The sequence below is a fragment of the Arthrobacter sp. SPG23 genome, from assembly GCF_000876655.1.
GTDB lineage: Bacteria > Actinomycetota > Actinomycetes > Actinomycetales > Micrococcaceae > Arthrobacter.
The window spans coordinates 1-98,374 of record NZ_JYCN01000003.1; the positions used below are offsets into that span (position 1 = coordinate 1).

Sequence of the window (98,374 nt, forward strand, 5' to 3'; positions counted from 1 at the left end):
CGCCCCGCTCCAGCAAGGAGACCGCATGACCGCGGCCTGACCCGAACGTGCCCCCGGACGTGGTGAGAGTGGCGGCAGCACGCAGGAGCTAACTCGAGAGCCCGCTATGAGCAGACGGGGTCAAACCGTCGACGCTCGATCCTAGACACCCGACATGCTCCAGCCGAACAGATCGTCATGCGGTAACCAACCCGCGAATGTCAGCCTGACACTGCAGTCGCAAAGGACTCGCCACCACGGTCACCACAACCGGCCGGCACACGATGAGCGGCCCCCGGGAACCAAAACCCAGAAGCCGCTCATCCCTGCTCTCTTGACAACCAGACCTACATATCAGCGGTCCCGGCGGCGGCGCCGGACCAGCACGATGACCAAAATTCCGGTCACCGCACCCACCACCGTTTCCACCGCACGTTCCGTGATGAGCACGCGCGGGTCCGCCGGGGCGGCCAGCTGCGTCATCAACAGGATCACCGGGGTGAAGGACACCATCGCCAGGCCGTAGTGCCGGGTCATGAACAGTTCGGTGGTGAACTGGAAGACGATGACCAGCACCGCGATCACGGCGGCTTCCGCACCCGGAAAGAACGTCAGCGGCGCCCAGGGGGCCGGAAGAAGTACGACGGCGACGACCACTAGTCCCAGGAAGGTCCCCACCATGCGGTGGAGGCCGCGGTGCACGCTGCTGGGCAGGTCGGCCCCGGCCAGCGGAACCGCTGCGGCGGCCATGGCCCAGTGGGGGTGGCCGCTGCCGCTGAGGACGCCGATGGTGCCGGCAGTTCCTACTGCCAGCACATACCGCGTCGCGTGGATCACTGCCGCGTGCCGCCGCAGTCCGCTCAAGGGTGCCGCGGCCCGGACCGCTCCCGGCTGCCACCTTCGGCCGCGCACCCAGCCGCCAAACCCGATGACGATGGAAAACGCCGCGGAGGCAGCCGCGATGAGGAGCGCCGCGAACCAGGGGACGGTTGTGGGGACGGAAGCGCAGGCGCCCAGTGCAAGGATTCCGAAGAACGGGCCGTTGGGCTTCAGGTTGACCCTGTCGGAGAACACCGAACCGACGCCGGCCAGGACGGCTTCGACACCCACCAGCCACCACGAATGCAAGTGGTTGACGGACAGGAAGATGCCGACCCCAACCCCGCTGAGCAGGACCAGCGCTGCCTGGGCCTGGTGCGTGAGGCGGAGCTGGTGGGGTTCGGACCGCCCGTACATTCCCGTCAGGGCGCCGAACACGCCGTAGATGATCAGGTCCGGTCGTCCCAGGAACAGGAGGGCCAGCGAGGGAACCGCCACGCTCACGGCAACCCGCAGGGCAGACAGGTGATCGTTGTTGGCGGGGCCGAGGCTGTGCAGGGCGCGGAGATGCCGCAGCAGGGCGTGTGCCATGCGAACCTCCGATCTTCCGTCCGTAATCTTCTGCCGCAAAAAGTCTGCCAGACGCGCCGGAGGCCTGCTTTGCACGCTGTCACAAAGGAACATGGTGCAAAGCAGGCCTCATCGGGCGGGGTGCTGGACTACAAGGTCAGGCCTTCGCAGGAACCTTTTCGGTTTCCCGCAGCTCGTCCTCGAACGGCATGTCGTCCAGGTTGATCAGCGGGTTCTCGTCCTGGGTGGCCACGAGCTCATGGGCCTCCGCCTTGGTGTCCACGCTGGGCATGGAGCCCGGCAGGGGACGGTTGGCCGATTCCTTCAGGAAGTAGATGGCCACTGCGCCAATGGCCGAGGTAGCCATCAGGTAGTACGCCGGCATCATGTCGTTGCCGGTCGCCGTGATCAGCGCTGCCACGATGAACGGCGTGGTGCCGCCGAAAATCGCCACGGAGAAGTTGTAGGCGATGCCCATGGCGCTGTAGCGGCTGGACGTGGGGAACTGGGCCGGCAGGGCCGAGGCCAGGTTTGCCACGTAGAACGTCACGGGGAAGGCGATCAGTGCCAGGCCGGCCAGGGTGGACCAGATCTCGCCGACGCCGATCAGCAGGAAGGCGGGAGTTGCCAGCACAATGGTGCTCACGGCGCCGATCCACAGGACCGGGCGGCGTCCGATGCGGTCCGAAAGCTTTCCGGTCAGCGGAATGCACAGGCTCATGACGACCAGCACGGGGATGGTCAGCAGCGTGCCGTGGACGGGATCGTAGCCCTTGGACTCCGTAAGGTAAGTCGGCATGTAGGAGGTCAGTGCGTAACCGGCGGTGTTCGCCGCTGCCACCAGGATCATGGCCACAATGATGGGGCGCCAGTTGGCCTTCACCACGCCCACCGGGCCCTTGGCGGCAAGGTCGGAGGACTTGGCCGCGTCCTTGCTGAGTTCTTCCTGCGCGTCCAGGGTTGCCTGGAACTGCGGGGATTCCTCAATCTTGCTCCGGAAGTACACGGCGATGAGGCCCAGGGGACCTGCGACGAGGAACGGAATGCGCCAGCCCCACTCTTCCATGGCGGCCTGGCCCATGGTCAGCTGGAGGGCTGATACCAGGGCGGCGCCGATGGCGAAGCCAAGGTAGCTTCCAAGGTCCAGGAAGCTGGCGAAGAACCCGCGGCGCTTGTCCGGGGCGTACTCGCTCACGAAGGTGGTGGCTCCGGCGTACTCGCCGCCGGTGGAGAACCCCTGCACGATCTTGAGCAGCACCAGCAAGGCGGCCGCCCACAGTCCGATCTGCGCGTAGCCGGGCAGGAGGCCGATGGCGAACGTGCTAGCAGCCATCAGCATCAGGGTTGCTGCCAGGACCTTCTGGCGGCCCACCTTGTCACCGAACCAGCCGAAGATCACTCCGCCAAGCGGGCGGGCGATGAAGGTGGCGGCAAACGTGCCCAGCAGGAACAGCGTCTGCGTGGACGGATCGGATTCCGGCAGGAACACCGGACCCATGGTGGTGATCAGGTAGCCGAACACGCCGACGTCGTACCACTCCATGGTGTTACCCACGATGGTTCCGCCGAGTGCTTTCTTTAGCATCGGCTTGTTGACGACGTTGACGTCGGAGACTTTGAGTCTGCGGCGAGGCAACAGCCTCGGCTTCTTGGCGCCCTGGGGCGTAACGCCCTCAGGCAAAATATTGTCGGTTCCGCGGGCGTTGTCCACGCCTGCTGAAGAGTCGGTCATGCTTCGGTCTTTGGGCATTTGGGCTTCTCCCATGGAGGTCATTTGCTTGCGACTTGTAGCTGCCCCGCTCCGGGCAGGCTTTCAATTTTACGCGACTTCCATGGAGTTTCCGAGTTTGGTGGCGTATGATCCGGTGTTCCGGGCCTGATAGGGGACCGAAACGGAACTTATTTTGCGCCGTTTCACCGCGCCAGCACTGGAAACCCGGGCGAACTGCGCATCGTTACCAAATATTTTCCGATGAACCGGCCAAAAAAGCCCCAAACGCGCCGGATTCGGCGCTGAGCGCCCACCCGCCCGGCCCTCCGTGCATGCCCTGAATCCCTCCCGGGAGCGGGGGTTCCCAACCGGCCGGATCACTGCCTAAGGTTGACCCATGGGAGGCGTACTTCCGTGTTGATCCCCGGCCGACCCCCGTCCGTCGTGACTTCTCCACCGCGATCTTGCAGCGTGTGCGTCCGCACCTCATCACCGCCACCCGATTCCGCACCACAAGGAGAGCACCGTGAACGATAAAGACAGCACCCAGAGCGCCGAACAGGCAACCGGCCAAAGCACCGAAGCGCAGGCAGCCGGCACGCCGGACGCGGACGCGCAGAACGCCGGCAAGGGCATCAAGTCGCGGCTGACGGACGCCCAGCGCGAAATGCTGGCCAGCAAGTCCCGCGGCGGTGCCGGTTCGCAGAGCGTGTCGCACGGCCACAAGCCAACGCAGGCAAGCGGCAAGCAAGGCCCTGCCCAGAAAAAAGTCCGCTGGTAGCGCCTGCAGACAAGCAGTAACTGCAGTCCTACTATTGGTGGACACTTCATTTCAATGCGGAAAGGAAGAGCACAATGGCTGAGAACAATCCTGAGGGGCAGCTGGAGCCGGAGCTCGCCGGCCACCTGGCGGAATCCATGGACGAGGTACCCGCACCGGAGACCGAGCCGGTCGAAACCCCAGCCTCGGCAAACGGCCCCAAATGGCCGGACGGCAGCGGGAAACACAAGCACCCCAAGGATCGCGGCACCTTGCACGGCCGCGAGCACGAGACTGCGGTGGGCGCCATCCACCGGACCAGCCGGCCGCAGATTCCGCACCACGATTAGTTGCCCGCCGTAGCACCGGCTTCCCGTGCTACGGACCCGCCAATGCCCCCGGTGCCGCCTGCAACAGGCGGGCACCGGGGCATTTCCGTGCCCTCCCGCGGTGACGGATCAGCCGGACTCCGCCACGACGTCGTCGGCGTTCTTGTCCAGGCGCCAGCCGCGCCACACCGGGTGCCGGAGCTTCCCGCCGCCGGTCCATTCCCCGTAAGTCACTTCACCCACCATCCGGGGCGTGACCCAGTGCGCGTCGGAGGCGTCCGCGGCCGGAACTTCGGCGAAAGGGGAGGTCTTCCTGGCGAGTGTGTCCACCTGCAGCCGCAGCTCCTTCAGCTCCCGGTCGCTGAATCCGCTGCCCACGCGTCCCACATAGCGCAGTGTGGCGCCGTCGGGTATGCCCACCAGCAGGGACCCCACCGATCCCTGCCGGGACCCCTTGCCGGGGCGCCAGCCGCCCACCACCACTTCCTGGGTGCGCTCGAACTTGAGCTTCAGCCAGGATCTGGTGCGCTCGCCGCTGACATAGCGGCCGTCAAGGCGCTTGGCCATGATCCCCTCAAGCCCCAGTTCCCGTGCGCTTTCCAGAATGTGCTCCACCTCGTGGTCCAGGACTTCGGACAGGTGCACGGGGCAGCCGTCCGGCCAAACCAGCCGCTCCAAACGCTCCCGGCGCTTGCGGAGCGGCAGCCTGCGGAGGTCCTCGCCGGCGTCGGACAGCAGGTCGAACACCATCAGCCGGACCGGCGTCGCAGCCCGCGCTTTGGCGACGTCGGCCGCTTTGGTCAGCTTCATCCGTGTCTGAAGCAGTCCGAAATCAGGCCTCCCGGAAGGGCCGACGGCGATGATCTCGCCGTCGGCGGTGAAGCTCTGCTCCGGCCAGCAGGCGCGGTCGGTCAGTTCGGGGTAGCTTGCGGACATGTCATTGCCGTTGCGGCTGATGAGGCGGATCCGGTCGGCGTCTCCAATGATCAGGGCACGGATGCCGTCCCATTTCAGTTCGAAGTGCCAGTCCATGCCGCGAAGATCCGCCGGGGTCCCGGCGCTGGCGAGCATTGGCGTGAAGTCAGGCAAGGCAGAAGGCGCCGGCGGCGGCGCCTCAGCAGAGCTGGCGGCTGAGCCGCCGTGGGAGGTGCGGGCGGAAGCGGGCGGCGGCCCCTCCTTTTCCTTTGGCTCTGCCGGGGCGCCGGTTGCTGAAGAGGCACCTGCGGCTGCCGGAGCCCCGTGCCCCCTGCGGTCCATCAGATGGATCAGCCACTGGGCCTGCTCTGGCGACTTTGACGCGTCGCTGTCCCGGCCGGTCCTGATCAGCGCGAACTTCCGGGTACCGCCGAGCCCGCCGCCGTCAGCCCCCGTGAGGGTGGCGATGACTTCCTTGCCCGCGATCCATTTGTCGCATTCGTAGTAGCCGTGGTCCCAGACGGTGACGGTTCCGGCGCCGTACTGGCCTTTTGGGATGGTGCCTTCGAAATCGAGGTAGTCCATGGGGTGGTCCTCGGTCTGGACCGCCAGGTGGTTCTGCCCGCCGGAAGTGGGTACGCCCTTCGGCAGCGCCCAGGAGACCAGGACGCCGTCCCGCTCCAGCCGGAAATCGTAATGCAGCCGGCTGGCGTGGTGCTCCTGGATGACGAACCGCTCCCTGATAGTGCCCGCGCCGGGGTCGGCCCGGTGCCGGTCGGCGCTGAACGGCTCCGGGGTCCCTTCCGGATCCCGCATGGAGCGGTACTTTTCCAGCCTCGGGTCGGTGCTGCCGCCGTCGGCCGTTGCGCTGCCGCGGTGCCCGGACCCGCTATCGGGACTGGCACCGCCGGGACTGCCGCCGTCGGGATGGCCTTCAACGTGGCCGCCGCCACGGGAAACCACCGCGAACGGATCCTTTCCGTCCTTGACCCGCCGCATGACCTCCCGGTAGTCCAGCTGCTTCAGCCTGGGGGAGGCCAGTTCACTCCAGGTCCTTGGCGCGGCCACCGTCGGACGGAGCCGGCCGCGGAGGGAGTACGGGACGATGGTGGTCTTGGCCGCGTTGTTCTGGCTCCAGTCCACCAGAACCTTGCCGGTGCGGAGCGTCTTCTTCATGTCGCTGACGGCAAGGTCCGGGTGGTCGGCTTCCAGGGCGCGGGCAAGTTCGTGGGCGAAATCGGAGATCTGGTCTGAGCTCTGCGTGCCATCGAGGCCGGCATAGAGGTGGATGCCCTTGCTGCCGCTGGTCACCGGAACGGGATCCAGGCCAACGTCCTTCAGGATGGCGCGGGCAAGCCGGGCCACTTCGACGCACTCCGCCAGGCCGGCTCCCTCGCCGGGATCCAGGTCCAGCACCAGGCGGTCGGGGTTCATGGGATTCCCGTGCGGGTCCACGCGCCACTGGGGGACGTGGATTTCAAGCGAACCCATCTGGGCCAGCCAGGTCAGCGTGGCGGCGTCATTGACCAGGGGGTACTGGTTGCTGCGCTCCTTGTGGCGGATGGAGGCACGTGGAATCCAGCCCGGGGTGGATTCCTCCAGATTCTTCTGGAAGAACATCTGGCCCGGCGCCTCCGCGGTTCCCACGCCGTTGACCCAGCGCTTGCGCGTGGCCGGCCGGTTCGCGGCGGCGGGGATCAGCACCGGGGCGACCGCGGCGTAGTACGCCAGGACATCCGCCTTGGTGGTTCCCGTCTCCGGGTACATCACCTTGTCCAGGTTGGTGACCACCAGTTCGCGGCCCTGGACCCGGACACGTTCCCTACTGCCTGCCAAAGGTCTTCACCTCCGGGCAAGTCTGGGGTTCACTTGATCCATGAGAGCCATCTGGAAAGGCGCTATCGCATTTGGGCTGGTCAACGTGCCGGTCAAGGTCTACAGCGCCACCGAGGACCACGACATCGGACTCCACCAGGTCCACAACGCAGACGGCGGGCGGATCCGCTACCAGCGCCGCTGTGAGGTATGCGGCGAGATCGTGGACTACGCGGACATCGACAAGGCCTACGAGGAGGACGGCCGCACGGTGATCCTCACCCGCGACGAACTCAAGTCCATCCCCGCGGAGAGCAGCCACGAGATTGAAGTGGTGCAGTTTGTCCCGTCCGAGCAGCTCGACCCCATCATGTTCGAGAAGAGCTACTACCTCGAACCCGACTCCAAGTCGCCCAAGGCCTATGTGCTGCTCCGCCGTGCACTGGAGGACACTGACCGGGTGGCCGTGGTGCAGTTCGCCCTCCGCGAGAAGACCCGGCTGGGCGCCCTGCGGATCCGGGATGATGTCCTGGTGCTGCAGTCCCTGCTGTGGGCGGACGAAGTGCGGGAAGCGGCGTTCCCCGCCCTGGAAACGTCCGTCCGCATCTCCGCCCAAGAACGCGAGATGTCCGCGGCCCTGGTGGACTCCATGGCCGGGGACTTTGAACCGGGCCAGTTCACGGACGACTACCAGGTGCAGCTCCGCAAACTCATCGACGCCAAGATCGAGCAGGGCGAGTCCCTGGACACGGAACAGACGTTCGGTGCCGAGGCCGTCGAAGCGGGCAGCGGGGAAGTGATCGACCTGATGGAAGCCCTCAAGCGCAGCCTGGAAAAGAAGCGGGGAAGCGGCAGCGGCGACGCGGCCACGGCCGACGACACCGCGGAAGCTCCGGCGAAGGCGACCCGCGCCAAGGCTCCCGCCAAGGCTCCCGCCAAGGCTGCTGAAAAGGCCTCCGCCGGAACGGCACGCAAGGCCTCCGCCGGAACGGCACGCAAGGCGGCCGCCGGAACGGCAGGCAAGGCCGATGCAGCCAAACCCGAAGCCAAAGAACCGGCGAAGAGCCGGCGTAAGGGGGCCTGACCCGCGGTTACCCATTGCTGCCGGTCAGGAGTTTCTGAGCGCTGAGATGAGCTCGCTTTTCTTCTTGGAGGAGTAGCCGGTGAGCCCGATTTCCTTGGCGCGCTCCTTCAGCTGGGCCACCGTCCAGTCTTCGTAGTCGCCGGCCTTGCCGCCCTTGCGGCCCACTGCGGAGCGCCCTTTATTGGCGGCGGCGTTGGAAATCCGGGCTGCCTTCTGCTTGGAGGCGCCGTCTTCACGGAGTTCTTCGTACAGCTCCGGGTCCTTGAGGCTGGGGTTCTTTTTCTCAGGCATGGCCGGCCGGATCCGATGGTTCAGCGTCGTCAATGAAAGGGTCCACCCCTGCCGGGCGCTGCGGCGAAGGGGTCGGTGTGTGCGGCGGCTGCGCGTGGGCTGCGAGTGGGGCGGCCTCGTGCGCGTGGTGCGCAGGTGCGTTCGCCGCGAAGCCGGCCTCTTCCTCGGTTTCCTCGACTTCTCCGTTGTCCACGGCAGAGCGCCAGGCGCCCGTTTCAATACCGCGTGCCTCGATGAACTGCTTGAACCGCTTCAGATCGGCGCTGACCTGGTGGCTGTCGGCGCCCACTGCGGAGCCGGCTTTCTCCACCAGCCCCTCGGGCTCCCATTCCAGCGCTACGGTGACCCGGGTGTGGTCCGGCCCGAGGGGTTCGAAGGAGACCTCCCCGGCGTTGCGCGGCTTGTCCGTGCTGACCCAGGCGATGCGCCGGTCCGGCAGCTGCTCAGTGATCTGGGCGCTGTATTCGCGCCTGACTCCACCGATGTCCGTCCGGAAATGCAGGGACGTCTCGTCGATCTGCTCAACGGACTCCACGCCCCGCATGAACTCCGGAAAGGACTCGAACTGCGTCCATTGGTTGTAGGCGGTGGACACGGGAACATCCACCTCGATGGTTTCCTGCAGAGTAGCCACTTTTCATCCTCTTTCAGCCCGGACGTGCCCCCGATTGCGGGAGTGTTGAGCGGCGTGTCGCCACAATGCCACGCTAATCGGGCCGCCAGGCAAACACAAGGATTTACTAAGGCTGCTTAGTTCAGCCGGCAGGGAGTCAAAAACCGGGAGTTAAAAGCAGCGGCCGGCCCACGCGCCGCGTGCCCGGAAGACGGGACTTATCGTGGCGCAGCGGGCCGGCCGCTGACTGCTGGTACCGGAGGCGGGCTGTACTAGTCCGCCGTGCCGCTACTCGGCGTCGTGATCGGTTTCCAGGATCTGGACCAGGTGGTCCAGGGCGGTGTCGGCGCCGTCGCCCTCGGCGCGGAGGACCACAACGTCGCCGTGCGATGCACCCAGGCTCATGAGGGACAGGATGCTCGCGGCGTCCATGGCCTCGTCGGCCGGTTCGCCCTGGCGGGCAATGGTGATCTCGTGCGGGTATTCGCCGGCTGCCTCGGCAAAGATGGCGGCGGGGCGGGCGTGCAGGCCCACGCGGCTGGCGATGGTGGCGGTGCGTTCGAACATGTGTGCTCCTTGGATATCAGGTCGAGACAGGTGGTTGGGAAGTCTTCCGAACCGGGTCAGACAGTTACTGGAACCGGCTCCACGGTATCAACGGTCTTGCGGACGGCCCAGCGCTTGAGTGCGATCACTGCCAGGGCGGTGACGACGGTGCCGACGAGGATCGAGACAACGAACATCACGAAGTTGTCGATGGCGAAGAAGACGAAGATTCCGCCGTGCGGGGCCTTCGAGCCTACGCCCGCTGCCATGGAGATGGCGCCGGTCACGGCTCCGCCGAGCATGCTGGCCGGGATCACACGGAGCGGGTCGGCCGCGGCGAACGGGATGGCGCCTTCGGAAATGAAGGACGCTCCCAGCAGCCAGGCGGCCTTGCCGTTTTCACGCTCGGCCAGGCTGAAGCGCTTCTTGTCCAGGACGGTGGAGGCGAGGGCCATGGCCAGCGGCGGAACCATGCCCGAGGCCATGACGGCTGCCATGATCTGCCACGGTGCCTGGTTGTCCAGGGTTGCGGCACCCAGGCCGGCGACGGCGAAGGAGTAGGCAACCTTGTTGACCGGGCCGCCGAGGTCGAAGCACATCATGAGGCCCAGGATGACGCCCAGTGCGATGGCGCTGGCACCGGTGAGGCCGGAGAGCCAACCGTTCAGGCCCTTGGTGATGGCAACGATCGGGGCGCCCAGGATCAGGAACATCAGGCCGGAAGCCACCAGGGAAGCCACCAGCGGAATGATCACCACGGGCATCAGGCCGCGCAGCCAGCGGGCCACCTGGATCCTGCCGATGGAATGGGCGATGTAACCGGCCAGGAGGCCGCCCACGATGCCGCCCAGGAAGCCTGCACCCATGAACCCTGCCACGGCGCCTGCCACGAAGCCTGGTGCGATGCCCGGGCGGTCGGCGATGCCGTAGGCGATGTAGCCGGCCAAGGCAGGGACCAGGAAGCCGAGAGACAGGGCACCGATCTTGAAGAGCACGGCACCGAGGTAGGCGCCGAGCGGACCCCAGGCGTTTTCAGGGTATTCGGTGGGCAGGTTGAAGATGCTGTTGTCCACCACGATGGCGTCGGCGAACTGGGTGATCAGGTAACCGCCCATCAGGAAGCCCAGGGCGATCAGGAGACCGCCACCGGCCACAAACGGGATCATGTAGCTGACGCCCGTGAGGAGCGCCTTCTTCAGCTTCTGGCCGATGTGCTCGCCCTTTTCGCTGGCCTCTGCTTCAGCCTGCTCTTCAGCGCCGTAATGCGGGACCCGCCGGGCGTTGGGATTGTCCGCGGCGGCCAATGCCTCCTGGACCATCTTGTCCGGCTCGTCGATGCCGCGCTTGACCGGAGCGTTGATCACCGGCATGCCGGCGAAGCGCTCCTTGCCGCGGACATCCACGTCCACCGCGAAAATCACGGCATCGGCGGCTGCGATCACCGCGGGGTCCAGCGGTTTGGCGCCGGAGGAACCCTGGGTTTCCACCTGCAGGTCCACGCCGACTTCCTTGGCTGCGGCAACGAGGGAATCGGCTGCCATGTAGGTGTGGGCGATGCCCGTGGGGCAGGCCGTCACGGCCACGAGGCGCTTGGGGCCCCTTCCGCCGGCACCAGCAGCGGCACCGGTGGCGGCACCGGCGGACGGTGCTGCTGCTGCGGTCGCTGTTGCGGGTTCTGCGGCGGCCGCAGGCTTGTCGGCCAGGGCGCCCTCCACCAGTTCAACAATGTCGGCCTGCGTGGTGGCTGCGCGGAGCGCCGCAGTGAAGTCCTTCTTGATCAGCGAGCGGGCCAGCTTGGACAGGAGCTTCAGGTGCTCCTGGTCTGCACCTTCGGGGGCTGCGATGAAGAAGATCAGGTCCGCCGGGCCGTCCTTGGCGCCGAAGTCCACAGGCTGTGAGAGCCGGGCCATGGCCAGGGTGGGCACCGTCACCGCGGTGGAGCGGCAGTGCGGAATGGCAATTCCACCAGGAACGCCGGTGGCGGTTTTGGACTCCCGGGCAAAGGCGTCCGTGAAGAGGCCTTCCGCCTCGGTGGCGCGGCCGGTGGCGGCAACCCTGCCGGCCAGATGGCGGATCACGTCCTCGGGCGAATTGCCCAGGTTCTGGTCTAGCTCGACCAGATCAGTAGTAATGAGCTGAGTCACTGTCAGTCCTTCCGGAGGGCCGTGATGGTTACGGCATCAGGGGTGGTTTGGTGGACCGCCGGAACTGTGGAGCCCGGCAGGGAGGCGGCGGCGGCACCGTGTGCCACAGCCTGACGGAGGCAGTCGGCCGGGGCGGCGCCCCGGCTGGAGGCGAGCAGGTAGCCGGCCAGGGAGGAATCTCCCGCACCGACCGTGCTCACGGCTTTGACCGGCGGATGCGTGGCCAGCCACGCGCCGTCGGACGTTACGAGTACTGCACCTTTGGAACCGAGCGTTGCCAGCACGGCACCTACACCGGAACGCACGACGGCGGCGGCGGCTGCCGCGGCAGCCTCCGGATCCGCTTCCAGTTCGTCAGCGGTGGACGCCGTGGCGAAACCGGCTGCGGCAGCCAGTTCAGCCAGTTCTTCGGCGTTGGGCTTGAGGAGGTCCGGCATGCCTGCCGCGTCGCCTGAGACGGCGGCGGCGAGGGGAGCGCCGGACGAGTCGACGGCGATGCGCGGGGCAGTCTGTCCTGTGCCGTTGCCGTCGTGTGTGGAGCGCAGCCGCCGGGTGACGGTGGCGTAGAAATCGGCCGGAACCCCGGGTGGGAGCGAGCCGGCCAGGACAACCCAGCTGGCGCCCCGGGAACGTTCCAGCAGCAGCCCGATCAGGGCTTCCTGCTGGTCTTCGCTCAGCACCGGGCCGGGTTCGTTGATCTTGGTGGTGACGCCATCCGGCTCCGTCAATGCCACGTTGGTACGCAGCGGCTCGTGGATGGGGAGGGCGGCGAAGGGAACGCCGCTGTCACGAAGCCCCGCAAGTACGGGATCGGAGTCGCCGCCCGGGAGGACCGCCACTGTTTCCAGTCCGGAGGCCACCAAAGCGCGGGAGACGTTGACGCCTTTGCCCCCGGATTCCTGGCGGACGGAGATGGCCCGCTGCACTTCCCCGCGCAGCAGGGGCGAGGGGAGGCTGACGGTACGGTCAAGGCTGGGGTTTGCGGTGAGGGTGACAATCATGCGATCACCACGTCCACGCCGGCGTCAGCAAGCGCCGCTGCGAGTTCCGGGCTGGGTTCACTGTCTGTAATCAAGGTGTCCAGATCTTTCAACGAGGCGAACTGGACCAGCGTTTCCGCATCCAGCTTGGACGAATCGGCCAGCACCACAATGCGGCGTGCCGATTGGACGAAGGCAGCCTTGACGGCGGCTTCTTCAGGATCGGGCGTGCTCAGCCCGAAGGCCGAGTGGATTCCGTTGGCGCCGATGAAGGCGATGTCCGGACGAATCTTGTGGGCGGCTTCCACGGTGGACTGACCCACGGCAGCCTGGGTGAGGCCGCGGACCCTGCCGCCCAGGAGGTGGAGTGCGATGCCCGGTTCGCCGGCGAGTTTCGCGGCGATGGGGATCGCATGGGTGATGACCACCAGTTCATTCTCCGAACCGGCGGACGGGGAAGCGGCGGGATCGGCGAGGCGCAGGGCGATCAGGTCCGCCAGGGCCTCCGTGGTTGAGCCCGCGTCCACCAGGATGCTGCCGGCCGGGCTTTGCGGGATGAACGCCAGGGCGGCCTCGGCGATGCGCAGTTTCTCCGGCTGCCGCTGGATGGTCCGCTCAAGGATGCTTTCCTCGGTGGTGCTGATGCGGTCCGGGGCGACGGCGCCGCCATGGACCCGGCGCACGCTTCCGGCTGATTCGAGGGCGGCAAGGTCCCGCCGGACGGTTTCGGTGGTGATGTTGAAGCGCTCGGCAAGGGCGGTGACGCTGGCGCGGCCGCTCTCGGCGACTAGACCTGCGATCAGCTGCTGGCGCTCCTCGGCGAACACTTACCCTCCATTGCGTAAATACTGCGGGTCCTGCAAGGACGAAGCTTCAGTTACTAGCGTCAGTGATTGGCGTCAGTGACTGCCATCACATGATGTTGAATTGTTTGACTTTATCTTTGTTCTTGTTGGTTTGTCAATGAAAACAACACGAACAAAGATGATTGCTTCCGTGAACGCCGGAAGCCGGGCCGGACCGTGGTGGTCTGGCCCGGCTTCCGGGATGTTCAGTTGCGGATTACCGCTGGCCTTCGTCAACGGCGGCCGGAGGGTCATGGCTAGAGGCTGCCGTCCCGGCTCTCGTTGCGGACAATGCGCTCGCCCGTGTTCGGGTCCACCACTGACCTGGTTTCACTCACCCGCCGGGTGCGCCCCGGCGACGCCAGGACCAGCGAGGCGATCAGGCCGATGACGCCAACGGCCATCAGGATGTAGCCGATCAGGGTCTGGTCCACGTTCGGGATCAGGCCCGGGGTGATGGCCCACGCCAGGATGGCACCGAGGGCGATAAGGAAAATGGAGGAACCGATTCTCATGACTTGCTCCTAGCTGTCCGGGGGACTTGCGGGCAAAACTTGATCAGCATGCTGTCTAGCGACACGCTACAGGCCACCCACGGCTGTTTCAATGAAGCGGGCGCCGCGCACCGTGGCCGTGTCCGAGTCGTTATTCTGCGCGGTTCCGGCGGTGCTGCTGCCGGCCCCCGAAGTAACACCCGGCAGCCGGAGGCGTGCCCCGCGTACTGTGGATTGCGCACGCATTCTCCGGTCGGCCGGAGGAGTGCGTCCGCGATGAACGCAGCGTCACCGGATCCGGCGTCAACAAATCCCAGGAGCAGTGTTACCCATGTCTGAACCATTCCCCGCGGTTGTAGTCACCGGCCTGGGAGCAGTGACTCCCGTCGGCTCAACCGCCGGCGAAACGTGGGACTCGCTCCTGGCAGGCCGCTCCGGAATCGTGCCCCTCGACGACGAATGGGTTGCCGGGCTACCTGTGCGCATCGCGGGACGCGTTACCGCGGACGTCCCGTCGCTGCTCTCCACCTTGGAATACAAGAGGATGGACCGTTGCGGCCATCTGGCCCTCATCGCCGCCCGCGAAGCGTGGGCGCACGCCGGCCGGCCGGAAACCGACCCGGAACGGCTCGCCGTGGTGATCGGCTCCGGCTACGGCGGTCTGGACACAACGCTGGAGCAGGCCCGGACCCTGGACGCCAAGGGACCGCGCCGGGTTTCGCCGCACACCCTCACCCGGATCATGGTCAACGGTCCCGCAGCCTGGGTATCCATCGACATGGGAGCCCGCGGCGGGGCACGGACCCCCGTCAGCGCCTGCGCCTCCGGGGCTGAAGCGATCTCGCAGGCTGCCGACCTGATCCGGAGCGGCGCCGCCGACGTCGTCATTGCCGGCGGAGTGGACTCCTGCATCAACGGCCTGACCATCAGCGGGTTCTCGCAAATCCGGGCGCTCTCCACCCGCAACGACAGCCCGCAGGCCGCCTCCCGGCCCTTTGACCGCGACCGCGACGGCTTTGTCATGGCTGAGGGTGCCGGGATCGTGGTCCTTGAACGCGAAGACCATGCCCGTTCCCGCGGGGCCGAGGTGCTCGGGGTCATTGCCGGAACCGCCGTCACTTCCGACGCCGTGGACATCGTGGCGGCCGACCCCGCCATGCAGCGACGCGTCCTGCAGAAGGCCATTGCCGCAGCCGGCCTCACCGGCGGCGACATCGGCTTCGTCCACGCCCACGCCACGTCCACCCCGGTGGGGGACCGGCTTGAAGCGGAAGCCATCGGCGCCGTCGTCGGGCATTCCGTCCCTGTCACGTCCACGAAATCCCTCACCGGGCACCTGCTGGGCGGGGCCGGGGCGCTCGGTGCCATCGTCACCATCCAGGCGCTGCGCGCGGGCGCCGTCCCGGGAACCCTCAACCTCGACAACCCGGACCCGGACATCCACCTCAACATCGTTTCGGAGACAACCCGCGGGCTGGCCGCAAAGGCCGGTATTTCCAATGCGTTCGGCTTCGGCGGACACAGCGCCTCGCTGGTGATCACTGCCGGCTGAGGCCCGCCGCCGAAAGTTAGGCTGATGCGATGGAAACAGTCGTATGGTCCCGGCCGGAGAACCAGCGCGCCGGCACGCCATTGCTCGTGATGATGCACGGCTACGGAACGGACGAGGTGCGGATGTCGGACCTCTTCGGCCAACTGCCGCCCGAGTTCACCTGCGCGGCCCTGCGCGCGCCCAAAGTGATCGGTGACGACTACGGCTGGTTCCTGCTGGATTACTTCCTGACCCATGACTTCGCCGACGTCATCTCCGTCAGCAACGCGGTGTTCGACTGGATCAACTCAGTCAAGGGGCAGCACAGCAGCGTGAGTTTGCTGGGATTCTCGCAGGGCATGGCCATGGCCAGCACGCTGCTGCGGCTGCGGCCGCACGACTTCCGGGCTGTGGTGGGATTGTCCGGATTCGTCCTGGACAACGAACTGCTGGCGATGAGCGAATCCTTCGACAGCAGGCCGCCGTTCTTTTGGGGCCGGGACAAGGCCGACCTGGTGATCAATGAAGCCGCCGTGGAGCACACTGCGGAGTGGTTGGACCGGAATACGCAGCTGACTGCACGGACCTATCCGGGGATGGGCCATACGATTTCCAAGGCCGAGATGGCGGACGTTAGTGCCTTCCTGCGCCACTACGTACTGCGCTGAGCCGCGCAGCTAAGCCACAAAGGCCGGCCCTCAAACAGGACGCTCCCGCCCGTAAGCCCGCCACAATCCGCACTCTTGGGAAAAACTAGTTGCGCGCTAAATTTGTAAGCGCTTACACTCTTCTTCGGCCATGTACCGGGCCCAGGACTTCCGCCGAAGAAAGGGTTGAGCCCGTGTTGCATGGCTAGAGCGCCGCGCGTGACCATCCAGGACGTTGCCGCATTGTCGGGGCTGTCCATCTGTACTGTTTCCCGGGCGCTGCGCGGGCTGCCCAACGTGTCGGAAACGGCCCGTGTGAAAGTGGCTGACGCCGCCACCAAGCTCGGTTACAAAGCGTCCCCGGCAGCATCGCGCCTTGCCGGCGGCACCACCGGGTCCGTGGCCATCATCGCGCCCACGGCCACGTCATGGTTCTTCGCCCAGGCCGTGGAGGCGGCTGAGGAAGTCTTCGCTGACAGCGGCTTCGACACCGTGCTCATCAGCCTGCGCAACACTCCCGGCGTGCAGCGCAAGGTCTTCGGCGACCTCGACGCCCTGGTTCAGCGCGTGGATGGCGTCCTGCTGCTCAACATTGCACTCAGCGTCACTGAAATCGACGCCCTGGCCTCCTCCGGACTGGCCGTTGCGAGCGTAGGCATGCACGACGTTCCCTGGGACAACGTGGGGATCGACAACGAGGACGCGGCATGGAAGGCCACCAGCCACCTGCTCGCCCTGGGGCACTGGGACCTGGCCATCCTCTCCGGACGCGAACCGGGGGAGCGCACCGTGGCCACGGCCACGGACCGGCTCAAAGGTTTCCGGCGGGCCCTTGCGGAGCACGACCTGACCGTGGATCCGGACCTGGTGATGGACGCCGGTTCGAGCATCGAAGGCGGCCGCCGGGCCACGACCGAGCTCATCGAAAACCGCAGGATGCCGTCCGCAATCTTCGCCGGCTGCGACGAAACGGCCTTCGGCGCGCTCATGGCCCTGCGGGAGCTCGGTTTGTCAGCGCCGAAAAACGTGTCCATCATAGGAATAGACGATCATCAGATGAGCTGGTTCCTTGGCCTGAGCACAATCGCCCAGCCAGTGGCCGACCAGGGCGCCTTCGCCGCCAACCTGCTGATCGAAGGACTCCAGCGTCCTGGGCCGTTGAGTGCCCCGGCCAGCCACGTACTGGAAACCAAACTGATCGAACGCAAGAGCACACGGCGGAAACGCTGATGAAAACGGTCAGTGGAAACGCTGAGCGAGAGACGCTGAGCACAAACGCCAGCTCCGGCCGCCGACGCCCGCCTCCACCGGCCCGGCCCTGGGCCCGACTGTTCCGGCCCGCACCAAACCTGCAGTATCCATGCACTTCCCCTGCCGCCGTCTGAAAGGACACCGAGTACCGCATGACTGAGCTTTCCAACAGCACCACCGGCAACAGCACCACCTCAAGCTGGACCGGCGCGTCCGCCATCCTCTTCGACCTCGACGGCGTGCTTACGCCCACGGCGATCGTCCACGAGCGCGCATGGCAGGAGCTCTTCGACGGCTACCTGAAGGACGTTCCCGAAGCAGACGGCTATCGCGAAAGCGACTACTTCGACCATATCGACGGCAAGCCGCGCTTCGACGGCGTCCGGGACTTCCTCGCCTCGCGCAGCATCGTGCTGCCCGAGGGCCCGGCGGACGACGCCCCGGCCAACAATACGGTCCACGGCCTCGGCAACCGCAAGAACAAGGTCTTCAACGACATCGTCGAAGCAGGCGGAGTGGCACCGTACGAAGGCTCCGTGCGCTTCCTGGAAGCCGCACTCACGCTGGGACTCAAGGTCGCCGTCGTCTCTTCCTCCCGGAACGCTCCGGCGGTGCTGAACGCCGCGGGACTGGCGCACCACTTCCCGGTGGTGGTGGACGGCGTCGTCGCCGCGGCCGCGGGCCTGCCCGGAAAGCCCAGCCCGGCCACCTACGAATACGCAGCGCAACTGCTGGACCTCCCCAGCGCCGAATGCGTCGTGGTTGAAGACGCCGTGTCCGGCGTCCAGGCCGGGAACGCCGGCACCTTCCATTCCGTGATCGGAGTGGACCGGGGAGCCGGCCGGCAGACGCTGCTGGACGCCGGCGCCACCCTGGTGGTCGAGGACCTGAACGAACTCCTTTAGACCGCCCCCACGCCCCCAACCTGCACCAACGCCAAAAGGAACCCCAACAGCCATGGCACTCATCACCTCTGACCGTGCTCGTTTCCCCAACGACCCCTGGCAGCTCGTGGAGACCGTCCACCTTCCCGGAAACGCCGGAACCCTGGAAACGCTCTTCAGCCTGGGAAACGGCCATCTCGGCATCCGCGGCGCCCACTGGGCCTCCGCGGACGCCGACCTGCCCGGCAGCTTCATCAACGGCTTCCACGAAACCTGGGACATCAAGCACGCGGAAAACGCCTACGGCTTCGCCCGCACGGGCCAGCGGATCCTCTACATCCCGGACGTCAACAACTTCACGGTGATCATCGACGGCGAGACGCTCACCCTGAGCGAATCAACGGTGCTGGACTACCGGCGCTCCGTTGACTTCGCCACCGGCATCTACGAATGCCGGATCACCTGGCAGTGCCGTTCCGGTGCCACCGTGACCACCACCGAGCGCCGGGCCGTGGGCTACCAGTCCCGCGGCACCCTGGGCATCAGCCTCGAAGTCGCCGCGGACCGGGACGTGTACGCGGATGTGACATCCTCCGTGATCAACCGCCAGGACCAGCCCGTGGAGGACCACTCCACCCACGATCCGCGCCGGGCCGGACGGCACGCCGGCCGCGTCCTGCTGCCGGTACGGCTCGACGGCGGGGACGGCTCGCTGCGCCTTTCCTGGGAAGCAGCCGAGTCCCGGCAGCGTGTGGGCCTGGCTGTGGACCACTGGACCTCTGCCGACGTGCAGCCGTTCGAGACCCTCGTTGACCAGGACGACAGCAGCGTCCGGTACGTCCTCGCCGTGAGCGCGGATCAGCCCTTCCGCCTCGAAAAGAGCGCCAGCTACGCCGTGGCGCGGGCCTTCCGCGAGGGAACCATCGACGGCGGCTCCCCCCAGGACCCTTCCGACGCAGCGGAGAACGCCCTGCAGCCCGTCAGCGCGATCTTCGCCGAAAGCGAGGCGCACTACCGGGACTACTGGGCCACCACGGACATTGTGGTGGGCGGCCAGCCCGAACTGCAGCAGGCCGTCCGCTGGAACCTTTTCCAGCTGGCACAGGCCACCGCCCGCGCGGACGTTGCCGGCATCCCGGCGAAGGGCGTCAGCGGCTCCGGCTACGAGGGACACTACTTCTGGGACCAGGAGGTGTACCTGCTGCCGTACCTGACCTACACCAGCCCGGACAACGCCCGCCAGGTCCTGGAGTTCCGCCACGAGATGCTCCCCGATGCCAAGGTCCGGGCCAAGGAACTGAGCGTGGACGGCGCACTGTTCCCGTGGCGCACCATCAACGGGCTCGAAGCCAGCGCCTACTACGCTGCCGGGACCGCGCAGTTCCACATCGCAGCCGCCGTCGCCTTCGCCACCAACAGGTACATCTGGGCCAGTGGCGATGAGGACTTCAAGCACGGCATGGGCTCGGAACTGCTGATCGAAACCGCCCGGATGTGGGTGTCCCTCGGCTTCTTCGGCAAGGACGGGCTGTTCCACATCCACGGCGTTACGGGCCCGGACGAGTACACGGCCGTGGTGAACGACAACCTCTATACCAACGTCATGGCGCGGTTCAACCTCCGCACCGCGGCAGCCCTGGACCACCCGGAAATCGACGACGCCGAACGCGAACTCTGGGAGCAGGCCGCCGTCCGGATGCAGCTGCCGTACGACGAGGACCTCGAGGTGTATTCGCAGGACAACGACTTCATGACGCTGGAGCCGTGGGACTGGAGCACGCCCCGGTCCAAGTACCCCCTGCTGCTGAACTTCCACCCGCTGGTGATCTACCGCCACCAGGTCCTCAAGCAGGCCGACACCGTGCTGGCGATGTTCCTGCAGTGGCAGGACTTCACGGCTGAGGAGAAGCGGCGCGCGTTCGACTTCTACGATCCGATCACCACCGGCGACTCCACCCTGTCCGCCTGCGTCCAAGGGATCATGGCGGCCGAGGTGGGCTACGGGAAAGCCGCGCTGGACCACTTCACCCACGCGCTGTACATCGACCTTGACGACACCCACGGCAACACGATCGACGGCGTGCACATTGCCTCCACCGGCGGCGTCTGGAGTTCGCTGGTCAGCGGCTTCGCGGGCCTGCGCGACCAGGGCGACGTTCCGTTCTTCGATCCGAGGCTGCCGGTGGAATGGGAGGGCCTGACCTTCCATCTCAAGGTGCAGAGCCGCCTGCTCTTCGTGGAGCTGGACCATGGATCCATCGGCCTGAGCATCCGGGAGGGCGAACCGCTGGAGGTCAACGTCCGCGGCGAGCTGTTCACCGTGGGCAACGAGGTTACCCGGGTGCCGCTGGCCCCCGTCGGCGCGCCCGAGCCCACCATTTTCCCGAGCGGACTCCCGACGGCGTCTATTCCGATTGTGCGCGCCCGCAGCTAAGCGCGCAGCAGTCCCGGCGGGCAGTAGTCCCAACGGGCGGGCGGGATCAACCGAACGGTTGATCCCGCCGTCGTGCTGGCCCGCGGCCGCCGGAAGGCCGGCCTAGGGGCTGTCCGCGGGCTCCCGGTCTGAGGAGCTGCGGTCCAGCGGGTGCGCCAGTTCGTCGGCGGGCATCCGCGCCACCACCATCGCCAGTACGGCCATGACCGGGCAGACGCCGCCGGCCACCAGGAAAATCACCCAGGTGGGCACCACCGCCGCCGCGGGTCCGGCCAGCGCCATGGAGACGGGCATCAGGGCCAGCGACACAAAGAAGTCCAGGCTGGAGACGCGGCCCAGCAGGTGGGCCGGTACGCGCCGTTGCAGGAGCGTCCCCCAAATGACCATTCCGATGCCTCCCGTGGCACCGAAAATGAACAGCGCCGCGGCCACCATCCAGAAGCTGTCCATGACACCTACGGCCGCGATGGGAAGGCTGCCGGCACCCCAGGAAACCATCATCACCGTGAGGTAGCGGCGCGGCAGGGCAAAGGATGCCGTGGTCAGGGACGCTGCCGCTCCGCCCACGCCCATCACCGCCAGCAGGAAGCCGAACATGCGCGAATCGCCGCCCAGCTGGTCGCGGACAACGAACGGCAGGAGCACCTCGATGGGGCCGATCAGGAACAGCACCGAGATGCAGGCCCAGAGCAGCGTCCACAACAGCCACGGCGTCCGGACCGTATAGCTGACGCCTTCGCGGAGGTCGTGGAAGAAGGACGTTTTGGCCCGTTCGCCGGCGGCCCCGCCGTGGGCGCTGTCCCTGCCCCCGCTGCCGTCGGCGTCCTGGGTGCCGGGAGCTTCAAGGGCGTGCTGGCCGAGGAAGTTGAGGATGATGAAGGCGAGGAGGTGGCAGGCCGCCACGCCCGTGACGGCGTGCGAGGGGGACAACGCCGCCACCAGGATGCCGGCCACGGCAGGCCCGGCCGCTTGCTGCAGGATGGGCCGCATGGTTCCCTCCATGCCGTTGGCCGCCAGCAGGTCCTCCGCCGGCAGGATCCTGGGCAGGATGGCTGAATAAGCCGGGAAAAAGAACGCCGCCCCCACACCCAGCACGAAGGCACCCACGGCCAGGTGCCACAGCTGCAGCCAGCCCGCCAGCGCCAGCCCGCTGATGGCGGCGATCACGGCTAGGTTGGTGCCTTCCACTGCGATGATCAGCAGCCGCTGCGGCACCCGGTCCGCAGCGATCCCGCCGGCCAGGACGAACGCCACCAGCCCCACGCTGCCGGCCGTGGCAACGAGGGACAGCTCAAGCGGGCCGCCGCCCAGATGGATCACCTGGTAAACCATGGCCACGGCCCACATCCCGGAGCCGAAAATCGAGACGGCCAGCGCCGCGATCAGCACCCGGTATTCACGGTGCACAAAGGGCCGGAGGGCTCTTGGGGTGGGCATAGGGCTAGTGTAGGCCTGCTCCTCCGGCCGCGCCGCCGCGCCCGCAGGCACCATTTTCGCCACTGCCCCGTTAGGCTCAGCGGATGGGGAACAGTCCGGCAGGCACCTGGCGCCGCAGCATGGCATTCATCGGCAGCAACCCGGGACTTGCACTGCATCCGGTGAACCGTGACGGCGTCCACATCCCCGGCGAACCTGCCAGCTGCTTCGCCTCCTTCTGGATGGCCGAATGGTCCAAATGGGGCGCCGGCAACGCCCTGCTCATCGCAACCCGCCAGGGCTGGCGCAGCTACGGCTCCAACGGCTACTTCGCCGAAACCCTGGCCAAGGAACTGACCTGCTACTTTCCGGAGGCAGCCCGGTTCCCGCTGGTCGACATCACCCACACCCAGGACGAGTTCGACGTCGAACTGGACATCGAGCGCGGCTTCCGGGCCGTCGGGGGCAAGGCGGAGCTGGAGATCAGCGGCGTCCTGGACCGGCGCCAGTTCCTGGCGCCCGACTTCCAGCTCGGCGGAAACAGCGCCGGCCTGAGCAACGTGTACCTGCCGTGCAGCACGGGCCGGCTGTCGGAGTTCGGGGTGGAATGGCCCGGCGCCCCCTCGGTGTATCCCGGACCCCGGGGGCCGTCGTCGTCAGCGTACATAGCGGTGGCCGAATCCTGGGTGATGTAGCAAGGTAGCTTAGTGTTAAGGGTGAGGGGCCGGCCACGCGCTGTCCCCGTCCGGAGTGACCACGGTTGCTCCGGCGGCTTGATCCCGTTCCAGGAAAGGTGACGATGGCCATGCGGAAGAACCCGGCAATGAGAATTGCACAAAAGACCGCGCACAAGGCGGTGTTCGACTCCGAGGGCAAGCCAAAGCCCGGACTGCACAACATGATGCTGCGTGCGGTCGAAATCCAGCGCCCGCTGGTGCTCGCCAACCTCCGGCGCCTCCAGCGGAGGAACCCGCGTGCCACGGCGGCGCAGCTGGCAGAAAAACTGGAGCGCGACTACCTGCTCGCCGTGACCGGCGGCGGAGCACTGGTGGGCGGATCCGCCGTCATCCCCGGGGTCGGCACAGTCGCCGCGCTGGGCCTCTCGGCGGCTGCGACCGTCGGCTTCCTGGAAGCCACCGCACTGTACGCAACGTCCCTGGCCGAACTGCACGGCATCCGCATGGTCGATCCCGAAAAAGCCGGCCTCATGGTCATGGCCATCATGCTGGGCGAGGAAGGGACTGCCCTCCTGGGGAGCCTCAGCGGCCAGGCCGCGGGCCGCAGCAAGGGTCCCACCGACGCCTGGGGTTCCGTGTTCGCCCGCAAGACGTCCTTCCCCGGTTTCGGGTCGGTGCGGGACCGGATCCAGCGCGCGTTCCTCCGCAACCTCCTGCAGCGGCAGGGGACCGCGCTCCTGGGCCGTGCACTGCCGTTCGGCGTCGGAGCCGTGGTGGGCGGCGTGGGCAACCGCGTGATGGGACGCGCCGTCGTCGCAAGCGCCAAGGAGGCGTTTGGCCCCATGCCGGACACAATTCCCGGTGAACTGGCCGCCGGCGCGCCCGCCGCAAACACCCCCGGTGCGGACTCAACCGTGAAAGGCGGACTCATTGGATCTGAACGCTGACCTGGGGGAGTCCTTCGGCTCCTGGACCATGGGGGATGACGCCGCCATGTTCCCGCTCATCACCAGCGCCAGCGTGGCCTGCGGCCTGCACGCCGGTGACCCGGTCACCATGCTGGACACCTGCCGGGCGGCCTATGAGCTGGACGTCCGCGTGGGCGCCCACGTCGGTTATCCGGACCTCCCCGGCTTTGGCCTGCGGTCCATCGACATGACCTTCGACGACCTTTTCGGGGCCGTGCTGTACCAGCTCGGTGCGCTCGACGGCGTGGCGCACGCCGTCGGGGCCTCGGTGGATTTCGTCAAGGCCCACGGCGCGCTGTACGACCGCACGGTACACGATGCCGAGCAGGCCTCCGCCGTGATCGCAGCCGTCCAGGCCTACGATCCCGGGCTGCCCATCCTGGGGCAGCAGGGGTCCGCGCTCCTGTCCGCCGCCGCGGAGGCCGGGCACCCTGTGTTCCACGAGGCCTTCGCTGACCGCGCCTACTTCCCGGACGGTACACTGGTGCCGCGCTCCCAGGACGGTGCCCTGCTGGAGGACGCCGGAGAGATCGCAGAACGTGCCGTCCGCCTTGCCGTGCATGGTGAAGTGGAAGCCGTGGACGGAACCGTGATCAGGCTGCAGCCGCATTCGCTCTGCCTTCACGGCGATACTCCCGGCTCGGTGGAGACGGCCACCGCCGTCCGCAAGGCGCTTGAAGCAGCCGGCGTGGAGATCGAACCCTTCGCCTGACGATCCGCCTTCCCCGCTCCGATGAGCGCGAACGGACACTTGCGGCCCTTCGTGGGAGCTCGGGAGCGGTGCTTAAGTGTCCGTTCGCGCTTCCTAGGGGGAGGGCTAGTGCCGTTCGGCCCTATCGGGGGCTTGAACCTGCCACCTAGCTTGAGGGGATGGCTGCCGGACCCCATGCGGGGTTAGATGGACCCGCATCAGATGCAATGTTGAAGCTGGGCCGTTTCTTCACCAAATGGGACCAGACCGACGACGGCAGGGCGGTGTTCCGGGAGGGCGGACGCAAGGGCGATATCTTCTACCGCGACCGCTGGAGCCACGACAAGGTGGTCCGCTCCACGCACGGGGTGAACTGCACCGGCTCCTGTTCCTGGAAGGTGTACGTCAAGGACGGCATCATCACCTGGGAGTCGCAGCAGACCGACTATCCCTCGGTGGGCCCGGACAGCCCGGAATACGAACCAAGAGGCTGCCCGCGCGGGGCGGCCTTTTCCTGGTACACCTACTCTCCCACCCGGGTCCGGTTCCCCTACGCCCGGGGTGTCCTCGTGGAGATGTACCGTGAGGCGAAGGCCCGGCTGGGCGACCCGGTTCTCGCCTTCGCCGAGATAGCGGCTGACCCGGACAGGCGGCGCCGCTACCAGCAGGCCCGCGGCAAGGGCGGCCTGGTGCGTGTCTCCTGGCAGGAGGCGGTGGAAATCGCGGCCGCCGCGCACGTCAATACCATCAAGACCTACGGCCCGGACCGCTGCGCCGGCTTTTCGCCCATTCCCGCGATGTCCATGGTCTCGCACGCCGTGGGGACCCGCTTCATCCAGCTGATCGGCGGGGTGATGACGTCCTTCTACGACTGGTACGCGGACCTGCCCGTGGCCAGTCCGCAGGTCTTCGGCGACCAGACCGACGTCCCGGAGTCCGGTGACTGGTGGGATGCGCGCTACCTCATGATGTGGGGCTCCAACGTCCCGGTCACGCGGACCCCGGACGCGCACTGGATGGCGGAGGTACGGTACCGCGGCACCAAGGTGGTCACGGTCAGCCCGGACTATGCGGACAACACGAAGTTCGCCGACGAATGGCTCCCCGCCCAGGCCGGAACGGACGCCGCGCTGGCCATGGCCATGGGGCACGTCATGCTCAAGGAGTTCTTCGTGGACCGTGAGGTCCCGTTCTTCACCGATTACGTCCGGCAGTACACGGACCTTCCGTTCCTGGTCCGGCTGGAAAGGAACGACGACGGCGCGCTGACGCCGTCGAAATTCCTCACCGCCAAGGACCTCCCCGCCGAAGCCGGGGCTGAGGACGCCGCGTTCCGCACTGTGCTGTTCGACAAGAAGACCAGCCGGACGGCGGTGCCCAACGGCTCGATGGGGTTCCGTTATTCGGGCAGCGGCGAGGGCAAATGGAACCTTGACCTCGAAGGAATCGAGCCCGCGTTGTCCCTCCGTGAGGTGTCCGGGGAAAGCGCGGAAATCCTGCTGCCGTGCTTCGAGGATGCCGGCGGCGAGGGCAGCGTGCTGCGCCGCGGCGTGCCTGTCCTCGAGGTCGAAGGCCAGCTGGTCACCACGGTGTTCGACCTGATGCTTGCCCAGTACGGCGTGGGCCGCGAAGGGCTTCCGGGGGACTGGGCCGCCGGCTACGACGACGCGGCGACGCCCTACACCCCGGCCTGGCAGGAGGAGATCACGTCCGTTCCGGCGCAGGCCTGCATCCGGGTGGCGCGGGAGTTCGCGCGGAATGCCGAGCAGTCGAAAGGCCGGTCCATGATCATCATGGGCGCCGGGATCTGCCAGTGGTTCCACGGCGACACCACCTACCGGGCCGTGCTGGCCCTGGTGATGCTGACCGGCTGCATGGGCCGCAACGGCGGCGGCTGGGCGCACTACGTGGGGCAGGAAAAGACCCGCCCCGTCACCGGCTGGCTGTCGCTGGCCAACGCGCTGGACTGGTCCCGGCCGCCCCGGACCATGATCGGCACCGGCTACTGGTACATGCACACGGACCAGTGGCGGCAGGACGGCTACTCCGCGGATGCGCTGAAGTCCCCGCTGTCCACGGGAGCCCTGGACGGCATGCACACCGCGGACGCACTGGCCCAGTCCGCCCGGCTCGGCTGGATGCCGTTCTACCCGCAGTTCGACCGCAACCCCCTGGACCTCGCGGACGAGGCCGAAGCCGCCGTCGCCGCAGGAACCGCCCAGGACACCCCCGGCTACATCGCGGACGCCCTCAAGAACCGCACCCTGAACCCCGCGATCGAGGACGTGGACGCTCCGGAAAACTGGCCGCGGACCTTGGTGCTGTGGCGCTCCAACCTCTTCGGCTCCTCGGCCAAGGGCAACGAGTACTTCCTGCGGAACCTGCTGGGCACCCATAACAACGTGCTGGGCAAGGACCACGCCGAAGGGCTCAAGCCCCGGGACGTGAAATGGCACGAGCAGGCGCCGGAAGGGAAGCTGGACCTGCTGGTCTCCGCGGACTTCCGGATGACCTCCACCACCCTGCTGTCCGACGTCGTGTTCCCGGCTGCCACCTGGTACGAGAAGCACGACCTGTCATCCACCGACATGCACCCCTTTGTGCATGCGTTCAGCCCGGCGATCGACCCGCCATGGGAGACCAAGACAGATTTCGACATGTTCCACCTGCTGGCCAGGGAGTTCTCCCGGCAGGCCAGGACCCATCTCGGCGTCCGCCGGGACCTGGTCAGCGTGCCCTTGCAGCACGACACCCCCGGACAGCTCGCCCAGCCCGGCGGGATCGTGCGGGACTGGCGGGAGACGTCCATCCCTGCGGTGCCGGGGCAGAACATGCCCATCTTTTCCGTGGTGGAGCGGGATTACACGGCCATCGCGGACAAGCTGGCCGCCGTCGGGCCGCTCGCGGACAAGCTGGGCTTCACGGTCAAGAACGTCACCTACAAACTCGCCGGGCCGCTGGACCGGCTCAGCCGGTCCAACGGCGTGATGCTCGGCGGCGCCGCGGACGGCCGGCCGGCGATCGATACCGACGCGAAAATGGCCGAAGCGATCCTGGCTTTCTCCGGCACCACCAACGGTGCGCTGTCCGTGCAGGGCTTCAAGGACCTGGAAGTCCGGACCGGCCGGAAGCTGGCCGACCTGTCCGAGGGCTCGGAGGAAAAGTTCATCACCTTCGCCCAGACCCAGGCGGGCCCGGTTCCGGTGATCACCTCCCCGGAATGGTCCGGTTCGGAGACCGGGGGCCGGCGCTACGCCCCGTTCACCATCAACATCGAACGGCTCAAACCCTTCCACACGCTGACGGGGCGGATGCACTTCTTCCTCGACCATGACTGGATGATCGACATCGGCGAGGCGCTGCCGATCTACCGGCCGCCGCTGGACATGCACCGGCTCTTCGGCGAACCCAAACTCGGCAGGGACGGGTCCATGGAAGTGGTGGTCCGCTACCTGACGCCGCACTCGAAGTGGTCCATCCACTCCGAGTACCAGGACAACCTGCTGATGCTCTCGTTGTCCCGCGGCGGCCCCACGGTCTGGATGAGTCCCGCCGACGCCGAGGCGATCCAGGTCAAGGACAACGACTGGGTGGAGTGCCTGAACATCAACGGCGTCCTGGTGGCCCGGGCCATCGTCAGCCACCGGATGCCGGCCGGGGTGGTCTACGTCCACCACGCACAGGAACGCACCATCGACGTGCCGAAGTCCGAGGCCACCGGCAGGCGCGGCGGCATCCACAACTCCGTGACCCGGCTGCTGGTCAAACCCTCGCACCTGATCGGCGGCTACGCCCAGCTGGCCTACGCGTTCAACTACCTTGGCCCCACCGGGAACCAGCGCGACATGGTTGCCACCGTCCGCCGTCGTTCCCAGGAGGTGCAGTACTGATGCGTGTCATGGCTCAAATGGGCATGGTTATGAACCTGGACAAATGCATCGGCTGCCACACGTGTTCCGTGACCTGCAAGCAGGCCTGGACCAACCGTGCGGGCACCGAATACGTCTGGTTCAACAACGTGGAAACCCGCCCCGGCCAGGGGTATCCGCGCCGTTACGAGGACCAGGAGCGGTGGCACGGCGGCTGGGTGCTGAACAAGCGCGGCAAGCTGGTGCTCAAGGCCGGCGGCCGGGTGAAGAAGCTCCTGGGGATCTTCGCCAGCCCCGTCCAGCCCGAGCTCAAGGACTACTACGAGCCGTGGACCTACGATTACAAGACCCTCGTGGACGCGCCGCTCGGCGACGACTTCCCGGTGGCCCGGCCCAAGTCCCTGATCACCGGCAAGGACACGAAGATCACCTGGTCCGCGAACTGGGACGACGACCTTGGCGGGTCTACCGAAAACGGCCATCTGGACCCCATCGTCGAAAAGGTGCGCCGCGAGTCCGAGGACAAGATCAAGTTCGCCTACGAGCAGACCTTCATGTTCTACCTGCCGCGGATCTGCGAGCACTGCCTGAACCCCTCCTGCATGGCATCCTGCCCCTCCGGCGCCATCTACAAGCGGGTGGAGGACGGGATTGTCCTGGTGGACCAGGACAAATGCCGCGGCTGGCGGCAGTGCGTCACCGGCTGCCCGTACAAGAAGATCTACTTCAACCACAAGACCGGCAAGGCCGAGAAGTGCACCTTTTGCTACCCGCGCGTTGAGGTGGGACTCCCGACGGTCTGCTCGGAGACCTGCGTGGGCCGGCTGCGGTACCTGGGGCTGTTCCTGTACGACGCCGACGCCGTCACCGCCGCGGCCGCCGTCACCGACCCGAAGGAACTCTACGACGCCCAGATGGACGTGCTGCTGGACCCGAACGACCCCGCCGTCCAGGCCGAGGCCCGGGCTCAGGGCATTCCGGAGGACTGGATTGACGCCGCCCGGCGCTCGCCGGTGTACGCCCTCGCGAAGGTCTACAAGGTGGCCCTGCCGCTGCACCCGGAATACCGGACCATGCCGATGGTCTGGTACGTGCCGCCGCTCTCACCCGTGGTGGACCTGCTGCGGGACCAGGGGCACGACGGCGAGGATCACGGCAACCTTTTCGGCGCCATCGACGCGCTGCGCATCCCGGTGGAATACCTCGCCGAACTCTTCACCGCCGGGGACGCGGACAGGGTCACGGCGGTCCTGAAGAAGCTCGCCGCCATGCGGTCCTTCATGCGCGGCATCAGCCTGGGCAACGACCCCGACGACTCCATTCCCGAGGCCGTGGGCATGGACGGCCAGACCATGTACGAGATGTACCGGCTGATGGCGATCGCCAAGTACGACGAGCGCTACGTCATCCCCAAGGCCCACGTGGAGCAGGCCCACGACCTGGAGGAGATGGGCTGCTCCTTGGATTTCGACGGCGGCCCCGGCATGCAGGACTCCTCCCCGTTCGGCGAGGCCAGCGGCCGGCCCGTTCCGGTGGCGGTGGAAACCTTCAACGCGCTGAAGGACCGCCAGACGTCCGAGTCCGCGCCGGGTGAAACCACCCTGCGCGGCAGGGTGAACCTGCTCAACTGGGACGGCACCGGGGCGCCGCCGGGGTTGTTCCCGGAAAAAGCGCTCTTTCCGGACAAGCACACGCCCGGGGCTGGCAGCACAGCTGCGGCTGGCACCCCGGCGGCAGGGGACCAGCCGTGAGCCGGCGCCAGCAGGTGGTCTACCTCGCAGCGGCCTGGTGCCTGTCCTACCCGGACGAGGAACTGATCGGCAGGGTGCCGCTCATGCGGGCCGCGCTGGGAGAGTTCCCCGGCGCCGTCGCTGACTTCGCGGCGGTGCTGGAGCTCCTGGAATCCACGCCCCCCATGGAGGTGCAGGCCCACTACGTCCGTGAATTCGACCTCGGCAAGCGCCACGCCCTGCACCTGAGCTACTGGACGGACGGGGACACCCGGCGCCGCGGCGAGGTGCTGGGCAACTTCAAGAAGGCCTACCGGCAAAGCGACATCCTGGTGGACACCCACGGCGAACTGCCGGACTACCTGCCCATGGTCCTGGAATACGCCGCCGTGGTGGAGCTCGCCGCCGGGCGGGAGCTGCTGACCCGTTTCCGCGCGAGCCTGGAGATGCTCCGTTTCGGGCTGCTGCGGGACGGGCTGCCGCACGCCCGGGTCCTGCAGGCCGTGTGCGCCACGCTGCCCGGGAAATCGCCCGCGGATGAGCAGGCCGTGATGCGGATGGCCGGCTACGGGCCGCCCACCGAAGCGGTGGGACTGGACCCCTACGATCCGCGACTCCTGCCCGTGAAGGGGGCCTGACCATGCCGGCATTCGAAGCGGAGCCCGGATCCGCCGTCGAAATTTCCGCACTGGACACGGTCCTCTGGGGCGTCCTGCCGTACCTCATGGTGGTGGTGCTGGTAGGCGGCCTCGTGTGGCGCTACAAGTACGACCAGTTCGGCTGGACCACCAGGTCCTCGCAGCTTTACGAATCCAAGCTGCTCCGGATTGCCTCGCCACTGTTCCACTTCGGGCTGCTGGCCGTGATTGCCGGGCATTTCTTCGGCCTGGTCATCCCGATGGCCTGGACGCAGGCAGTGGGAATGAGCCAGGATTTCTACCACTTCAACGCGCTGTTTGTGGGCGGGATTGCGGGGGTGGTGGACGCTCGGCGGCATCCTCCTGCTGATCTATCGCCGCCGCACCACCGGACCCGTGTTCATGGCCACCACCACGAACGACAAGACCATGTACGTGGTTCTCACCGCCGCCATCGTGTTCGGCCTCTGGACCACCCTGGCCAGCGTTTTCGAGGGCGAGCACGGGCACAATTACCGCGAGACCGTGGCCCCGTGGTTCCGCTCGCTGTTCATCCTCCAGCCGGACATCGCGGCCATGGCGGGGGCGCCGTTCTCCTTCCACCTGCACACGCTGGTGGGCATGGCACTGTTCGTCATCTGGCCGTTCACCCGTCTGGTCCACGCCTTCACGGCGCCGCTGCACTACCTCTTCCGCCCCTACATCGTGTACCGCTCACGGGATGTTGCGGTCCGGCGCGGCTGGTCGCCCGTGGGTACTAAGGACAGGGATACCCGTAACCGCTGAAGTGGCCGGCTGAATCCAAAGCCGGCCGAATCCGAAGGAGTGAACTGTGGCTGGAACAGCACCGTCCCCGACGTCCGCCTCCACGGGCCGGACCCTGAACCTGGTGCTGGCCACCGCGGCGTCCGTGGCAGGCTTCTGGGCCTGGAATTCCGTGGCCACCCTCGGCGCCTTCTACACGCAGAACCTGCAGCTCAACCCGGCCACCACCGGCGTCCTGGTCGCCATGCCGGTGTTCGTCGGCTCGCTGGGGCGGATCGTCGTGGGCGCCCTGACGGACAAGTACGGCGGCCGGGCGATGTTCACCTTCGTGCTGCTCGCCTCCATCCTGCCGATCCTGCTCGTGTCCGCCGGCGGCACCCTGCGCTCCTTCCCGCTGGTGCTGGGCGCCGGCCTGCTGCTCGGCGTCGCCGGAACCGTGTTCGCAGTCGGAATCCCCTTTGTCAGCGCGTGGTACGAACCGTCCCGGCGGGGCTTCGCCACCGGCGTCTTTGGGGCCGGCATGGGCGGAACGGCGCTGGCCGCCTTCCTGAACCCCCGGCTCGTCGCCGGGATCGGGTACGTCCCCACGCACCTGCTGATCGCCGGGGTCCTCGCCGTCATGGCTGTCCTGGTCTGGTTCCTGATGAAGGAATCCCCGGGCTGGACCCGCAGCAACGCCCCCGTGCTGCCCAAGCTCCTGGACGCCGCCAAGACACCGATCACCTGGAAGATGTGCTTCCTCTACGCGGTGGTCTTCGGCGGCTTCGTCTCCTTCGCCACCTACCTGCCCACCTACCTGCGGGACGTGTACAGCTTCGATCCCAGCGGCGCCGGTGCCCGCACGGCAGGGTTCGCCCTGGCGGCCGTCCTGGCACGGCCGGTGGGCGGCGTGCTCGCGGACAAGCTCGGGCCCAAACCGGTGGTGATCACCTCGCTCACCGCCGTCGCAGTCCTCGCGTGGGTGGTGAACCTGCAGCCCGACGGCGAGGTCCCGGCCGGCCTGACCTTCGTCGCCATGGCGGCCGCCCTGGGACTTGGGACGGGCGGGGTGTTCGCCTGGGTGGGCGTGCTGGCTCCGCACGGGAAAGTGGGCAGCATCAGCGGAGTGGTCAGCGCGGCCGGCGGCCTGGGCGGCTACTTTCCGCCGCTGGTAATGGGCGCGACGTACGACGCCGCCAGCCGCAGCTATTCGATCGGGCTGCTCCTGCTGGTGGTCACGGCCATCGTGGCACTGGCCTTCACTGTATTCGCCGTGCAGGGCCGGACCAGGACAAAGGCCGTGCCTGCGTAGCTTCGCGCTGGGGGGGGGGTCAGCCGAAGACCAGGTGCGCCGCCGTGAAGATGGCCAGCCCGGCCAGGGCGCCCACCACGGTGCCGTTGATCCGGATGAACTGCAGGTCCTTGCCCACCTGAAGCTCGATCTTCTGCGAGGTCTCCTCGGCATCCCAGCGCGCCACCGTATCCGTGATCACGCCGGCGATGTCCGAGCGGTACGTCTTCACCAGGTAGCCCGCGGCGTCACCGATCCACGCGTTGACCTTGCCCGCCAGTTCGGGGTCCACCACCAGCCGGGTGCCGAAGTCGTGCACGGCGGCCTTGAATTTGACGGTCAGTTCGCTGTGCGGATCGTCGACGGCGCCGAGCAGCGCCGCTTTGATGGTGCCCCAGGTGCGGGATGCCAGCTCCCGTACCTCGGGGTCGCCCAGGACCTGCGCCTTGATGCCTTCGGCCCGGGCGATCATCACCGGATCGTGCTGCAGGTCCTGCGCGAGCGAGGTGAGGTAGGTGTCGATGGACTGCCGGACCTGGTGCTGCGGGTCGGCCTGCACGGCTTTGGTGAACTTGAGGATTTCCACGTACACCTTGTCGCCCACGAGGCCGTCCACGAACTGCGGAACCCACTGCGGGGACCGGTCCGAGACCAGCCTGCTGACGGTTTCATGGTTGTCCCGGACCCAGTCCACCGTGCGGTCCACCAGCAGGTCCACCAGGGTGTGATGGTGCCCGTCGGCGAAGATCCGCTCGGCGAGCCTGCCCACCGGAGGCCCCCACGGCGGAGTGAGCAGATGCTTGCGGACCATTGACTCGATCACGGCCTGGACGTCGTCGTCGTTCAATACCTTGAACGCGCCGCGGATGACGGCGGCGCCCTCCTTGGCCACGCGCTCGGCGCCGCTGGGTCCGGACAACCACGCACCGGCCTTCCGCGCGATGTCCACCGAGGCAAGCTTCTCCTGGACCACCTGTTCGGACAGGAAATTCGTCTCCACGAACTCGCCCAGCGACGCGCCGATCTGGTCCTTGCGGCGCGGAATGATGGCCGTGTGCGGGATCTTGATCCCCATGGGGTACTTGAACAGCGCCGTCACGGCGAACCAGTCCGCCAGGGCGCCCACCATGCCGCCTTCCGCCGCGGCCCGCACGTACTCCAACCACGGGTACTGCTTCTGCAGGGCGAAGGCAACGACGAAAATCACCGCCATGACAATCAGCAGCGCCAGCGCCAGGAGCTTCATCTTGCGCAGGGCGGCGGCTTTTTCGGCATCACTGCCGGGACGGGGAGGTACGACGGCGGCACCGGTAGCGGGTGGGCCGGCATGCGGCGGGCGGGCTGCCGCTGGACGGGTGGTTTGTTCACTGTTCACCTGCATGTGCCAAGCCTAGCCCCGCATCCGCCACGGGTGTCCGCTAACGTGTCACCATGACTACCGACGAGTCCGCCTCCTCCCGGCCGCTGGTCTACGCCCACCGGGGAGCCAGCGCCGCCTTCGCCGAACACACCCGGGCCGCCTATCTGCAGGCCATCGCCGACGGCGCCGACGGAGTGGAATGCGATGTCCACCTCACCCGGGACCAGAACGTGGTCCTGCTGCATGACGCGAACCTGGACCGCACTTCGGACGGCACCGGCCCCGTGGCCGACCGGACCCTCGATGACCTGAGGCTGCTGGATTTTTCCTCCTGGAAGGGCGCCCGGATCCCCCTCGAGTTCGGCGGGAAGTCAGACCAGCTCCTGACGCTGCCGGAGCTGCTGGACATCCTCCGCGAGGCGGGCCGGGACATCGGGCTGGCCATCGAACTCAAACACCCCAGCCCTTACCTGCTGCAGCTGGAGGACCGGGTGCTGGAGGTGCTGGAATCCGAAGGCTGGGATCCCGCCACCTCGAAGGTGGACAACATCAGCGTCTCCTTCATGAGCTTCAGCCCGGACTCCGTGAAGCACCTGCTCAAGACCGTTCACGCCGAGTTCGTCTGCCAGCTGGTGGATGACGTCAACGCGGAGGAAATCCGCGAGGAACTGGGCCTGGGAGTCATCACGGGCGGGGCGTTGGCGAACGTCATGCGGGCGGCCCAGGTGGAAGGCGAACGGATCCTGAACGACTGCGAAGTGCGGCTGGCAGGACCGGGCATCGAGTACGTCCGCCGCCACGCCCGCACCGTGAAGCGCTGGCTGGATTCCGGCCGGAGGTTCAGGGTGTGGACCGTGGATTCGGATGAGGACGTGGCGCTGTGCCGGGAACTGGGAATCCACGAGATCACTACCAACCGGCCGGCGCAGGTGCTGGCCCGGCTTTCGGACAGCAAACACCCCGTCAGCTGAACGGACTGAGCCTCCGTCCAGGGGCCCCGGCTCTGTTCAGGCGCCTCCGTCAGGCGCCTCCGTCAGGCGCCTCCGTACCTTTCAGGCGGCAAGGTCGCGTCGCCGCCAGCCGGCGAATCCCAGCGCGCCGAGCAGCGCCGCCGCAGCCGTGAGGGCAACAAGCGCCGGGATTCCGTCCGCGTCCACCGGAAGCAGCGGGCTGTGCCGGAACGGCGAGAGATCCATCAGCCATTCCGGAGCGTTCCAGAGCACACCGAATTCACCCAGTGCAATCAGTCCCAGCAGCAGCACCCAGACGGCCCCCGTCATCCGGGGCAGCCACCCGAACACCGCCAGGGCGGCACTGGTCAGCACCCACGCCGCCGGAACCTGGGCCAAAGCCGCCACGGTGGACCGGCCCACCAGGTCTGCGTTGTTGAGGGCCGCTGCGGCCCCAATGCCGATGGAGACGCCGGTCAGCACCTGCAGCAGCCCCACGCCGGCCAGTGCCACGGTGAAGTGGCTGCCGGCCCAGCGGATGCGCGTGGTGGCGGTGCCCAGCAGGGCTTCGGTATGCCCCGCCGATTCCTCGCTGCGGAGATGGTTGGCGGCGGAAATTCCGTAGGCCGCCGCGAGGACGCCCATGATGCTGATCTCTGCGGCGAGGAACGCGTCGGTGAGGGCCTGCCGGCCGCCCAGGGAACGCATCAGGTCCTGGGCACCCGGCGACGCCAGGAAGTCCGCCACATTACCGACCAGCGAGCCGATCACCACACCGAAGAGGGCAAAGGCCACGCACCACGCCACCAGCACGCGGTACTGCAGCCGCACGGCCAGGCCCAGGACGCCGGAGAGCTTGCCGCGTGCGGGGCCGGGCCGCTCGTCGCGCAGCCCGGCGCCGAGGTCGCGCCGGGCCCGCAGGAAGAACGCCACAGGAACAAGGGCAGCGCAAAGGGCCAGCGGCAACGAGAGCACCCACCAGTGGTCCCCGGCATAGGCCCGGATCTGCTGGTTCCACCCGATCGGGGAGAGCCAGGACCACATTGAAGGGCCGGGTTCGGCGAGATCGCCCACCGCCCGCAGCCCGTAGGTGACGGCAATGACCCCGATGCTGAAGCCGGTGGCGGCCCGGGCGCTGGCCGTCACCTGCGCCGCCACAGCCGCCACGGTGCTGTAGGCCATCCCGGTGGCCGCCCAGCCCAGTCCGAAGGCCAGTGATCCGCTGCCCGGCAGGCCTCCAACGGCAAGGGCGGCCGCCGAGAGCAGCCCGGTCAGGATGCTGGTGGCAAAGCTGATGGCCAGCGCGGACACCAGCGGTGCGTCGCGTCCCAGCCGGCCGCCGCCGAGGAGTTCCAACCGCCCGCTTTCCTCGTCCCCCCGTGTATGCCGGATGGTGAGGATGACCATGAGCACGGCCAGGATGGCGGTCATGAAGGCGGTGTACTTGATCAGGGAAAGGGCGCCGAGCGACGCCGGATCGTAGATCCGCCCGAAGAGCGCCACCATGGATGCCGTGGCGTTCAGGGCGGTGGCGGCTGCCACCCGGCTGGGTTCATCCGGGTACAGCTCGGCGCCGGCCACCGCCGTCGAGTAGGCAATCAGGGCGAAGCCCAGGATCCACAGCGGCAACATCCAGCGGTCCCGTCTGAGGGCGAGCCGTACCATGACGCCGGTGCCGGCCAGGGTGCCGGCCATCGCCCGCCCGGTCCTAGCGGGGCTTGTTGTCGCGGTGCCGGTCATTGCCTGGCCGCTTCGAACGATCCGGCCGGCCCGTAGTGGCGCAGGAAAAGATCCTCCAGCGTGGGCGGCTGGCTGGTCAGGGCGTGCAACCCGGCGGCCGTCAGGGCCTGCAGGAACGGGCCCAGCCCCGCGGGGTCCACCTGCGCGCTGACCCGATGGTCCGTCACCACCAGGTCGTGGACGCCCGGCAGGAGATCCAGGCCCACGGGCACCCGTGCGACGTCGGCCGTGACCGACGTGCGGGTCAGGTGCCGCAGCTGCTCGAGCGGGCCGGACTCCACCACCCGTCCGGCGCGGATGATACTGACCCTGTCCGAGAGGGCCTCGGCCTCACTGAGGATGTGGCTGCTCAGCAGGACCGTGCGGCCCTGGTCGCGCAGCTCGCGCACGCACCCGCGGAAGGCTTCCTCCATCAACGGGTCCAGTCCGCTGGTGGGCTCGTCCAGGAGGAAGAGCTCGGCGTCCGTGGCCAGGGCGGCCACCAGGGCGACTTTTTGCCGGTTGCCCTTGGAATACGTGCGCGACTTCTTGGTGGGGTCGAGGTCGAAGGTCTGCAGAAGCCTGTCACGCCGGCCGCGGTCGTGTCCGCCCTGGAGCCGCCCCAGCAGGTCGATCACCTCGCCGCCGGTCAGGTTCGGCCACAGGGCAACGTCCCCGGGCACGTACGCCAGCCGGCGGTGCAGCGTGGCAACATCGTGCCAGGGATCCAGACCCAGCACTCGGATCGAGCCCGAGTTGGCGCGCAGCATGCCCAGCAGAAGCCGCAAGGTAGTGGACTTTCCGGATCCGTTGGGACCCAGGAAGCCATGAACCTCGCCCGCCGCCACCTCGAAGTCGAGGCCGTCGAGGGCTGTAACGGTTCCGAAGCGCTTTACGACGCCGGTCATCTCCACAACGCTGTTCATGGTCAACAAGCTACGCCCGGTTCCGCGTCCTGACACGGGCGGAAAGTCCTGTCCCTGCCGGCTCCGCGCTCCTGTGGATCCGTCCAGTGTCTTCTCCTTTGTCTTTTCCCTTCGGGACCTCCGCGGTTACCGGGGTGTCCGCGGCTGTGGTTGCATGGATCCATGCCATTCACCTGGTCCGCCCGGGCCACCCAGACCCTTTCAGCGGCTGCCTTGAGCGCCCTGCTGCTGGCCAGTGCCATGAAGCACTTCCGCGATCCCGCGTTCTTCCACCAGATGGTTCCCGATTTCCTGTGCCGCGATGATTCCGGCGCCCGGCCCAACGGCCCGTGTGCCGTGATGACCCGCGACGAATGGGTGGCGCTCAGCGGCCTGCTCGAGGCCGGTGCCGCCGTCGGACTCCTCGTCCCGGCCACGCGCAGAGCCTCCGCGTGGGGCGTCACCGCGATGTTCACGGTGTTCGTTGCCGGGCACGTCGACGCACTGCGGCGTGCCTACGGGCCGGATGGCACGGCTGGGCAGCGAAAGGTGCATTCCGTGCGGCTGCCGCTGCAGGTGCCGCTCATCCTCTGGGCCTGGAGCCTGCGGAGACCCGCTCCCGGCCCCGTTGGCCAGTGGGCGTGAAGCTCCTCCAGTCCCCGGCCGTGCGTGTGGGGCTGTCCATCAGCATCGCCACGGGGCTGTACGGGATTTCCTTCGGGGCGCTGGGCGTGACGTCCGGGCTGGACTTCTGGCAGACCATGGCACTGAGCCTGCTGCTGTTCAGCGGCGGATCGCAGTTCGCGTTCATTGGTGTGGTGGCGGGCGGCGGATCGGGCGTGGCCGCCATGGGCGCGGCCACGCTCCTGGGCATGCGCAACGGCATCTATGGCATGCAGCTCAATGCGCTGCTGCAGCCGCGTGGGTGGCGGAAGTTCGCCGCGGCCCACGTCACCATCGACGAATCGACCGCCACCAGCACCGGGCAGACGGACCCGGGGGAGCAGAAGCGCGGATTCTGGACGGCGGGCATCGGCATCTTCGTGCTGTGGAACGTGTTCACGGCCGTTGGTGCGCTGGCGGGCGGCGCACTCGGTGATCCCAAGCAATGGGGACTCGACGGCGCCGCGGTGGCGGCATTCCTGGGCCTGCTCTGGCCCCGGCTCAAGGGCCGCGAGCCGGTGGCCATTGCCGTGGTGTGCGCCCTGGCCACGGTACTGGCGGTGCCGTTCGTGCCCGCGGGAGTTCCAATTCTGATCGCTGCTTTTGTGGCCGCAGCGATCGGCTGGTTCAGCCACGGACGCAGCGACGAAGGCCTGGAGCCTGATGTGGACCCTTATGCCGAAGACCACCACGAGCACCGGGATGAAGGCCCGCACCCCCATGCGGGAGGTGCGGCGAAATGAACCTTTGGCTGTGGCTGTTGCTGGCCTGCCTCTTTGGCTACGCCTGGAAGCTTCTGGGCTATCTGGTCCCTGCCAGCCTGCTGCGCAACCCGCGGATGTCCCGGATCGCCGGCACCATGACCATCGGCCTGCTTGCCTCGCTCACCATTGTGAACGCGGTGGCGTCGGGCCAGGCGCTGGCGTTTGACGCCCGGATGGGCGCCCTCGCGGCGGCCGGGATTGCGCTCTGGTTCCGGGCGCCCTTCCTGGTGGTTGTCCTGGCAGGGGCTGGCGCGGCGGCCGGGCTCAGGATGCTGGGCTGGAGCTAACGACAGCCGTTAGGCCCTAGTAGTGCCCGGCATGCTGTGGCAGGATGCCACCATGAGCGAAGAACAAGCGCCCGCGGTTCCTGCTGCCGAAAGAGACCCTAAATCCAGGCCCTACGTGCCATCGCCGGGATCCGAATCCACCCGCGAAATGCGCGAGATGTCCCGCCGCCGCAGGGACGCCGAGGAGAAACTCCAGCAGCATCTCCAAGAGGCGGACCACCTGCACGAAGAGCACATGAAGGCCCATCAACGGGAGACGCAATCGGCCCATGAGGACGAGGCCCCGGACGGCGGCGAAGCGTCCGCCGCGGCGGAGGCGGCAGCCGAGGAGAGGGACCCGGACAAACAGGAGGAAGACCGCAGGCCGGCCGAATGACGCGGCTGCCGAATGACGCGGCTTAGGCCGCGCCAACCGAATCTGTACCGGTCAAGCCGTTGGCCTGTGGGGAGGCTCCGTTGTTCCTGTTTTCCAGCTCCTCCAGCGCGAGGTCGTACCAGACCTGCGCCCCAAAGACCGGATGGGACGTATCCAGGTCCCTGAACAGGGCATCTGTGAGGGCCTGCAGTTCCGACGTGCTTGCCGCCGAAATTACCAGCAAGGGGTCGGCGTCGCCGTTCATGAGCAAGGCAAGCTGCTGGCGTGTCATTGCTGCACCGGAAGGGGGACTGTACGTAGTGCGTAGACCATGTCGAACTCCAAGAAGAGATACCGTGGCTGACTGCGTAACCTCCATAATTCTATGGTGGTGTGGCGCAAGTCACAATATTTTGGCCTCAGGCCGCACCGGTCACCGGTGCAGGCTGTGGTCAGCGGCCCCGCCGGACGGAAGCTGCCCGGGAGTCCGGAAGTGACCGGGACCCGCCTGGGCCCGTTCCTGGCGGAACGGCTGCAGGACCTGGTTCTTGAAAGCGCCGGTGTGCAGGACTTCCTCCAGGAGCTGTGCGTGTTCTCGGCCGGCTTCATCGGCAAGACCACCGGGTTGCCAGTGCTGTGCACCGTAACCCTGGTCCGTCCCCGCCGTCCCGTGGCGTCAGCCGGCAGCGGACCCGGAACGCGGCTGCCTGCGGAAGTCCAGCAGGCCACCGGCCTCAGCCCGTCGCTGGCGGCCCTCGAATCCGGGGCCACGGTTTCCGTACCCGATGCCCGTGCCGACTCCCGTTGGCCCCGCTACAACCGCGCCGTGCTGAGGGCGGGCCAGCTCAGCGTCCTGGCCCTCCCGCTGCAGCTGGATCCGGATGCCTCCGCTTCCGTATCGTTCTTCGCGCCGGAGGCGGGGGCGTTCGACGACGAGGCAATCGTGATTTGTGAAGCCTTCGCCGCCCGTGCAGGCAAGGCGGTGCGGCTGGCAGCACGCATCGGCGCCTCAAGGGACCTCAACGACGACCTCCTCGAGGCCCTGAAGTCCCGCACCAGCATCAACCTTGCCTCCGGAATCGTCATGGGCCAGAGCCGCTGCTCGCAGGCCGAGGCGTTTGCGATCCTGGGCAAGGTCTCCAGCAACCGCAACGTGAAGCTCCGCGTCGTGGCCGAGGATCTGCTGCGAAAATTCGATACCACCCCGGAGGCCACCCACTTCACGGGCTAGCAAAAGCCGCTGCGGCTGTGCTTCAGGACGACACGGACCGGCCGGAGGACGAATCAGGCCAGGACGACTGAATCGAAAGCCGTGCCCGGCAGCGGCGACTGCGGCGGCAGCGGCCGGCGGGGGCGCTCGGTACGGATGGCATCCTCCACCAGCGCCACGGGGCGCCGCCACGCGTCGGACCCGGGTTCCATGGTGTCCACGACGCCGATCAGCATGGCCAGCAGGCGGATCACGTCCGTCATCGAGATGTCGGTGCGCAGAGTTCCCTGGGCCTGGCCGCGGCCCAACAGGACAGCCACCGACTCGAAGAGGCTGCCGGTGATTCCGGTCAGCAGCCCGCGGCGTCCCGCCACGGCGCCGAGCAGGTTGGCATCCTCGCTTGCGGCTGCCATCAGCGCATCGATCACCCGGAACAGCCCGGCGGCGGCATCAGGGCCGGCCAGGGCGTCGTCAATCACGGGGTCAACCATCAGGCGGAGCTGGCGGTTCAGTGCGGCCAGGACCAGCTGCTCCTTGTCCGCGAAGTTCCGGAACAGGGTGGCGGGTCCGACGCCGGCGGTCACGGCGATGGTCTGGAGCGGCACGTCCGGGCCGTACTCACGGAAGCATTTCCGGGCTGCGGTGATGATCTTGTCCACATTGCGCGCAGCATCCGCACGAAGGGGCTTGCGTTCCACTGCGAGGTTCATTTTTCAAGGTTAGCAACGCTGGCGCTGAGCGCCGGGGTTACTGATTGGTAGCGTCGAATGTACTCCTATATGACGTTTGCGGCTGTGGCAGACTGGGTCCATGTTGCTCGCATTCTCTGTTGCCCCCTCCGGCCAGCCGGCCCGCCTCGCGGGCGATTCCGCCGCTGATTCCGGCGCGGGTGCGGCTTCCGCGGACGCTTCGGTGCACGACGCCGTCGCTGCCGCCGTCAAGATCGTCCGGGACTCCGGCCTGCCCAACCATACGGACTCCATGTTCACCACCATCGAAGGTGAGTGGGATGAGGTGTTCGCCGTGGTCAAGAAAGCCACCGAGGCCGTGGGGCGCTTCGGCAGCCGCGTGTCGCTGGTCATCAAGGCGGACATCCGCCCCGGCTACTCCGGTGAGCTCACCGCCAAAGTGGAACGGCTGGAATCCGCCATCGCCGACGCCGGCTGATTTCCGCTTCCGCTTTCCACTTCCCCCCTTACACTTCCCGTGGGGCAGCGGCAACTGCCAGACTGACCCCATGGTTGAGCACAAGCCCGAGCCCGGCTGGGTGGCCGTAGAGGAGTTCCTGACGCGGGTCGTGGTCCGCCCCGGCGGCCCGCTCATGCGGGCCGTGACGTCCGCCGCCGACGCCGGAATGCCGCCCATCGAGGTGGCGCCGAACGCCGGGAAGCTCCTCAAGCTGCTGGTGCAGCTTTCGGGCGCCCGGCGCGTGCTGGAGATCGGTACGCTGGCGGGTTTCAGCACCATCTGGATGGCCCAGGGGCTGCCCGACGACGGCGAGCTCGTCACGTGCGAATACCTGCCCAAACATGCCCGCGTGGCGCGCGGCAACGTGGACGCCGCGGGGGTGGGAAGCAAGGTTGATATCCGGGTGGGGGCCGCACTGGACACCCTTCCCGGGCTGCAGGATGACGGCCGCGGACCCTTCGATTTTGTTTTTATCGACGCGGACAAGGAAAACAACCCCCGCTACCTGGACTGGGCCATCAGGCTGGGCCGGCCGGGCACGGTGATCGTGATGGACAACGTGGTGTGGGAGGGTGCGCTGCTCGATCCGTCCATGGACGACGTCAACGCGCCGGGAATCATCAGTGCCCTGGAAATGATGGGGGACGACCCTCGGTTGGACGGGACGGTCATGCAGACCGTGGGCTCGAAAGGCTGGGACGGTTTCGCGCTGGCCGTGGTGCGCTGAAGAGCGCGGGCGGGGTCCTGCCGCCACCGCAACGGGCCGGACGTCGCCGAGATGCTAAGTATGCTTAGAATAGGCTCATGCCGGACGACCCCGTCCACCACCGCCTGCACCGGAGGAAGAAATGAAGGCTTCACCGACTCTCGCCAGCAATCTGCAGATGGTCCTCACGGACCTGATCGAACTCCACGTCCAGGGCAAGCAGGCGCACTGGAACATCGTGGGAACCAACTTCCGCGACCTCCACCTGCAGCTCGACGAAATCGTCGCCAGCGTCCGGCTGTTCGCGGACGAAATGGCCGAACGTATGCGCGCCCTGCACGCGCTGCCCGACGGCAGGAGCACAACCGTGTCCGCCGATACCCGGCTGGAACAGTTCCCCGCAGGACTCACGTCCACCAAGGACGCCGTCAAACTCATCACCGCCCGGCTGGAGCGCACTGTGAAGACCATGCGCGACGTCCATGACGAGGTGGACGAGGAAGACCCCACCAGCGCCGACCTGCTGCACGCCGGCATCTCGCGCCTGGAGCAGCTGGCCTGGATGGTCAACGCCGAGACCATGTCGGCGGCCGCCTCCGTCACCGTGCCGGACGAAGACTGAATGCAGCGGCAGGCGGAATGGCGCCCGGCAGGCATGGTTCGGACCAGGCGTTGACGAGCGGAAGCACGCGTCAGCCACGACCGCAGGCGGTGCGGATCAGTTCAACGCATGAGCAGCTTGAAGCGATGGGACCGCTGCTCGAGTCGGTGCGCCTCGCGGCGGGAGACGTGCCGGCACTGCTGGGCCTTGCGCGTGACGTCGGACGGACAGCACCGCGGCCGGCCGAGGGCAGCACCGCGCAGCTGTGGGAACTGCTGGCGTCCGTGACCGCCGTGGACGTGGCAGCCGGCCGGGTGCTTGAACCGCACCTCGACGCCGTCGCCATCCTCGCGCAGGCCGGTTCGACAGACCCGGCCCCGGAGGGGACAACCGAGGGGGCGTGGGGTGTGTTTGCCGCGGAGGGGCCGGGGCTGCGGCTCGAGGCCACGGCGGACGGCACCGGGAAATACGTCCTCAACGGATCCAAGCCCTGGTGCTCGCTCGCGGCCCGGCTGGACGGCGCTGTGCTGACCGCCCACCTTGCAGCCGGCGAAACGGCGGCAGGCACAGACCCCGGAACGCCGTCCGGCGGCCGGGCCGCCTTTGCCGTCGACCTGCACGCGCCCGGGGTTTCCTGCGAGACCCCTGAGTGGACCAGCCGCGGCCTGCGCGAAATCCCCAGCGGCACCGTGCACTTCGAGGGCGTCACCGCCGTACCGGTAGGCGGGCCGGGCTGGTACTTCCAGCGCCCGGGCTTCGCCTGGGGAGGCATGGGCGTGGCGGCCTGCTGGTTCGGCGGAGCCGTTGCCGTGGCGCGCGATTTCAGCTCCGCGCTGGCTGCCGCCGCGGACAAGGGGCGTGAGCCGGACCAGATCGCGCTGGCCCACCTCGGCGAAACGGACCGGATCCTCACCTCGCTGGCCGGCTACCTGGCCCGGACCGCCGAACGGATCGACGCCGGCGAACTGTCCGGCTCCGGCGCGTGGAGCGAGGCGCTGCGTGTCCGCGGCACCGTTGCCGCCGCCGTCGAACGCGTCCAGACGGTGGTGTCACAGAACCTGGGCCCGGGCCCCCTGGCCTTCAACGAAGCGTACGGAAAGCGCATGGCCGACCTGTCGCTGTACATCCGGCAGCACCACGCCATGCGCGACGACGCCCAGCTTGGTGCCCTGACCTTGAAAGGGGACCGCTCATGGTGACCTTCTCGCACGCGGATACCGGCACTGCCGAGTCCGAATGGGAGGCCAGTGGCCTGTCCGTCCTTCCGGAACTTCCCCTGGATCCGGCCGAACTCGCGGTCCTGACCTTCATTGTGCTGGCTGCTCATCCGGATGACGAGACGCTGGGGGCCGGAGGATTCCTGGCCCGGTTGCACGCCGCCGGCGCGGCCGTCGAGGTGCTGCTGTGCACGGCCGGGGAGGCATCGCACCCGGACTCTCCGACCACGACGCCGGACCAGCTGGCCGCCGTCCGGCTCAGCGAGTTCCGGGCGGCTGTGTCCGGGCTGGCCCCCGGAGCGTCCCGGCAGTTCCTGCACTTCCGGGACGGCCACCTTGACGCCGACCGGGACCGCATCGCTGCCGCCGTTCGGGAAACGATCGGAACGTCCGGCCGTCCGGCTAACCAGGTAGTAATCGTGGCGCCGTACCGCTCCGACGGCCATGCGGACCACGACGTCCTGGGCGCCGTGGCCGCCGACGTGGCGGCGCAGGGCGGCCACGGGCTGCTGGAGTACCCCGTCTGGTACTGGCTGTGGGCCTCACCGGCGGACGACGCCTGGCAGTCCTGGGTCCGGGTGCCGCTCACTCCGGACGAGCAGCGGGCCAAGGCTGCGGCCCTCCTGGCCCATGCCTCGCAGACGCAACCTCTTTCCGACCAGCCCGGCGACGAGGCGCTCCTTGCCGGGAGCTTCCTCGATCACTTCTCCCGGCCCTGGGAAACGTTTGCCTGGCACCGGCCCGCCGGCGGAACCAACAGTGCCGGCGACGCCGAGCAGATCTTCGACGCCGTGCACAGCGGCAACGCCGACCCCTGGAGCTATACCACCAGCTGGTACGAACGGCGGAAGCGCGCGCTCACCCTGGCCATCCTGCCGGAAGCTGCCTACGGCTCCGGGGTGGAAATAGGCTGTTCCATCGGCACTCTCAGCGTGGAACTGGCGGCCCGCTGCAACGAAGTCCTGGCGGTTGACGCCAGCAGCGCCGCCCTTGCCCGGGCAGCGGAGCGCCTCTCCGGCCATCCGTCGGCCCGGACCCTCCACCTCACCGTTCCGCAGCACTGGCCGGAAGGCCGCTTCGACCTGGTGGTGGTGTCCGAGACCGGCTACTACCTGAGCATGGAGGAGCTGGCGGAACTCTTCGCGCGGGTCAAAGGCTCGCTGAACCCCGGCGGGACGCTGCTCCTGTGCCATTGGCGCCACCCGGTGTCCGGATGGGAACTGGACGGCGACACCGTCCATGCCGTGGCCCGGCAGCAGCTCCGCTGGCCAACTACGGGACTGTACCGGGACAAGGACTTCGTCCTGGAAGTCCTGGTGTCCCCGGACGGAGCCCAGGCCGGAGCCGTCCCGGAGCCGCCTTCCGCCAGCGGTCCGGAAGCGCACTGAGATGGCCAGTGGTGCGAGATGACCAGTGAGATGACCGAACGGGCCGGTCACAGTCCTGCGGGGGAGGCCAGATCCGGGGAGGGCATCGACCGGGTGGTGGTGGTGATGCCCGCCCACAACGAAGACCAGCACCTGGACCGGGCACTGGCGGCGCTCCGTGCCGCCGCCGACACCCTGCAACGGGCACGTCCGGCGGTGGAGACGGCCATCACGGTGGTGCTCGACACGTGCACCGACCGCTCCGCGGACATCGCCGCCGGCTATGCTGCGGCGGACCCGCGGTTCACGGCCATTCAGGTCCGGCTGGGAAGCACCGGCGGAAGCCGCGCTGCCGGCGTCCTGGCCGCCGGCATCACCACCGGGCCAAGGTCCGGCAGCACCTGGCTGGCGAATACCGACGCCGACTCCGCCGTTCCGCGGAACTGGCTGGTGCGCCAGGTTGAAATGGCCGATGCCGGGGCTGACGCCGTCCTGGGCTCGGTGGAGCCGGACCCTGCCGGAACGGACCCGGCGATCCTGCGCCGGTGGCTGGAGCGGCACCCGTTCCGGGAGGACCACCCGCACATCTACGGCGCCAACTTCGGCGTCCGGGCCTCCGCCTACCTGGCGGCCGGCGGCTTCCCCCGCATGCGCGCCCACGAGGACCGGGTCCTGGTGGAGAACCTGCGCAAGCAGGCCTACTCAGTGCAGGCCACCGACACCAACCGGGTGATTACGTCGGGCCGTACGCACGCCCGCGCCCCGCAGGGGTTCGGGGCGTACCTCCGGGTGCTGGCGCTGGACCTGCCGCAGCTGGACCTGCCTGCGTTGGACCGGGGCAGTGGTGACTTTCGACCCTAGGAGGCTGAACTCCTAGACCCCATGCTCGATCCATGGGGTTCCTCCGCAGGGCCGTAGTCCCGTGTGTCCGGCGCTGCCCGTGAACAGCGGGCTGGAGCCGTGATTCCCCGCGCCGGCGCCGGTGCGTTGCCGCAGGCCGCCGGCCTCAGCTCCGAGGAGGCCGCCTTCCGGCTGCGACAGATCGGACCGAACCGGCTTCCGGAGGGGCACACGGTCCCGCGCTGGCGAAAACTCCTGGCCGAACTGACGCACTTCTTCGCCATCATGCTGTGGGTTGCGGCCGGGCTCGCCTACGTGGCCGGCATGCCGCAGCTGGCCGTGGCAATCGTCGTGGTGATCCTGGTCAACGGACTGTTCGCGTATATCCAGCAGGAACGTGCCCAACGGGCGGCCTCGAAGCTGCGCGAGCTGCTGCCGGCCATGGTTTCAGTACGCCGCGACAACCGCGTTACCAAGATCCACACCACCGAGGTGGTACCCGATGACGTGGTGGTGCTGGTTGCCGGGGACAGGGTCCCGGCTGATCTCCGGCTGGTGCTTGCCGCCGGCTGTTCGGTGGACGAGTCGATGCTCACCGGTGAAAGCGAAGCCGTGGCCAAAGACGTGGACGACGCCGTGCTCGGCGGGACTTTCCTGGTCAACGGCGAGGCGGAGGGGACCGTCACGGGCACCGGCGGCGCCACCCGCCTCGCCGAGATAGCGGCCCTGTCGGGGAAGGTCCAGGCGCCCCCCAGCCCGCTCGCGCGGGAACTGCAACGGATTGTCCGCGTGGTGGCGGCTGTGGCACTGGGGATCGGTGTGCTGTTCTTTGTGCTCTCGCTGCTGGTGGGCATTTCCTGGCGGGACGCGTTCCTCTTCGCAATCGGGGTGGCCGTGGCGCTCGTGCCCGAAGGCCTGCTGCCCACCGTGACACTGTCCCTGGCTGTCGGGGCGCAGCGGATGGCGCAGCGGAACGCGCTGGTCCGGAACCTGGAAGCGGTGGAAACCCTCGGCTCCACCACTTTCATCTGCACGGACAAGACCGGCACGCTCACCCAGAACCGGATGAACGCCGTCGAGGTCTGGACCCCGGCAGGACTGCTCAGCGTCATCGGTGCCGGCTACGGGCCGCAGGCCGAGGTCACCGGTAAGGGAGCCGGGGAGGCCCGGCACCTCAGCACCGCTGCGCTGGCCGCTTCCGCGGGCCGCGCAGTGCTCCGTGAGGGGCAGTGGATCGCCGAGGGTGACCCGATGGAGGCTGCCATTGATGCGCTCGCCACCCGGCTGGCGGGTCCGGGACAAACCGATGATCCCGTGGTGACGCACCGCTTTGCCTTCGATCCCCGCCGGCTAAGGGAGTCGGCGATCGTTGGCACCACGCTCTTCGTCAAGGGTGCACCGGAGTCCGTGATTCCGCTGTGTGGCGGAGACGCCGCGGACCGTGCACTGCAGATGGTCGACCAGATGGCATCCCACGGCCTGCGGGTGCTGGCCGTGGCCGAGCGGAGCCTGCCCGGGCTGCCCGGCGCCAGCTTCAGGCTGGAAGAGGTGGAGCGCGGGCTGACGCTGCTGGGGCTGATCGGCCTGCATGACCCGCCCCGGGCCGAGGTCCGGCTGGCGCTCGAGGCCGCCCGCGAGGCGGGGATCAAGGTGGCCATGGTCACCGGCGACCACGCCTTCACGGCGGCCGCCATAGCCCGTGAAACCGGGCTGATCGGATCACCCGAGCTGGTGCTGGAAGGACACACGCTGCCGGAGGACGACGCCGTCCTCACCGCCCTGCTGGACCGCGACGGCGTGGTGGTCAGCAGGGTCACCCCTGAGCAGAAACTCCGCGTTGCCCGCCTGCTCCAGCGCAAGGGCCACGTGGTGGCGATGACCGGCGACGGCGTCAACGACGGACCGGCACTCCAGCAGGCCGACATCGGCGTGGCCATGGGACTGAGCGGCACGGACGTGGCCCGCGAGGCGGCGGACCTGGTGCTGCTGGATGACGACTTCGCCACCATCATCGCTGCAGTGGAGCAGGGCCGGGCCACCTACGCGAACATCCGCCGGTTCCTGACCTACCACCTGACGGACAACGTCGCCGAACTCACCCCGTTTGTGATCTGGGCACTCTCGGGCGGCCGGTTCCCGCTGGCGCTGAGCGTGCTGCAGATCCTCGCCCTGGACATCGGCACCGACCTGCTGCCGGCGCTGGCGCTGGGCAGCGAAGCCCCCAGCAAGGGCACCCTGAAGCGGCCGCCGGAGCGAAGGCACCTGATGGACCGCGCCCTGATGTTCCGGGTGTTCGGGCTGCTGGGACCGGTCGAGGCGGTCTTCGAAATGACCGCATACACCGCCGTGCTCCTCGGTGCCGGCTGGACCCCCGGGGCTGAACTTCCGGCGTCGGATGTCCTGATGGCCGCCTCCGGCGCGGCGTTCACCACCGTGGTCCTGGCCCAGCTTGCCAACGCCTTCGCCTGCCGCAGCGCGTCCGTGCCGCCGTGGCGGCTGGGCTGGTTCAGTAACCGCCTGCTGCTCTGGGCCGTGCTGGCCGAGCTGGGGCTGCTGGCGGTGTTCCTGTTCCTCGGACCGCTCGCCACCCTGCTCGGCCACGCCCCGCCGTCGCCCGGGGGCCTGGCCGTGGCGCTCGCCGCCATTCCCGCCGTGATCGTGGCGGACTGGCTGTACAAGGTAGCCCGGCACCGCAGGACCGGCAGGTGAGGTCCAAAGCCTCTGACCAGCCGGGGCCACGCAAACGAGGATCAATCCATGGAGAGTAACCGGCGGGAGCAGCCATGACTGAAAGCCATGTGGTGTGGTTCGATGAAATCGGGATGGAGCATGTGCCCCAGGTGGGCGGCAAGAACGCGTCGCTGGGGGAGCTGACCCGCTCGCTGAAGTCCCGCGGAGTGCGGGTGCCTGACGGCTTCGCCACCACGGCCGCCGCCTACCGCACATTCATCGAAGCCAACGGAATCGATGCCGCCATGCGCGCCCGGATCGCGGAGTACCGGGCCGGCGAGATCTCGCTGCGGTCCACGGGCGAGGCCATCCGGGAGCTGTTCCTGGACAGCGAATTCCCCGAGGACATTGCCGAGTCCATCCGCAGCCACTACCGCACCCTTGCTGAAAGGGCGGGGCTGGACCGGCTGTCCGTTGCCGTCCGCAGCAGCGCCACCGCCGAGGACCTTCCTGACGCCAGCTTCGCCGGGCAGCAGGAGACGTTCCTGAACATTTCCGGTGAACGCGAACTGCTGGACGCCTGCCGGCGCTGCTACGCATCGCTGTTCACGGACCGCGCCATCAGCTACCGGGAGGTAAAGGGGTTCGACCACCTGGACGTGGCGCTTTCCATCGGGGTGCAGCGGATGGTGAGGTCCGACGTCGGCGCGTCCGGGGTGATGTTTTCCATCGACACCGATTCGGGCTTTCCCCGCGCGGCCGTGATCAGCGCGGCCTGGGGCCTCGGCGAAACCGTGGTCCAGGGCACCATCAACCCGGACAAATATGTGGTGTTCAAGCCGCTCCTGGCGGACCGGGGCCTGGCGCCGATCATCGAGAAAACCCTAGGCTCCAAGACCCGCAAGATGGTCTACAGCCGCGGCGGCCACGCGCGGACCCGGATGGTGGAAACGTCCGCGGAAGAGCGGGGCTCGTTCGTGCTGGGCGACACCGAAATCCTGGACCTGGCGCGCTGGGCCGTGACGGTGGAGGAGCACTACGGCCGCCCCATGGACATGGAGTGGGCCCGCGACGGGGAAACCGGTGAGCTGTTCATGGTGCAGGCCCGGCCCGAAACCGTACAGGCGCTCAAGAGCGGGACACGCTTCACCATCCACCACCTCCGTGGAACGGGCACCGTCCTGGCGTCCGGGGCAGCGATCGGGGATTCGATCGCGCAGGGCACGGCGTGCGTCATCCGGAGCGCCCGGGACATCGAAACCTTCCGCGACGGCGCCATCCTCGTCACCGAGATGACGGACCCGGACTGGGTCCCCGTGATGAAGCGGGCCTCGGGGATCGTCACGGACCACGGCGGGACAACCAGCCACGCGGCCATCGTGAGCCGGGAACTGGGCGTTCCCGCCGTCGTCGGAACCGGGAACGGCACCAGCGTCCTGGGCGAAGGCCAGGCCGTGACGCTGAGCTGCGCTGAAGGGGACCTGGGCCGGGTGTACGAGGGCACGGTCCCGTTCGACACCGAGGACGTGGACCTGGGCGCCCTTCCCGCCACCCGCACCGCCATGATGGTGAACATCGCCAGCCCGGGGGCCGCGTTCCAGTGGTGGCGGCTGCCCGCGGCGGGGGTTGGCCTGGCCCGGATGGAGTTCATCATCAGCAACCTGATCCGGGTCCACCCGATGGCCCTGGTTCATCCGGAGCGGGTCACGGACGCGGACGAGGCCCGGCAGATCAAGGAGCTGACCAGCGGCTACGCGGACCCCCGGGAGTACTTCGTGGAGGCACTGGCGCTGGGCATCGCAAAGATCGCGGCGCCTTACCATCCGCATCCGGTAATCGTCAGGCTCAGCGACTTCAAGACCAACGAGTACGCGCACCTCATCGGCGGCAGCGCCTTCGAACAGCCTGAAGAGAACCCCATGCTGGGCTTCCGCGGCGCATCCCGCTACTACGACGAGCGCTACCGGGAGGGCTTCGCGCTGGAGTGCGCCGCGCTCAAACGGGTGCGGGAAACCATCGGCTTCAGCAACGTCATTGTGATGATCCCGTTCTGCCGCACCCCGGACGAAGCGGACCGGGTGCTGGCCGTCATGGCTCAGAACGGCCTGGTGCGCGGCGAAAACGGCCTGCAGGTGTACATGATGTGCGAGATCCCCTCCAACGTGGTGCTGGCCGAGAAGTTCGCGCCGAAGTTTGACGGTTTCTCCATCGGATCCAACGACCTCACGCAGCTGATCCTGGGCGTGGACCGGGATTCGGAGCAGTTGGCCGGTCTTTTCGACGAACGCGACGAGGCCGTCACTGCCATGATCAGCGAAGCCATCCGCAAGGCTCACGCAGCGGGAATCAAGATCGGAATCTGCGGCCAGGGGCCCAGCAACCACCCGGACTTCGCGGCCTTCCTGGTGGGCGAAGGCATCGACTCCATCTCGCTCAACCCGGACAGCTACCTCAAGACGGTGCGGGTGATCGCGGACGTGGAGGCTTCCCCCTGAGGCTTGGGCGGTGCCGTGTGCCGGCCCGGGCTCAGTGCCCGCAGCGCATTGAGGATGGTGGCCAGGTCCACCAATTCCTGGGACAGGGCGCCGGCGATGGCCGGCACGTAGCCCGCCGCCGCTGCCACCATAAGCCCCACGCTCAGCACGATGCCGATCCAGATGCTCTGCATCGCCACCCGCACGGTCCGCTGCCCGATCCGCACGGCATGCGCCGCCTTGGACAGGTCGTCAAGGATAATCACGACGTCGGCAGACTCGCCCGCCGCGGTGGAACCGCGCGCGCCCATGGCGATTCCGACGTCGGCCACCGCCAGGACGGGGGCGTCGTTGACGCCGTCGCCCACCATCATGACGGGACGGTGCGGCAGCGACCTCACAGCTTCCACTTTGTCCGGCGGAAGGCACTCGGCGCGGACGTCGGTGAGCCCCACTTCGGCGGCGATGTGCTTGGCGGTGGCCAAGGCGTCGCCGGTCAGCATCACAGTCTCGGTGACCCCCAGCGCGGAGAGCTCAGCCAGGGTCCTGCGGGCCTCGGCGCGCAGCGGATCGCTCATGACCAGGGCCCCGACGTACACTCCTCCGACGCCCACGTAGATGGCCAGCTGGCCGCTTTCCAGCTCAGTCTCCGCCACTCCGGGCGCAAATTCGGCCACGAAGGCGGGCTTGCCCACCACTACTTCCCGCCCGTCGAAGACGGCGCGGACACCGTGCGTGGCATGTTCCAGCGCCTCGCTGGCGGTCTCGAACCGGAGGTCGCGTGAGGTGGCGGCCTCCATCACGGATGCGGCCAGGACGTGGGAGGAATACTGTTCCGCGGAGCCCGCCAGGCGGAGCAGTTCGTCCTGGCCCATGGAGTCGGCCGTCACGATGGCCACCAGCGAGGGCCGGCCGTAGGTGAGTGTTCCGGTCTTGTCGAAGGCGGCGGTGCGCACCTTGCCGAGCTGCTCGAGGACCCCCGCGTATTTGACGATGATGCCGGACTTGGCCGCCTGGCTCATGCCGCCCAGGAACGCCACCGGCGCCGCGATGAGCAGCGGGCAGGGAGTGGCCACCACCAGCACCTCCGCGAACCGGGCGGGGCTTCCGCTGGCGATCCAGGCGATGGCGCCGAGCACGTAGGCGAACGCTGTGAAGGGAATGGCGTAGCGGTCGGCCAGGCGCACCATGGGTGCCCGGCTTTCCGAGGCCTCCTTCACCAGGGCGACGATCCGGCTGTACTGGGAATCCTCCATGACGGCCGTGACCCGCATCCGGATGGCGGCCTCGCCGTTGACCGAACCGCTCATGATCCCCTCGCCGGCGGTGCGTTCCACCGGAAGGCTTTCGCCGGTGAGGGACGACTCGTCGAACGTGCCGGCGTCGGAAAGCAGCACGCCATCCAGCGGCACCACCTCGCCGGGCTTGACCAGCAGGATGTCGCCCACGACGACGTCCGTGGCCGCCACGTCCTCGTGGGCGCCGTTTTCCCCGTTGCCGTTTTGAGGGGTGCCGTTTCCGGCGGCGCTGTTTTCCCCGTTGCCGTTCGGGCTGGTGCCATTTCCGGCGGCGCTGTTCCGCTCCCGGTGGGCTGTCTGCGGAACACGCGCCAACAGGGCACTGAGTTCCCCCTTCGCCCTGCCCGCGGCGTAGTCCTCCAGGGCGGTGCCGCCGGCCATCATGAGCACGATGATCATGGACGCAATGAACTCGCCCACCAGCACCGTGCTGACAATTGCCGTCACTGCCAGGATGTCGATGCCCCAGTGCCCGTTGCGCAACCGCTGAATCATTCCGACAGACAGGTACGCAGCCACCGCGAGGGCATAACCGCTCGCCGCGAACCGGGCGATCAGGGGCTGGCCGGATGCCAGCAGGACGACGACAGCAAGCAACGCCAGCACCGTGCCCGCCACGAGCGGATACCGGAGCACAAGTTTCACAGGTAGATCTCCGCCTTTGTCTGGATAGCACGCACGCCAAGGCATCCCCGGCCGGGGCGCACCCATACGTAACACTCCATTGAACCCGGACTCCGGAGCTAGGGGAATAGGTCCTTGATCCGCCGCGGTGTGATGCTTCCCATGGTGGCGTTGGGTGCGCGCATTCGGCGCCTAAGCCTCTGGGCGCCGATCAGCCGGCTTCGTCCCGAGCGCCACGACGACGGGTGTGGACTTGTTGTCCGACGCGCACCCGGCACAGCAGGCGTCGTCGCTTTCGGCCAGGGCGGCGCTAGTGCCCGGGACGGCGCAGCACGATTCGCCGCGCCAGGCATTGGTGCCCTCCCGGACAGCGATGCCGGCGATGACCAAGGCGGCCCCGGCATCGGCCCACCACCAGCCCAGCGCGCTGTTCAGGACCAGCCCGACCAGCAGGACGGCCGAAAGGTAGGTGCACAGCAGTGTCTGTTTGGAGTCGGCCACGGCCGTCCGGGAACCGAGTTCGCGGCCGGCCCGGCGCTGCGCCCAGGAAAGCAGGGGCATGATTGCCAGGCTCAGCGCGGCGATCACGATGCCCGGCGTCGAGTGCTGTGCCTCTTCCCCGCCAGTCAGGGCCCGCACTGCATCCACGGTCACGAACGCGGCGAGGGCGAAGAACGAAACGGCGATGATCCGCAGGGTCAGGTGCTCACGCCGTTCCGGGTCCTTGGCGGAAAACTGCCATGACAACGCCAGGGCGGAGCTCACCTCAATGACGGAGTCCAGTCCGAAACCTAGGAGCGCCGCGGAATCAGCCTCTCCGCCGGCCCAGAGCGCCACAACGGCTTCAATGAGGTTGTAGGTGACGGTCGCGGCGGCGAACAGCCGGATCCTGAGGCTCAACACGGCTCGGCGTTCCGGGCTGGGTGCGTTCAGCGGGGCCGTCATGCGAGGCACTCCCCGTCCGGGGCGCAGCAGGCCGGATCAACCGCCAGGACTACGCCGAGCAGGTCCTTGATTGCGTGGCCCAGCCGGGCGTCCGCGAGTTCATACCGGCTTCGCCGACCGTCAGGAACAGCAACCACCAGGCCGCAGCCACGAAGGCAGGTCAGGTGGTTGGACATGCTCTGCCGGGAAACCCCGAGGGAGTCTGCCAGGTCCGAGGGGTAGGACGGGGCGTCCGAGAGTGCCAGCAGGATCCGGGCGCGGGTCGGGTCCGAGACCGCATAGCCGAACCTGGCCAGGACGGGAGCCTGGGTGAGCGTTTCCATGCCCTCAAAGTACATCCTTGGGTGTATTCATGCCACTGTGTACTCAAGAATGGAGCGTCCGCTGGGCCGGGCCGTGAAGGCGCCAGTGCAGGCAGGGAAAAGGCTCCACGCGGTGTCGCGGTGTCGCGGGGCCGTGGCTGCCGGGCCATTCAGCCCTAGGCGCGGCCCTGCCCCGGCTGTCATGGTTGAACATGGTCGGCGAACCGCCCCTCCAACCGCGCCCCCAACCGCGCAACCGCCGCCGCCTGCTGGCGGCGATCCTCGTGGCGGTCGCCGCGGTCGCCGCGGTTGTCCTCGCTGTGATCCTGGCCGGAGCGCCGCGCGGATCGAACCCGCAAACCGGCCCTCCGCCGGAAAGCCGGTCCTCCACTTCGCCGCCGTCGACGCCGGCCGTCCCGGCGTCGCCGGGAAATCAGTCTTCAGGGGCCTCCGAAACCCCGGGCGAAGAGACATCCCCGGCTCCGGTTGCGCCCGGCCCCACACCGCCGCCGGAAACGCTGCCCGTTCCGCAACCCCCTCCGCCGGCTGCACCGTTTCCCCTTGGCCTGGCCGGGAAGGACGTGGAGCTGGTTCCCGGTGCGGGTCCGGTTGTTGCCTTGACGTTCGACGCCGGCGCCAACTCGGCGGGCCTCCCTTCGATCCTGCAGACACTGGCGGGCGCCGGAGTGCGCGGGACGTTTTTCCTGACCGGATCTTGGGCGGCGGCCAATCCGGCCGGAGTGGCCGCCATCGTGGCGGGAGGCCACCGGGTGGGAAACCATTCCCAGACCCATCCGGACTTCACCGGCCTGACGGACGCCGGGATCGGGGACCAGGTCCGCGCGGCGGAGCAGGCGGTGATGGCCGCCGGAGCGGACCCCCGCCCGTTGTTCAGGTTCCCGTTCGGCGCCCGCGACGCGCGTACCATTGCCGCCGTGAACAACCTGGGCTATGTGCCGGTGCGCTGGTCCGTGGACACGCTCGGCTGGAAAGGAACCAGCGGAGGCGTCACTGCACAGTTGGTGGCGGACCGTGCGTTGTCCGCCCTGCAGCCTGGCGAAATCGTGCTGATGCACATCGGGTCCAACCCGGACGACGGCACCACCCTGGACGCCGACGCCCTGCCGCAGATGATCGGGAGGATGCGCCAGGCCGGCTACGGCTTCGTCACGCTGGACAGCCTGCTTTACGGCTTCGTCACGCTGGACAGCCTGCTTGCAGGATAGCCAGCCGGCCAGCCGGCCGGATAACCAGCGGGACCGGGAGCCGGATGGCGGGCAGCAAGACGGGTCCAATGTCTCTGGGCAGGCCGGCACAACGCTGGTAGGACTGAGCCATGACTGAGTCGCCGACCGCTGCCGCCGCGCTCGCCCCGGTTGACGCCGTGGTGTTCGACCTTGACGGTGTGGTCACGGACACCGCGGAGTTGCATGCCGCCGCGTGGAAGGAACTGTTCGATGACGTCCTCCAGGATTCCAGGATCCCGCAGGGCGCCCGGCGCGATCCCTTCACGGACGCGGACTACCTGAGCTACGTGGACGGCCGCAGCAGGGAGGACGGAGTGGCGGCCTTCCTGGACTCGCGCGGGGTGACACTCCCTGCGGGCGGGCCGGCGGACGGTCCGGCGGAATGGACTGCGGCCGGTCTTGGGGCACGCAAGAACGGGATCTTCGAAAAGTTGCTGAGCCTCAGGCCCGTACCCGTTTTCCCTGGCACGCAAGCCCTGCTCGAGCGCCTCAAGGCCGGGAAGGTCCCGGTGGCGCTCGCGACTGCCAGCCGGAACGCCCGGGCCGTGCTGGCAGCCGCCGGCCTCGAAGACGGCTTCGACGTCGTAGTTGACGGAAACACCGCAGCGCAGCTGGGACTGGCAGGCAAACCCGATCCCGCGCTGTTCCTCCACGCCATCAGGGAGCTCGGGGTGGCGCCGGAACGGGCGGTGGTCATCGAGGATGCCGTGGCCGGCGTGGCGGCCGGCCGCCGCGGCGGGTTCGGCCTGGTGGTGGGGATCGACCGGGCAGGGCACCGGGCTGAGCTGGAAGCCGCCGGCGCCGACGTCGTGGTCGAAGACGTCAGTGAACTGGACCTCGGCCTGGTCATCGCAGACCCATGGCAGCTGGTTTACGAGGGATTCGACCCCGCCCACGAGGGCCACCGGGAGGCCCTGACCACCCTGGGTAACGGCTACATGGCTACGCGGGGGGCGGCCCCTGAACACCGCAAGGACGATGTGCACTATCCGGGAACCTACCTGGCCGGCGTCTACAACCGGCTCACCAGCGTGATCGAAGGGCAGGAAACCGAGGACGAGCATATGGTCAATATGCCGGACTGGCTCCCGCTGGACGTCTGCGTGGAGGCCGGCAAATGGTGGTCCGAGGGGGGACTGCGGCTCCGCAGCGAGCGGCGCACCCTGGACCTGAAGCGCGCCCTGCTGACGCGGGAAGCTGTGCTGGAGGACGACGCCGGCCGGCAGCTTGAGGTGGTCCAGCGCCGGATGGTCTCCATGGCGGAGCCGCACCTCGCGGCGCTCGAGACGACATTGACAGCCGTCGGGTGGGACGGGCAGGTGGGCATCCGCAGCGGCTGCGATACGGACATCACCAACTCAAACGTGGCGGTGGAAGCGCTTCTGTCCAACCGGCACCTGACAGGTGTGGCGGTCTCCGGGGCAGATGACGGGCCAGGGGCAGCCACCCAGGTCGTTCTGGTCCGGACCACCCAGAGTAGGGTGGGTGTTGCGGTGGCCATCAGGACGGAGGTCCCGGCCAGCCTGCATTCCGCCAGGCCCGAAGAGCTTGGCGGAATGTTCGTACACCGCTTCGACGCGGAGCTTCGGGACGGCCAACCTGCCATTGTCACCAAGACCGTGGCAGTGGCCACCTCCCGCGACCACGCCATTTCCTCGCCCCGGACCGCCGCCCTGGATGTCCTCAACCGTTCCCGGGGAGGCTTCGACGTGCTGCTGGCCAGCCACGAGGCGGCGTGGAGGGGGCTGCTCACGCCCTTCGTCATCGAGGTGGACGACTCCACCGAGTCGCAGCTGATCCTGAACCTGCATGTCTTCCACCTGCTCCAGACCATTTCGGCGCACACGGCGGAGTTGGACGCCGGTGTCCCCGCCCGCGGCCTGCACGGAGAGGGCTACCGGGGCCATATCTTCTGGGACGAACTGTTCGTCCTGCCCCTTCTGACGTCCCGGCTTCCTGCCGTGACGCGGGCACTCCTTGACTACCGGTGGCGGCGGCTGGGGACAGCACGGGATGCCGCGAGGGCAGCCGGGTTCGCGGGCGCCATGATCCCGTGGCAGAGCGGAAGCGACGGCCGGGAGGAGACACCCAGGCTCCTGTTCAACTCGCGTTCCGGCCGCTGGGTGCCGGACTACTCCCACCTGCAGCGCCACTCGGGCCTGACGGTCGCCTACAACGCCTGGCAGTATTTCGAAGCGACCCAGGACCGCGCCTGGCTGACCCACCACGGCGCGGAGATCATCGTGGAAGTTGCCCGGCTCTTCGCGTCGATGGCGGAGTACGATCCCGCAGAAGACAGGTTCCACATCCGGGGGGTGGTGGGTCCGGACGAGTACCACACCGGCTACCCGGACAACCCCGGCGGCGGCCTGGACGACAACGCCTATACGAATGTCATGGCGGCCTGGGTGTGTGACCAGGCGGTGTGGATCATGAGTTCGGTGCGGGGTTTCGACATGGACGATTTCCGGGAAAGGCTGCAGGTCACGGAAGCCGAAATCGACGGCTGGGCGCGGTTGGGGCGCAGGGTGTTTGTTCCCTTCCACGCCGACGGCATCATCAGCCAGTTCGCCGGGTACGAGGATCTCCCGGAGCTGGACTGGGAGCACTACCGCCGCACCTACCGGAACGTCCAGCGGCTGGACCTCATCCTCGAAGCCGAAGGCAGCAGCACCAACCACTACCGGCTGGCCAAACAGGCGGACGTGCTGATGCTGCTCTACGTCCTCGGTGAAGACCAGCTCACCACCTTCCTGGACCGGCTCGGGTACACCGTGACGGCGGCGCAGATCGCCAGGACCGTCGACTTCTACCTTTCCCGGACGGCGCACGGGTCCACGTTGAGCAGGGTAGCGCATGCCTCCGTGCTGGCGCAGCTTGATCCGGAACGGGCATGGGACACCTTCCGCGAAGCCCTCGATGCGGACCTGGACGACACCCAGGGCGGCACCACCCGCGCGGGCATTCACCTGGGCGCCATGGCCGGCTCCATCGACGTGGTCCAGCGCAGCTTCGCGGGCCTGCGGATTACCAGGGACGCCCTGGATTTCTCGCCCCGCCTTCCCGCCGAACTCGGCAGGGTCACGTTCAATGTGCGCTACCGGGACCAGTTGCTCGCCGTGCACCTGGACAAGGACTGCCTGCTGGTTTCCGCGGCCCCGGGAGATGCTTCCCCGGTGATGGTCCGGCTGGGCACCCAGCACGTGCTGCTGCACGCCGGGCAGGACCACGAATTCCGGCTCGGCCACTAACCCATATGGAGGACCGCCGCTCCGGTAATGCGGTCCGCGGCGAGGTCCTGCAGCGCCCGCGCGGCGTCCTCCAACCGGTAGGGGACGGTGGTGGGGCGAAGCGGAATTTCCGCTGCGACGCGAAGGAATTCCTCGCCGTCGGCCCTGGTATTTGCGGTGACGCTGCGAAGCTGGCGTTCCTGGAACAGCTCCGATCCGTAGTGCAGCGGCGGGATGTCGCTCAGGTGGATGCCGGCCACCGCCAGCGTGCCTCCGCGGTCCAGGGCCCGCAGCGCCTGCGGCACCAGCCAGCCCACCGGTGCAAAAAGGATGGCCGAATCCAGCGGGACGGGCGGTTCGTCGTCGGCGTCCCCGGCGAATGCCGCCCCGAGCTCCAAGGCGAGGCTCCGCGCCTCTTCCGAGCGGGTCATCACGTACACGCTGGCGCCGCGGTGCATGGCCACCTGGGCAGCCAGATGCGCGGAGCCCCCAAAACCGTAGATGCCGAGGCGTCCGCCTTCCGGAACCGCGGCGCGCGCCAGGGCCCGGTAGCCGATGATGCCCGCGCACAGCAGGGGCGCCGCCTGCTCGTCCGGGAAGACCTCCGGTATGCGGTAGGCATAGTCCTCGTTGACCGTCACGAGGTCGGCGTAACCGCCGTCCCGGTCCCAGCCCGTGAAAGTGGGGGCCAGGCACAGGTTCTCCTGGGAACGGAGGCAGAAACGGCAGCGCCCGCAGGTGCCGCCCAGCCAGGCCACACCCACCCGTTCCCCCATCCGGAACCTCGCGGCTCCTTCGCCGAGCTCCACCACTTCGCCCACAACCTCATGGCCGGGAATGATGCCGGTCCGGCGGGGCGGCAGGTCGCCTTCGGCCAGGTGGAGGTCGGTGCGGCACACGCCGCATACCCGCACGGAAAGCAGGACCTCGCCCGGCCCGGGGCGTGGATCGGGTCGTTCGCCGAACACCAAGGGATGCCCTGCCACGGGACCCGGCTTGCCAACCCACCACGCACGCACGGCACACTTCCTGTTCTGTTATTCCGCCGCGGCTCTCACCGCGTGATCAGCACGTTGCACAGAGCACGCTCCAACGCCGAGGAAACAGTGCTGCCCGGATGGCCCTCCCGGTGATGCGCGCCCAGGACCAGGACGTCCGCCTGCGCCGCGGCGGCCAGGAGTTCCTTTGCCACGGGGTGGCTCTCCAGCAGGATGCCCTCCACGGGAACGTCGGGGGCCAGGCCCCTGGCCCGTTCCACGGCCTGGTCCAGCAGCTCCTTGCCGTGGAGCGGCGCGTGACGCCCGTGCGGGGCCTGGGCCTGGTCCCCGGCTACGTGGATCAGCTGCAGCGGGACGTTCAATGCGGCCGCCATCCGGGCCGCCTCCGCCACAACCTTTGCGTGCCGGGGTTTCTCGTCTATTCCGGCCGCTATCGGCTGGCCGGGACGTCCCGGGTAGCGGACCACCATGAGCGGGCACGGTGAGTGGACGGCCAGATCGAGGCAGGCGGACCCCACCAGTTGGCCCAGGAAGCGGCCCATGCCGCGGTGGCCCACGGCGAGGATAGCCGCGTCGTGCGCCGCGGCGCGGAGAACCTGGGCGGGAAGCCCGGGTTCGATGACGCCGTCAATGTCGAGAGTGACCCCCGGCCCGGCCGCAACCGAGACGGCCAGGTCCAGGCCCTCCTGGAGGGTGGCTTCGGCGGCATGCCTGAGCCCGCTCCCTTCAACGCCTTTGACCGGACCCAGATTCTTGGTGAAGACGGGCCATACCCACGCGTGGATGACCTTCAATTTCCGGTTCGTTGCGGCGGCGTGCCCGGCGGCCCAGCGGACGGCCAGCTGTGACGGTTCGGAGCCGTCATAGCCCACCAGGACCGGTCCGTGCGGGTTCCCGGCTGGATCCGGCATGGAACCTCCCCTCGTGGACGGGGGCGGCGCAGTGTCCACCCGGGCGCAATGTCCACCCAGTAGAGACCGGGCATGCCGTTTGTGCTAGGGCCTTTGGTCCTGTTCGCGCTCCCGGCGCTCGCGGTCGTGACGTTCGCGCAGGTCGCGTCCCCGCCGGATATCCTCTTCTTCCCGGACCTGCAGCTTGTCGCTTTGCTTGGTGTCCCGGGGCGGCAGCTGGATGGTTTCCTCAGCTTCGATGCCGGCCTGGAGCTGGCGGCCCCGCTCCATCTCGGCGTCGAACTCGGCGCCGAACAGCAGGGACATGTTCAGGATCCACAGCCAGAGCAGCGCGATGATCACGCCGCCGATAGCGCCGTAGGTCTTGTTGTAGCTGTTGAAATTCGCCACGTAGAAGCCGAACGCCAGGGAAGCCAGAAGGAAGACCACCAGGGCGATGGCGGATCCCATGCTCATCCAGCGGAATTTCGGCTGCTTGACGTTGGGGGTGGCGTAGAAGAGCACGGCAATCGCCGCAATGACCAGTACCAGCATCACCGGCCATTTGGCGATGTTCCAGACGGCCAGGAACGCGTCGCCCAGGCCGATGACGTTCCCGACGGACTCTGCGACGGGCCCGCTGAGCACCAGCATCGCGGCCAGCACGACGACGATCAGCAGATTCACCAGGGTGACGCCCAGCATGGTGCCCCGGAGCTTGAGGAAGGGCCGGCCCTCATCGACCTCGTACACCCGGTTCATGGCCCGGCCGAAGGCGCCCACGTAGCCGGACGCGGACCAGAGCGCGGTGAGGAGTCCAAGGACCAGGGTGAAGCCGGCAGCCGAGGAGCCGGCCAGGTCTTCAACCACAGGGCGGAGTGTGTTGACGGTCTCGCCCGGGGCTATGCCCTGGACGATGTCGAGCAGTGCTGACGTAGTTTTCTGGGCGTCGCCGAAAATACCGAGCAGGGACACCAGTGCCAACAACGCCGGGAAGATTGAGAGGACCGAATAGTAGGTCAGGGCAGCGGCGAGGTCAGGGCACTGGTCCTTGGTGAATTCCCGGAAGGTCTTCTTCGCGATGTACTTCCACGAGGGCTTGCTGACATCGGCGGGACTGTCCGGTTTGCGGGAATCATCCGGTGCGGGAGCGGTACGTGCCTTGGCGGTGCTGCTCTCAGGGGTTTCGGCGTCGTCCATGGAGCCAGTTTCCGCCTTGGTGAAGTTCTTGGCCATTGGAATCTTCTTTCGTGGTTAAGCGCAGCGGCCGGCTGCCCAGCGCGTCAGCGAGGGCAACCGGCCGTCTTTCGGGTCGTGCTACACCTGTTGGACATTGTCCTTGGCGTCTGCGGCGCGGTACTTCACGTCGTCCACTGCGCCCTGGCCTTCGGCTTTGACGTGGTCCGTTGCTTCCATCGCAGTTGCCTTGACGTTTTCCATGGCGTCCTGCGCGGGCGCCTTCAGTCCTGCGGCGACGTCCTTGGCAGCTTCGGTCAGCTCGGTGGTGAGCGGCTCGGCCTTGGTCTTGAGCGCATCCGCAGCTTCACGCTCCTTCTCGCTCGCCGGAATCAGCGAGGAGAACAGCATCCCGGCGCCGAAGGCGATCAGGCCTGCCGCAAGCGGGTTGCCCTGAGTCTTGGCGCGGACCTGGCGGGGGGCGTCCCCGATGGCCGCGCCGGCGTCGGACAGCTGCCCTCCGGCGCCGGAGGTGCCTGAATGCATCCGATCAGTGGCGTGTTCGGCTGTTCCCATGACCTTCTCCTTCACTCCAAACACGGCGTCCTTCACCTTGTCCGTCTGGCGGTGGACGATGTTCGACGGGGTAACTTTGTCCGCCACGGCGTCGACATTGGTGCCGAGCCGCGCGCGGGTTGCTTCGATGTCGGCGCGGATGGCGTCCGGGTTTTCACTCATCGTGTGTACCTCGAGCTCTCTTGTACCTGGGTCTAGTGGCTGGGTTTGAGGGTGGGGGGTATTTCCTGGAGCGTTTCCGCGGTCTGCGGCATGCCCTTGATCGCGTTGAGCTGTTTACGGCCAACGGATGCCAGGACAGCGGCGATGATGCCCCAGATAACGGCGAGGACGACGGCGGACCAGCCGAGTCCCATCACCGTTCCCAGCGCCCACCAGAGTGCCAGGGAGAGGAACAGGAGGACGAAGTGGCCCGCCACTCCGGCCCCGGCCAGCATCCCGCCGCCTTTTCCGGCGCGGGACGCCGACTGCTTCAGTTCGGCCTTGGCAAGTTCCACCTCCTGGCGCATCAGGGTGGAAATGTCCCGGGTGACGTCGCCGAGCAGGTCACCCAGGGAGGTGTTGTCCGCTTTGGCGTGGGCCGCCGTCGGCGGGGTGTCCGAAAATTGGTTGCTCATCGCTGCCCTCCGCGCAGGGGGTCATCCCGGTACGGGTCGTCGGCGGCGAGGGGGTCGGCGGCGAGGGGATCAGCGGCCAGCGGATCTGCGGCCCACTGGTCCTGTTGCGTACCTTCGTCCGCCACCGGGTTGGGCGGGTACGTGTCTGCCGGATAACCTTCGGCTCCGGTCTGGGCGTCGCCATAGGCGTCCGCGCCGGCATAGGCTCCGGTGCCCGCTCCGGCTGCAGACAGGCCCGCAGTGGTGGCGTCGGGGGCCGGCATCTGTACCGGCGGCGGCGGAACCGCTGTCCCCGTGTCGGGAACATAGCCGGGAACGCTGGAAATGGGGGCGCGTGAGGTGCGGCTGCCCAGCGAATCAGTGGAGTCCGGTGCCCCGGCAGTGAGGCTGCGTGTCAGCCGGCCTGCGAGGATTCCCGCTCCGGCGGCCAGCATCAGGAATGTTCCGGGGCGCTGCCGGGCGAACGTCTTTACTTCGTCGAGCAGTGAGCCGGGGTCGCGGCCTTCCAGCCACGACGCCACGGACGCGGACCGGTCCGCAGCCTGGCGGATCAGGTCAGTGGCCACGCCGGGCTGATCGGAGGCGTCAGCCATCGTGCGGAGCTCGCCGGAAATGGAATGGAGGCCCTGGGCCACCTTCTGCTGCTGGGCGCCGGCCTGGTCTGTCAGGTCCGTCTTTGCCTGGTAGAGCAGATCCTTGGCGTTGGCCTTGACCTCACCGGCGACGTTGGCAGCCTCGGCCTTGGCGGTTTCAGCCACGTGCTGGGCGGAGTCCGTTGCCTGGTGGGCCACGTCGCCGGCCTCCTGCTTGGCCGTCTCCGTCTTCGACGGCGTGCCTTGCGATGCCGGGTAGGTGGTGTCATAGGTGGCGGTGTCATAGGCGGCGTCGGCTTCCGGCATCGCCGGGACGGCCGTTTGCTCTGCGACCCCAGGGGTGCCGTAGCTACCGTCCTGTGGCCATCGGTTCTCTGTCATCTTCGCGCTCTCTTTCCAGAAGGTCGGCTGCTGATCAAGAACCAGCAATAACTGGCTACTAAATAGTAAGCATGATTACTATCAAATAGTAAGCACCCTTGGTGTATTAGTTTTTTGAGCCGGGCATTTTCCGGCGCGGCCGGCACGGCCGTTGCGGATCAGCCCTTGCGGATCAGCGCCGCGAGCTTCGCGGGCTCAGCACCGGGCCCAGGCGATGGCGAGGGGGCCGCAGCCGGCGAGGCGCCGGTCAACTAGGGTTGAAGCATGAGCAATGCGGTGGCCGGCTAAATGGCAAAGAAGGGCCGGTCTGCCGGCAGGAACGCTGAACGGTCGACGCCGGGAGTAGTGGAAGTGCCCAGAGGAACCCGCCCCGCCGGGCCGGTTGAGGGCGTGTACTACATCGACACCGGGGACTGCGAGCTGATCGCTGACCAGGACAATTCGACCGGCTGGCTCCTGCGCATCAACGGCGTTATGAGCTCACATATCGACTTGGCGGACCCGCTGTTTCTCGACTTCGAGTACATGCGGTGGATGTCCGCTCTGGTGGAATCGCGGTGGCCCCGGGAGGCCAGGCCCAAGCTGCGCGCCCTGCACCTGGGCGGAGGTGCGTGCTCGCTGGCCCGCTACTTCCACGCCGCCTACCCGGAAGCCCGCCAGGTGGTGGTGGAGCTGGACGGCAAGCTGGCCGAGTATGTCCGCGGCTGGTTCGACCTCCCCAAAGCGCCGCTGCTGAGGCTCCGGGTGGGGGAGGCGCGTGAAGTCACTGAGTCGCTCACGCCCCAGACCCGCGACGTCATCATCCGCGATGTGTTTGCCGGCGCGCTGACACCCCGGCCGCTGACCACCGCCGAATTCAACGGGCATGCCAGGAGCGTGCTGGCTCCCGGCGGGATCTACGTGGTGAACTCCGGCGACGCTCCGGACCTGAAGAACGCCCGCGAAGACGCCGCCACCATCGCGGCCGTTTTCGAGCACACCCTGATCATCGCCGACCCCGCCATGCTCAAGGGCCGGCGGTACGGCAATATGGTGATGGCCGGCAGTGACCAGCCGTTCGACGACGACCCCCAGCTGGCCCGCAGGCTGCTGGGCGGCGGTGTCCCGGCGCACATCTGGGACGACGCCAAGGTGCGCGCCTTTGCCGCCGGCGCGCCCGTCCGCCATGACCCTGCACCGCCGTCGCCCGCACCATAAGCGCAAGGCCGGTGCAACAAAAGCCGCGGTAGACGCAAAGTTGCGTCAAGAATCGGCTATCGCGGTCATTTTTGTCTTTCCGGCCCTGTGCGCGTTGTAAGTTTGTGGAAGCTCTCCGCTTTCCCCCAAGACCGGAGGGCAGGAAGCCTCCGCGCTTGAGTCCCCTGACTCGCGCGGAGGCTTCCTTCATTCCGTCCGGACACCCCCGCCGGGAGTCTCCCCGTCATCCCCTGCCGAGCAGGGCCTCCCGGTGTTCCACCGCCTGGTCCCGCAAGGCCTGCACCACCGCCGCAACTGCGGGCCGCCGCATGGAGTCGGGACGAAGCACCATCCAGTAGGGGAGCCGCTCGGAGAAAGCATCCGGAAGCAGCCGGACCAGGTCGTCGTGCAGGTCACCCATGAAACACGGCAGGAAGCCAATGCCCGCGCCGGCCCGGGTCGCCTCCACATGGACAAACACATTGGTGGAGCTCAGGCCGTCCTTCATGGCCGGGACCAGCCTGCGCGGCGCATCGAGGTCGTCCACCTGAAGCATGGAGTCCACGAAATAGACCAGCGGGTGTTCCGTCAGTTCCTCCACCGTTGCCGGCGTCCCGTTTTCGGCCAGGTAGGCCTTCGAGGCATACATGCCCAGCACGTATTCGCCCAGTTTAAAGGCTTCGGCGCGGTGCACCTGGGGCTCGCCCACCACCACCTCGATGTCCAGCCCGGAGCGCTGCTGCAGGGCCCGCCGGGTCACGGTGACGATCTCCACGCTGAGCCCCGGATGCTTCCGCCGCAGCTTCGCCACTGCAGGTGCGGCGATGTAGGCGCTGAAGCCGTCAGTGGCTGTCATGCGCACAACGCCCGTGATGGGGTCCGGTGCCTGGCCGGGCCGGCCCAGGCTGCGCACGGCCTTTTCCACCTGCTCGGCCACCAGCACCGCCGCGGCGCCGAGTTCCGTCAGTTCCCAGGCGCCGGCCGCACGGGAGAGGACACGGCCGCCGAGCGTTTTCTCCAGGGCCGCTATCCGGCGGGAAACAGTGGTGTGGTTCAGTCCCAGCGCCTGTGCCGCCGTCGTGAATTTTGCTGACCGCGAGACGGCCAGCAGGACCAGAAGGTCATCAGGATTGGCTTCCATATCTGCAATTCTGCACACAAGGAGTGCCGGTTTGGCCATTGAACCGCCGAGTTTCTGCGGCAATACTCATCTGAGCCCATTCAGTGCTGTGGATCACAGCGCGTGTCGACGTGGACACTAAAGGAGAAACAAATATGAGCGTAGAACAACGCTCTGCAACACCGGCCGCTTCCGCCCCAAAGGGCGCCGGCCTCAAGAAGATCGTCGCAGCCTCCATGGTTGGCACCGTAGTGGAATGGTATGAATTCTTCCTCTACGCCACCGCAGCAACCCTGGTGTTCGGAAAGTACTTCTTCCCCGCCACCGGCAATGAGCTGGACGGCATCATCCAGGCCTTCATCACCTATGCGGTCGGCTTCGTGGCCCGCCCGCTCGGCGGCATCGTCTTCGGCCAGATCGGCGACAAGCTCGGCCGCAAGCCCACCCTTCAGCTCACAATCGTGATCATCGGTGTGTCCACCTTCCTGATGGGCTGCCTCCCCGGCTTCGCCGAGATCGGCTACCTGGCACCGGCACTCCTGGTGTTCCTGCGCTTCATCCAGGGCTTCGCGCTGGGCGGCGAATGGGGCGGCGCCGTGCTCCTTGTCGCCGAGCACAGCCCCAACAAGTCCCGCGGATTCTGGTCCAGCTGGCCCCAGTCCGCTGTTCCGGTAGGCAACCTGCTGGCCACCCTGGTTCTGTTCATCATGTCCAACGTCCTCAGCAGCGCGGACTTCCTCGGCTGGGGCTGGCGCGTGGCGTTCTGGCTCTCCGCCGTGATCGTGTTCGTCGGCTACTACATCCGCACCAACGTTTCCGAGTCCCCGATCTTCCTGGAAGCGAAAGCCCAGCTGGAGCAGGAGCAGGCCGTCAGCTACGGCGTCGGCGAAGTCATCCGCAAGTACCCCAAAGGCATCCTGCAGGCCATGGGCCTCCGGTTCGCGGAAAACATCATGTACTACCTCGTGGTCAGCTTCGCGATCGTGTACCTCAAGAGCGTGCACAAGTACGACACGTCCTCGCTCCTGCTGGCGCTGCTGATCGCCCACCTCATCCACTTCCTGGTCATCCCCCAGGTGGGACGGCTCGTGGACAGCTGGGGCCGGAAGCCTGTGTACCTGGTCGGCGCCATCACCGGTGCCACCTGGCCGTTCTTCGCCTTCCCCATGTTCGACACCAAGAACGCCGTGGTCATCGTCCTGGCAGTGACTATCGGCCTGTGCCTGCACGCGTTTATGTACGCGGGCCAGCCCGCCCTCATGGCGGAGCTCTTCCCCACCAGGATGCGCTACGCAGGTGTATCGCTGGGCTCGCAGGTCACCTCGATCTTCGCCGGTTCGCTGGCGCCGCTCCTGGCCACGCAGTGGCTCAAGGACACCGGATCATGGGTCCCCACCGCCATCTACCTGGTGGTGGCGTGCGCCGTCACCACGGTGGCAGTGTTGAGCCTCAAGGAAACCAAGGGCATTGCCCTCGAGGACGTGGACAGGGCCGACGCCGAGCGCGAAGGCCTGGCGGTAGCAGCCACACGCTGAGCTACTGGATTTTGGCCGGCTCCAGCCTTGCTGGAGCCGGCCGGCCCGTTGAAACATTCGAACAGGAAGGCTGGTTATGGAAAACACGCTGAACGGCCGCAAGGCACTGGTCACCGGAGGAGCCGGCGGCATCGGCGCAGCCAGTGTGCGGGCCCTCGCCGCACGCGGCGCCAAAGTGGTGATCGCCGACGTCGACGAGGCCGCCGCGGCAGCGCTCGCCGACGAAGTGGGCGGTACTGTCTGGGCGGTGGACCTGCTGGATGTGGACGCACTGGCAACGGCCAGCCTGGACTGCGACATCCTGGTCAACAACGCCGGAATCCAGCGCATCAGCCCTATCGAGGACTTCGAGCCGGCCGATTTCCGCCGGCTCATCACCCTCATGCTGGAGGCGCCGTTCCTGCTGATCCGGGCGGCGCTGCCACATATGTATGCGAACAACTTCGGCCGGATCATCAACCTTTCGTCCGTGCACGGGATACGGGCCTCACCGTTCAAGAGCGCCTACGTTTCCGCCAAGCACGGCCTGGAAGGGCTCAGCAAGGTGACGGCGCTTGAGGGCGGGGCCCACGGGGTCACGTCCAACTGCATCAACCCCGGGTACGTGCGCACGCCCCTGGTGGAGTCGCAGATCGCCGACCAGGCCAAGGTTCACGGCATCCCCGAGGAAGAGGTGCTCGCCAAGATCATGCTCACCGAGTCCGCCATCAAGCGGCTGGTGGAGCCGGAGGAAGTCGCCTCGCTGGTCGCCTGGCTCGCCTCGAACGACGCCGGCATGGTCACCGGCGCCAGCTACACCATGGACGGCGGCTGGTCGGCGCGCTAGGCCCGGGTCCAGGAAGGTAGGCGGGGAGGCAGCGCTCGGCGCCGGCAGCATTGCCGGTGCCGGCGCCGTTAGGCTGGGACCATGCGCAAGGATTTTAGTCCCGATGTCTTGCCCGCCGGGGACTTCTACCGGCTGCTGACGGCCGTGGTTGTTCCCCGCCCCATTGCCTGGGTGTCCAGCAGGTCAGCCGACGGTGTGGACAACCTCGCCCCGCACTCCTTTTTCACTGTTGCGTCCGTGACGCCGCCCATCGTGCAGTTCACGTCGGTGGGGAGGAAGGACTCGTTGCGGAACATCCTTGACCGGGGCGAGTTCGTGGTCAACCTTGCACCGGCCGACCTCATGGCCGAGGTCAATGCGACGGGCACCAACTTCCCACCCGAGGTGAGTGAGTTCGATGCCGCCGGCCTGACCCGCGAACAGGGCCTCACCGTTGGTGTTCCGCGGGTGGCGGAGTCCCCGGTGGCCCTGGAGTGCCGGCTGCATTCCACCCTGGTAATGGGAGACTGCATCCTGGTCTTCGGGGAGGTCACCCATGCCGCCATTTCCACGGACGTCTTGGAGGGCAGCCACCCCCGGATCGACCTTCTGGAACCGCTGGCGCGGCTCGGCCGGGATGAATGGGGGCACCTGGGTCCGGTTGAGGAACTCGGACGTATCCGCAGGTCCGAATGGCCGGGCCATTTTCGACGGCGGGACGAACCGGACGCCTGACGCCCTCCCGGCCTGGCGCTGACGGGATCCGCATAAGAGACGCGATACCCACAAAAACGGGGCCGGCCATCCGCTACGGATGACCGGCCCCGTTGCCGGTTCTACTTCAAGAACTCGTTCGTGTAGGTGTCTGCGAGCTGGATGTCCTTTTCGCCAACCTCAGGGTTGGCCACGCGCTGGGTTTTCAGCACCGCCTGGACGCCGTCCTCGGTGAAGGCGCCGTCCTTGCTGAGGGTTTTCTTCAGATCCTCGATCACCTTCGCGTACAAGGCTTTGTCCCCGCCCGCGAACTTCTCCGGCATTTTCGCAGCGATCTCTTCGCCCGAATGTCCGTCGATGAATTCAAGGGTGCGCTTAATCGCCTTGGCAAGTTTGCCGGCCGTCTCCTTGTTCTGGTCCAGCCAGTCAGCTTTGGCATAGAGGCTCGCTGACGGCCAGGCGTCGGCGTCGAACACTTCCTTCAGCCCTTCGGCGGTCCGGACGTCTTCCAGCAACACGGGGTCATGTCCGATCCGCTTGGTGAGCACGGAGACGTCGGGTTCGAGCATCACCGCGGCATCCACCTGCCCCTGCTCCATCGCCGCAACGGCGGACGATCCGGCGCCGATGGCGGACACGGAGGCGTCCGTCTGCTGCATGCCGTTCTTGGCGAGCAGGAACTTGATGAACATGTCCGTGGAGGACCCGGGTGCCGTGACGCCCACGTTCTTGCCCTTGAGGTCGGCAATGGTCTTGATCTTGCCTTCGTTCTTCGGCGCCACCAACAAGGCCAGGCCGGAGGACCTGCCCATGTCCACGAAGGCCTTGACCTTCTGGTTTTTTGCCTGCATCTGGATGGTGTGCTCGTAGTACCCACTGGTCACCTGGGTGCTGCCGCCGATCATGGCAGTCAATGCCTTCGACCCGCCCTGCAGGTCCTGAAGCTCTACGTTCACGCCCTCTTCCTGGTAGTAGCCAAGCTCCTGCGCGAGGGTCGTCGGAAGGTACGTCAGGAGCGTCTGGCCTCCGACGCCGACAATCACCTTGGTGCCTCCGGCCGCGCCGTTGGCTGCGCCTCCCGTTCCAGTCTGTCCCGGGGGTGCAGCGGATGGCGTGCCGCAGGCTGAGAGGGCCAGGGTTGCGGCTGCAACGATGGCCAATGGCCGGATGATGCTCCGGCGCCTTTGCCGGTTTTCGTTTCGAATCATCGAGTGTCCCTTCGTGACAGTGATAGTGGTGTGTTGTGAGCGCCTAGGACGACTGAACAGGGCGCCAACGGAGCAGATGCCGCTCCAAGCGATTGACGAGCAGGTCGATAATGAGGACCACGATCATCAGGATGAACATCCCGGCGAAGACGCCCTTGGTGTCGAAGACGCCCTGCGCCTGGGCGATCGCGTACCCCACGCCGGCGGAAGCGCCGAGGTATTCACCAACCACCGCACCGGTGATGGCGAAGCCCACGCTGATGTGCAGGCTGGAGAAAATCCAGGTGAGGGCACTGGGAATGAAGACGTGGCGGAGCAGTTGCTTCTCGGACGCCCCCAGCATCCGGGCATTGTCAACGAGAACGCGGTCAACGCTCTTCACACCCTCAAGGGTGTTGAAAAAGACAATGAAGAAAACCAGGGTGAATCCGAATGCCACCTTTGACCAGATTCCCAGACCGAACCAGAGCAGGAAGATCGGGGCCAGGACAACGCGGGGGAGCGCGTTGAACATTTGCAGGAACGGGTCCAGAAGCCGCTCAAGAAAGCGCACGCGGGCCAGGACGAAGCCGAGGAGGAGCCCTGCGGCAGCCCCCACGATGAAGGCGAGTATGGCCTCCTGCATGGTGACCCACAGGTGGGGGAAGACGAATCCGGACGACACCCAGACCCAGACGGTCTGGAAGATATCCGAGGGAAGCGGAAAGAAGAACTCGTCCACCACACCGGTCCGCACGGAAAGCTCCCACGCGCCAAGGACCGCGAGCGTCAGGAGGAGCTGGGTGCTTCGCATCGCCAGCGGGGACATCTCAGTCCGGGCCGTCCGGCGGCGTGTGCCCGGCTCCAGTGCTGCGGAAAGTCCGTTTTTCTTTGATCCAACGATAGTCATGCGACGTCGCCTTCCTCCGCCATTGCCGTTTCGTAGGTCTTCGAAACTTCGATCTTCAACCTGCCCCAGATCTCACGGTGCAACGCCACGAACTGGGGGTCATCGCGGATATCGAGCAGGTCGCGCGGACGTGGAATATCGATTTCGTAGCTTCCGACCACCGTGCTCCCGGGTCCGGCGCCCAGGATGACCACTTCGTCGGAAAGCGCGATGGCTTCATCCAGGTCATGGGTGATGAAGACCACCGCCTTGCCCGATTCCTGCCACAGCTGAAGCAGTTCGTTCTCCATGATTTGCCGGGTCTGCACATCGAGTGCTGAAAACGGCTCGTCCATGAGCAGGACGTCCGGATTGACGATCCAGGCCTGGGCGATGGCGGTGCGTTTACGCATGCCGCCGCTGAGCTGGTGCGGGTAGCGGTCAGCGAAGTTCTTGAGTCCGACTTTCTCCAGCCAGCGCCGTGCTTCCGCATGGGCTTCCGACTTCGATACCCCGGCCATGGTCAGGCCGAGGCTCACGTTGTCAATCACCGTCTTCCAGGGCAGGAGGGGGTCCTGCTGGAACATGTAGGAAGCGCGTCGGTTGACGCCGTTTACGGGTTCCCCGAAGCTCATCACTTCGCCAGCGCTTGGGTTCAGGAGCCCTGCCGCCATGTTGAGGATGGTGGACTTGCCGGAACCGGTGGGACCCACGATCGAGACAAACCTGCCGGGCTCGACTTTGAGGTTGATGTCCCGGACGGCAAAGTAGGTCTCACCCCCGGGCGTGGGGAACTGCCTGGTGCACCCGGCGAGCTCCACCGCGTACTTGGACTTGTCTGCCTGTGCAGCTGGCATCATTGCACTCTTCCCGGCCCGCGCTGGCCGATTTGTTGTCGCTGCTGATTCTGCGCGGACGAACGTGTTGCGTCGTCCACGTGCCCGCTTCGTCGGCTTTGGCGAGTTGGGCACCTTTTCCACATCGTGGGTTCACCATCAGGATGTGGACCCGATGCTAGCAGTAACCTGCATCACACTCAACGATCCCGCTGAAACTTTCCCGAGGGCCGTCAACCAGGCTCAGCTTGTGGGCGGGGCTCATACACTTTGTCCATGAGCCCCAACGAATCATCGGTCACGCCCTTGCTGGTTCTCCGAAAGATCACCGCCATCCTTGACGCTTTTTCCCTCGCCCAGCCGGAGCTTTCCCTGGCGGGAATCCGGGCGGCCACGGGAATGCCCCACTCCACTGTCCAGCGTCTGGTCGCGAACATGGTCCAGGAGGGGATCCTGGACCGGAGCGGAGACCGGTTCCGCGTCGGGGTTCGGATGGCCCACTGGGCTGCGCCGGCCACCCAGGGCCTGGACTTTCTGGAACTACTGACGCCCGTTCTGCGAAGGCTGCGGGATGAACTCGGTGAAACAGCATGCATCTTCCGGGAATCCCAGGGAAAGCGGGTGTGCATTGCGCTCGCCGAGACCCGGCGGATGCTCAGGCGGGTCGTGCAGGTGGGCGAGATCATGCCGCTCCACGTGGGTGCCGCGGGCCGCGTGCTGCTGGCCTGGAACCCGGACGTTGCCGAGCAGGTCTACCGATCCGGACTGCATTCGCTGACGGACCAGACGATCACGGATGCTACGAGCCTGGAGGCCGCCGTCGCCAAGACCCGGGCTGACGGATTCGCCATCACCACGGGTGAGCGGGTCTCGGGTGCGAGCGGAATCTCGGCTCCGATCTTCGGTCCGCAGGCGGAACTGTACGGCGCGCTGACCGTGATGGGGCCGGCCATGAGGATGCCCTACGATGTGTGCGCCTCGTGGCTTGAGCCCGTCCTCGCGGCGGCGGAAGAGGCCACGAGGGTCATCGGAGGAGCGATCCCGCAGGAGGGGCTACCCACATCGTGGATTTAGGTCCACAATATGAAATAGTCTGGCGCCCGGGAAAAACATCTCACTAGGCTTCCCGCTAACCGAATCCGTGACGGTTGCCGTGGATTTACCGGTGACCGCAGACCACCGGCGCCCGCAGAACAGGAGTCCAAAGATGGTGAAGGTTTCCGAGACGCCCACGCACGACGACACGTCAAGCGCTGTGTCCGTGCCCGATGTCCCGCAGCAGGCCATGCCCCTGGCCGGCGTGCGGGTCCTGGAGCTGGGATCCCTCATTGCTGGTCCGTTCGCGGGACGGCAGCTTGCCGACTTCGGCGCGGAAGTCATCAAGATCGAATCGCCGGACCGTCCGGATCCAATGCGGGAATGGGGCCGGGCGCGCGTGGACGGCCACACGCTGTGGTGGTCCGTGCAGTCCCGCGGCAAGAAGTGCGTGACGCTGGACCTGAAGTCCCCGCGCGGACGCGAGCTGTTCCTTGAGCTGTGCGAGGAGGCGGACGTCATCCTGGAGAACTTCCGCCCCGGCACGCTCGAAAAATTGGGGCTTTCCCCTGAGGAGGTCTGGCGGGTGAACCCTGGTCTTATCATTGCCAGGGTGTCCGGCTACGGCCAGACAGGGCCCGACGCGCACAAGCCGGGCTACGCCTCCGTTGCCGAGGCGCGGGGAGGCTTGCGATACCTCAACGGATATCCTGACCAGGCCCCGCCGCGCACCGGCATCTCGCTGGGGGACAGCCTGGCGTCGCTCTATGCCCTGCAGGGAATTTTGCTGGCCCTGTACTGGAGGGATGCCCGCGGAGGAACAGGCCAGGTAGTGGACGTGTCCCTCGTGGAAGCATGCTTTTCGCTCCTGGAAAGCGCAGTGCCGGATTACGCGGCAACCGGCGTTGTTCCCGGCCCCAGCGGCTCAGGACTGAAAGGGATCGCGCCGTCCAACATCTTCCGTTCCGCCGACGGAAAGTGGGTGGTGATCGCCGCGAACCAGGACTCTGTCTTCGTGCGGTTGGCTGCCGCCATGGGACGCTCCGAACTGGCGTCGGACGCACGCTACAGCAACCATGCGGCGCGGGGCGTGCACCAGGAAGAGCTGGAGTCCCTCATTGCCGAATGGGCCGCCGGCTACAACCATGACGAGCTCACCTCGTTGTTGGACCGGCACTCCGTGCCCAACAGCCCGGTCAGCAGCATCGAGGACATTTTCGCTGATCCACAGCTGCGCGCCAGGGGAATGTTGGTGGACGTCCCGGACGAGCAGCTGGGTACCGTTGTGCAACCCGGGATCATTCCGAAGTTGACGCGCAGCGCCGGGGAGATCGGCTGGAGCGGTCCCCTGACGCCGGGCTTCCACAACCGCGACATTTACGAGGGCCTGTTGGGGCTCTCCGACAAGGACCTGCAGGACGCTCGGGCGGAAGGTGCCATCTGATGAATGACATGCAGGCTTCACGGTCAGTTTCCATCGTGGATGTCAGTCCCCGGGACGGACTCCAGAATGAGAAGGTGCCCGTCAGCGCCGATGACAAGTTGCGCCTCATCCACGAGCTCATCTCCCTGGGCGCGCGCAGGATTGAGGCCGTCAGTTTTGTGAACCCCAGGAAAGTCCCGCAGATGGCGGACGCGGATGCGGTCATGGCCGGGGTGCCCAGGGACACAGGCGCCAGCTTCATCGGGCTGGTCCTGAATACCCGCGGCGCGCTCCGCGCCGTTGACGCCGGCGTGGACGAGATGAATTATGTGCTGCCGGTGACGGACGCCTTTGCTGCTGCCAACCAGAACACCACCGTCGCCGCCGCCCTCGACGCCCTGGAAGAGGTGTCCGCCATTGCCGCAGCGGCGTCGATTCCGCTCACGGTGACGGCGGCCGTGGCATTTGGCTGTCCCTATCAGGGTGACGTGCCCAAGGAACAGACTCTCGCCGTCGTCCGCAGTGCCCTGCAGCGTGGGACGCTGGCCGAGGTCGCCCTCGCGGACACGATCGGCTGCGCCGTCCCGTGGCAGGTCGGCGATGTGTTCGCCGGGCTGCGCTCGGAGACCGATGTGCAGCTGCGGGCGCATTTTCACGAAACGCGCCACACAGCGCTGGCCAACACGTACGCCGCCATGGCCGCGGGCGTCGGAGTATTCGACAGCGCGGTAGGGGGCCTGGGCGGCTGTCCCTTCGCGCCGGGCGCCGCAGGCAACATCTCCACCGAAGACCTGGCATGGATGCTGGAACGCGCGGGGTTCGAGACCTCAATTGATCCGTTGCGGGCAACGGAACTTGGCCGCTGGATCTGCGACAAAGTGGCAACTGCCCCACGCTCCGGGCTGTCCGCCGCGGGGGTGTTTCCGCAGAAGGCCTGAACGCGGCTGTCCTCCTGCAGGCCCATCCCGCAGACGGAGGCTAGTCCGGCATCCGCACCTGGCGGTAGTCGTAGTAGAGCACTTCGGGCACCAGGTCGGGGTGGGCGTCTGCGGCCGTCCGCAGGCCCAGCGATGAGCCGCGGATCACCGCCACCACGCCGAGCCTGCGGCCGTTGAAGGGGTCCTCGCCGAGGACGACGTCCCCCACCTTGTAGGGCACGGCAGCCGTACGCACCTTCTCGGCTGCATCGCTGAGCCAGGAGGCCAATCGGCCCCTGTCCCGGGGGAGGACAGACGGTGAAGCTGGAAGAACCTTCATCAAAACCACTCCTTTGCAGTGCCCGGACCAGCAGGACGTGCAGGCGGTCCCGAAGCTGCAGCAAAGAGTTCAAATGTCCGGTCTGCGCCTGGTGTCTAACCTATGAGCCAAACCCCACGCGTCGCATGCGTAACTCCTACCCCTTCTGTACCGTCCAACACTCGGAATTTTTTCCGGACTACTTGCCCGGCTCAGCGGGTGCTGAGGCCGTCTCGTCCACCAGTTCGGCGCGGATTCGGCCATGGCCCCGGACCCACGCGCGGTAGGCAAGCACCAGCAGGCCCAGCCACACGGCACCCACGTAGAGGGCAACCCGGCTATCCTCGAACGCCCCCAGGATCACGATCACCAGGGCCATGAACGCGATGGTCAGGATAGAAGCTGCAGGCCACCAGGGGGAGGGAAATTCCGACGCCGGCAGCCGCTTGCGGGCGATCTCCCGTTTCATGGCCACATGGGACGCCAGGATCATGACCCACACCCAGACAGTGGCGAAGGTAGCGATTGAGGCGATGAGCAGGAACACATCCTCAGGGATCACGGCGTTGAGCACCACTCCCACCAGCAGGACGACGGTCATCATCACCACGGTCATCCACGGCACCCCGTTGCGGGAAACCTTGCCGAAGCTGGCGGGGGCGTGGCCCTGCCGGGCCAATCCGAAGAGGATGCGGCCGGCGCCGAAAATGTCGCTGTTGATGGCGGACAGGGCTGCGGTGATCACCACGGCGTTCAGGATGTGCGGGGCGGCGGGAATGCCGAGGCCGCTGAAGATCTGGACGAACGGGCTGCCGTTGGTGCCCACCTCGTTCCACGGGAACAGGCTCATCAGTACGGCCAGGGTCAGCACGTAGAACAGCAGCACACGCACGGGCACGGTGTTGACGGCCTTGGGGATGACCTTCTTGGGGTCGGCCGCTTCACCGGCCGTGACGCCGATGGTTTCGATCCCGCCGAAGGCGAACATCACGACGGCGAACGAGGCCAGGAGCCCTTCGAAGCCGTTGGGGAACAGGCCTCCGTGCTCCACAAGGTTGCCGATCCCCGGAGCGACGGTTGCCCCGCCGGCCTGGAAACCGAAGATGATGATCGCGGCACCGCCGGCGATCATGGCGACGATGGCCACGACTTTGATCAGCGAGAACCAGAACTCCAGCTCTCCGAATACCTTGACGCTGAGCAGGTTCAGGGCCGCCAGGAAGAAGATGACGGCCAGGACCCAGATCCACCGCTCCACTTCCGGGAACCAGAACCCCATATAGATGCTGAAGGCCGTGACGTCCGCGATGGCCACGATCGCCATCTCGAAGACGTACGTCCAGCCGGTCACGAAACCGGCCAGCGGGCCGAGGTAGCGGCTGGCATACTGGCCGAAGGATCCGGAAACAGGGTGCCGCACGGCCATTTCGCCCAGCGCACGCATCACCATGAACACGGCGGCGCCGCCGATCATGTAGGCCAGGAGGACCGCCGGACCGGCTTTCTGGATGGCGGAGGCAGAGCCGTAGAACAGGCCCGTGCCGATGGCCGACCCCAGGGCCATGAAGCGGATGTGGCGGACGTTGAGCCCGCGGTTCAGGACGGTGTCGACGGCGGTGCCGGCGGCGGCGCGGACACTGCTTCCGGCGGCTCCTGATGCCGGGGTGGTGTTTGCGGGCGCCGCTTGTCCTGTTGTCTTGGCTGCTGTTGGGGCTTGTTGCATGCGAATACCTTCTCGTCATTGGGAGGGGGATCGCTATCCAGCAGACCATTTTCGCGGCCTACGTGATGAGCCTCACGGGGCTTTGGTGTCTTTCATTTCAGACTGTCCGTTGCTCGTCCGCTTTTCCCCTCCAGCGCGAACGGACAGTTGCGGCCCCCGCTGCCAGGCGCGAACGGGCGGTTATGGCCCCGATGCCTGCCTGGACGCATGGCTGAGGTCGCCCGGATGGAAGCCGGAATGGCCGCCCTGAAAGTGCACCTCGTCGCCGGATACGTTGAAACAGCCGCGGCCATCGCGCCGCCGCCAGCGTTCCGGGAGAACACGAACGGTGCTTTCGAGTCCGGCTTCGGGAGCCAGATGGCGAGGTGGACCAGTCCGTGGGCGATCAGGAACAGCCCGGCAATCCACTGCATGGACGCCTCCCCGCAACTGTCGCTGGCCCTATCGAAGCAGCGGACCGAAGGCGCGGCATAGGGGCAGAAGGCCCAGGACGCCCCTGCCTCGGGAATGTCTGGTATCCCGGACGCCGGTGTGGTTCGATGGCATGCCCGGGCACCCGGGAGTGGAGGACGCTTAAGTACGGGATACCGGACACCTGCAAGTGGCAGGCTGCGAACGATGGAGGACACATGGCGGACAACGAGTCGCCCCCGCAGGCAGCGCCAAAAGCGGCGTCAAAGCCGGAATCAAAGACGGCGGCGAAGGTGACGTCGAAAGTCCCGGCGGCCGAAAACACCCTCCGCATCCTCAAACTGCTGGCCTCCAAGCGCGGCCCCATGGCGGCGTCGAACATTGCCACCGCACTGGGCCTGCCGCGCTCAAGCGTCTACCATCTGCTCGGCGTGATGGAAGCCAACGGCTTCGTGATGCACCTGCACGAGGAGCAGCGGTACGGGCTGGGAATCAGCGCGTTTGAACTCAGCTCTGCCTACTCGAGACAGGAGCCGCTGTCCCGCTTGGGGCGGCCGATGCTTGCTACCCTGGTGGACGTCATCGGCGAAAGCGCGCACCTTGCGGTGCTCCACGGCCGCGACGTGCTGTACATCGTGGAGGAGCGCGCCAAGAACCGGCCGTCCCTGGTGACCGACGTCGGCGTCCGGCTGCCCAGCCACCTCACCGCCAGCGGCCGGGCCATCCTGGCCGCGCTGCCAAAGTCGCAGGTCCGCGCGCTGTACCCCAATGCCGCGGCCTTCACCGCCCGGCACGAGGTGGAGGGCGCCATCATGAAGTATTCGGCGCTGTCCTCGCACCTGGACCAGGTCCGGCAGCGCGGCTATGCCACCGAGCACGGTGAAGTGACCCCCGGATTCGGCTCGATTGCCGCCGCCGTGACGGACCACGTGGGATGGCCGACGGCGGCGGTCGCCGTGACCTTCCTCGAGGACAAGCTCCCGGCGGACCAATGGCCGGCCCTCGCGGCGCGTGTCCGGAAGGTGGCGGACGAACTCTCCGTCCGCATCCACGGCCGCCCCGCCAGCTAGCCCGCCCCGCAGCCCAACTAGCTCGCAGTTAACGTCGTCAAACGCGCTTTTCGCGACGTTAACTGCCAGCCAGTTGGGCCTGGATGGCGCGTCTGGAATCCCGGACAACACCCTTCCGAAAGCTCTGTTTCCGCACCCGCGGACAGGCTTTAGTTGATACAGAACCTCTTCCCCCGAACCACCCGAAACAACGAAGGAGCCCCTCATGGCACCCGCCGATTTCACCACCGGTGCCCGCCCGGTCAAAGCAGCCCGCGGCACCGAGCTCACCGCCAAGAGCTGGCAGACGGAAGCCCCGCTGCGCATGCTCATGAACAACCTGGACCCCGAGGTGGCCGAACGTCCCGATGACCTGGTGGTCTACGGCGGCACCGGCCGCGCCGTCCGCAGCTGGGCCGCGTTCGACGCCATCACCCGCACCCTGGAAACCATGGAAAAGGACGAGACCCTGCTGGTCCAGTCCGGCAAGCCGGTGGGCGTCTTCCGCACCAACGAATGGGCGCCGCGGGTGCTGCTGGCGAACTCCAACCTCGTCGGCGACTGGGCCAACTGGCCCGAATTCCGCCGGCTCGAGGCCGAGGGCCTGATGATGTACGGCCAGATGACCGCCGGGTCCTGGATCTACATCGGCACCCAGGGCATCCTGCAAGGCACCTTCGAGACCTTCGCCGCGATCGCCCGCAAGCTCACCGGCGACGAAAACGGAACCCTCGCCGGTACTCTGACCCTCACCGGTGGCTGCGGCGGCATGGGCGGCGCCCAGCCGCTCGCCGTCACCCTCAACGACGGCGCCTGCCTGATCGTCGACGTCGACGAGACCCGCCTGCGCCGCCGCGCCGGCAAACGCTACCTCGACGAGGTGGAAACCGATCTCGACGCCGCCATCGCCAAAGCGCTCAAGGCCAAGGAAGAGCGCCGCGGCTGGTCCGTGGGCTACGTCGGCAACGCCGCCGAGGTCTTCCCGGAGATCCTCCGCCGCCACAACGCCGGCGAACTCACGGTGGACATCGTCACGGACCAGACCTCCGCGCACGATCCCCTGAGCTACCTCCCCGAGGGCATCTCCGTGGCGGAATGGCACCGCGAAGCCGAGGCCGATCCGGAAGGCTTCACCAAAAAGGCCCAGGCCTCCATGGCCAAGCACGTCCAGGCCATGGTGGAGTTCCAGGACGCCGGCGCCGAAGTGTTCGATTACGGCAACTCCATCCGTGACGAGGCCCGCAAGGGCGGCTACAGCCGCGCCTTTGAATTCCCCGGCTTTGTCCCGGCCTACATCCGCCCGCTGTTCTGTGAGGGACTCGGTCCGTTCCGCTGGGTTGCCCTGTCCGGTGACCCGGAAGACATCCGCGTCACCGATGAGGCCATCAAGGAGCTGTTCCCGGAGAACAAGCACCTGCACCGCTGGATCGACGCCGCCCAGGAACGGGTCGAGTTCGAAGGCCTGCCGGCCCGCATCTGCTGGCTGGGCTACGGTGAACGCGCCAAGGCCGGCCTGCTGTTCAACCAGCTCGTCAAGGAAGGCAAGGTCAAGGCCCCCATCGTGATCGGCCGCGACCATCTCGACTCCGGCTCCGTCGCCTCGCCGTACCGCGAGACCGAAGCGATGGCAGACGGCTCCGACGCCATCGCCGACTGGCCGCTGCTCAACGCCCTGCTCAACACCGCCTCCGGCGCCACCTGGGTCTCCATCCACCACGGCGGCGGCGTGGGCATCGGCCGCTCCATTCACGCCGGCCAGGTCTCCGTGGCCGACGGCACCGACCTCGCCGCGGAAAAGCTCGAACGCCTGCTCACCAACGACCCCGGCATGGGGGTCATCCGCCACGCCGACGCCGGCTACGACCGCGCCGTCGAGGTCGCCAAGGAACGCGGCGTCCGCATCCCGATGTCAGAAACCCGCTAACCAGCTCCCCACCCCACATCGACTGCTCCGTAACTGCCGTTTTGACCCACCAAAAGGGCACTTACGGAGCAATCGGTGAGAATGAAATAGGAACCACAAAGTGACTCTCACGACCCACGAACCGCTCACCGTCACCCTCGGCTCCCGCGGCGTCACCCCCGAGGACGTCGTCGCCGTCGCCCGCCACGACGCCAGGGTGACCATCTCCCAGGAAGCCCTGGACACGGTCGCCAAGGTGCGCGCCCACATCGATGACCTCGCCCACAGCGAGATCCCGGCCTACGGCATCTCCACCGGCTTTGGCGCGCTGGCCAACAGGCACATCCCCAATGAGCTCCGCACCCAGCTGCAGAAGTCGCTGATCCGCAGCCACGCCGCCGGCATGGGGCCGGCCGTGGAACGCGAAGTGGTCCGCTGCATCATGTTCCTGCGCGCCAAGACCCTCGCCTCCGGCCGTACCGGCGTCCGCCCGGTAGTGCTGCAGACCATGGTGGACGTCCTCAACGCCGGCATCACGCCGGTGGTCCGCGAATTCGGCTCGCTCGGCTGCTCCGGCGACCTCGCCCCGCTGTCCCACTGCGCCCTGGTGCTGATGGGCGAAGGCGAAGCGATGGGCCCTGATGGCACGCTGTACGGGGCCAAAGGCGAAAGGCCCGTTGCCGAACTGCTCGCCGAACACGGAATCGAACCCGTCACGCTCGCCGAGAAGGAAGGGCTGGCCCTGGTCAACGGGACCGAGGGCATGCTGGGCATGCTTCTGATGGCCATCGCGGACATCCGCCATCTGCTCACGACGGCGGACATCACCGCGGCGCTCAGCGTCGAGGCGCTGCTCGGCACCGACCAGGTGTTCCTGCCCGAGCTGCACGCGGCCCTCCGCCCGCACCCGGGCCAGGCTGCCTCTGCGGACAACATGCTCCGCGTGCTGTCCAACTCCCCGATCGTGGCCTCGCACCGGATCAACGACACCAAGGTCCAGGACGCTTACTCGCTGCGCTGCGCACCCCAGGTGGCGGGAGCCGTCCGCGACACCGTGGACCATGCTGCGCTGGTCGCTTCCCGCGAACTCGCCGCCGCCATCGACAATCCCGTGGTCCTGCCGGACGGCCGGGTGAGTTCCAATGGCAATTTCCATGGCGCCCCGGTGGCATACGTTTTGGATTTCCTGGCCATTACCGTGGCGGATTTGAGTTCCATTGCCGAACGCCGCACCGACCGCATGCTGGACCCTGCGCGTTCACACGGGCTGCCGGCGTTCCTGGCCGCAGACCCCGGAGTCGATTCCGGCCTGATGATTGCGCAGTACACCCAGGCCGGGCTGGTCTCGGACAACAAGCGGCTGGCCGTCCCGGCGTCGGTGGACTCGATCCCCAGCTCGGCGATGCAGGAGGACCATGTGTCCATGGGCTGGCACGCGGCCCGGAAGCTCCGGAAGGCCGTGGAGAACCTCCGCCGCGTCCTGGCCATCGAGCTGGTCACGTCAGCGCGCGCCATCGACATGCGGACCCAGCTGTCCGGGGGAGAACTGACCCCGGGGCCGGCCGGAACCGCGGTCATTGCGGCGCTCCGCAACGTGGTGGACGGTCCCGGAACGGACAGGTTCCTGTCCCCGGAGCTGGAGGCCGCAGACCGGCTCGTCGCCTCGGGCGAGGTCCGCGCGGCGGCCGAATCCGCCGTCGGAATTCTGGCCTAAAAGTGAATATTGTGCATACGGAATGACAATTTCCCGGCGCCTCCGAAATACTGCGCGACACAACAGGCGGGGGCCCGGGAATTGTAGTAGAACTAAAGATGTAGTGATGAAGCCCACACCAAAGATGTTGTGGCAAAAGAACATATACAAAGGGGTAGAAGTTCAATGAAAGCACGGGGGACGGTTCTGTCCAGGCGGGCGGCATTTGCTGCCACGGTTTCCGACTGGAGAACCCTCAAAGCAGGCGAGCGGGTCGAAATCCTCAAGCATGCGCATGTTGTGGCCGCAGGTGAGGTCGAGGAAATTTCCGTGAGTGGAAACGTGCTTTGGCTGGTGCCTTCGGGCCCGCTGGAAACCCAGCTCTTTATGAAGTCCGACGGCGTCCAGGTCCGCAGGACATAGGGCCAGCCTTAAGCCGCGGAGTTAGGCGGCGATGTCCTCGTAGGTCTCACCGAAGGGGACGGACTCATCCAGGGCCACGGTGAACGCGCCCGGCTCGTGGCGGGTGACTCGGATGCCGCAGTTGCCGTCCTCGACGGCTGCTCCGATGAGTTCCTTGACGGCGCTGTCCAAGCCGTCGTGGACCTCCTCGGCGGTCGAAAAGGTCAGGTGGATGGACCGAATGTCCGTGGTCTGGGATTCCATGGTGGCTGAGCTCATTGCAGGACTTTCTCTAAAATATGTGCCGGTTGGCATCAGTCCATTCTACCGTCAATGTCAAGATACGTAAGATGTCTGGCATATGTCCCTCCGGGTTTCGGGTTTACCGAAGCCCGGGGGGACGGCTGGTTTAAGCCTTTGATGAAGGCCGCAGGGGCATCGCTTCCCGCCGCCTGCCCGCCGGTAACGACGCCGACCGGTGGCCGGGCAGTAAGCCCTGACGGACGGCCATTGAGCACCCGCGCCGCATCGGATATCGTCAAATCCACAGGACCGGCCCGGGGTCAGCTGGGCGCAGTCACCAGCCACCAGAGAGCAGCCTCCCGTGTCTACTGAGCACTCCGCAACTCTGCACTCCGCAACACCGTCCGCGCAGGTGTCCGCCCTGGCGGCATCCGACCAGCGCCCGCCGCTCGAACAGCGCCTCGATCCGCAGATCCGCAAGCTCGCGGTGGGCGTCTGGACGGCGGAGCTGATCGGGGACGAGCTGGCAAACATCAGCTACGGGGGCCGGCCCGTGCTCCGTGCCGTCAAGGCCGTGGTGCGGGACCACGAATGGCGCACCTTTGCGCCGTCGGTGCGGGATGTCGCGGAACTGAAGGACGACGACGGCATCAGCCTCCGGATCCACGTTGACTACGCAGCACCTGATGCAGCACCTGACGCGGAGGCCGCCGGCCCGGACGGCCCCGGCACAGCCGCCGGCCCGGCCTACGAAGCCATGCTGATGCTCCGGATCACCCCGGCCACGGTCGAAGTTTCGTTCTCCGGCCGGGCGAAGACGGCGTTCCGGCGCAACCGGATCGGCCTGGTGGTCCTCCATCCCACCAGCGAAGCCGGACGGGACGTCAACGTGGTGTCCTCGGACGGCACCGCGACCAGTGGCGCCTTTCCCGTGGACATCAGGCCCGACCTGGTCTTCGCGGATATTTCCTCGCTGGAATGGGCCGACGCCGGCACCGCGTTTGACCTTGGCTTCTCCGGCGACATCTTCGAGACCGAGGACCAGCGGAACTGGAGCGATGGTTCCTTCAAGACCTACAGCACCCCCTCCGCGCTGCCCATCCCGGTGGACGTTGCCGCGGGCGACACCGTGAACCAGTCGGTCAGCATCGAGGCCCTCAGCATCGAGACGCCGGACAACCCCTACCGTGAAAGCCACGAACAAGCGGCCTTCACGGTGGGCGAACCGGCGGGAACCGTTCCGGCGCTTGCCGTGTCCGTGGACTCAACTGAAGCGGACTCCACGGAATTGCCAGCCGGCAGCCCCGGGGAACGGCCGCAGCTGCCCGGCCTCGACGCCGTCCTGGTGGAACTGTACGAGCCCCGGGAACAATGGCCCGCCAAGCTTGCGGCCGCGGCCCGTGAGGCGGACCGCCATGGCGCAGCGCTGGACGTGCGGGTGGTCTCCGACTCCGCCGACGGAGTTGCGGAGGCCCTCGGCAGCGCCCTGGGCGGGCAGCTGTCACGGATCGTCCGGCTGGGGTTGTTCCACCCCGGGACGCAGTGCACCGATCCGGCGGCGTTTGGTGCACTGAAGGCTTCGCTAAGCGAGGCAGGCTTCAGCGGGCAGCTCCTGGCCGGCACCCGTTCCCATTTCACCGAACTCAACCGCTGGATTTCCGGCAGCAGTGACGGCAGCCCCGTCCCGCAGGACGCCGACGCGCTGACGTTCAGCCTCGCGCCGCAGGTCCACAGCACGGAGGTTCCCCACATCGTGGAGACCGTGCCCGTCCAGCGGCTCGCCGCGGCCAACGCCCTGAAGCTCGGCGACGGGCGTCCGGTCCACGTGGGCCCAGTTACGCTGAAGCCCAGGCTTCACGCGCCGGACCAGCAGGCCGCCGGCGATGAACTCCAGGACCACAGCTTCACCGCGGCGTGGATGTTGGCCAGCCTCGCAGCCCTCACCATAGACGGCGTCGCCTCCGTGACGTACTTCGAAGCCGCTCCGCCGCGTGGCATCACCGCTGCGGACGGCACACTCAACCCCGCGGGGGAGCTGCTCCAAAAGCTCGCCGCGTGCAAGGGGGACCCGGTGCTGGCCGCGGCACCTGTGGCTCCGCACCGGCCGGACGGAGCGAGCCCCCTGACCGTCTACCCGGTACAGTCGGCTGCCGGGCTGCAGCTGTTCATCGGCAACCTCAGCCCGCGCGAGGCCACAGCCCGCCTCAACCTTCCGGGCGGTTCCGCGCCGGGCGCGGCCGACGTCGCGGTCATCGGGGCCTCCGCGGGGGCCCGCGCCCAGGCGATGCCAGCGGAGGCGTCATCACCGGACGACGGCGCCCTGGCGGTAACGCTGGGACCGTGGGCCACCGCCGTCGTCACCTTCCGGGACTGACGGCAGGCGACTGAACTAGCCCAACAGCGTGTTGACCAGCCGCGCGGCCACCTTGGCCGTGCGCTGGTCGATGTCGAACTTCGGGTTCAGCTCGGCCACGTCCAGGTGCAGCAGCTTCCCGCTGGCAGCCACCTGGCGGCACACGGCACTGATCACGGGCAACGGAACCCCGTACGCGGCGGGCGCGCTGACTCCCGGGGCCACGGCGGCGGGCAGGACGTCCAGGTCGATGGTCAGGTAGAGCACGTCCACGGTGTCCAGGAAGTCGGCCACGAACTGCCGGGTGGCGTCAGCCGTGCAGTCCTCGTCGAGAAGGTACTTCACGCCCAGCCGTTCAGCGGTCTTGAACAGCACGCTGGTGTTGTTGGGTTCGGAGATCCCCACGACGGCGTAGTTCAGTGTGCGTTCGGCGGCTTCCTCGGCCCGGGCCATCTGCAAAAAGGGTGTGCCGGAGGACGGCTCCGGTGCCTCGCGGAGGTCGAAGTGCGCGTCCAGGTTCAGCACGCCCAGCCGCTTCCCGCCGCGCACGGCTTCGGATCCGGCCACGCCCAGGTAGCTGGCGAATGCGGTCTCGTGGCCGCCGCCCAGCAGCACGGTGAGGTTGCCGGCGTCGAGCATTTCCGAAACAGCCAGCCCGGCACGGGCCTGGCCGGCCTCCAGCGCGTTGTCCTTGACGGTCACATCGCCGGCGTCGAACACTTCGCGGGGGAGGTGGAACGCGAGCGGACCCAAGGCAGCCCGGATGGCGGCGGGGGCCGCGGCGGCGCCCACCCGGCCCTTGTTGCGCAGCACTCCCGCATCGCTGCAGAAACCGAGAACGACGGCGGGGCGTCGGCCTGACTCCGGCGTTCCGGTCTGCAGGTGTTCCGGCCGCGGGGCGGCAGTCTCGTGGCGATACGGCGTGACCGCCTGCCACCAGCGGCGGTGCTCGGCGCCGTCGCCGTCGAAACGGCCCCTCCAGGTGAGCGGCGGAATATCGACTGTGAGCGCTGTGTGGGGCATACTCCAAGCTCACCGCAGCGGAGCCCCGAAAACCAGCCCTGCCGCCGTCGGACTGTCCCAAATCCCGGACATCCGATTAAACGCCGCCGAGATGGCACTTCGCGGCAATGTTTTCGAAAAACACTGCCGCGAAGTGCCATCTCGGGCGGGCGGGAGAGAGGAGGCCGGGAGCCCCTAGTGGATGCCGATCGCCTGCTCGATGGGCCCGATGCCGAAGAACAGCAGGAACGCGGCGGCCACGGCCCACATCAGCGGGTGGATGTCCCGCACTCGGCCCTGGAACGTGCGGATCAGCACGTACGCGATGAAGCCGGCACCCAGGCCGTTGGCGATCGAGTAGGTGAACGGCATCAGGGTGAAGGTGAGGAACGCGGGGATGGCGATGCCCCAGTCCTGCCAGTCGATCTTGCCCACCTGCGAAACCATCATGAAGCCCACCACCACCAGGGCCGGAGCCACCGCCTCGAATGGAACCAGGTTGATCAGCGGCGTGAAGAACATGGCCACCAGGAACAGCAGGCCGGTGACGATCGAGGCCACGCCCGTGCGTGCGCCCTCGCCGATGCCCGCGCCGGATTCCACGTAGATCTGGTTGGAGGAGACGGACGCGCCGCCGCCCACGATCGCTCCGAGCGCGTCAACCTGCAGCACGCGGTCCACATCGGGGATGTTGCCGTCCTTGTCCACGGTGCCGGCTTCATTGGCCAGGCCCACCATGGTGCCCATGGCGTCGAAGAAGATGCTCAGCAGGATCACGAAGGCCAGCAGCGTCGCGGCTACGAAGCCGAGGTGTTCGAACGCGCCGATGGGGTTGGCCTTGCCGATCAGTGACAGGTCGGGCGCCGCCCACTCGGTGAACTTGGGTGCCACCAGGGACCAGCCCTGCGGGTTGAAGTTCTTGCCGTCAAAGCTGGGGCCGATGTGCAGGGTGAATTCCAGGATGACGGACAGGATGGTGGAGGCGATGATGCCGATCAGGATGGCGCCCTTGACCTTGCGGACCAGCAGGCCGATGGTCAGGATGAGCCCGAAGACGAACACTGCCGTGGGCCAGCCCAGGAGCTTGCCGTCAAAGCCAAGGCCCACCGGGACCGTGGTGCCCGCGGCGTCCGGGATGCGGCGCACAAACCCTGCGTTGACCAGTCCGATCAGGGCAATGAACAAGCCGATGCCCACCACGATTGCAGTCTTGAGGCCGTCCGGAACAGCCTTGAACACGGCGGTCCGGAATCCTGTGAGGACCAGGATCAGCATGGTGATGCCGGAGAGGACAACCAGGCCCATCATGTCCGGCCAGGTCAGGCCGGGATTCGTTGCCACGGTGACAGCCACGAAAGCGTTCACGCCCAGCCCGGTGGCCATGGCGAACGGGTGCCTGGCCCAGGCGCCCATGAGGATGGTCAGGATGCCTGCGGCAAAAGCGGTGACTGCGGCGACGGCCGGGAAGCCCAGGGTTGCGCCGCTGGAGTCAGGTCCGGAGAGGATCAGGGGATTCAGCACCACGATGTAGCTCATGGCGAAGAACGTGGCAAAGCCTCCGCGGATCTCGCGGGAGAAATTTGACCCCCGCTCGGAAATCTTGAAGTACCGGTCCAGTGCAGAGCCCTGCTTAAGCATTAGTCCTCCGGGGGAGAGTGTTGGGGATTACTTGAATCCTAGTAGGTTGCCGGGTTGCGACCCCGCGATTTCGCCTAGTCTGTAAGGAAGCCAACACACAGGAGTAGCACCGCATGCGTTCCATCCGCCACCTGCTGAGCGCCCTCGTCGGGGCACTGTTTTTCACCGCCGCCGTGCTGTCCGCAGCGGTGCCCGCCTCAGCCCACGACGCCGCAGAGTCCAGCAGCCCGGCCCAGGGAGCCACCGTGGTCACTCCTCCGGAGAAGGTTTCCGTGACCTTCAACAAGGACCCGCTTGCCCTCGGTTCACAGATCCAGGTCAAGGATGCGGCAGGCATCAACTGGGCGGAGGGCCCGGTGGAAATCGTGGACAACGTGGCATCGCAAAAGCTGCGCGCCGGTGCCCCGGCCGGGGAATTCACTGTGGTGTGGCGCGTGGTCAGTTCCGATTCGCACCCGATCGAGGGAACCTTCACATTCACGGCCACGGCCGCTGCGCCGGGTTCCGGGGCTGCTAGCTCAACGCCGGGAGGTTCGACGACGGCGGGACAGGTCCCCACGGCCGGTACCGCGCAGCCCGGCACCACCACCGCGCCAGAGCAGGCGCCCGACGCCTCGGAGCCGTTCCCCTGGAGCCTGGTGCTTTTCGCCGGAACTGCCCTGGGCATCCTCGTGGCGCTGGGCGTGCTGGCGAAGCGCAACCTCAAGTCCGCTGACGGCGACGCCGGCGACGAGCGGTAGGTCCGGACGGTCACCGGACCCGGGCGGGGCGGCAGGGGACGGCGACGGCGTCGGGCGCTAAGCGTGGTCAGTTCAGCAGGGCCGCGGACGGCAGTGCGGCGAAGCTTCCCGTGAGCACGGACGGAACACTGTCCGGATAGACCTTGGTGGAAATCGCCTGCCCTACAACCTTGGCCTGGCGGAGCACTTCCTTAGGCGTAGGAGTGATGAGTTCCCCCACGCCGACGAGGTACATGCCGATGGCCCGCATGGCCGCCGCCAGGTTCTGGCCCAGTGCCAGCCCCAGGTCCGCGAGCATGCGGCGCAACTGGCTGTGCGCGCCCCGGGTCAGGACAATGTGGTGGGCCAGCAGGACGCCGTCCGGCGTGTGGACGGCCCACTGATGCACGGAGGGCTCGGAGAGTCCGGTGCCCACCAGGTTCAGCTGGACGGCGCGGGTGTTGGTGCGGATGTCCAGGTTGTGGCTGCTGGCGTAGTTCCTCAGGTGCCGGAGGATCTCGTTGCGCTCCTGCATGGTGGTGGAATTCGGCGCGTCACAACGCGGCAGGGACACGGTATTGGCGGACTGGATTCCGCCGAGGGTTTCGAGAGCATCCACGGTGATGGAATCCACGCCGCGGCGCCGGAGCTCGCTGGCGATAGCCAGGCCCGGAAGCCCTGAGCCGATGATCACCGTGGTGGTCTGCTCGGTCCCACCATAAATTGGCATGCTCGACACTGCTCGTTCCTCCTCGAATGGTTCACTGTGCAGGCCTCGTACCCCTGCACCTTCCGAAACCCCCAAAGTCCGGCCGCCGCGCGTAAAGCTGTCACTGTGTTCTGAAACACATATCTCAGTTTCGCAACGCCTCGACAATACAGAACTTTTCGAGCTCTGGATAGCCCTTGCCGGACAATGGCTACCCCAACAATCTCACACTTGTAATTCGGCTCATCGGAGGTGGGATCTCTATGTTTCGGGGCGGTTAAAAGTGGGAGCCTGCTTGGATGTCCACAGCCTCTCCGGCAGCCCCTTTAGCACTGGAAGTAGGGCGCTTGCTTACTGTTTGGGAACCGAGAATAGTGGGCTAAAAGAGCGGATTTTCAGCCAAAAGCAGGTCCTGGCTCCGCGTTCACGCGGCGGACGTGCACTTCTGGCAGAATAGCGGCAACATCAGGCAGTATCGCGAGGAGGCGGACCCCATGGGCCGAGATCAGGTGCACCCGTCAAGGGATGACGACGGCGGTTCCCCCGCCCCCGAGGGGATCGTGGTGGGCGTGGACGGTTCCGACCACAGCCAGTGCGCCCTCGTCTGGGCAGCCCGCGAAGCTGAGCGCCGCCACCGTCCGCTGCATATCGTGACCGCATACTCCGTGCCGATCTTTGCTGCGTCCGGCCTGGACGGCGGCTACGCCACCGTTGACGACTCAGTAATCCGTGAGGGCGCCGAGGCCATCCTCAAGCAGGCGCTGGACAAGGTGGCTCCCTACGACATCGACGTTGACGCTTCCGTGGAGAACGGCGATGCCTCGGGCGTACTGCTTGAAATGTCCGAAACCGCCGAACTGCTGGTGTTCGGCACCCGCGGCCGGGGCGGCTTCGTCGGCAGGCTGCTTGGCTCCGTCAGCAGCGCCCTGCCGGCGCACGCAAAGTGCCCCACCGTTACCGTGCCGCTGATCTGCGCGGACCGCCTGGGCGAGACCACGGACGACAGGCACGTCAAGGCCGAGCGGGCCAAGTCCGGCCACCAGCCGGTGGAACACGTGGTGGTAGTGGGCGTTGACGGTTCAGAGCAGGCCCGCATTGCCGTTCTGGAGGCCGCGGACCAGGCCGAACGGCTGGGCGCGCCGCTTCGCGTGGTGTGCGCCGTGCCGCAGTACAGCGGTTCACTGGCGTGGGTCCCTGCCCCCATGGACCGGGAGGCCCTGTTTGCCGACATCCGCGTCCAGCTCGACGCCGGAGTGGCCTGGTTGAAGAGCCACTATCCCAAGCTGACCGTGGAAACCCAGATCGTGGACGGTTCTCCCATCGACGTGCTGGTTGAAGCCAGCCGGCACGTGGAATTGGTGGTTGTGGGAACGCGCGGACGCGGGGGATTCACCGGAATGCTGCTGGGCTCGACGTCGGACGGTATCCTCCACCACGCCAAGGGACCGGTGCTGGTGGTTCCGGACCGGGACGACCCGCGGCTTGCCGACCGTGCCAGCTTCGGGCCCATGCTCGGCGCGGCCTGACCCCGTCCTCACTCTCCAGCACGTCCGCCCGGCGCACGCACCAGGAGGCCATCAGTGAGCCAGACCAGCACCCCGGACGCGTCCGCGGACAGTCTGGTGCTGGGCCTGGAGCAGATCAACGCCGGAATGCTTGTGCGGGTGGGCGGCAAGGCCGCCAACCTGGGTGAAACCACAACAGCCGGGCTGCCTGTTCCGCCGGGCTTCTGCCTGACCACGGACGCCTACCGGCAGGCGGTAGGTTCCGCGGGGCTCGAAGACGTGCACCGCGCGCTGGCCGCCACCGGTGCCCATGAACTGGCGGCCCTCGCCGGGCTGGCGGCCCGGGCGCGCGAACTCATCCTTCGCGTGGACATTCCGCCGGAGATCGCTCGTGCGGTCCGGGACTACTACGCCGCGCTGGGGACGGACGTACCGGTGGCCGTGAGGTCCTCGGCGACGGCCGAGGACCTGCCCTTCGCCAGCTTCGCCGGGCAGCAGGACACCTACCTGAACGTGGTGGGCGCCGACGCCGTCCTCGAGGCTGTCCGGCGGTGCTGGGCGTCACTGTGGACGGACAGGGCGGTGGCCTACCGGGCCACGCACGGGATCAGCCCCTCAACAGTGGCGCTCGCGGTGGTGGTCCAGCGCATGGTGGATGCCGCCGTGGCGGGGGTCCTGTTCACGGCGAACCCGGTGACGGGACGGCGCCATGAGGCTGTCATCGATGCCAGTCCCGGGCTGGGCGAGGCCGTGGTTTCCGGAGCGGTGAATCCGGACCACTTCGTAGTGGACTCTGCCACCAGGGAGATTCTGGAACGGCGCCCCGGGGACAAGGGAATCGCCATCAGGCCGCTCACCGGGGGCGGCACCGAACGGATCATGCTCGCACCGGATCCGGCCCCTTCACTGAGCGATGCCCGGATCCGTGCCCTTGCGGCGCTGGGCAGCCGGGTGGAGCTCCACTACCGGGCGCCGCAGGACATCGAATGGGCCATCGACGCGGCGGACAAGCTCTGGCTGGTGCAGTCCCGGCCCATCACCACGCTGTACCCCCTGCCGGACCCCCGTCCCGATCTGCCGGCCGCCGAAGGAACACGCGTGTTCCTGTGCTTCAGCCTTGCCCAGGGGCTCACACGCCCCCTCACGCCGATGGGCATGGCCGGTTTCCGGCTGATCGCGTCCTCCGTTGCCCGTGCAGCCGGCTTTGAGGTGCCCGAACCGCGGAATGGTCCTGCGCCCTACCGGCAGGCAGGGCAGCGTATCTTCTTTGACCTCACACCGGTGGTCCGCAGCAACGTGGGCCGCGCCATCGTGCCCCGGGTCTTCGACATCATGGAAGCCAGGTCCGCCACAGTGCTCCGCCGGCTTTTCGCAGACCCGCGGTTCACGGTGACGATCAGGTCCCCGTGGCCACTGCTCCGGCACGTGGTCCCGGTCGCGGCGAAGGCCGGGGTCCCGGAGTCGCTGCTCCGGGCACTGCTCCGGCCGGAGTCGGCACTCCGGCGCGTTGACAGTCTCGGCGAGCGCCTCAGTGCCGCCCTTATGGTTCCTTCCACAGCCACTCCGGCGGAACGGCTCAACCATGCCGAGCGCATTCTCGGTGAGGAACTCTTTCCCATCGTCCCGGCAGTGCTGCCGCTGCCTGCCCTGGGGTTTGCCCTGCTGGCCGTCGCCGGGAAACTTGCCGGGCGGGGCGCGGAGTCAGGCGAGTTGCAGGCTGTTCTTCGCGGGCTCCCCAACAACGTGACCACGGAGATGGACCTGGCGCTCTGGCAGCTCGCCACGGACATCCGCGCCCACCCCGGTGCGGCCGCAGTCTTTGAGGAGTCATCCCCGCCGGAATTGGCGCGGCGGTTCCGCTCAGGCGGGCTTCCCGCCGTCGTGCGGTCCGGGCTGGCGGGTTTCCTGGCACGCTACGGCCACCGGGCCGTCGCGGAAATCGACCTCGGCATGCCCCGCTGGTCAGACGACCCCGCGCACATCCTCGGAGTCCTGGCGAACTACCTCAAACTCGACGATCCGGCCCTGGCCCCGGACCGGCAGTTCGCCAAAGCCGCCGGCGAGGCGGACGTCCAGATCGCGCGGCTGGTGGCAATTGCGGGGAGCAGGGGCGGTCCGGCGGCCAGGCTCCGCGCCCGCATGGTGCGGGGCGCGCTGGAGCGGACCCGGCTGTATGCCGGGCTGCGCGAACTGCCGAAGTACTACCTCGTCGAGGCCTTGGCCTCGGTGCGGGGGCAGCTCACGGCGGTAGGGGCGGAACTTGCGGCGGCCGGCAGCATCGCCGAAGCAGATGACATCTTTTTCCTCGACTTCCCCGAAGCCCGCCGGGGCCTGGCCGGGGCATCGCTGCGGGAGGTCGTGGCCGAACGCCGGGAGGCCTACGACGCCGAATTGGACCGGCGCCGCATTCCCCGGGTACTGCTTTCGGACGGAACGGAACCTGAGGCGCTGCAGGCGGCCGGCACGGGCGCCGCAGCGGGCGTCCTGTCCGGCACACCAGCTTCGGCCGGAACCGTCACGGCCAAGGCCCGCGTCATCCTGGACCCGCAGGGCGCCGCGCTAGAGCCCGGAGAGATCCTGGTGGCCCCGTCAACCGATCCCGGGTGGACGCCCTTGTTCCTCACCGCCGGCGGTCTCGTGATGGAAATGGGCGGCCCTAATTCCCATGGCGCGGTGGTGGCCCGGGAGTACGGAATCCCCGCCGTCGTGGGTGTCCCGGACGCCACCTCCGCCATCAGCACAGGGCAGGTCATTACGCTCGACGGCGGCGCCGGTACCGTCGCGCCGTCGGCAGGCTGACGGGCTCCGGAGCAAACGCGGGACAGCAATGTCCAAAGGGGTGTACCGGGCCAGTCCGAAGCGTACTCTGGAATCAATAAGCTGCAATGTTGGAGCGGAGTTGTCATGACCAGAAAGTGGCTGCGGTGGATGCCCGCCGCCGCCGTGCCCGCCGTTATTGCCGCCGCTGCGCTGGCCGGGTCCGTGCCCGCAAGCGCGGGCGACCCCCTGCCAGCGAAAACGCCGGAAGAAGTCCTGGCGCTGGTGGCGCAGCACGCTGCTCCGTCCCTCTCCGGGACCCTGGAGCAGACGTCCCAACTCGGCCTGCCCGCACTGCCGCAGACCGGGTCGTCCGCCGGAAGCGACGCCGCCTCTGTCCTGGAACTCCTCAGTGGCCCGCACACCGCACGTGTCTTCACGGACGGACCAGACAACATGCGGGTCCAGGTGCTGGACCGCCTCGCTGAACGCAATGCCGTGCGCAGCGGAGACCAGGTGTGGCTCTACAGCTCCAAGGACAACACCGCCACCCACCTGACCCTCCCCGCCGATGCCGGCCGGCACAAGGATTTCAGCCAGTTCAAGCATCCGGGTACCGGCACCGACGGTGTGATGCCGACGCCGGAGGCCCTGGCCGCGCGGCTGCTTGCCGCCGCCGATCCCACAACTGAAATTGCAGTGCTTCCGGAGGTTACCGTTGCGGGCCGGGCGGCCTACAACCTGACGATCACGCCACGGACGGAAGGTACCTTGATCGGTTCGGTGGCCATCGCGGTTGACGGCCAGAGCGGCCTGCCGCTCAGCGTGGAACTGAAGGCCCGCGGCCAGGTAGAACCGGCCTTCAAGCTGGCGTTCACCAGCCTGTCCCTTGAAGCTCCGGACGCCTCGCTGTTCGCCTTCAGCCCGCCGCCTGGTGCCACTGTCAAGGAGATTGACGTGCCCGCCCACGGTACCGAGCCTGATGCGGCGGTGCCCGGCTCCGTTCCTGGACCGATGGATCGCCATGGCGGGCTCCCGAAGCCCACGGTGACCGGTACCGGCTGGGAGAGCGTAGTTGAGTTCCCTGCCAGCCCGGGGTCAACGGAGGCCGGTGCGATGGCATCCAACGATCCGCTGCTTCAGCAGGCCGCTGTTGCGGTGCCGGGCGGACGGCTCTTCAGCACCGCCGTCGTGAACGTGCTGTTGACCGATGACGGGCGCGTCTTCGCCGGGTCTGTTCCCGCGGAGCGCCTGCTGACCGCTGCCGCCGCGAGGTGACACCCGCGGGCCGGCGCGTCGATCTGGCCATAGAGACGCGCGGCCTCAGCAAACGGTTCGGCCATCAATTGGCAGTGGACGGGGTCAACCTCGCCGTCCCGAGTGGTTCCGTCTTCGGTTTCCTGGGACCGAACGGCTCCGGCAAGACCACCACCATCCGCATGATGCTCGGCCTCGCGGCGGCCACGGAAGGCACCGTCAGTGTGCTGGGGCTCGCCATGCCGGACCGCTTCCACGAGGTCCTGCCGCGCGTGGGCGCCCTGGTGGAAGGCCCCGCGTTCTACCCGTTCCTTTCCGGGGCGGCCAATCTCCGGCGCCTCGATGCTGCAGACCCGTATGCCGCAGCCTCGACGCGGAGTGCCCGGGTGGAGGCCGCGCTGGAACGCGTGGGCCTCTCGCACGCCGCCGGAAAGAAGGTCCGCGCGTATTCGCTCGGCATGAAACAGCGCCTGGGAATCGCCAACGCCCTCCTTTCGCCCCGGGAACTGCTGGTGCTCGACGAACCCACCAACGGCCTGGACCCGCAGGGAACCCGCGAAGTGCGCTCCCTGGTGCGCTCCCTCGCGGCCGACGGCGCCACGGTCTTCGTCTCCAGCCACCTGCTGGCCGAAGTGGAGCAGATCTGCACCCACGCGGCCATCATGAGTGCTGGGCGGCTGGTGGCGCAGGGAACGCTTGCCCAACTGCGCGACGCAGGCAAGGCCCGGATCCGCCTGGTAACTCACGACGCCGGACTGGCCGAGGGTGTCTTCGCCAGCTTGGGAATGAGTCCTGCAGGGGGCCGGAGCAACGGGGCGCTGGTTTACGGCGACGGCGGGCAGGACGGCGAGGTGGTGGAACCCGAAGCCGTGGTAGCCGCCCTGGTGGCTGCCGGGGTGCGGGTCCGCGGCTTCGCGGTGGAACAGGGCAGCCTGGAAGACCGGTTTGTGGCGCTGACGGGGGAGGGGTTCGACATTGCCCAGTAACAACATCGCCAGGGCGTCCGGATGGCCGCTGCTGGCCTCCGAACTGAGTGTTCTTTTCCGCCGCCGCCGCACTTGGGCCATGCTGCTGGCGCTCGCCGCCGTACCGGTGCTGATGGCCGTCGCTGTCCGGGTTTCCTCGGCAGTCCCGCCCGGCCGCGGGCCTGCCTTCCTGGACCGGTTTACCCAGAACGGACTGTTTGTGGGCGTGACCGCGCTGCTGGTGTGCGTGCCGCTCTTCCTGCCCCTCACCGTGGGGGTGGTGGCCGGGGACACGATCGCGGGCGAAGCGGGCCTGGGGACTCTGCGTTATCTCCTCGTGGCACCGGCCGGCCGCGTGCGGTTGCTGCTGGTGAAGTACGCGGGCGCTGCGGCGTTCTGCATCGTCGCGCCGCTGGTGGTGGCACTGGCGGGGGCCGGCATTGGAGCGTCGCTGTTTCCGGTAGGGCCGGTAACGCTGCTGTCGGGTGACGTGATCAGTCCCCAGGAAGCCGTGCTGCGCTTGGTGCTCGTGGCCGCGTACCTGACGGTGTCACTGCTGGGGCTGTCCGCCGTCGGGCTCTTCTTGTCCACGCTGACGGACGTACCGGTGGGTGCCATGGCTGCCACCATCGTGGCGTCCGTGGTGTCCCAGGTCATGGGTGAGCTGCCCCAGCTGGACTGGCTGCACCCCTGGCTGTTCAGCTACTACTGGTTCGGTTTTGCGGACCTGCTCAGGCAGCCGATTGCCTGGGATTCCTTTGCCGGCAATGCGCTGCTGCAGGGCGGCTACATTGCCGTCTTCGGGGCGCTCGCCTACGGCAGGTTCGTGACAAAGGACGTTCTGTCCTAGTACCGGGCCACGGTGGGGTGGAGCTGCATTCCGGCCATCCACGCCAGGTCCGTCACCGTGATGCCGTCCTCGGGGTTGAGGGCCTGGACCACGCGGCCGCCGCCGAGGTAGATGCCCACATGGTAGAAATCGGGGGCCGATCCCCAGACCAGGAGGTCACCGGGCTGCGCCTGGGAGAGGGGCACGTGCACGGGCGCTTGGGCGTACTGCTGTGCTGCCGTGCGCGGAAGGTATTTGCCGGCAGCCGCGAAAGCGTTCTGCACCAGCCCTGAACAGTCGAACCCGAGCGGGCCGGTGCCGCCGTACTTGTAGAAATACGGAGAGCCCACTTTGCTGAGTGCCACCGAGATGGCGGTCTGGTTGGAGCCTCCGGGGGACGGGGCAGGGACCGGCGCGGGAGCGGGCGCCGGAACTGCCGGG

Annotated in this window: 86 protein-coding genes and 1 pseudogene; 51 read left to right on the top strand and 36 right to left on the bottom strand. The window is 67.4% G+C overall.

Annotated features, from left to right (window positions below):
• Positions 1-333: 333 nt before the first annotated feature.
• On the bottom strand, positions 334-1,389 hold the full coding sequence (locus TV39_RS01255; protein WP_043477230.1) for an FUSC family protein: 1,056 nt from the start codon (positions 1,387-1,389) through the stop codon (positions 334-336).
• A gap of 136 nt (positions 1,390-1,525) precedes the next feature.
• Entirely contained in the window at positions 1,526-3,118 is a 1,593-nt protein-coding gene (locus TV39_RS01260; RefSeq protein WP_043477429.1) for an MFS transporter, read from the bottom strand.
• 487 nt (positions 3,119-3,605) lie between these two features.
• Between TV39_RS01260 and TV39_RS01265 the strand changes: the two genes are divergently transcribed.
• Entirely contained in the window at positions 3,606-3,860 is a 255-nt protein-coding gene (locus TV39_RS01265; protein ID WP_043477232.1) for a hypothetical protein, read from the top strand.
• Positions 3,861-3,934: 74 nt separating this feature from the next.
• On the top strand, positions 3,935-4,189 hold the full coding sequence (locus TV39_RS01270; protein ID WP_043477234.1) for a hypothetical protein: 255 nt from the start codon (positions 3,935-3,937) through the stop codon (positions 4,187-4,189).
• 108 nt (positions 4,190-4,297) lie between these two features.
• On the opposite strand, the gene TV39_RS01275 is transcribed toward TV39_RS01270, so the two are convergent.
• A complete protein-coding gene (locus TV39_RS01275) occupies positions 4,298-6,919 on the bottom strand; it encodes an ATP-dependent DNA ligase (RefSeq protein WP_043477236.1) in 2,622 nt (873 codons plus the stop codon).
• A gap of 40 nt (positions 6,920-6,959) precedes the next feature.
• Between TV39_RS01275 and ku the strand changes: the two genes are divergently transcribed.
• Positions 6,960-7,982 carry a non-homologous end joining protein Ku gene (gene ku / locus TV39_RS01280; protein WP_043477238.1) on the top strand — a complete coding sequence of 341 codons (1,023 nt, stop codon included), beginning with the start codon at positions 6,960-6,962 and terminating at the stop codon, positions 7,980-7,982.
• 24 nt (positions 7,983-8,006) lie between these two features.
• Here ku and TV39_RS01285 read toward each other — a convergent pair whose 3' ends face one another.
• The 7 genes from TV39_RS01285 to TV39_RS01315 form a co-directional block, all read right to left on the bottom strand.
• Complete coding sequence (locus TV39_RS01285) at positions 8,007-8,273, bottom strand: DUF7218 family protein (protein WP_043477239.1); 267 nt, start codon at positions 8,271-8,273, stop codon at positions 8,007-8,009.
• Positions 8,266-8,907 (bottom strand): SRPBCC family protein, encoded by a 642-nt coding sequence (locus TV39_RS01290; RefSeq protein ID WP_043477241.1) that lies wholly within the window; start codon positions 8,905-8,907, stop codon positions 8,266-8,268. The genes TV39_RS01285 and TV39_RS01290 overlap by 8 nt, the downstream gene beginning before the upstream one ends.
• Positions 8,908-9,174: 267 nt before the next feature.
• The gene (locus TV39_RS01295) at positions 9,175-9,453 is read right to left on the bottom strand and encodes an HPr family phosphocarrier protein (protein WP_028270626.1); all 279 of its coding nucleotides are present in this window, start codon (positions 9,451-9,453) and stop codon (positions 9,175-9,177) included.
• A 56-nt stretch (positions 9,454-9,509) separates the two neighbouring features.
• On the bottom strand, positions 9,510-11,576 hold the full coding sequence (locus TV39_RS01300) for a PTS fructose transporter subunit IIABC (protein ID WP_043477243.1): 2,067 nt from the start codon (positions 11,574-11,576) through the stop codon (positions 9,510-9,512).
• A 2-nt stretch (positions 11,577-11,578) separates the two neighbouring features.
• Positions 11,579-12,577 (bottom strand): 1-phosphofructokinase family hexose kinase, encoded by a 999-nt coding sequence (locus TV39_RS01305; RefSeq protein ID WP_043477246.1) that lies wholly within the window; start codon positions 12,575-12,577, stop codon positions 11,579-11,581.
• Positions 12,574-13,383: a DeoR/GlpR family DNA-binding transcription regulator gene (locus tag TV39_RS01310; protein WP_043477249.1), complete on the bottom strand. Its 810-nt coding sequence runs from the start codon at positions 13,381-13,383 to the stop codon at positions 12,574-12,576. The genes TV39_RS01305 and TV39_RS01310 overlap by 4 nt, the downstream gene beginning before the upstream one ends.
• Before the next feature lie 275 nt (positions 13,384-13,658).
• Positions 13,659-13,916, bottom strand: a complete 258-nt coding sequence (locus TV39_RS01315; protein ID WP_043477252.1) for a DUF6458 family protein — start codon at positions 13,914-13,916, stop codon at positions 13,659-13,661.
• A gap of 310 nt (positions 13,917-14,226) precedes the next feature.
• Here TV39_RS01315 and TV39_RS01320 point away from each other — a divergent pair, with 310 nt between their 5' ends.
• The 5 genes from TV39_RS01320 (at position 14,227) to TV39_RS01340 (ending at position 20,642) form a co-directional block, all read left to right on the top strand.
• On the top strand, positions 14,227-15,447 hold the full coding sequence (locus TV39_RS01320) for a beta-ketoacyl-[acyl-carrier-protein] synthase family protein (RefSeq protein ID WP_043477255.1): 1,221 nt from the start codon (positions 14,227-14,229) through the stop codon (positions 15,445-15,447).
• Positions 15,448-15,476: 29 nt separating this feature from the next.
• Positions 15,477-16,094: an alpha/beta hydrolase gene (locus TV39_RS01325; protein ID WP_043477258.1), complete on the top strand. Its 618-nt coding sequence runs from the start codon at positions 15,477-15,479 to the stop codon at positions 16,092-16,094.
• Between the two features lie 198 nt (positions 16,095-16,292).
• Positions 16,293-17,303: a LacI family DNA-binding transcriptional regulator gene (locus TV39_RS01330; RefSeq protein WP_235347235.1), complete on the top strand. Its 1,011-nt coding sequence runs from the start codon at positions 16,293-16,295 to the stop codon at positions 17,301-17,303.
• A 173-nt stretch (positions 17,304-17,476) separates the two neighbouring features.
• Positions 17,477-18,229, top strand: coding sequence for an HAD family hydrolase (locus TV39_RS01335; RefSeq protein ID WP_043477264.1), 753 nt, complete (start codon positions 17,477-17,479; stop codon positions 18,227-18,229).
• A gap of 52 nt (positions 18,230-18,281) precedes the next feature.
• Positions 18,282-20,642, top strand: a complete 2,361-nt coding sequence (locus tag TV39_RS01340) for a glycoside hydrolase family 65 protein (RefSeq protein ID WP_043477267.1) — start codon at positions 18,282-18,284, stop codon at positions 20,640-20,642.
• Positions 20,643-20,744: 102 nt separating this feature from the next.
• Here TV39_RS01340 and TV39_RS01345 read toward each other — a convergent pair whose 3' ends face one another.
• The gene (locus tag TV39_RS01345) at positions 20,745-22,079 is read right to left on the bottom strand and encodes an MFS transporter (protein WP_043477270.1); all 1,335 of its coding nucleotides are present in this window, start codon (positions 22,077-22,079) and stop codon (positions 20,745-20,747) included.
• 83 nt (positions 22,080-22,162) lie between these two features.
• On the opposite strand from TV39_RS01345, the gene TV39_RS01350 reads away from it, so the two are divergent.
• The 8 genes and pseudogenes from TV39_RS01350 (at position 22,163) to TV39_RS01385 (ending at position 32,687) form a co-directional block, all read left to right on the top strand.
• Positions 22,163-22,753, top strand: coding sequence for a hypothetical protein (locus TV39_RS01350; RefSeq protein ID WP_043477273.1), 591 nt, complete (start codon positions 22,163-22,165; stop codon positions 22,751-22,753).
• 104 nt (positions 22,754-22,857) lie between these two features.
• Complete coding sequence (locus tag TV39_RS01355) at positions 22,858-23,682, top strand: hypothetical protein (RefSeq protein WP_043477276.1); 825 nt, start codon at positions 22,858-22,860, stop codon at positions 23,680-23,682.
• Positions 23,666-24,415 (top strand): LamB/YcsF family protein, encoded by a 750-nt coding sequence (locus tag TV39_RS01360; protein ID WP_043477279.1) that lies wholly within the window; start codon positions 23,666-23,668, stop codon positions 24,413-24,415. The genes TV39_RS01355 and TV39_RS01360 overlap by 17 nt, the downstream gene beginning before the upstream one ends.
• 158 nt (positions 24,416-24,573) lie before the next feature.
• Entirely contained in the window at positions 24,574-28,284 is a 3,711-nt protein-coding gene (locus tag TV39_RS01365; protein WP_043477282.1) for a nitrate reductase subunit alpha, read from the top strand.
• Entirely contained in the window at positions 28,284-30,014 is a 1,731-nt protein-coding gene (gene narH / locus TV39_RS01370) for a nitrate reductase subunit beta (RefSeq protein WP_043477285.1), read from the top strand. The genes TV39_RS01365 and narH overlap by 1 nt, the downstream gene beginning before the upstream one ends.
• Positions 30,011-30,631, top strand: coding sequence for a nitrate reductase molybdenum cofactor assembly chaperone (gene narJ / locus TV39_RS01375; RefSeq protein WP_043477288.1), 621 nt, complete (start codon positions 30,011-30,013; stop codon positions 30,629-30,631). The genes narH and narJ overlap by 4 nt, the downstream gene beginning before the upstream one ends.
• A 2-nt stretch (positions 30,632-30,633) precedes the next feature.
• A pseudogene (gene narI, locus TV39_RS01380) lies at positions 30,634-31,417 on the top strand (respiratory nitrate reductase subunit gamma).
• Positions 31,418-31,463: 46 nt separating this feature from the next.
• Complete coding sequence (locus TV39_RS01385; protein ID WP_043477291.1) at positions 31,464-32,687, top strand: MFS transporter; 1,224 nt, start codon at positions 31,464-31,466, stop codon at positions 32,685-32,687.
• Between the two features lie 19 nt (positions 32,688-32,706).
• On the opposite strand, the gene TV39_RS01390 is transcribed toward TV39_RS01385, so the two are convergent.
• Positions 32,707-34,047, bottom strand: a complete 1,341-nt coding sequence (locus TV39_RS01390; RefSeq protein WP_043477294.1) for a DUF445 domain-containing protein — start codon at positions 34,045-34,047, stop codon at positions 32,707-32,709.
• 50 nt (positions 34,048-34,097) lie between these two features.
• On the opposite strand from TV39_RS01390, the gene TV39_RS01395 reads away from it, so the two are divergent.
• Entirely contained in the window at positions 34,098-34,997 is a 900-nt protein-coding gene (locus tag TV39_RS01395; RefSeq protein ID WP_043477297.1) for a glycerophosphodiester phosphodiesterase family protein, read from the top strand.
• Between the two features lie 81 nt (positions 34,998-35,078).
• On the opposite strand, the gene TV39_RS01400 is transcribed toward TV39_RS01395, so the two are convergent.
• Both TV39_RS01400 and TV39_RS01405 read right to left on the bottom strand, forming a co-directional pair.
• A complete protein-coding gene (locus tag TV39_RS01400; RefSeq protein ID WP_043477300.1) occupies positions 35,079-36,671 on the bottom strand; it encodes an ABC transporter permease in 1,593 nt (530 codons plus the stop codon).
• A gap of 41 nt (positions 36,672-36,712) precedes the next feature.
• Positions 36,713-37,621 carry an ABC transporter ATP-binding protein gene (locus TV39_RS01405; RefSeq protein WP_043477303.1) on the bottom strand — a complete coding sequence of 303 codons (909 nt, stop codon included), beginning with the start codon at positions 37,619-37,621 and terminating at the stop codon, positions 36,713-36,715.
• A gap of 162 nt (positions 37,622-37,783) precedes the next feature.
• Here TV39_RS01405 and TV39_RS01410 point away from each other — a divergent pair, with 162 nt between their 5' ends.
• From TV39_RS01410 to TV39_RS21510, 4 genes are read left to right on the top strand one after another with little or no spacing between them, the layout of a single operon-like run.
• Positions 37,784-38,245 (top strand): DoxX family protein, encoded by a 462-nt coding sequence (locus TV39_RS01410; RefSeq protein WP_043477306.1) that lies wholly within the window; start codon positions 37,784-37,786, stop codon positions 38,243-38,245.
• On the top strand, positions 38,242-39,006 hold the full coding sequence (locus TV39_RS01415; protein WP_043477432.1) for an AzlC family ABC transporter permease: 765 nt from the start codon (positions 38,242-38,244) through the stop codon (positions 39,004-39,006). Before TV39_RS01410 ends, TV39_RS01415 begins: the two co-directional genes overlap by 4 nt.
• On the top strand, positions 39,003-39,314 hold the full coding sequence (locus tag TV39_RS01420; RefSeq protein WP_043477309.1) for an AzlD domain-containing protein: 312 nt from the start codon (positions 39,003-39,005) through the stop codon (positions 39,312-39,314). The genes TV39_RS01415 and TV39_RS01420 overlap by 4 nt, the downstream gene beginning before the upstream one ends.
• A 52-nt stretch (positions 39,315-39,366) precedes the next feature.
• Positions 39,367-39,690, top strand: coding sequence for a hypothetical protein (locus tag TV39_RS21510; RefSeq protein WP_144406269.1), 324 nt, complete (start codon positions 39,367-39,369; stop codon positions 39,688-39,690).
• A 22-nt stretch (positions 39,691-39,712) separates the two neighbouring features.
• Here the strand turns inward: TV39_RS21510 and TV39_RS01430 are convergent, their stop codons facing one another.
• Entirely contained in the window at positions 39,713-39,961 is a 249-nt protein-coding gene (locus TV39_RS01430; RefSeq protein WP_043477312.1) for a hypothetical protein, read from the bottom strand.
• Between the two features lie 201 nt (positions 39,962-40,162).
• On the opposite strand from TV39_RS01430, the gene TV39_RS01435 reads away from it, so the two are divergent.
• On the top strand, positions 40,163-40,900 hold the full coding sequence (locus tag TV39_RS01435; protein WP_052500458.1) for a GAF and ANTAR domain-containing protein: 738 nt from the start codon (positions 40,163-40,165) through the stop codon (positions 40,898-40,900).
• 53 nt (positions 40,901-40,953) lie between these two features.
• On the opposite strand, the gene TV39_RS01440 is transcribed toward TV39_RS01435, so the two are convergent.
• Positions 40,954-41,589 (bottom strand): TetR/AcrR family transcriptional regulator, encoded by a 636-nt coding sequence (locus TV39_RS01440; protein ID WP_043477316.1) that lies wholly within the window; start codon positions 41,587-41,589, stop codon positions 40,954-40,956.
• 100 nt (positions 41,590-41,689) lie between these two features.
• On the opposite strand from TV39_RS01440, the gene TV39_RS01445 reads away from it, so the two are divergent.
• From TV39_RS01445 to ppsA, 8 genes are all read left to right on the top strand, one after another.
• Positions 41,690-42,046 (top strand): thiamine-binding protein, encoded by a 357-nt coding sequence (locus TV39_RS01445; RefSeq protein WP_043477319.1) that lies wholly within the window; start codon positions 41,690-41,692, stop codon positions 42,044-42,046.
• Between the two features lie 70 nt (positions 42,047-42,116).
• Positions 42,117-42,794, top strand: coding sequence for an O-methyltransferase (locus TV39_RS01450; RefSeq protein WP_043477322.1), 678 nt, complete (start codon positions 42,117-42,119; stop codon positions 42,792-42,794).
• Between the two features lie 121 nt (positions 42,795-42,915).
• Entirely contained in the window at positions 42,916-43,395 is a 480-nt protein-coding gene (locus TV39_RS01455) for a Dps family protein (protein WP_043477325.1), read from the top strand.
• Between the two features lie 125 nt (positions 43,396-43,520).
• Complete coding sequence (locus tag TV39_RS01460; RefSeq protein WP_043477328.1) at positions 43,521-44,573, top strand: acyl-CoA dehydrogenase family protein; 1,053 nt, start codon at positions 43,521-43,523, stop codon at positions 44,571-44,573.
• On the top strand, positions 44,567-45,979 hold the full coding sequence (locus TV39_RS01465) for a bifunctional PIG-L family deacetylase/class I SAM-dependent methyltransferase (protein ID WP_043477331.1): 1,413 nt from the start codon (positions 44,567-44,569) through the stop codon (positions 45,977-45,979). The genes TV39_RS01460 and TV39_RS01465 overlap by 7 nt, the downstream gene beginning before the upstream one ends.
• Before the next feature lie 18 nt (positions 45,980-45,997).
• Positions 45,998-46,819 (top strand): glycosyltransferase, encoded by an 822-nt coding sequence (locus tag TV39_RS01470; RefSeq protein ID WP_082049394.1) that lies wholly within the window; start codon positions 45,998-46,000, stop codon positions 46,817-46,819.
• Positions 46,820-46,918: 99 nt separating this feature from the next.
• On the top strand, positions 46,919-49,507 hold the full coding sequence (locus TV39_RS01475) for a cation-translocating P-type ATPase (RefSeq protein WP_235347236.1): 2,589 nt from the start codon (positions 46,919-46,921) through the stop codon (positions 49,505-49,507).
• A 74-nt stretch (positions 49,508-49,581) separates the two neighbouring features.
• Positions 49,582-51,963 carry a phosphoenolpyruvate synthase gene (gene ppsA, locus TV39_RS01480; RefSeq protein WP_043477334.1) on the top strand — a complete coding sequence of 794 codons (2,382 nt, stop codon included), beginning with the start codon at positions 49,582-49,584 and terminating at the stop codon, positions 51,961-51,963.
• Here the strand turns inward: ppsA and TV39_RS01485 are convergent.
• From TV39_RS01485 to TV39_RS01495, 3 genes are all read right to left on the bottom strand, one after another.
• Positions 51,915-53,885 carry a heavy metal translocating P-type ATPase gene (locus TV39_RS01485; protein WP_082049397.1) on the bottom strand — a complete coding sequence of 657 codons (1,971 nt, stop codon included), beginning with the start codon at positions 53,883-53,885 and terminating at the stop codon, positions 51,915-51,917. The genes ppsA and TV39_RS01485 overlap by 49 nt on opposite strands.
• 171 nt (positions 53,886-54,056) lie before the next feature.
• Entirely contained in the window at positions 54,057-54,809 is a 753-nt protein-coding gene (locus TV39_RS01490) for a cation diffusion facilitator family transporter (RefSeq protein ID WP_043477339.1), read from the bottom strand.
• A complete protein-coding gene (locus TV39_RS01495; RefSeq protein ID WP_043477446.1) occupies positions 54,806-55,132 on the bottom strand; it encodes an ArsR/SmtB family transcription factor in 327 nt (108 codons plus the stop codon). The genes TV39_RS01490 and TV39_RS01495 overlap by 4 nt, the downstream gene beginning before the upstream one ends.
• A gap of 191 nt (positions 55,133-55,323) precedes the next feature.
• Here TV39_RS01495 and TV39_RS01500 point away from each other — a divergent pair, with 191 nt between their 5' ends.
• Both TV39_RS01500 and TV39_RS01505 read left to right on the top strand, forming a co-directional pair.
• A complete protein-coding gene (locus tag TV39_RS01500; RefSeq protein ID WP_043477342.1) occupies positions 55,324-56,337 on the top strand; it encodes a polysaccharide deacetylase family protein in 1,014 nt (337 codons plus the stop codon).
• A gap of 110 nt (positions 56,338-56,447) precedes the next feature.
• Complete coding sequence (locus TV39_RS01505) at positions 56,448-59,609, top strand: beta-phosphoglucomutase family hydrolase (RefSeq protein WP_043477345.1); 3,162 nt, start codon at positions 56,448-56,450, stop codon at positions 59,607-59,609.
• Here TV39_RS01505 and TV39_RS01510 read toward each other — a convergent pair.
• The 6 genes from TV39_RS01510 to TV39_RS01535 all read right to left on the bottom strand — a co-directional run bounded on the left by TV39_RS01510 (position 59,606) and on the right by TV39_RS01535 (position 64,819).
• Positions 59,606-60,607 (bottom strand): zinc-dependent alcohol dehydrogenase family protein, encoded by a 1,002-nt coding sequence (locus TV39_RS01510; RefSeq protein ID WP_043477348.1) that lies wholly within the window; start codon positions 60,605-60,607, stop codon positions 59,606-59,608. The two genes, TV39_RS01505 and TV39_RS01510, sit on opposite strands and share 4 nt — an antisense overlap.
• Before the next feature lie 35 nt (positions 60,608-60,642).
• Positions 60,643-61,497: a universal stress protein gene (locus TV39_RS01515; protein ID WP_043477351.1), complete on the bottom strand. Its 855-nt coding sequence runs from the start codon at positions 61,495-61,497 to the stop codon at positions 60,643-60,645.
• Positions 61,498-61,581: 84 nt separating this feature from the next.
• On the bottom strand, positions 61,582-62,712 hold the full coding sequence (locus TV39_RS01520; protein WP_235347237.1) for a YihY/virulence factor BrkB family protein: 1,131 nt from the start codon (positions 62,710-62,712) through the stop codon (positions 61,582-61,584).
• Between the two features lie 81 nt (positions 62,713-62,793).
• Positions 62,794-63,390, bottom strand: coding sequence for a DUF3618 domain-containing protein (locus TV39_RS01525; protein WP_043477353.1), 597 nt, complete (start codon positions 63,388-63,390; stop codon positions 62,794-62,796).
• Positions 63,391-63,422: 32 nt separating this feature from the next.
• Complete coding sequence (locus TV39_RS01530; RefSeq protein ID WP_043477355.1) at positions 63,423-63,845, bottom strand: phage holin family protein; 423 nt, start codon at positions 63,843-63,845, stop codon at positions 63,423-63,425.
• Positions 63,842-64,819, bottom strand: a complete 978-nt coding sequence (locus tag TV39_RS01535) for a hypothetical protein (protein WP_043477358.1) — start codon at positions 64,817-64,819, stop codon at positions 63,842-63,844. Before TV39_RS01535 ends, TV39_RS01530 begins: the two co-directional genes overlap by 4 nt.
• A gap of 288 nt (positions 64,820-65,107) precedes the next feature.
• Here TV39_RS01535 and TV39_RS01540 point away from each other — a divergent pair, with 288 nt between their 5' ends.
• Positions 65,108-66,016 carry a spermidine synthase gene (locus tag TV39_RS01540; RefSeq protein ID WP_043477361.1) on the top strand — a complete coding sequence of 303 codons (909 nt, stop codon included), beginning with the start codon at positions 65,108-65,110 and terminating at the stop codon, positions 66,014-66,016.
• A gap of 223 nt (positions 66,017-66,239) precedes the next feature.
• Here TV39_RS01540 and TV39_RS01545 read toward each other — a convergent pair whose 3' ends face one another.
• Positions 66,240-67,136 (bottom strand): LysR family transcriptional regulator, encoded by an 897-nt coding sequence (locus TV39_RS01545; RefSeq protein ID WP_043477364.1) that lies wholly within the window; start codon positions 67,134-67,136, stop codon positions 66,240-66,242.
• 134 nt (positions 67,137-67,270) lie between these two features.
• Between TV39_RS01545 and TV39_RS01550 the strand changes: the two genes are divergently transcribed.
• The 3 genes from TV39_RS01550 (at position 67,271) to TV39_RS01560 (ending at position 70,190) form a co-directional block, all read left to right on the top strand.
• Positions 67,271-68,650: an MFS transporter gene (locus TV39_RS01550; RefSeq protein ID WP_043477367.1), complete on the top strand. Its 1,380-nt coding sequence runs from the start codon at positions 67,271-67,273 to the stop codon at positions 68,648-68,650.
• Positions 68,651-68,726: 76 nt separating this feature from the next.
• Positions 68,727-69,476 carry a 3-hydroxybutyrate dehydrogenase gene (locus TV39_RS01555; protein ID WP_043477370.1) on the top strand — a complete coding sequence of 250 codons (750 nt, stop codon included), beginning with the start codon at positions 68,727-68,729 and terminating at the stop codon, positions 69,474-69,476.
• Between the two features lie 81 nt (positions 69,477-69,557).
• Positions 69,558-70,190, top strand: a complete 633-nt coding sequence (locus tag TV39_RS01560) for a flavin reductase family protein (RefSeq protein ID WP_043477373.1) — start codon at positions 69,558-69,560, stop codon at positions 70,188-70,190.
• 101 nt (positions 70,191-70,291) lie between these two features.
• Here the strand turns inward: TV39_RS01560 and TV39_RS01565 are convergent, their stop codons facing one another.
• From TV39_RS01565 to TV39_RS01575, 3 genes are all read right to left on the bottom strand, one after another.
• Positions 70,292-71,329, bottom strand: coding sequence for an ABC transporter substrate-binding protein (locus TV39_RS01565; RefSeq protein WP_160292475.1), 1,038 nt, complete (start codon positions 71,327-71,329; stop codon positions 70,292-70,294).
• A 91-nt stretch (positions 71,330-71,420) separates the two neighbouring features.
• Positions 71,421-72,266, bottom strand: a complete 846-nt coding sequence (locus TV39_RS01570; RefSeq protein ID WP_200890924.1) for an ABC transporter permease — start codon at positions 72,264-72,266, stop codon at positions 71,421-71,423.
• Positions 72,263-73,102 carry an ABC transporter ATP-binding protein gene (locus TV39_RS01575; RefSeq protein ID WP_144406270.1) on the bottom strand — a complete coding sequence of 280 codons (840 nt, stop codon included), beginning with the start codon at positions 73,100-73,102 and terminating at the stop codon, positions 72,263-72,265. The genes TV39_RS01570 and TV39_RS01575 overlap by 4 nt, the downstream gene beginning before the upstream one ends.
• Positions 73,103-73,357: 255 nt before the next feature.
• Between TV39_RS01575 and TV39_RS01580 the strand changes: the two genes are divergently transcribed.
• From TV39_RS01580 to TV39_RS01590, 3 genes are all read left to right on the top strand, one after another.
• The gene (locus tag TV39_RS01580) at positions 73,358-74,155 is read left to right on the top strand and encodes an IclR family transcriptional regulator (protein WP_043477378.1); all 798 of its coding nucleotides are present in this window, start codon (positions 73,358-73,360) and stop codon (positions 74,153-74,155) included.
• A 133-nt stretch (positions 74,156-74,288) separates the two neighbouring features.
• Entirely contained in the window at positions 74,289-75,560 is a 1,272-nt protein-coding gene (locus TV39_RS01585) for a CaiB/BaiF CoA transferase family protein (protein WP_235347238.1), read from the top strand.
• Entirely contained in the window at positions 75,560-76,477 is a 918-nt protein-coding gene (locus tag TV39_RS01590) for a hydroxymethylglutaryl-CoA lyase (RefSeq protein ID WP_200890925.1), read from the top strand. The genes TV39_RS01585 and TV39_RS01590 overlap by 1 nt, the downstream gene beginning before the upstream one ends.
• 40 nt (positions 76,478-76,517) lie before the next feature.
• Here the strand turns inward: TV39_RS01590 and TV39_RS01595 are convergent, their stop codons facing one another.
• Entirely contained in the window at positions 76,518-76,796 is a 279-nt protein-coding gene (locus tag TV39_RS01595; RefSeq protein ID WP_144406271.1) for a hypothetical protein, read from the bottom strand.
• Positions 76,797-76,974: 178 nt separating this feature from the next.
• The gene (locus TV39_RS01600) at positions 76,975-78,498 is read right to left on the bottom strand and encodes an amino acid permease (RefSeq protein ID WP_043477384.1); all 1,524 of its coding nucleotides are present in this window, start codon (positions 78,496-78,498) and stop codon (positions 76,975-76,977) included.
• Positions 78,499-78,705: 207 nt separating this feature from the next.
• On the opposite strand from TV39_RS01600, the gene TV39_RS01605 reads away from it, so the two are divergent.
• The 5 genes from TV39_RS01605 to TV39_RS01625 all read left to right on the top strand — a co-directional run bounded on the left by TV39_RS01605 (position 78,706) and on the right by TV39_RS01625 (position 83,977).
• Positions 78,706-78,972, top strand: a complete 267-nt coding sequence (locus TV39_RS01605; RefSeq protein ID WP_043477387.1) for a hypothetical protein — start codon at positions 78,706-78,708, stop codon at positions 78,970-78,972.
• Between the two features lie 155 nt (positions 78,973-79,127).
• Positions 79,128-79,979, top strand: coding sequence for an IclR family transcriptional regulator (locus tag TV39_RS01610; protein ID WP_043477389.1), 852 nt, complete (start codon positions 79,128-79,130; stop codon positions 79,977-79,979).
• Between the two features lie 205 nt (positions 79,980-80,184).
• Positions 80,185-81,882, top strand: coding sequence for a urocanate hydratase (gene hutU / locus TV39_RS01615; protein WP_043477391.1), 1,698 nt, complete (start codon positions 80,185-80,187; stop codon positions 81,880-81,882).
• Between the two features lie 100 nt (positions 81,883-81,982).
• The gene (hutH, locus tag TV39_RS01620) at positions 81,983-83,575 is read left to right on the top strand and encodes a histidine ammonia-lyase (RefSeq protein ID WP_043477393.1); all 1,593 of its coding nucleotides are present in this window, start codon (positions 81,983-81,985) and stop codon (positions 83,573-83,575) included.
• A gap of 165 nt (positions 83,576-83,740) precedes the next feature.
• Positions 83,741-83,977, top strand: coding sequence for a hypothetical protein (locus TV39_RS01625; RefSeq protein ID WP_043477395.1), 237 nt, complete (start codon positions 83,741-83,743; stop codon positions 83,975-83,977).
• Positions 83,978-83,998: 21 nt separating this feature from the next.
• Here the strand turns inward: TV39_RS01625 and TV39_RS01630 are convergent, their stop codons facing one another.
• The gene (locus TV39_RS01630) at positions 83,999-84,235 is read right to left on the bottom strand and encodes a hypothetical protein (protein ID WP_082049399.1); all 237 of its coding nucleotides are present in this window, start codon (positions 84,233-84,235) and stop codon (positions 83,999-84,001) included.
• A 325-nt stretch (positions 84,236-84,560) separates the two neighbouring features.
• Here TV39_RS01630 and TV39_RS01635 point away from each other — a divergent pair, with 325 nt between their 5' ends.
• On the top strand, positions 84,561-86,573 hold the full coding sequence (locus TV39_RS01635; protein ID WP_144406272.1) for a hypothetical protein: 2,013 nt from the start codon (positions 84,561-84,563) through the stop codon (positions 86,571-86,573).
• Positions 86,574-86,588: 15 nt separating this feature from the next.
• Here the strand turns inward: TV39_RS01635 and hutG are convergent, their stop codons facing one another.
• Both hutG and TV39_RS01645 read right to left on the bottom strand, forming a co-directional pair.
• Complete coding sequence (hutG, locus tag TV39_RS01640; RefSeq protein WP_043477399.1) at positions 86,589-87,575, bottom strand: formimidoylglutamase; 987 nt, start codon at positions 87,573-87,575, stop codon at positions 86,589-86,591.
• Positions 87,576-87,749: 174 nt separating this feature from the next.
• The gene (locus TV39_RS01645; protein WP_043477402.1) at positions 87,750-89,192 is read right to left on the bottom strand and encodes an NCS2 family permease; all 1,443 of its coding nucleotides are present in this window, start codon (positions 89,190-89,192) and stop codon (positions 87,750-87,752) included.
• Positions 89,193-89,305: 113 nt separating this feature from the next.
• Between TV39_RS01645 and TV39_RS01650 the strand changes: the two genes are divergently transcribed.
• Positions 89,306-89,932 (top strand): copper resistance CopC family protein, encoded by a 627-nt coding sequence (locus TV39_RS01650; RefSeq protein ID WP_043477405.1) that lies wholly within the window; start codon positions 89,306-89,308, stop codon positions 89,930-89,932.
• A gap of 67 nt (positions 89,933-89,999) precedes the next feature.
• Here the strand turns inward: TV39_RS01650 and TV39_RS01655 are convergent, their stop codons facing one another.
• Positions 90,000-90,641: an FAD-dependent monooxygenase gene (locus TV39_RS01655; protein ID WP_043477408.1), complete on the bottom strand. Its 642-nt coding sequence runs from the start codon at positions 90,639-90,641 to the stop codon at positions 90,000-90,002.
• 473 nt (positions 90,642-91,114) lie between these two features.
• Here TV39_RS01655 and TV39_RS01660 point away from each other — a divergent pair, with 473 nt between their 5' ends.
• The 5 genes from TV39_RS01660 to TV39_RS01680 all read left to right on the top strand — a co-directional run bounded on the left by TV39_RS01660 (position 91,115) and on the right by TV39_RS01680 (position 97,954).
• On the top strand, positions 91,115-92,146 hold the full coding sequence (locus TV39_RS01660; protein ID WP_043477411.1) for a universal stress protein: 1,032 nt from the start codon (positions 91,115-91,117) through the stop codon (positions 92,144-92,146).
• A 54-nt stretch (positions 92,147-92,200) separates the two neighbouring features.
• Positions 92,201-94,924, top strand: a complete 2,724-nt coding sequence (locus TV39_RS01665) for a PEP/pyruvate-binding domain-containing protein (RefSeq protein WP_043477414.1) — start codon at positions 92,201-92,203, stop codon at positions 94,922-94,924.
• 105 nt (positions 94,925-95,029) lie between these two features.
• Positions 95,030-96,160, top strand: coding sequence for a LolA family protein (locus tag TV39_RS01670; RefSeq protein WP_043477417.1), 1,131 nt, complete (start codon positions 95,030-95,032; stop codon positions 96,158-96,160).
• A complete protein-coding gene (locus tag TV39_RS01675) occupies positions 96,157-97,125 on the top strand; it encodes an ABC transporter ATP-binding protein (RefSeq protein WP_043477420.1) in 969 nt (322 codons plus the stop codon). Before TV39_RS01670 ends, TV39_RS01675 begins: the two co-directional genes overlap by 4 nt.
• Positions 97,115-97,954: an ABC transporter permease gene (locus TV39_RS01680; protein ID WP_043477423.1), complete on the top strand. Its 840-nt coding sequence runs from the start codon at positions 97,115-97,117 to the stop codon at positions 97,952-97,954. Before TV39_RS01675 ends, TV39_RS01680 begins: the two co-directional genes overlap by 11 nt.
• On the opposite strand, the gene TV39_RS01685 is transcribed toward TV39_RS01680, so the two are convergent.
• Positions 97,951-98,374: C40 family peptidase (locus TV39_RS01685; RefSeq protein ID WP_144406273.1), on the bottom strand; the 424-nt coding region annotated here is incomplete at its 5' end. The two genes, TV39_RS01680 and TV39_RS01685, sit on opposite strands and share 4 nt — an antisense overlap.

Bases quoted from the DNA above. Each gene is read 5' to 3' on its own strand.
- TV39_RS01255 (WP_043477230.1), bottom strand. From the start codon at position 1,389: ATGGCACACGCCCTGCTGCGGCATCTCCGCGCCCTGCACAGCCTCGGC.
- TV39_RS01260 (WP_043477429.1), bottom strand. From the start codon at position 3,118: ATGCCCAAAGACCGAAGCATGACCGACTCTTCAGCAGGCGTGGACAAC.
- TV39_RS01270 (WP_043477234.1), top strand. From the start codon at position 3,935: ATGGCTGAGAACAATCCTGAGGGGCAGCTGGAGCCGGAGCTCGCCGGC.
- ku (WP_043477238.1), top strand. From the start codon at position 6,960: ATGAGAGCCATCTGGAAAGGCGCTATCGCATTTGGGCTGGTCAACGTG.
- TV39_RS01285 (WP_043477239.1), bottom strand. From the start codon at position 8,273: ATGCCTGAGAAAAAGAACCCCAGCCTCAAGGACCCGGAGCTGTACGAA.
- TV39_RS01295 (WP_028270626.1), bottom strand. From the start codon at position 9,453: ATGTTCGAACGCACCGCCACCATCGCCAGCCGCGTGGGCCTGCACGCC.
- TV39_RS01305 (WP_043477246.1), bottom strand. From the start codon at position 12,577: ATGATTGTCACCCTCACCGCAAACCCCAGCCTTGACCGTACCGTCAGC.
- TV39_RS01315 (WP_043477252.1), bottom strand. From the start codon at position 13,916: ATGAGAATCGGTTCCTCCATTTTCCTTATCGCCCTCGGTGCCATCCTG.
- TV39_RS01320 (WP_043477255.1), top strand. From the start codon at position 14,227: ATGTCTGAACCATTCCCCGCGGTTGTAGTCACCGGCCTGGGAGCAGTG.
- TV39_RS01325 (WP_043477258.1), top strand. From the start codon at position 15,477: ATGGAAACAGTCGTATGGTCCCGGCCGGAGAACCAGCGCGCCGGCACG.
- TV39_RS01335 (WP_043477264.1), top strand. From the start codon at position 17,477: ATGACTGAGCTTTCCAACAGCACCACCGGCAACAGCACCACCTCAAGC.
- TV39_RS01340 (WP_043477267.1), top strand. From the start codon at position 18,282: ATGGCACTCATCACCTCTGACCGTGCTCGTTTCCCCAACGACCCCTGG.
- TV39_RS01345 (WP_043477270.1), bottom strand. From the start codon at position 22,079: ATGCCCACCCCAAGAGCCCTCCGGCCCTTTGTGCACCGTGAATACCGG.
- TV39_RS01350 (WP_043477273.1), top strand. From the start codon at position 22,163: ATGGGGAACAGTCCGGCAGGCACCTGGCGCCGCAGCATGGCATTCATC.
- TV39_RS01355 (WP_043477276.1), top strand. From the start codon at position 22,858: ATGGCCATGCGGAAGAACCCGGCAATGAGAATTGCACAAAAGACCGCG.
- TV39_RS01365 (WP_043477282.1), top strand. From the start codon at position 24,574: ATGGCTGCCGGACCCCATGCGGGGTTAGATGGACCCGCATCAGATGCA.
- narH (WP_043477285.1), top strand. From the start codon at position 28,284: ATGCGTGTCATGGCTCAAATGGGCATGGTTATGAACCTGGACAAATGC.
- TV39_RS01390 (WP_043477294.1), bottom strand. From the start codon at position 34,047: ATGCAGGTGAACAGTGAACAAACCACCCGTCCAGCGGCAGCCCGCCCG.
- TV39_RS01395 (WP_043477297.1), top strand. From the start codon at position 34,098: ATGACTACCGACGAGTCCGCCTCCTCCCGGCCGCTGGTCTACGCCCAC.
- TV39_RS01400 (WP_043477300.1), bottom strand. From the start codon at position 36,671: ATGGCCGGCACCCTGGCCGGCACCGGCGTCATGGTACGGCTCGCCCTC.
- TV39_RS01405 (WP_043477303.1), bottom strand. From the start codon at position 37,621: ATGAACAGCGTTGTGGAGATGACCGGCGTCGTAAAGCGCTTCGGAACC.
- TV39_RS01410 (WP_043477306.1), top strand. From the start codon at position 37,784: ATGCCATTCACCTGGTCCGCCCGGGCCACCCAGACCCTTTCAGCGGCT.
- TV39_RS01420 (WP_043477309.1), top strand. From the start codon at position 39,003: ATGAACCTTTGGCTGTGGCTGTTGCTGGCCTGCCTCTTTGGCTACGCC.
- TV39_RS21510 (WP_144406269.1), top strand. From the start codon at position 39,367: ATGAGCGAAGAACAAGCGCCCGCGGTTCCTGCTGCCGAAAGAGACCCT.
- TV39_RS01430 (WP_043477312.1), bottom strand. From the start codon at position 39,961: ATGACACGCCAGCAGCTTGCCTTGCTCATGAACGGCGACGCCGACCCC.
- TV39_RS01440 (WP_043477316.1), bottom strand. From the start codon at position 41,589: ATGAACCTCGCAGTGGAACGCAAGCCCCTTCGTGCGGATGCTGCGCGC.
- TV39_RS01445 (WP_043477319.1), top strand. From the start codon at position 41,690: ATGTTGCTCGCATTCTCTGTTGCCCCCTCCGGCCAGCCGGCCCGCCTC.
- TV39_RS01450 (WP_043477322.1), top strand. From the start codon at position 42,117: ATGGTTGAGCACAAGCCCGAGCCCGGCTGGGTGGCCGTAGAGGAGTTC.
- TV39_RS01455 (WP_043477325.1), top strand. From the start codon at position 42,916: ATGAAGGCTTCACCGACTCTCGCCAGCAATCTGCAGATGGTCCTCACG.
- TV39_RS01460 (WP_043477328.1), top strand. From the start codon at position 43,521: ATGGGACCGCTGCTCGAGTCGGTGCGCCTCGCGGCGGGAGACGTGCCG.
- TV39_RS01465 (WP_043477331.1), top strand. From the start codon at position 44,567: ATGGTGACCTTCTCGCACGCGGATACCGGCACTGCCGAGTCCGAATGG.
- TV39_RS01470 (WP_082049394.1), top strand. From the start codon at position 45,998: ATGACCAGTGAGATGACCGAACGGGCCGGTCACAGTCCTGCGGGGGAG.
- ppsA (WP_043477334.1), top strand. From the start codon at position 49,582: ATGACTGAAAGCCATGTGGTGTGGTTCGATGAAATCGGGATGGAGCAT.
- TV39_RS01490 (WP_043477339.1), bottom strand. From the start codon at position 54,809: ATGACGGCCCCGCTGAACGCACCCAGCCCGGAACGCCGAGCCGTGTTG.
- TV39_RS01495 (WP_043477446.1), bottom strand. From the start codon at position 55,132: ATGGAAACGCTCACCCAGGCTCCCGTCCTGGCCAGGTTCGGCTATGCG.
- TV39_RS01500 (WP_043477342.1), top strand. From the start codon at position 55,324: ATGGTCGGCGAACCGCCCCTCCAACCGCGCCCCCAACCGCGCAACCGC.
- TV39_RS01505 (WP_043477345.1), top strand. From the start codon at position 56,448: ATGACTGAGTCGCCGACCGCTGCCGCCGCGCTCGCCCCGGTTGACGCC.
- TV39_RS01515 (WP_043477351.1), bottom strand. From the start codon at position 61,497: ATGCCGGATCCAGCCGGGAACCCGCACGGACCGGTCCTGGTGGGCTAT.
- TV39_RS01520 (WP_235347237.1), bottom strand. From the start codon at position 62,712: ATGGCCAAGAACTTCACCAAGGCGGAAACTGGCTCCATGGACGACGCC.
- TV39_RS01525 (WP_043477353.1), bottom strand. From the start codon at position 63,390: ATGAGTGAAAACCCGGACGCCATCCGCGCCGACATCGAAGCAACCCGC.
- TV39_RS01530 (WP_043477355.1), bottom strand. From the start codon at position 63,845: ATGAGCAACCAATTTTCGGACACCCCGCCGACGGCGGCCCACGCCAAA.
- TV39_RS01535 (WP_043477358.1), bottom strand. From the start codon at position 64,819: ATGACAGAGAACCGATGGCCACAGGACGGTAGCTACGGCACCCCTGGG.
- TV39_RS01540 (WP_043477361.1), top strand. From the start codon at position 65,108: ATGGCAAAGAAGGGCCGGTCTGCCGGCAGGAACGCTGAACGGTCGACG.
- TV39_RS01545 (WP_043477364.1), bottom strand. From the start codon at position 67,136: ATGGAAGCCAATCCTGATGACCTTCTGGTCCTGCTGGCCGTCTCGCGG.
- TV39_RS01550 (WP_043477367.1), top strand. From the start codon at position 67,271: ATGAGCGTAGAACAACGCTCTGCAACACCGGCCGCTTCCGCCCCAAAG.
- TV39_RS01555 (WP_043477370.1), top strand. From the start codon at position 68,727: ATGGAAAACACGCTGAACGGCCGCAAGGCACTGGTCACCGGAGGAGCC.
- TV39_RS01560 (WP_043477373.1), top strand. From the start codon at position 69,558: ATGCGCAAGGATTTTAGTCCCGATGTCTTGCCCGCCGGGGACTTCTAC.
- TV39_RS01570 (WP_200890924.1), bottom strand. From the start codon at position 72,266: ATGACTATCGTTGGATCAAAGAAAAACGGACTTTCCGCAGCACTGGAG.
- TV39_RS01575 (WP_144406270.1), bottom strand. From the start codon at position 73,102: ATGCCAGCTGCACAGGCAGACAAGTCCAAGTACGCGGTGGAGCTCGCC.
- TV39_RS01580 (WP_043477378.1), top strand. From the start codon at position 73,358: ATGAGCCCCAACGAATCATCGGTCACGCCCTTGCTGGTTCTCCGAAAG.
- TV39_RS01585 (WP_235347238.1), top strand. From the start codon at position 74,289: ATGGTGAAGGTTTCCGAGACGCCCACGCACGACGACACGTCAAGCGCT.
- TV39_RS01590 (WP_200890925.1), top strand. From the start codon at position 75,560: ATGAATGACATGCAGGCTTCACGGTCAGTTTCCATCGTGGATGTCAGT.
- TV39_RS01595 (WP_144406271.1), bottom strand. From the start codon at position 76,796: ATGAAGGTTCTTCCAGCTTCACCGTCTGTCCTCCCCCGGGACAGGGGC.
- TV39_RS01600 (WP_043477384.1), bottom strand. From the start codon at position 78,498: ATGCAACAAGCCCCAACAGCAGCCAAGACAACAGGACAAGCGGCGCCC.
- TV39_RS01605 (WP_043477387.1), top strand. From the start codon at position 78,706: ATGGCTGAGGTCGCCCGGATGGAAGCCGGAATGGCCGCCCTGAAAGTG.
- TV39_RS01610 (WP_043477389.1), top strand. From the start codon at position 79,128: ATGGCGGACAACGAGTCGCCCCCGCAGGCAGCGCCAAAAGCGGCGTCA.
- hutU (WP_043477391.1), top strand. From the start codon at position 80,185: ATGGCACCCGCCGATTTCACCACCGGTGCCCGCCCGGTCAAAGCAGCC.
- TV39_RS01625 (WP_043477395.1), top strand. From the start codon at position 83,741: ATGAAAGCACGGGGGACGGTTCTGTCCAGGCGGGCGGCATTTGCTGCC.
- TV39_RS01630 (WP_082049399.1), bottom strand. From the start codon at position 84,235: ATGAGCTCAGCCACCATGGAATCCCAGACCACGGACATTCGGTCCATC.
- hutG (WP_043477399.1), bottom strand. From the start codon at position 87,575: ATGCCCCACACAGCGCTCACAGTCGATATTCCGCCGCTCACCTGGAGG.
- TV39_RS01645 (WP_043477402.1), bottom strand. From the start codon at position 89,192: ATGCTTAAGCAGGGCTCTGCACTGGACCGGTACTTCAAGATTTCCGAG.
- TV39_RS01650 (WP_043477405.1), top strand. From the start codon at position 89,306: ATGCGTTCCATCCGCCACCTGCTGAGCGCCCTCGTCGGGGCACTGTTT.
- TV39_RS01655 (WP_043477408.1), bottom strand. From the start codon at position 90,641: ATGCCAATTTATGGTGGGACCGAGCAGACCACCACGGTGATCATCGGC.
- TV39_RS01660 (WP_043477411.1), top strand. From the start codon at position 91,115: ATGGGCCGAGATCAGGTGCACCCGTCAAGGGATGACGACGGCGGTTCC.
- TV39_RS01670 (WP_043477417.1), top strand. From the start codon at position 95,030: ATGACCAGAAAGTGGCTGCGGTGGATGCCCGCCGCCGCCGTGCCCGCC.